Raw genomic sequence first — 100,856 nt, 5'->3', positions numbered from 1 at the left:
AGATGTAATGGATGCCTCCCCCTACAGGACCGGCAGCGGGGAGCTTCATGAGGGAGTCCCCGCTTGATCCGGACGGCATCGAGGTGCCAAGGTGGAATTTTCCACAGTAAGGACAAGGAGGACTCGTCATGCAGATTACAACGTATGGATTGGATTTGGCAAAAAAGGTCATGCAATTGCACTGGGTGGACATGGAAACCGGCGAGATTCATCGCCAACAGCTGAAGCGCCGGGCGCTCCTGGAGTTCTTTGCGAACCGCGAACCGGGCATTATCGCGATGGAAGCCTGCGGCAGTGCGCATTATTGGGGCCGGGAACTCCGCAAGCTCGGCCATGAGATCCGTCTGGTGGCGGCGCAATTTGTGCGCCCCTTCTTGAAGACCAACAAAACCGATGCAGCCGATGCGGCGGCCATCTGGGAGACGGTACAACGCCCGGAGATGCGTTTTGTGGCAGTCAAAAGCGAAGCGCAGCAGTCCATTCTGGCCCTGCACCGCATGCGGGAGCAGTTGATCAAAATCCGCACCATGCAGGTGAATCAGCTCCGTGGCTTGCTGTATGAATTCGGTGCGGATCTCCCCCAGGGTCGCCAGCAGGGACTGAAAGCCGTGCCGAATGCTTTGGCCGATCTGGAAGGCACGGCATCCCCGATGATGATGGAAACGGTACGTCAGCAATTAAAGCGTCTTGACGAGATGGACCAGGACATTGCCGATATCGAGCAACGCCTGACGCTGTGGAAGAAAGGTCAGGAAGCCGTGACGCGTTTGATGGCCATCCCCGGCGTGGGGCTGCTCACAGCCACCGCCATCATTGCCACGGTGGGGGATATGAAGTCCTTTCGTTCAGGGCGGGAGTTTGCGGCGTTTCTGGGGTTGGTTCCCCGCCAGACCGGGACCGGTGGCAAAGTCCGGTTGCTGGGTATCAGCAAACGGGGAGACACCTATCTGCGCGCCTTGCTCACCCATGGGGCCCGGGCCGTTGTCAACTTCCAGATCAGGAACCGAAACCCCTGGATTGATAAACTGCTCAGTCGGCGCCCCCACAATGTGGTGGTCGTGGCACAGGCCAACAAGATGGCACGCACCATCTGGGCACTGCTGGTGAAGAATACCGAATATGTGGCCCATTATGGCAGGAATGCGGCGGCCATAGCATAACCGTTACAGAATTGTTGACGTTCAGCAAAAGGAGTTGCGCAGGCGGATAAACGATTGATGGCAAAACAGGTCAGACCGCAGGAAAGGGAACCTGAGTGGTCTCTGTCCTAATAAGGACGCTTCGGAGATGAGGACTTTCCTGGCGGATTTCATCAGGGCCAGCAGGCTGATTGTCCTGCATCAAAGGCCGGATATAAGACTGCAACCCGACCTCAACATGCCAGATATCGCAATCCTCTTGCACACATGGAGGCATCCATATAAGTCCTATGGCGAATAATCGCCCGAAAACCCTGTTGAAACGCCCGAAACTACTGATTACTGCTGTTGTTGCTGCGTGCTTTGGTTTTACCCTGGGTGCCACTGAATGGGCACAGGCCGATGCCACCCCTAGTGCACCCGCCTTATCCATCAACACCAACACCGCACCCCAACAGGCGCTGGTTGCCCTTCCCGACTTTACCCCCATCATTGACCGTTATGGTCCGGCAGTGGTCAACATCAGCAGCACCACCAATAAAGTCATTCACCAGCAGAACAATCCGTTTCCGCCAAACTCTCCTTTTTACCAGTTTTTTCAGCACTTCGGCGCACCCGGACAAGCTGGTCCCAGCCATCAGCAGCACGAAAAAATTCAATCTCTGGGGTCTGGATTTATCATCAGCCCGGATGGTTACATTGTCACCGCCGGTCACGTAGTACGGGGTGCCAATCATATTGTCGTCACCCTGACCAATCATCATGCCTATCCAGCCAAACTGATTGGACTTTCAGTACGCTACGACACGGCCCTGCTGAAAATTGATGCCAAGGATCTCCCCACGGTTCCCATCGGCAATTCTGATAACCTGAAAGTCGGCCAGTGGTTGCTGGCTGTAGGTGCGCCTTTCGGTTTTTACAATACCGTCACCCAGGGGGTAGTCAGCGCCATGAACCGGCCGCTGCCTGATGATGAATACATTCCTTTCATCCAGAGTGACGTACCGATCAATCCCGGCAACTCCGGTGGCCCGCTCTTTAACATGAAAGGCCAGGTGATCGGCATCAATGATCAGATTTATACCAATAGCGGCGGATACATGGGATTGTCTTTCTCCATCCCCATCAATACCGTCATGCGCGTGGTGCAGGACTTCAAGGACCATAAACCCATTCAGTTCGGGTACCTGGGTGTCGAAGTGCAGGATGTCACGCCGCAAATGGCCCAAGCCCTGCATCTTCAGGAACCGGTCGGCGCCCTCGTGGCTTCAGTGATGCCGGGCAGCCCCGCTGCCAAAGCTGGCATTCAGCCCGGTGATGTCATTGTGACCTATGACAGCAAACCGGTTTACAACGTCGGCCAACTGCCGCCCATGGTCGGCAACACGGTTCCGGGTACCCATGCCAGCGTCGGCATTCTTCATCATGGCGTCGCGGAAACCAAAAATGTTCTGGTCACCGCCCTGCCGAAAAACATGGATGAACAGCCCAGCAGTACCCAACCGGCAGCGCCTGCAAAGACCCTGAAAATCAGCCGGATGGATATTCATGTTCAAAATCTGACTCCAGACATTGAAAAACAACTGGATGTTCACCATGGTGTCGTGGTGGTGGGCGTCAGTGAAGGCCCGGCTGCGGAGGCGGGACTCATGCCCGGAATGATCATTCAGCAGATCAATCAGCACGATGTCCAAAATGTCAGCGACCTGGCGCGTATTGTCGCCGGGTTGCCCAAAGATCAACCCATTCCCATGTTGGTCCGTCAGGGTAAAGCGAGCATCTATGTGGTCATTACCCTGGCAAAGGACTAGCACATGATACCTCTGCACTCGTGTTGCCCCAAAAACTAAAATGGACAAAGACTCTTTCCATCCACAGTGACAAGACCATTGGGAGCCTCTTTCGCAGATTGGACAGACAAACCCCTTCAGTTCGGTGGCCTTGGTCTGGGTACGGGCCCGGTGAGCATATCGCTAACACTGGTTATTCTGATGCTGCTCATCTACTTGATAATTTACAGAGTAGATGATCCCAACTGAAATTTAGGCAATTGGTCCATCTACAGATTCTTCATGATGGAGATATAGCTGGAGTCCGACCGTAAGGTTCACTATTCGGAATGGCTCAGTATAGAGAAGGATATGGACTCCGGCAAAATTTCACGCTTTTTGAATCCAAAACAGTCTGAAATATTGAGCCCGCATCCCTGCATCTCATGAGGACATCATTCCCCGCATCATCGCAGGCATGCCCTCTTTGACAAAGCGCGTAATTTCACGCGCGTGGGCATGAATCACCTGGATCATTTCCGGATCTGATGATGTTTCTGTCACCGCCACCCCATCCTTGAGATAGTCCAGTTTTCGCTGGTATAGCGTTGGATGAGCAAACATGACGGGAACGCTTCGACTGGCCGGATAGGGGAAAGGTTGGTCTTCCGCCAGGCGCTGATACATCTGGGTCACATGTGCCTGGAGTAAAGCAACTGTATGTGGTACGGCTGAAATCGTGACCGCGTGTATCCCATTGGGCAAAAAAGTTACTTTGCGATGCACCTCTGCATGCACCTGGAACAACTCCATCCCGGTACGCATGGGTCCACGATTCTCCGGTGACATCATGGCACGCATGCCTTCGTGGTCATGGTCATTACCCTCCATCATGTTTCCCATCATGCTGCCCATACCAGAAGCATTAGCCCGGTCTGCCTGTACATAACCTGCTATAGCCAGTGCCGACAATATCGACTTCAACAACTGTCTTCTGTCCATGACATTTCTCCTTTTCTGAGTATTACCGCAATCTTAGACGACGCCGTTGCCATAAGGCATATAGAGCAGGGATAACGAGCAAGGCTAGCAGCGTTGCGCTCAACATGCCGCCGATAATAGGTGCTGCAATCCGTTTCATCATATCAGCGCCTGTGCCCTCGCTGAGCATGATGGGCAGCAGGCCCACAACGACCAGGGTAAACGTCATGGCCAGCGGGCGCAGGCGGAGCATACTTCCCTCCATGATCGCCAGCTGCAGATCGTGCCGGTTTTGCAAGGCATCGCGGGCCCGCCGATGCTGCAGAGCCTCGTCCAGATAAAGGAGCATGACTACTCCAAATTCGACGGCCACACCGGCGAGGGCGATGAAACCCACGACCACCGCTACCGAGAGCTTGTAATGAAGTACATAAACCAGCCAGAGACCACCTACCAGAGAGAATGGTAAAGTGACCAGGACAATAGCCACCTCGACCACATTACGAAAATTGAGATAGAGCAGTAAGGCTATCAGTAACAAAACCATCGGCACGACAATCTGCAAACGCTGATTGGCGCGATGCATGCTCTGATATTCGCCGACCCAGTTTATGGTATATCCCGGTGGCAGATGGACCTGATGCGCGAGCATCCGTTTCGCCCTGGCCACATAAGTGCCAATACTCGTCCCCGGTTTCAGATCAATGGTGACCCAACTGTTCAGTTGGCTATCATCACTGGTGAGCATGGCTGGCCCATTGACCATGGCTACCCGCGCCAACTGTGCGAGGGGAATCTGCGCACCATTGGGCGCTGCCACACGACTGTCCATCAGCGCTGAAAGTGATTGCCGACGATCGCGAGGATAGCGCAAATCCACCGGAAAACGTTGCACACCCTCTACGGCCGTAGTCAGGACTTTACCACCGATAGCCGTTTCCACCAGTCGGTTCACGTCGGCCACTGAAATGCCATAGCGTGCGGCGGCGGCCCGATCCGTATGGACGACGATATAACGTCCGCCGGTTACTCTGGCGGCGTACGCTGTCTGGGTACCGGACACTTTTTGGAGCACTGCTTGGACTTTCTGCCCCAGAAGACTCAAGGTAGCCAAATTCTGCCCCGTAATCTTGAGCCCGAGAGGGGTTTGCAGCCCGGTCGTCAACATGTCCACCCGCCCCTTGATGGGTTGTGTCCAGTCGTTACTCAGACCCGGAATCTGCAAGGCCTGATTCAGCTGGTCACGCAGTTTGTCCATACTGATATGGGCGGGCCAATGATCGCGCTGTTTAAGCGTGACTACCGTATCAAACATGGAAAGGGGTGATTGGTCGGTAGCAGTCTGCGCCCGTCCCGCTTCCCCAAAAACGGTTTTCACTTCTGGAAAGGTTTTGATAATGCGATCCGTCAACTGCAAAAGCGCCGCAGATTCACCGTAAGAAATGGCAGGATTCTGGGCAACGGGCATATACAGCAGCGTCCCTTCATCCAGGGGCGGCATGAGCTGGGTACCCAGTCTTTGCCAGGGATAAACGAGCGTCGCAGCCACCAGCACGGCCCCGATAACGACCAGCCAAGGGGCTTGCAATACGCCATGTATAACAGGACGATACAGGCCCGCTAACACCCGGTTTAAAGGATTCTTCTGTTCAACGGGAATCTTCCCCCGAATAAGCCAGGCCATCAGGACGGGCACCAGGGTGATAGCGAGAATGGCGGCGGCGGCAATTGCAAAGGTTTTGGTAAAAGCCAGCGGCGCAAACAATTTCCCTTCTTGTCCACCCAGCGCAAAGATGGGCAGAAAGGAAACCGCGATAATCAGCAAGGAAAAAAACAGCGCGGGGCCAACTTCCATCGCCGCTATCCAGGCAGTCTGCCAAGGATTGAGGGCTTCTCCTTTCTCCATATGTTTATGCATGTTCTCGATCATGACCACGGGCGCATCGACCATAATGCCAATCGCAATGGCGATTCCCCCAAGGGACATGATATTTGCCGGTATATCGAGAGCATACATCACGATAAAAGCGCCAAGTATACCGATCGGCAATGCAATCAGGACCACCAGCGCCGAACGGATCCGTAATAAAAACAGCAAAGTCACCAGCAGGACGGCTACACACTCTTCCAGCAGTTTGCCACTGAGCGTCTGAATGCTGCGTTGAATCAGGGGGCGCTGGCTGTACGTGGTCACTACCTTCACTCCAGCCGGCAGCGAGGCCTGCAAGCTTTTAAGTTTTTGTTGAATCTTTTGTATCAGGGCATTGGCGTTTCCCCCTTGATTCATCATGACAATGCCACCCACCACTGGACCCTGACCATTCAGTTCGGCAATACCACTGGGTAGAACCGGGCCTAATTGTACCCGTGCCACTTGCTGCAGCGTCACGGGCACGCCGTCGCGCACACCAAGCGGGGTCTGTTGTAAATCTTTCAATGAGTGAATGTAGCCGGAGGTGCGCACTATGTAGCGCGACTCTCCCATGTCCACGACGGAACCACTGGTTTCGCCATTGGCCGCACGAATAGCCACTTCGACCTGTGGCAAGGTGAGGTTGTAGGCCAGCAGACGATTAGGGAAGACAACCACCTGATACTCCTGCTCCATCCCGCCCACCGTCGCGACCTGGGCCACACCGGGAATGCCTTGCAAGGCAAATTTCAGAGACCAGTTTTGCAAGGTGGTAAGTTGTGCAAGGTTGAGTGAGCCACTGGGATCTGTGAGGGCATACTCATAAATCCAGTCCACCCCTGAGCTATTCGGCCCCAGGGCTGGGGTTACCCCGGCTGGTAACTGACCCTGGGCTTGGTTGAGATATTGCAGGACCAGATTCCGAGCCTGATAAATCGGGGTACCCCCTTTGAACAGCACGTAAACATAGGAATCCCCGAACATGGAATAGCCACGTACGGCTTTGGCACCGGGCACTTCCTGCAAAGTCGTTTCGAGGGGATAGGTGATTTGATCCTGAATGATTTGTGGAGCCTGTCCCGGATAAGAGGTTTTGACAATAACCTGAGTCGGCGAAATATCAGGAAGCGCTTCCAGTGGAATGCTCAGGATGGAGAGGACGCCGGCAACGATTACGACCAAGCCGGCAATGACCACCAACAATGGGTTGTTGAGACACCAACGCATCACGGCTTTAATCATGGCTTTTGCCTCCCATATTCATGTTGGCCATGGACGCTGGGGGAGAATTTTTGGGTTTTTCCGATACAGGCGTTGACCGGTTCTTTGCCACAACGGGCGACGCAGACTCCACTCGGGCAGTATTCGCGCCCAACATGCGCGCCCGTACGGATTGGAATTGAGATTCGGAATAGAGCAGGAACTGCGCACTTTCCACAACCCGATCGCCTCGTCGGAGGCCCTTTGGGATAGCTACCCATCCCCGGTACGCTGGCCCTAAGCGGACTTGTACCGGTAGGAAATGCCCATGACCCTCGCCGAGCATCACGAAATCGCCCTCAGAGCTATGCAGTACGGCGCTGCTTGGTACGGCCAGCGACTTCTCAGGGCGGGCTAAAATAGTGGCATCCGCGTAGGTGCCGGGGCGGAGTTTCCCCTCCGGATTGGGAACGCTCAGGCGTGCTGTAACCGTCCGGTTTTGGGCATTCAGCGTCGGATACAGGAAGCTCAAAGACCCTTTCCAGCGCTCCTCCGGGTAAGCAGGTAAATGCAGGCGGGCAGAGTCACCCGTCTGTATCCAGGGTAACTGATAGGTGTAGAGCGCCACGTTCACCCAAACCCGGTCGAGATTGGCAATTTGATAAAGTTCGGTCTGCGGTGCGATATAGCTGCCCTGATGCACGTTGAGCTTCTCGATGACGCCAGAAGCCGGCGCCCTTAATGCGACATCCCGCTCAGCATGACCGTGCAGGGCGAGTGCAGTAATCTCGTTTCTGGACATCCCGAGTAATTGCAATTTCATCCGAGCAGCCGCCAGCAGGGCGGGATCTGCCGTTCGTCCCTGTTGGCGCCGCGCAATGAGATACTCCTGCTGGGCACTGTATAATGCCGGAGAATAAATCTCGGCAAGCACCTGACCGCGTTGCACCGTGTCGCCCACCGCCCGGACACGCAACTGTTCCACCCAACCGGAGAAGCGCGGGTTCACTGAATATACTCGGTTTTCGTCCACAGCCACGGTTCCTACGGTGTGAATGGTATGACCCATCTGCCGTTCCTGAACCTGCACAAGACGGACCCCCAGGTTTTGCGCCATCTGTGAATTGATATGCAATCCCGAGGGCTTTTGTGCATTGGTGCCGGGAGCGTAGACCGGGATATAGGCCATGCCCATGTTGTCCTTCATCGGGTGATTCGAATGAATCTTGGGATTCATGGGGGAAGCCCAATAGAGAATATGGCGCTGGTCGGTGCTGTTGTTTGGGGAAAGCTGCTGGCTTTTGGTGAGATTCGGCACGGCACTGGGCGTTCGTAACCACCATGCCCCGCCGGCACCCAAGGCTACACCCAGCGCAAGGAGTCCCACAGGGAGGGTCCATTGACGGAATTTCATGACGTTGTCCTCCCTTGCGTGGTGAGGAAATCGAGCTCCGCGACACTGAGAGCGAGATCACGGCGATACTGCAGACGGGTCAGCGCATAGCGCAATACCGCATTTTGGGTGCGCAACACTGCATCCATGTGGGCCTGTCCCGAGGTGTAAGCAGCGAGTGTCGCTGAAAATGCCTGCTGTGCCTTGGGTAGTAGGTGTTCATCAGTCCGTGTCCATTCTTTTTTCAGAGCGGTATAACGGGCGAATGTGCTGCGTAACCGCTGGATCAGCACCAGGTGCTGATCGTCATAACGATATTGGGCTTGCAGTGCCTTGGCTCGGGCGGCGTCCACATTCTGAGCCTGACGGTCTTCCGGAAAGATAGGCAGGCTCAGGTTGACGCCCACAGACAACCAGTTCGGACTGCCCGGATGAAAATCCTGACCATAGGCAGCACTGACGGTAACATTGGGCCAATAGCTCCGTTGAGCGACTTGTACCCCGATTTGCGCAGCGCGCGATTGCGCCTGTGCAGAGCGCAAGAGGGGTTGCCCCAAAAGACGGGTTTCTGCGGTTCGCAAGGTTTTGGGGGACGGGAGATGCGGCCATCGGTTTTGTATGGAAGGTGGCTGCGATAGATTCAGGATCTGGGCAATTTGTGCAAGATAACGCGTTCGTTCGGCTTGTAATTTGCTGATGTCATTCGCAAGATCGTCTCGTGCCAGTTGGGCCCGGAGTACATTGGCCTCCGATCCCCGTGCGGATCGATAGAGCGCCAGTGCGGCCTGCACGCTCTCGGCTTGCAACTGTTCCTGATGCCGGACCGTCATTATGGCTTTGTTGCTATAAAGCGCTTGCAGCCAGGCGCGGCGTAACAATAAGACTAATTCGGCGGACTGGCCTTGCAGGGTGTCCGTGGCTGCTGCGGCTTCCACGCGTGTTTGTCGACCTTCCAGCCCCAGTTTACCGAAGGAGGGAAAAGTCTGACTCAGCCCCACACTCAGCATACTCATCTGCTGATGGTTCATGGAAAAACTGTTGAGGGGTAAATTTTCAGCGCCCAGAGACAAGTGCGGATCAGGCAACTGGGCTACAGATACGGCCTGATGTTTTAATTCTACTATTTTCTGGGTCAGCGCGCCGAGCCCCGGGTTTTGACGCAAGGCAATGGCTTGCGCGTCCTTCAAACTTAACGGATCAGCGCATGCTGCGGCCGTTGAAAAGCAAAGTAACATCCCGGCCAAGAGCCGCATACTGTTCTTGGCTGATAATCGTTCCAATAGATTGGCATCCATGAAAATCTCCATAGCAAATCAATGACATTATCTCCTTTGAAAAAAGGAGTGCCCACTTGCTGAGGAGAACTTAAAGGGTCAATCGTATGTGAAGAAGCGGTGGAGGATGGTAAGAGGATTCAGGGAGGAAAAAACTGGGACGATCCTTCGCGACAAACTGAGAGCGGGTCCATGTCACAGAACCAATCCACATGGGAGTCTGCACAGAGATTCCAGAAAAGCGCAATCCGCCTGGCGCATGCGTCTCAGCGCAGATCGCCATGCACTGACTACTCATCGCTTCGGAATGGGGATTCATCATCCGCATGTCCATGCCGGGGTTATCCCGGCAATAGGGCATGTTCGCCATGGACATCCCCATCATGGACATCCCGTGCATTTCAACACAGGATATACCCTGTGGCATCGCCACCGCAGCATTGCTCATCCAGGTTCCAATAAGGAACAAGGACAATATTGCCAGCGAACGAAAGTAGCGGCGAAGTTTTAACATAACTCGACCAGAAGATCTCAATCAGAGTAACTACTCTGACAACATTTTTAAAAAATGTAAAACAGAGCACATGGAGGGCGTTGTGAGGAAATGGTCAAACTCGCTTCTCCTCAGTTTCAAGTCGAAAATGTTTTCGGAATTGTATTAGTCAGTCAGTGACAGAACGTGTAGTCCTAACACAAAAAACACTCTTGACCTTGTAGTTGGCCTTAACGTTTATCATGGACCGATGGTGGTGGTAGATAGCTTTTACAGGAACCCCCTGTAATGAGGTAATCCACTAGACGTAGCGGGTATCACCGCAAGGGGACTTGTTTATGGATGAAAAAACTCGTGGACAGCTTGAGATTGGCATAGACGGGATGACCTGCGCCTCTTGTAGCGCTAGGGTGGAGCGGGCATTGGGAAAGCTGCCCGGAGTCACCTCGGCCAGTGTAAACCTGGCGACCGAGCGCGCCGAAGTATTTTTCGACCCACAGCAACTCGATGCCGCCCGCATTGCCGGAGCGATCCGCGAGACCGGCTACACACCGGTGACCGATGAGATTGATCTTGTGGTGGAGGGCATGACCTGCGCTTCCTGTGTGGGTCGCGTAGAGCGTGCACTCAGAAAGCAATCTGGTGTGCTGGAGGCTGTGGTGAATCTGGCTACCGAGCGTGCGCATGTACGCTACATCCCAGCCATGATCAGTACGGAGGAGTTGGCCAGCATTGTAAGCGCGGCGGGTTACGCCGCGCATCCTGTTCAGGAAGACGAGGGACAGGATGGCAATGAGACAGACCAGCGCCGTGCGAGTTTGCGCGCCATGGGCCGTGATGTCATCGTCGCTGCAGTGCTGGCTATGGCGATTCTGGTGTTGTCCATGGGTGCCTCCTTCTTCCCCGCTTTTGACCGCGCCCTAATGGTCACCAGCCCTTTTGCACATTTCTGGGAGTGGGTGCAGTTTGTGCTTGCCAGTATCGTGTTGTTCGGTCCCGGTAGGCGGTTTTTTAGGCCAGGACTGATCGCCTACCGTCACCTGTCGCCAGACATGAATTCCCTGGTGGCCACCGGCACGGGTGCCGCGTGGGCTTACAGCGCATTGGTGTTAGTAGCACCCGCGTGGTTTCCGCTCGATGCACGACATGTGTATTTCGATTCAGCCGCAGTCGTTATCGCAGCCGTACTCGCTGGCAAGTACTTGGAGGGGTTAGCCAAGGGCCGCACCTCATCGGCCATTCGCAAGTTGGCTGGCTTGCAGGCAAAGACCGCGCATAGGCTGGATGCAAACGGTATCGAGCACGAGGTACCGGTATCGCGACTGCGCACTGGCGAGCGCATCGTAGTGCGCCCTGGCGAACGCATTCCAGTGGACGGACGCGTAGTCGAGGGGCGCGCACATGTAGACGAGGCTATGCTGACCGGCGAACCACTGCCTTCGGTCAAGGCCATGGATGACAACGTAGTGGGTGGCACCATCTGCCAGGATGGGCGATTGGTCGTAGAGGCCACCTCCGTCGGGCATGATACGGTTCTGGCCCATATCATCCATCTGGTTGAGAGCGCCCAGACTGGCAAACTTCCAATTCAGGGGCTGACCGATCGCGCGGTCCGGGTGTTCACTCCGGTCGTATTGGCCATTGCGCTGGCAACTTTTGGCGTCTGGATCGTCTTGACAGGCAATGTCAGCATCGCACTGGTCGCGGCAGTCGCCGTGCTGGTGGTGGCTTGCCCCTGTGCCATGGGATTGGCAACACCAGCGGCGATCATGGTGGGCACCGGACGCGCGGCGGAACTCGGCGTGCTGTTTCGCAAAGGCGAGGCTCTGGAGACGCTATCGCATGTCGACACACTGCTATTCGACAAGACCGGCACGTTGACCGAAGGCCGTCCTGCCCTCGTTGATCAGGGTGGTTCCGATCCCGCTAAAGCACTGCGTCTGGCTGCAGCGCTGGAATCGGCTTCCGAACATCCGCTCGGGCGGGCTATTGTCACTGCGGCCGACGAGCGCGGTATGCACTTGCCTACGGTCAAAAATTTCCGCTCTATTGCCGGCTATGGGATCGAAGGTGAAGTGGAAGGCCGTATGGTGCGTGTTGGCGCCCGACGTTTTATGGAGCGCGAAAATGTGCTGTTGGGAGATAGTGCCGAGACTGCGGCACAAAGAGAGAATGACGGGCGCACAGTGGTGTTCGTCGCGATCGACGCAACGCTGATCGGGTGGCTCGCCATTGCCGATCGCATCAAACCGGAGGCGTATGCGGTTGTACAGGCATTACGCGCGCGTGGGCTGCAGGTGGCCATGGTCACTGGCGATGGGCGGGCTACCGCTCAGTCTGTTGCCAGGCAATTACATATCGAGCAGGTGCATGCCGAGGTGCTGCCTCAGGATAAGGCGAAAGTCGTCTCCCAATTGCAGGAACAGGGCCGCCGGGTCGCCTTCGTCGGCGATGGTATCAATGACGCTCCAGCTCTTGCACAGGCCCATGTCGGTATTGCACTGGCTTCAGGCACGGACATCGCTATCGAAGCCGCAGACGTGACCCTCACGCGCGGGCAACTCGGCGAAGTGGTCACGGCACTGACGGCCGCACGGCGCACCCTGAGTAATATCCGTGGCAATCTGTTCTGGGCCTTTTTCTACAATATTCTACTGATCCCTGTCGCGGCTGGCGTGGCCGTGCCTATCGGCATTCATCTGAATCCGATGGTAGCTGGCGTAGCCATGGGGCTGTCCTCCATCTTCGTGCTCAGCAACAGCTTACGCCTTAAACGGCTCAAGGCTTATGTACCAACGGTAACGCCGGGTGCTGTACAGAATACCGCCCTCAAACCTGCTCATTCCTGAGCGATTTGTTCAAACGAGGAGAAACCATATGGGTCAGTTCGTTTTCAGCGTACCCGCCAAGGGCGATTTTGATACCACCGTAGAGCTGGTTGAACCGAGGCCCTCAAGGTGGAAGGCTTCGGTGTGCTCACCACGATTGACGTCGCCGCGACGCTCAAGGCCAAACTGGGCATTGATGAGCGGCCTTTGTCATTCTCGGTGCTTGCAACCCGTCCTACGCTCATCAGGCGTTGGAGGCCGATCCCGACATCGGTGCCTTGCTGCCCTGCAACGTGGTGGTGCGCACCGAAGCCGATGGCAGCGTGAGCGTGGTATTCATGGATCCCGCCGCCGTACTTGGCATGGTGGAGAAGCCGCAAATAACCACGCTCGGCATTGAGGTGCGCGACAAACTCCAGCGTGTGGCTGATGCCATGCGCGGTTAAATAATATCTATTCGAGCATATTGAATAGCCCTTTTACTTCATTCGCAACAGGAGAAAACCCATGAGCGATATCCATCTGAAGATCACTGGCATGACCTGCGAGCATTGCGTGCGTGCCGTAGCGAAGGCGCTGGAAGGCGTGCCCGGCGTAGAAAAGGCGGATGTCACGCTGGAGCCAGGAGAAGCCGTAGTGCACGGTGAGGCCGACACTACCGCATTGACCGCAGCGGTCAAGGAAGAAGGCTATGTTGCGGAGGTGCGGGGCTGAAGCCCTGCACGCCGATCCGCAATGTATGATCCCGTGTTGCTTTACACGAGTCCCGGCTGCCCCGACTGCGCTGCCGTGCGCCGTTACCTCGAAGAACACCATGTCGCATATGAGGAACGTGACGTGACTGCTCCCGGCGTGGCTGAGGAAGCCAAATCACGCTATGGGGTGCGGGTCGCGCCTATCACGGTGATCGGCTGCGAGGCGTTATGGGGAACATTTGCTCATCAAAAGCCACGACTTGATGAATTGCTGACCAAGCCCTAACGAATAAGATTAGATCGTGCGAAACCACGATCTAACCCGTTTGTTTGTCGATCAACGTCATTGGTTAACCATCTTTCAGCATCAGGTTTACCACCCCATATCGTGGAATATGAATCTTTAGCTCTTTGAAATGTTTTGCATAGCAGAGTCTGGCGGGGATGGCTGGCCACCCGCTGTTGCTGGTGGAAGATTTCTACCGTCCGGGCACTGACCCGCAGGTCAACCCGCACACTGACCAGACGATAGGGTACCGAGTAAAAATGCCCCTGATAGGCCACATGGGAGTCGATACTCACCTTGGCGCTTTTCCAGAGCGCATACACATAGTCCTGTGCGGGCAAGGGCTGTAGGGCGGGCCGGTCCAAGGATTCAAAGACGCTTTGGCGGCTGCCGGGCAGGCGCTTGAAGGGCCGTTGATTGAGGTCCTCCAGCAGGCGGCGGATCTCCCTGTTGAGCTCCATCAGCGAGAAGAACTGGAAGTGGCGTAGACGCGCCAGAATCCAGCGCTCCACCACTTGTACGCCGACCTCGACCTTCGCCTTGTCCTGGGGTTTGTAGGGGCGTGTCGGAAGCACTACGGTCCCGTAATGGGTGGCCAGATCCCGATAGCTGCGGTTGATCTCGGGTTCATAGCGGGAGGCCTTGGTGACCGCCGCCTTGAGATTGTCGGGGACCAGGAGAGTCGGCACTCCGCCGAAGTACCGGAAGGCCCGGACATGGGAGCCCAGGAAGTCCGGCAGACTCTGGCTCCAGGTGGCCTCGCAGTAGGTATAGCTGGAAGCCCCCAGCACCGCCACAAAAATCTGCGCCTGCCGGATCTCGCCGGTGCCCGGGTCCAGGGGTTTGAAGTCCAATGGAACGAAAACGTACGCTAAGCTCTGAAACGTCTTTCATGATTTGCTGTCATCTGCTACCAGTTTATCCGGAGCCAGTCCTTTATAGACCGTTGAGCGACCTATTTTTAACCGCCTCGCAATTTCTGTTGCCCCTATCCCTTGCTTGTAGAGAATACGGATTTGGTCTTTGTCCACCGTGGGCTTGCGGCCAAACCTAACCCCCTTGGCTTTAGCTTCAAGACGACCCTCGTTGGTGCGTTCCAATATGCGTTGCCGTTCGGCCTGGGCCACGGCTGACAGGATGGTGACCACCATTTTGCCCATGGTTCCCTCGGTACTGATCCCGTCGTCCAGGAATCGGATGGCCACACCTATGGCGTCGAACTCCTTGATGAGCTGAATCATGTCCGCCGTGTCGCGGCCCAGCCGGTCCAATTTTTTTACCAGGATGACATCGCCTTCCTCTACCTTGAGCCGTAGCATCTGGAGGCCTGCGCGGTTCACGTGGCTGCCGGATACCTTGTCGGTAAATATCCGGTTCGCATGGACGCCTTCAGCCTTGAGGGCCTTCACCTGTACATCGAGGGACTGCTGACTCGTGGAAACCCGGGCATACCCAAAGAATCTCATGGCAAAAACTGTCTCCTAATTCGATTGATAGACCTAACGTCTACTAATTGATGGTTTAACGACTTAATGGACAGTTTATGGGGATCCTTTTATCATGTCCACAAAGTTATAAGTTTATAGACATTGAAAAGCGCGCTTATTGAACAGCTTTGGGGGAGCGCATGCCCGTCGATTTTTTAGCCTCGGAACAGAAAATCAGCTATGGCCAATTCTCTGGCGAACCGAATGAAGTTCAGTTGGCCCGTTATTTTCACCTGGATGAATTCGACCTTGCCTTCATCAACAATCGTCGCGGCAATCAAAACCGTTTCGGTGTCGCCTTGCAGTTGGGTTGCGTTCGATTTCTGGGAACCTTCCTCTCAGATCTTTCACAGATACCGGTCAACGTGCAATGGTTTGTTGCCCGGCAACTTGGCCTTGCTGATGTCGCGATCTTGTCCATTTATGCGCAACGGGAAACTACACGGCGGGAACATGCTGCTTTGATTAGAAACCAGTACCAATACCGAGAATTCACCTGGCCATGGTCATTCCGGTTGAGCCGCATACTTTACACGCGCAGCTGGATCAGCAACGAGAGGCCGAGCCTGCTTTTCGATCTGGCCACCGGCTGGCTCATCCAACATAAAATTCTCTTGCCCGGCGCTTCCACATTGACGCGCTTGATTTCAGAAATACGGGAACGGGCCACCAATCGCTTGTGGCAGCGGTTGTCAGCATTGCCAACACCAGCTCAAATCACCAAGCTTGAGAAGTTGCTTCAGATTCCAGAAGGATCAAGAACTTCCTGCTTTGACCGCTACCGCAAGGGACCGGTGACCATTAGTGGTCCCGCCTTCAATGAAGCGGTTGACCGTTACCAAGAACTGAAGGCCTTCGGCATACATGAACTGGATTTTACCGGCATTCCTCCCGTGCGCTTTAAAAATATCGCGCGTCACGCCGGTATGATTTCCATGCACAAAATAGCCAGAATGCCAGAGAATAAGCGTGCTGCCATTCTGGTTGCCTTCGTCAAGGCCTATGAGACCATCGCCCTCGACGATGCCCTGGACATCTTGGATTTACTGATTACCCATATCGCCGGGGAGGCGAAAAAGTTAGGTCAGAAGAAACGGCTGCGAACGCTGAAAGATCTGGATAAATCCGCGTTGGCTCTGGCTGAGGTGTGTGCCCTGATACTCAATGAAAGCATGCATGACGAGCTGTTGAGGTCAGCTATCTTTGCCAAATTTCCGCGTGAAAAATTGGCAGAGTCAATTGCTACCGTCCATGAACTGGCTCGCCCCTATGACCATAACTTTCAGGATGAAATGATTGAGCAGTATGGCCGGGTCAGGCGTTTCTTGCCGAAATTACTGTGTGATATCGAGTTCAAAGCGGCACCGGCAGGCAAGGCAACTTCGGAAGCGTATCAGTATCTGGCCAGCCGGCTGGAATCGCGCAAGCTGCTATTGGAAGAGGCTCCGCTGGATATCGTTTCCAATCCCTGGAAACATTTGGTGTTTGATAAAGAAGGGCGCGTGACCAAACGCGGCTATACACTGTGCTTTCTTGATAAGCTGCAAGACAGCCTGCGCCGCCGTGACATCTATCTCGAGAATAGCGACCGCTGGTGTGATCCAAGAGCCAAGTTATTGCAAGGTGCTGAATGGCAGGCCAATCGCATTCAGGTCTGCCGGTCACTTGGTCACCCACTTAATCCTCGGGAAGCCATTGATGGATTGGTACGCCAATTGGATGTCACTTACAAGCAGGTGGCCGAAAATTTTGATAACAATAAGGCGATCGAACTGGACTTGTCTGGCAAGCGGCCCACCTTAACCATTACCCCCTTCGACAAACTGGATGAGCCGCCCAGCCTAACCAGCCTCTCGCAACAGGTGGATGGCTTATTACCCAACGTAGATCTCACCGAATTGCTGTTGGAGATCCATGCCCATACCGGCTTTGCCGACGAATTTACCCATGTCAGCGAATCCAATGCCCGCGCCGAAGGCCTCACTGTTAGCGTCTGCGCGGTGTTGTTGGCGGAGGCCTGCAACATCGGTCTGGAGCCGCTGATCAAGCACCAGGTGCCCGCGTTGACCCGGTACCGACTGAGCTGGGTCAAACAGAATTACCTGCGGGCAGAGACTCTTGTGAAAGCCAATGCCAAGCTGGTGGACTACCAATCCACTTTGTCTCTGGCCAGAAAGTGGGGTGGCGGTGAAGTTGCCTCCGCCGATGGTATGCGATTTGTGACGCCTATCCGCACCATCAATGCCGGACCTAACCGAAAGTACTTTGGTTCTTGTCGTGGCATTACCTGGTACAACTTTCTTTCGGATCAGTTCTCCGGCTTTCATGGCATTGTCGTCCCTGGAACACTGCGTGATTCCATCTTTGTTCTGGAGGGGCTATTGGAACAGCAAACCGGCCTGAACCCGATAGAGGTTATGACCGACACGGCCGGTGCTAGCGATATGGTGTTCGGTTTGTTCTGGCTTCTGGGCTATCAGTTTTCACCACGCCTGTCTGATGCCGGTGAATCTGTTTTCTGGCGCGTGGACAAAGAGGCCAACTACGGTGCATTGAATGACCTGGCGCGTAATTGCGCCCATCCCCAAAAGATTGAGCATCACTGGGAAGACATGATGCGTATCGCAGGTTCTCTCAAGCTCGGTACCGTGCAGGCCTCCGATCTGATCCGATCGCTGCTGAAAAGTGATCGTCCTTCCAGTCTGGCACAAGCCATCATTGAAGCTGGCCGGATCAACAAAACCTTGTACCTGCTGAACTATGTGGATGATGAGGATTACCGCCGCCGGATATTGACCCAGTTGAATCGGGGCGAAGGCCGTCACGCAGTCGCGAGGGCTATCTGTCACGGTCAGCGCGGTGAGATACGGAAACGGTATCGGGAGGGTCAGGAAGATCAATTTGGCGTGCTGGGTTTGGTGACCAATGCTCTGGTGTTATGGAACACCATTTACATGCAAGCTGCCCTGGATCACTTACGACAACGGGGCGAGGAAGTGAAGGAAGAGGACGAAGCCAGATTATCCCCGCTCAGCTATAAGCATGTGAACATGCTGGGACACTACTCGTTTACGCTGGCAGAACAGGTGCTGAATGGCCAGCTCAGACCACTAAAGCAGCCTTCGGAGCTGGATGAATGGCCTTAGCGTACGTTTTCGTTCCGTTGGACTTCAAACCCCTCAAGTTGCGGGCCGCGCCGGCGGCCCAAGACCTGCTCGATGCCATCGAAGTGATCCGCGACCTGTATGACAGCAACGGCCGCAAAATGCCCGCTGACGCCCCGACCCGATTCATCAAGCCGCGCTGGAAAAAACTGGTGGTCACCGGGGACGGTATCGACCGGCGCTACTACGAGCTGTGCGCCCTGTCAGAACTCAAAAATGCCCTGCGCTCCGGCGATATCTGGGTGCAGGGATCACGCCAGTTTAAGGATTTTGACACCTACCTGATCCCCGCCGGGCGGTTCGATGATCTCACTCAGGCCGGCGCCCTGCCGCTGGCAGTAAACACCGACTGCGAAGCCTATTTGCAGGAGCGCATGGCGCTCCTGGAACAGCAGCTCGCCAGTGCCCATCAGCTGGCGGCCGCCGATGACCTGCCGGATGCCATCATCACGGACTCCGGCCTGAAAATAACCCCGCTGGATGCGGTGGCGCCGGACGCAGCGCAAGCACTGATTAATCAGGCAGCGGCGTTGCTGCCGCACATCAAAATCACTGAAGTGCTGATGGAGGTAGACGCCTGGACCGGATTCACCCGCCACTTCACGCACCTGAAAAACGGCGATGAGGCCCGGGACAAGACCCTGTTGCTGACAGCCATTCTCGCCGACGGCATCAATCTGGGATTGAGCAAGATGGCGGAATCGAGCCCCGGCATGACCTATGCCAAGCTGTCCTGGCTACAGGCCTGGCACATCCGCGACGAGACCTACTCGACGGCCCTGGCCGAACTGGTCAACGCGCAGTTGCGCAACCCCTTTGCCGCGCATTGGGGGGACGGCAGCACCTCGTCATCGGATGGTCAGCGCTTCCGCGCCGGTGGCAAGGCCGAGAGTACCGGGCACGTCAATCCGAAGTATGGGGCGGAGCCCGGGCGGCTGGTCTACACCCACATCTCCGACCAATACGCACCGTTCAGCAGCAAGCTGGTCAACGTCGGCGTGCGCGATTCGACCTATGTGCTCGATGGGCTGCTGTACCACGAGTCGGATCTGCGGATCGAAGAGCACTACACGGACACGGCCGGCTTCACGGATCATGTCTTCGCGCTGACGCATCTCCTGGGCTTTCGTTTTGCACCGCGGATCCGGGATCTGGGGGAAACTAAACTGTTTCTGCCCAAGGACAGTCCCGGATATGACGCCCTCAAACCGATGATTGGCGGCACCCTGAACCTCCAGATCATCCGCGCCCATTGGGCAGATATCCTGCGCTTGGCGACATCCATCAAGCAGGGAACCGTGACAGCCTCACTCATGCTCCGGAAGCTCGGCAGCTATCCGCGTCAAAACGGTCTGGCGGTGGCCCTGCGCGAACTGGGGCGCATCGAGCGTACGCTGTTCATCCTCGATTGGCTGCAAAGCGTGGAACTGCGCCGGCGGGTGCAGGCGGGACTGAACAAGGGGGAGGCCCGCAATGCGTTGGCTCGGGCAGTATTCTTCAACCGGCTGGGGGAGATCCGGGATCGCGGCTTTGAACAGCAGCGCTACCGAGCCAGCGGCTTGAATCTGGTGACGGCGGCTGTCGTGCTGTGGAATACCGTGTACCTGGAGCGGGCAGTCAGCGCCCTGCAGGAGCATGGGCAAGTGGTCAACGAAACGCTGCTGCAGTACTTGTCTCCCCTGGGCTGGGAACACATCAATCTGACGGGGGATTACCTGTGGCGGCGGAGCGCCAAGCTCAAGCAGGGCAAATATCGGTCGCTGCGGCCCTTCGCGGGAGCTTAACGTACTTTAAATTCCGTTTCCTGAAGCGACCCCATAATGTCAAAATCCGGAATCTGCGGCTTTCGGAAAAGCAGCGCGGCCAGGCATTCGAGCTCATGGAGGTGGATGGTTTCATTGACCGCATCTCCGACAATGAGATCTATGACTTCACAGAGGATCATGTGGGCTATGGCTTGGGCTTCGCCGGCCGGAGCGGCGGTTATCTCTGTCTGACCGAAGTGTACTTCGAGGGCACCGGATATCGCTCCTGGTGCCGTTCTTGCAGGCAGAGAAACTACTGTTCTGTACTGGACGCGGACGCATTGTCGTCAGAAGAACTTGCGATCGCGAACAAGGTGATCGGCAACGGCGGCGTCTGGTTCACCCATGTGTATCTGGAAGAATCGGAAATCAAGGCGCTGGACATGCCGGAAGACGAGAAAATAAAACTCATCAACCACTACAAGAACCAAAAATGGCTTACTGTCAGCAATCGTTGCGGGAAGTGTGGTGCCAACGGTGAACAGGGTCGCGTCAATTATATCCAGCAACCCTTGCGGAAGATCGTCAGACCACTCCATGTGAACAAAGACGATTTCCACAAAATGTCCGCCGATGAGCTGAAAGTCTGGACAGATTTAGTCTGTGACTTCGACTGGTGTTGTGACCTCATCCGTATGAATCTCATCGACGCAACGGAGAGGTGCCGCATTGTTGAAGAAGATGTCCAGGTAACAAAGACCATCAGAACCATCCAGTGTATTTAAGGAGAAAAAAGCATGTTTGATAAGCACGATGTTGTACAAAATGGGTTTGCGGCAGAAATTGTTGTCGCCGACAAGTCGTTACTGCGGTTCTGGGTACTCGAAAACAACGCATCGCTCACCGAGCGCTATGCCATCGTTTTCGATTTACCGGAAGAGACGTATTTCATCGACCCGTGTGACAAAGACGATCGCGAACTCCATGTGGTCACCATGGACCGTCTTGGCCATACCACGGCCACCAGCACCGAAGAGGAATGGTTGGCCATGGTACTCAAAAATTCGGTTACCCCGCAGCAGGACAACGGATTCCATGCCATTCCTTTCTCGCAACTACCCAATCGTTGCCAGAACACGGTGATGCAGCAAGTGGAACGCGTGTTACTGGGCACAACCGATAAGGAACCCATGAATCAGGTATATCGGGTAACCCTGCAATACAAAAACGGGAGCGTGGTTTCTGAGCCATACATAGCAACCAATGAACAAGAAGCCGTTGAAGTCGCCACAGTAATGCCGAAAGACGCGACAGTCACGGAGGTGCGTCGCGTAAATTACGTGTCCCTGTAGTCATTTTCACGACAACAGACCGCCGATAGAAAAACCCAGAGCCTATCTCTGGGTTCATCCAGCCTGAAAAGGCATAACCATAGACGCGCAAGCGTTATTTTCAACAAGGAGCACTCATGAAAACTGCAATCATCGTACTGGCCGTCACCTACAGCCTGGCTCACGCCCTGTTCGCCCTCGCGGCAACGCATTGCGAACTGGCCCACGAGGCTTACGGAACCCCGATCAAGGTTTGTCAGAAATGGCAGGTCAAAAATCGGCAAGAAAAGGCTCGCGAGCAAGTGGAAGGGAGTCTTTTCAAAGGACCTCAGCCCGCTTGCTCAACCATGGGGGAAGCCGGGGCGTATCACAGCTTGCACGCATGTGAAGCAGCCAAGATGCAGCAGCAGGCCCGCAACACACTGAATCATCAGATGGAACAGAGCCTGTTCTAGCAGAATAAAGTGTCGATTGGAGGGGTTTTTACCCCTCCTTTTTTTGTTTTTGTACCCATCTTTGTCGTCAAAAGTTTCTATATCCGCGCTTTTCGTATAGGATAAAACCTTTAATACGGAGGAGTAAAAAGTGCCAGCCATCATCGCCACAACAGATAATATACCCGGTCATCGCGTCACCGAAATTATGGGGGTCGCTTTTGGCACGGCCGTAAGGTCCAGAAACGTCGCCGGCAACTTTATGGCGGGCGTAGCCGCCGTGTTTGGCGGGAAGCAGAAAGGCAATATCAATCTGCTCACCAAAACCCGCGATGACGCCATCCAGTCCCTTGCCGAACAGGCCGAATCCATGGGGGGCAATGCGGTACTCTCCATGCGCTTCGACTCTGGGGAATTTGATTCGGGCGGCGGGAACATTATGGAAGAAATGGTGGCTTATGGCACCGTGGTCAAAATAGAACTCAATACAAAAACAGCATAAAAAGTCATGCACTGCAGCAAATGTCAGGCACTTTGCGCATCGCGCAGCACGATCGTGGATCCGGACTTGCCGGCAATGGACGCACCCTGTCGGGTTCTAGTGATCGGCGAGGCTCCTGGCGCCGAAGAGGATAAGGCAGGTAAAGGATTCGTCGGCAGAGCAGGGCAGACCCTGCATCATTTGATGGAAGCGAATGGATTTACCCGGGGCAGGGACTACGGGTGCGCCAATGTCGTTCGTTGCCGGCCACCTGATAATCGCAGACCAACGCCACGGGAAGTATTTAACTGCCTCCCGCTTTTAGCCGATACCATACGCGTGGCGAATCCAACGGCGGTCGTGACGGTAGGGGAGACATCCACACGCGCTATCACCGGCATCATGGGCCTTTACCAAAACATCCAGGCATTACATCAATACCAACAAGATCCGCATCAGGCGGAGATGCTTTGCCATCCGGAAATAAAAGCCGCCTGGCCAGCGGACACCCTGTTGATACCCATGCCGCACACCAGCCCGCTGGCGTGGAATCGGAATGCCCCCGGTGGGGAAAAATGGAAAAACATCGGGGAGCGACAGATCATCCTCGCAGCATACATCAGGGATCAAACCGCATGCAGAAAATAACCACCGTCATCAAGGCGTCTTGGCAGATCTGGAAACAGGCGAAACTGGCGTTTTCCGGCCTTGGCGCACTGGCCATCGCACTGTCAGTGCTCCAGATTTATGTACAAGAGGGCATGAAAACCTTTAATGCAAATGGGGGCGTATTCCCTGTCGGATACATTCTGGTGGCCGTGCTCGCTTTACTGGTCCCGACAATAAACGTCACCACCAACGCCCTGGGCGCGTGGGTCATGGATAGGCGTACTGGAGACAATGCTGCAGGCCTCTCCAAGATGTCGTACATCATCAAAAAACTGGGCGCTCACAGAGCGCAAAAAACCATCGCCTTCTTTTTCTTTTTCCAGTTATGCGTGGCACTGAACTATCTTTTTGTGAACCACTCCGAAAGCATCGTGATCGGGGTGACCGCATTTATTGTCACCGGCCTTGAGCTGTTCCTCATCCCACTTTCCGTATATGGAGAAGACACTACCTGGTTGCAGGCCCTGGCTCTCTCGCCAAAGATACTGGTCAAAGAGTGGCTTACCATTCTACTCCTCTGGATACTGGCGACGATTACCGTGATCGCCAGTATGATTACCTTTGGGGCCGCCCTCATCATCGCTATCCCAGTTTATGAAATAACCATTTTAGTCATATCGAGTGAATATTGTGATCAAAGCACCGCAACTCCGGAGAAAAACACCTACGCCATGCGCAGCCGCTGATGTGGCCGCAACCGACAAGCGCAGGGAATTGGCAGAACCCACAAGGCCAGGGGCACCACAAGGTCATCGCCCCTCGTGGCATTATCCAAAGGATATACAGACCACCGATTGGCGCGAGATACGGGATAACGCAACCGGTGACGGACAGCACCTTTCTGGAGGCAGGCTGCAGACTGGAAGCAATCAAAGCGTCAATGACAAGGCGGTAAAAGTCATCATAAAAAAACGAAGAAAATTGCAAAATGGATGAGAAAACATTTTTCATTCTTTGGTTTTTTGCCATAGGGGCATTATTCGGCAGCTTCATCAATGCCATGGCCTATAGAACGCGGCACCGAATATCTCCCATTGCCCACTCCCGATGTGAGGGTTGTGGTCACAACATCCAGCCATGGGAAGAAATACCGATTATCAGCTGGTTTATCCTGCTGGGGCGATGTCGGCACTGCGGGGCCAGGATAACCATCCGCATGGTAGCGACAGAAACAGGTATGGCCACCCTGTACGCTGCAGCTGCCAGCATGTTCTACCAGGATTTGACCCGTCTGGTGATTCTTTTGCTGGGAATCACCATAATCGTGTACATCGGGCTGACGGTTAGCCAATCAAAAGGAGAACACACATGATCGAGTTCGAGCTCTCCCCGCATCATGCCGGCGTTACCCTGTGGGGCGAGTACGACGCCCTGAGAAGGCTCCACACTTTCATTCATCGCGTCGTTGAAGAGAGTATTTTCATCGAGCGAAAGGATGGCTTTGTGTTGGCGTTGGCCTATGATTTTCGTAAGGCATACGAAAACCAGAGAGAAAGGACGTACCGCAGCAACGCCGAAGACCAAAAAATCCGGATCTACGGGGTGGGAATTGTGTGGCCGATGCTCCTGGTGCAAGTCGGCGTTCTCCGGCAGGCATTGGCGTTCATGCCGGGGAACAAGCTCGATCAATCGCTGATGTTCGAGCTGGAATATGTGGTGGAACTGGCCCTGCAAAAAGCCTTGCCAACCTTAACCCACGAAGAAATCGACCGCATGATCTACGGGATGAGCGGTGGCCCCTATAAACATCTGGAAAACATACTGGATAGTCGTTGCCGCTATTTCGTAGGTCTTTCCCCCGAAAAACGCCTGAAATCCTTGCCCATGCTGATGGAGACTTTTAACCCGATGCATGAATACTTGGCCTCTGCGGGAATCGATACCAGGCCGGGTATCATCCATCCTGATGCCTTTATAGACAGCGAGAGATGTTGGCCGGACTTCGAGTGGTAAAAATGTTATTGTCGCATACAGTGCGCTTTTGCGAAAAAATCCAAGTTAGACGTAGCCCGGATCAGGTCATTGGCGGCGCGTCGCACCCGTACTTGCTGCGTTGGTTTTTGTTACCAAAGAATCGTTATTTTAATGTGTACTTACACGTTTTCTTGCGCAGTGACGACGACCGCGCCATGCATGATCATCCATGGCACAATATGTCCTATTTGGTTCATGGTGCATATATCGAGCATCGCCAAAGTATCGGAGGCCTGGATAGCGATCAATTACAACGACCCGGGAGCATTGTTTTCAGAAAAGCGACACAGGCGCATCGCATTGAGCTGATAGATGACGCACCTTGTACATCTCTTTTCTTTACTGGTCCAAAAATTCGTGAGTGGGGATTTTATACCCCGCAAGGCTGGGTCCATTGGCGTGATTTTCTGGACAACCCCAATGCTTAACCCAGCATTGCGAGGGTTCCAGATGTAAGGGAATGTTATAATATATTTTTATCAATCAATGGGGGCCGTTATGGAAGGTAGCGAAGAAAAGTGCGTTGGCTATATCCAGCTTGTGTATTTTGATATTGCTGCGGACAATATCGTTATTCTCGGTGGCGCGGGATTCGCGAGCTCTGTCGAAGCTGCATGGGATAACATCACGGAGTTTTCTGGCAAATCCAGCTTTATGGCGGATCTCATGGACGATGAGTGGAGTATTGTCAAAGAAAAACAAATATCTGCTGAGACGTGCGAATGCTTGATGGGTAAACCCATCGCCCAGCTAATCGCGGAGGGCCGCGCCAAGCTGGCTAAAGACTACCCAGGACCTGATTAACACGATGAGTCCGGTGCGCGGAGCCAGCGTTAGAGTGGTGATTCGCGCACAGATCAAGCCGGCCGTAAACCCCCGCCACCCTCAGCGACATGCTCATAAAAAGACAGGGTAGTGGCCAGACTTTGATGCCCCAGCCATATCTTAACTACTGCCGGCGGACAGCCGTTACGGAACTGGCGCGTCGCAAAGGTATGCCGGAGCACATGCGGTCCCATTCGGTTTTTCGTAAAACCCAAGCTCTCAAAAAGCTGAGAAACCATGTAATGCACGCCACCTGCCGTGAACGGGGCGCCCAGCGCATCACAAAAAAGCCAGGCCACCGCATCAGGCTGGCAACGACGATGCCGCACCAAAAAGGCCTGGCGGATCTCTACATACGCCAACAGCTCTTGTTGGAGTTGATCGCACAACGGGACTTCGCGCTCCTTGTCCCCCTTGCCGATCACACGCAGCGTCGGGTGGGTACTCTCCAGGGCCAGATCCTCTAATTTCAGATGAATCGCCTCGCTGACGCGCAATCCGGTGAAGTAGAGCAACCGGACCAACTGAAAACGCCGCAGGGTGGTGAATGTCATGCCCTCTGGGTGAGGGAACACCCGAGTATGCTCCAGGAGCTTTTTTTCTTCCGCTTCAAAAAGCGTGATGGGCAATCTTTTGGGTGCTCTTTGGCGAGAGCGTCGTCTATCAAAGAAAGCGGCCCTGGCTGGATTATCCACACACAATTCACTTTCGATCAGATAGTCATAAAAAGATACGAGAGCCGCATGACTGAGGTTTACCGTAGAAACAGACCAGCCGCGCATATCCCGCATTTTTGCAATATAAGCAGAAACCAGCAAAGCAGAGCCATCTAGCGGGGATTGTTTCTGTGCGGCCAGCCAGCGGATAAACCACCAAACATGCCGTTTATACAACTTCGCAGAAGATGCAGAAACATGCGGGAAACAGCGCGACAAGCGCGATTCGTCCCAAGCGGGTTCTTTCATCACCAACCTCCAAAATTCCAGCGTTTCAGTAGGCACAGAGGCCCCGTTTCTATCGAACGAGCGCCCGGCACGGCGCTTTAAGGGGTACCGACCAAGGCTATGGATCATTCTACTAGATAAAATAATTGATTTCATCTAGTAGGAACCATATAGAGAGACATCCAAAGGGGCAGGGGCGCCGGGCACAACGCGCCCTGGCGAAAATTACTTTCATTCAGTAGGGAGTTTCTCACTATAGCTTGCCGTGCTATGATAGAAATGTGTAAAAAAGGAGGTTATCACATGATTGACACAGAAAATCCATCGAACTTGGAAACAACCCACATGGTCCCAGCATCCTCAGAAAAAACCAAAAAGCTCCAGACTATCCTGGGCGGCGAGGACTACATCGATTACGTATCTGCGGCAGCTCGCGTCAGCTTCGGACGAAAATTGACTAATCGTGAAATGGATGACTTTTTGATGAAAAAGGCTATTTCGCTGCTGGTGGAGCGGATTAACACCATCCGGCTTGAAAGTCAGACCACCTTTGTGGAGATGGATCGTTTGTGAAAAAGGCAATTGTTCAGATGGATGGATTGATAGCTAACTTTTCACCACTATGGAATAAACTCCATCTGGGTGAAGATTTTCAATACCCAGCATCAAACCCTATAAAAAGAGGTTGGATATGGTCAGAACTCGAAAAGTATCCAGAGGTAGCGCCGGACTATAACCAGGATGCAGTCGAGTTCTGCGCTTTGCTGCAGGGGAAGGGATATCGTATTTTTGCCATAACACACATCGAACCAGAGCATAACAAACGATTGTGGCGAAATATGCCAGAAGCGTTACAAAACGCAGTACAGATCATCCATGTCACGGATCGCCAAATCGCCCAGACCTTGAAGACAGAAGGGATAACCGATCCAGCGGCCGCCATCATTATGGACGATGAACCTATCCAGGTCGTGGCCGACCAACTAGGCGCAGTAATCTTTAGCGTGAAGCAAAACACGGATACCGAGCCGATTTTTCCGATCCCCATGAATGAGCCCATGGAGGCCGCTTGGCGGGTGGCCCACACAGAACGACAAACCATCAAGAGATTTACGGCAAACATGCTTGGAGAAATTCCATGAATGGAATATTAAAAAACCTGATCGCCCAGGGAACCGCATCGGAAATTGCGGTCATCGTCGAAAAAGCAGCAACATCGATCGTGCCGGACACGCATGAAACCGGACAGATTCAGCAGCTCGGAATGGCTATTGGGCATTTGCTGACTTGGCTGCGGGATAGTCAGGCGATCCAGATCGACGAAAAGGACATTGGCGAAATCGCGGAATACAACGAAATTTACGCGCTCGTCATCGACCGACGTATCCCCATAGAATCGCGCCAGGCAGCGATTGATTACCTGAACACCTATATCGGGAAAAACCAGAAACTCCGCGAAAAACACGAAGGCCTGGAGGGCGCCATAAAAGCCGGATTAAAGATCATGGAACGACAGGTTACAGAAAACCCATCCGAAAAATGGGCCGAAGAAAATGCAAAGCGCGTGGAATATGCCGTACTTTCTGGGCAGGATTGGCAGAACAATCAGCCGGTAACGATCAAAGGTCTGGAGTTTCTCATGGCACAGAGAACGCCATTTGATACAATAAATTGATTAAAAAAGGAATCACAAGACAACCCCAGACAAAGCGCTCCTGGCCGCCACCTCCTGCAGCAATCCCAGCAACACGGTATTGCTCTGACCACGCCGAACATTCCGATAAGCAATACCCAACTGCTCAATCAGGGCTGCGTCACTCAAAAGAGCATTATCACCATTACTTAACACCAACTGCTGGTCTTTTGCTCGTTTTTTTCGCATTCGTTCCGCGCTCGTAGCCATAGGCACCACCTCAGCTACCTGGTTTTCCGACTCAACCCATGCGCCGCAATCAGCTTGTCCCCATTTTTCTTGAGCGCAGCCATATCATGGTCAGAAGCTATAACCATCTGTAGGGCCCCTAGAATATGGGCATAACCCATATCAGGAGCGATTCGCCCCCACGCCTTTTCAAAAGCACGGCGTTCACGCTCACGCCTGCGTCGATTTTCCGGGGTTTCAGAGAGCCTCTCACGGCGTTCACGGATAGCATTCAACTTCTTCTCCATGCGAGATTTCAGAGCCATTTCTTCACGTTGGAGATCCGCGAGAATTTCCTCCCGCGTCCGACGGTTACGCTGGGGTTTGCTCCCAGAAGCCGGTTTCTTTTTTTCTCCACGAACAGGGCGTAAAGGCGGCCTATGATCTACCACTTCACCGGTCAATGTTGACCCCATCCCGCAATGACTTGCTTGGCTGAAACTTGACGACCGTTTTGGCAGGTATCTGCAACCGTGCACCCGTGGCAGGATTAAAGCCAGACCGTCCGGCACGCTCCTGCAAGGAGAGTGAACCCAAACCGGGGATAACCACGCGCCCGTCGCGGCGGAGCACCTCTATAAAGGACTGGGATACGTCATCCAGGATTTGCGCGGCCTCGAATCGAAGGGTGCCTGGACGGCGGTTCAGGAGTTCTTTGACTATTTTAGACTGATTCATAAGCGCACCTATGGTTAAATTACATAGTCGAGTTTAGCAATTTTAAGAAAAAAAATAAAACGATGACATCATACACACGCGTCCACGGACGGGCTACCGCCACTATCCCAGCTGTCAGCACCGGGCGATGATCACGCTAAAACGGCTGATAGACATGCTTTTTATGGTACATTATCAGACATGAAACAGTCCAAAGTAAGGAGAAAATCGCCATGCTGATCGCCGCCATCGCCGCCGCTTTCGTGATCCTCATCCTGATAAGGATGTTTTTCGTTGTAATCAAGTGGGAAATACGCTGGGATATGCGCATTTTTGAACTTGGTGTACACTGCTTTTTGCTTGGAGCCATAATTACTGTTCCACTTATGTTATATATGGGGTATTGATATATCCCTTAAGCCAAAAAGGAACCCATCATGTCGGAAGATGTTTCACCCTATTATTCAGCACAACGCCAAGAGCTTTTCCGCGAACCACAGCCAACACAGCAGATCGAAGAAGCCAAGCCTATCCAGAGCGACCCGGACCTCGACCTTCTTTTTAGCGCCGTGAGTCGCCGTGAAGAACACATCGTCGATGAAATACTACGCTCGAAATCTCGGGCAGATCAGGCGCTCAACCTGGCCCAGTTCGCGATTGCCACACAGCTCGATCAGCCCGCGATTAAAGCCATTGTCGGACGGGCCCTGCAAGACAGCAAAAAGGATATCGATAACAACTGGGAACAGATTAAATCCAGGATACATCGCGGCCGCGAAAAGCAGAGGCTCTACCAGTCGCTCATCCGGGATATGCGCACCTACCAAACGGAACTAAAAAGCTTTGGGAAAGTGGGACGCTGGGCCTATGCCAAAGCCAGACAGAAGATCAGCCTCCTCGAAAAAATAGCCACAGTCCAGGAGGAAGCCCTGACCGCCAGGCAAAGCAACATGAACATCTATGACGAAATCACCCATCTCCACGAACAGATGAACCGGATTATCGATGATTTCGTACGACTGATGGATCAGGCCCTGAAGCCCTATCGCGTATCGCTACTCTCCATCGTCCCTGTTGAAAAAACAGAAGAAAACGAGGCATTCACATGAAAAAACCAAAGCAAAACAACGACACAGAACCAATCATGCGCATGCTGGAAAAAATGTATGTACAACGGGTTCGTGATTTGCGAGAGATCGAGCAAGCCCTTAAGGACATCAGAAAAATCAATAAAAAGAGGGAAAATGAACAAGATAGAGAGCAGACAGAGCAAGAAATGGTGCAAAGTGATGATCGTTATACTGGTAACCTGCCTTTTCCCATCCCTCGCTCAGGCTGAACCGGTCCACATTCTCATTCAAAAAACAACCGGGTTTGTCGTTGGCTATAACGGGCCGGAACTGGCGTTATTCCTGAACCCTAATAACGCCAAAGGCCATAAACTCTACATGGCTATGATCCCTTATATGGCCCACAATCTGTGGCACCTGTATGTCATACCGGTGGGCAGGGCAACGAACAGCACGTTACGGGCCGCCGCTGAAATAGGTGCGGGGAATGTTCAGGCCGCCATTGCCATGGATGAAAAACACTATAACGCGCTCACCCATCAAGGCGGGTACCCCATTGCAGCAGCACAGAAGTACCCCGCCAGGATTCGCCAGATTGCCGCTGTTCGGGCCAGTGAAAATAACCAGATTCTCCAGAAACTGGTCCACGGAATCAGTCCGTGCCTGGTATGGGAAATCCATGGCAGATGGCATACCCAAATAAATCCATCGCTCAAAGACATAAAAAACATTGTTGTAAGCATAGATAAATAAGGGTTTTCCGTTTAAATGATGCGATTAATAGCAGAAAGTGCTATTGTTTCATTATTGTTTCACCCCAAAAGAGCCATCCATGTCGAACAGCCAGCGCGTCCTCTACGGAAACCGTCTACTTTGCAAATACCATATTGAGCCTATTGCCGATATCCAGACCCGGAAAACGGTCGGATACGAGATACTCTGCAGATCACAGCCCTACCCGGAAACCACGGACGAATGGCGAACCTGGGCGGCCTACCTGACAGACATCGCCAATGATATCGCCGTCCCGGGCACGTTCGCCGCCATCAATATGGACAGCCAGCAACTCCATGATCCGGTCATCGCCGACACGCTCTCAGCTTTAAATAAAAACATCGTCATCGAGTGGACGGAAAAGCCGGGGGGAACGCCCATAGAGGATACAGCGGCAATTCTCCAAAAGCTCAGAAACAAACAGGGCATTCGCATTGCTATTGATGATGCAGGCGCAGGTGCGGATGGCATCCAACGAATCATGGCCACACATCCAGACTTTGTAAAAATAGATGGGAAGCTCATCCAGGCAGCCACCATTCATAGGGACCCTCTCGCCTTCGCCGGGATTGAAGCGATTGCCCATATAGCCAAAATGGCCGGGGCCACTTTAGTCGCCGAGTGGGTAGAGAGCGAAAGAGAGTGGGAAATTTGTCAGCAGTACGGGATCAATCTGGTACAGGGTTTTTATGTGCAGGAAGCATGCGAAAAACAACGGCGCATATAAGACCCCTGGAAAAAGTCGGGCTCCACTTCGTTGGGGGCTGGATGACAAACACCACGAAACTCATGTGGGCGCACCCGGGCCGCGTCATCATCGCTACGACCATGGCCGCCATCGCCATTTTTTCATCATCACCCTGGATGGGACTGTTCTTCTCGATACCGGTTTTTATAACTGGGCTGCCAAAAGCCAGGAATCTCCGCACAAAAGCCATAGGTATTTTGATTGTATCCAGCGCCATTCTCGTGTCTTTGTATACCCTCTCCATGGCGCTGCAAACGGCGCCATGGGCTTGGATGACGCCAAACTTTTCGCTCAAGGCACTGGTGATACTGGCGCTCTGGGCGCCTATCGGCAGCACACCGATGATTCCTTTGTTCACGATTCCGGGGCTCTTGGAAGGTCAATCGTTAAAAGAAAGCATAGAAACCGGATGGCGGTTTTTCAGAACCGGGTTCTGCCAGCCCAACCACCCGGATGCGAATAACCTGAAGAGCGGCCAGCAAAGATTCGCGATCCTGCTGGCCTACGCCTGGGTCACCATGTTCATGGGGCTGTCCATTTTGCTACTCATCTTCCGCATACCACAAGCAGAAGTCGTGGCATTCCTGAATCTGCCATTGATTGTATCTGCACCTTATTTTGTGACTGTAGTTCGCAACTCCATGGAATAGCAGGGGGTACGGTTTGGCACAATTCATCGGATCACTCATATTTGTATTGCTGGTAGCCATTCTTATGCTGCTCTATTCGCGATGGACCCAGCAGCCCAACCCTTTAGGAAAAACCGGACAAAGAGGAACGGAAAATGTGGTCGATGACCCATCTCAAAACCCTGGTAGTGAGAGCTTTAACGATCCGGGGGAATCAGAAGGCCGCTCATAAAGCGGGGCATAAGCACAGAATAACCCAAGGAAAAAAGAGCATCAAAAAAATCTCGGACATCACGGGCAATGACACGCAAGCAACTTTCGCCCGCCGACTGGCATATTTGCGCTCCATCGACCCCCTGGTGTTTGAAGAGCTGGTCCTGGAAGCGTTTCAGCGCGATCGATACCCCATACGCCGCAATCAGCGGTACACCGGGGATGGCGGCCTGGACGGACAGGTATATATGGATGAAGGATGGTGGGCTATTCAGTGCAAACGCTACCGTGGTGCCGTCAACAAGGCCCATATTGAACAATTCCGGGTGGACGCGCAGAGGGAAGGTTGTGTGGGCGGAATTTTCGTCCACACCGGGAAAACCCCGAAAAACGGCAAGCACCTTGCTCAAGGCGTTACCATCATCTCCGGCAGCAGACTCACCAGCTGGCTCGCAGGGGAGTGTCCTCTACGCGAAAATTGACAATAATCATCTAAAAAACTACGATAAAGGCTCTTACCACCCATCATCTTTTCGATGAAAACAGCAGCCCGGGAATCTGCGACGCAATATGAGGCCGGTTTTCAACCAGTAGCGCCTCTCTCTTCATACTATCGGTGCGAAAGCGCCTTTTCAAAAAAGGAAAAGTCATGTCTCCATTGACCGTCATTACCATTGTTGTGATTACGCTTTCATTCGCCACGGGATGCATCGGCTATTTTGCCGGATATGTAGATCGCGTGACAGGGCTGGATGCACGGTGGACATTGATGATCGTCACATTTATTGTGCCGACAAGCATCGTCCTGATCGTCATCATGAACACGCAAGCAAGCATAGACTTCCGACAAGCATTTGCTTTCCTGACCCTCCCGATTCTCGCGGCAGGAACAGGGGTATTACTCGGGGGTGTAGATTTCAAGTAGATTTCAAGTAACCGACTAGGCCCTTTATGGGCCTATTTTTTTGCGCTTTCTCGCCATTTTTTACCATGAAAACCAGATATAAGTGGTAAAATATGTCTCATATAAAGAAGCAGAAAAAGGCAATAAGGAGTATCCGTGAAAATTCTTACCAGAGAAGTAAATCCAGAATACCTCGCAACTCTCAAGCAGGAAGGCTTAAGCGATCTGCTGGCCAGAATCTATGCTGCGCGGGGCATTAAAACCACGAGCGAGATCAGGCAAACCATCAAGGATATAGAAGGCCTGGAGAAAATGAAGGGCCTCCAAAAGGCCGCAGAAAGAATAGCAGACGCCATAGAAATGGCGCATCACGTTGTTATTTCAGGAGATTTTGATGCCGATGGGGCCGCGAGTTCAAGCCTGCTCATAGAAGCCATCGAAAAAATGGGCGGGAAAACCCCAGTGCTCTTCATCCCGGACAGGATCAAACAAGGATACGGACTATCCCCGAGCCTCGTTGCAGATATGCCAGAAGGCATCGATCTCATTATTACGGTGGATAACGGCATATCCAGCCATGCAGGGGTAGAAGCCGCTAACCAGAGAGGCATGACGGTCATCATCACGGACCACCATTTACCCGGAGACACCCTACCCAATGCCTACGCTATCGTGAATCCCAATCAACCCGGCTGCGATTTTCCCTGGAAAGGCACGGCAGGGGTCGGGGTCGCCTTTTATGTAGCAGGCGCAGTGCGGGCCGAACTGGAGCGCCGAAACTGGTTTGAACAGCAAGGCATCCCCAAGATGAGCCTGATGCCATTGCTGGACCTGGTGGCGGTAGCCACCATTGGGGATGTAGCACCATTTGAAAAAAACAATCGAATCCTGATTGCAGAGGGTATCGGCAGAATTCGCTCTGGCACCTGCCGGCCCGGGATTAAAGCACTGATAGAGGTCGCCCGAAGAAATGCGGAACATATCACCGCAACCGACATCGCTTTCATGCTGGCCCCACGTATCAACGCAGCCGGACGATTGGCCGACATGAAGAAAAGCGTGCGCTTGATGCTGGCCAAGACCGAAGCCGAGGCCATGCCTATCGCACAGGAGCTCGATGCCATGAACCGCTCACGCCAGGACATTCAGGCGGAAATACAGGAAGAAGCAGACAACATCCTCAAGGAACAGCAGCAAAGTTTAGGCGACGTGGGATACAGCATCGTGGTCAGCAATCCCCAATGGCACGAAGGTATTATCGGCATCGTGGCGGGAAAAATCCGGGAGGCCTACCATCGTCCGACCATTGTTCTGACCAAAGCGGAAAACGGTGAATACAAAGGTTCAGGGAGGTCCATACCGGGGCTCAACCTGCGCGATGCTATCGCAGCAACCGACACACGCACCCCTGGTATCATCACGCGGTTCGGCGGCCATGCGGCCGCTGCGGGTTTGATGCTGGTTGGCACCGAGGAGGCCATAAAGACTTTTGCCGTGGCATTTGAAAAAACGGTAAAGGCCATGCTAGCCGAAGCTGACCTGGTAGAAAACGTCGTGACCGATGGGCCATTGGATGACCGTGATTTCACCATGGAAAACATAAGAGCTATTGAAGATGGCGGGCCATGGGGTCGAGGCTTCGAGCCACCACTTTTTACGGGCAGATTGCATTTATACGAAGTCCAGGAAGTAGCCAAAGGAGGGTTAAAATTCCAGACCAGAATTGGGAAAAAGCTCGTTAAAGGGATTTGGTTCAGAAAAGGGAAGTTCGCCGAACAGCCCATTCCGGAACCGGGACAGTCTATTGCCTGCACGTTCACCCCGACGATCAACCGGTTTCGCGGCAACGAAAACTTGGAAATCATGGTAACCCAGGTTTTTGATTAGCGGTCAAACTGGTTTGCTTCACAGCGCGTAGCTTTGGCGGCGACTGTAAGGTGTGCTATTTTCACGCAAACATCCTGCCCATTCCGGCCAGCGCTGTTTGCGCAGCTGCAGGGACATCAAAAATCGAGACATCAACGAGGGTAAATTGAACAACCAAAAACCTGTCATCAGACTGGCCAGCCGCCCGGCTACGCAAAAAATCCAGGAACTGTTTGAAATGAACACAGAGGACTTCATTGCAGAAGCGAATACATCAGCGGTCATCATGGAAAGCTTGACCGAAGATGAAGGCGAGTACCTCTATGCCGTGATCTGGGGGAAGGTCGAGAAAAGATACTGGTTCCCCTATATTTTGGTCATCGACAAAGAACACCGTACGCTCATTACCGTTGTCGCACTGGTGAAGGATGACGAAATAGGCGGTGCCTGTGTTTTTGTCGCCAAAAATGACTTAAAAAGAGGCATACCCAAACCCGCCCCGAGGCAATATATTCTGGCCGCCGCGCAAAAGAGGGGTATCGGCATCCCCTTATGGATTGACCTGGTGTATTACCCGGAGACTGCAGCACGCTCCGAGGGCAGAGGCGGAAGCGCCGCCCGGGTGGATGTGACCGTCTCCGTCCGGTATAAAAGCCAGGACATGCTGTTCAGTGGCGGAAAGGATATTCCGGCCATGCGCTTTGATCGTATTAGCGCCTGCATCCAACGCGCGATTGATCGGGCAAAGAAAAAGGAAACTCCGGAGGATCCCATAACCCACATGACCGGAAGAGTAACCGTCAAATCCACGGGCGAAGTGATTATGGAAGAGGTGTTGATGGGCGATGCCAAGGTTTGAACGCACAAACGGGAACCACACCACCAGCGCACATTTCGCATATATGCCTCAGTCTGCGCCGCCGGATAGGTCTGTGGTGAGCGCATCACCGGTAATCTGACGCTCACGACGAATGCCGCTTTTTGGTGCCACGCGCTTGAGTCGATGAGTAAAGTATTTTTTAGTCCAGCTGAAATCCGCGTAAACTTCGGGAATTACTTCATAGCAGCCGACGTGACAGACCAAGCCGCATAGCTAATCAGCACACTGCAATGTCTGGAATAAATGACTCTCAGCCTGGATCGGCGGCTCTATCATTGATGAGCGAGCTTCGCGAAACATCTGAATCGAGGCTTCAGAAACGATCTGGGATCGGAAGTCATCTTGGTTTTTCATCTCATCCAGAACAATCTGGAAATGGCCTCTATGCTCAACACAAAATTGATCTATGCGCTAGATAGACTCCCGCAATACGGCCCGATAAAGCTTTTTAGGATTGTGTGATTCCGGCGAATGGGATTTTTTTGGAGGTCAACAAAGAAGACATTACACCCGAGTTCGACAGTTCATCAGCAAAAATCGGCAATTTCGTAACGCCACTCCAGCATTCATAGGGGTTTCAGCGCGACTTTTATAAAACTTCTGTGGTGGCACGTTTCAATTCTTTTACTCTTTCATTGACACGACGATGAACGCTGATAAAGTGGCGGCATGCATGTGAAAATAACCACCTCCGGCAGCCGCCGCTATGTTCAGCTTGTGGAGTCCTACCGGGATGATGCCGGAAAGGTCAAAAAGCGAACCGTCGCCACACTGGGTCGGCTGGACCAGGTCGATAGTCAGTTGAATGCCGTGATTTCGGGCCTGATGAAGGTCAGCGGGCAAACACCCGCAGCGATGCCAGTGGTTTCTTCCCCGCCGTCCATCGCGTTTGAATCTGCGCGTGCCTTGGGCGATGTCTGGGCCCTGACTGAACTGTGGAAGGAACTGGGATTCGGGGCGCTGCGCCAGGTATTCCGCAAGACGCGCCATACGACCGATGTGGAAGCGCTGATCCGGGTGATGGTCCTGAACCGGCTCTGTGATCCCGAATCGAAACTGGGCGTCTTGCGCTGGGTGGAAACCGTCGCCTTGCCGGATGTGCCTGTAGCAGCGATTACCCACCAGCAACTCCTACGCAGCATGGACGCCCTGATGGAGCAACAGCCTGCCGTCGATGCTGTGGTAGCCGGACTGTTGCGCCCCCTGATCGATCAGGACCTGTCCGTAGTCTTCTATGACCTCACCACCATCCGCAGTGAAGGCTTGGTCACGCTTCCCCGAGACGTCCGGCAATTCGGGATGGCCAAGGAAGGCCTGATTGCCCGCCAGTTCCTGCTGGGGGTCGTGCAGACGGCAGAGGGTTTGCCGATCTACCATGAGGTCTTCGATGGCAACACCGCAGAGACCAAAACGCTGCTGCCGACCCTGGGTAAAGTACTGGAGCGCTTTCCGACGGTACGGCGCCTGGTGCTCATTGCCGATCGCGGTTTGTTGAGCCTGGACAATCTGGAGGCCTTGCAGGCGATCCGGCTGACCAATGGACAGTCTCTGGAGTTTATTCTGGCCGTGCCGGGGCGGCGATACCATGAATTTACCGATCTGCTGGATAGTTTCCAGCGGGAGTCGTGCCACACGGCTACGGAAGAAGTCATCGGTGAGCGCCCCTGGAACAACCTGCGGCTGGTCATCGCCCATGATCCCATGACGGCGGCGGACCAGACCGCCAAGCGGAATGCGCGGATTGAGGCACTGCTTACCCAGGCTGACCAATGGGCGGGCAAATTGGATGATCAGGATGCCGGCAAGAAACACCGGGGCCGCAAGCTCTCCGACAGCGGGGCCAAGGCCCGCTTCTACCATGCCGTCTGCGAGGCGCATTGTTCGCGCATCATCCAGGTGGACATGGCCGCACAGCAGTTTAGCTACGATATTGACGAAGCTGCACGGACGCGGGCGGAGCGCATGGATGGCAAGCTGCTGCTGGTGACCAATGTGCAGGACCTGTCACCGGCAGAGGTCGTGGCCCGCTATCAGTCTCTCGCCGATATCGAACGGGGCTTCAAAGTGCTCAAATCCGAGCTGGAAATCGGCCCGGTCTACCACCGCCTGCCCGACAGGATACGGGCGCACGCAGCAATCTGCTTCATGGCGCTGATTCTGCATCGGGTCATGCGCAGTCGTTTACGGGCGAGTCACACCGGGCTGACGCCGGAACGCGCCCTGGAGCAGCTACGCCGCATTCAACATCACCAGATCCGTCTCAATGATGCCCCGCCGGTAGCCGGGGTGTCTTCCATCCACGATAGCCAAAATGAGGTTCTGCATGCCCTCCGGGTAAAAAAACCGGCCGCGTCTCAGCAACTAACGCTGTTGTAGTGGAGCGTTTTGAAATAGTTATAAACGATATCAATCAGTTGCGAGATTAACTGTCGAACTCCGGATTACACGTCACGCTCAATGCGATTCATCAAGCGGAATGTAGCATTGCGTGGCTCTCGGTACTTTCGGATATTAGACGTGGTATAGAGTGATACCCCTCTCTTTTCCCACTGGTACGCCGGGATTCCATCACGGTCGATCTCGAAACGCAGGAGATTACACTTGAGCTGGTAAAACCAGGTCGCAAAAGCCCGCACCTTACTGGATGGCAATACGAAGCCACCCAGCCCGAGGTGATCCATCGTAATGCCTAGGCATCTCTAGTGGCTATAAAAAATGACACTTTGTTTTAGTTTGAATTTTTTAGCTTTCTTGAAAGAACACTTACCGGATTCTTGCATGGCAAACAAGAGCCCAGATGGATAAGTTACGTTAACCATTTTTTTATTTAATACGGTTATTGTGCTACCGTTTGTCGATGTGACAACACCACAAACTGTATTGTAACCAGTACGAGCCTTGAGCATCCATTTTTTCAGCCCGTGCGGACCAGCATGGCCGCTGAATTTTATGTCTGGCATAGAATTCAGGACAGTTATGATTGATTTTTCTGTTCTTGGTGCCGGGATGTACAACTTAGAGATATGTTTAATCGAGACTCCTGGCGTTACATACACCCATTTTCCAGATCTCGACAGAAACTTAAAAAAGGCTTGGCTGTTAGTGTTAAAGTATGAATGATAATAATGACTATATCTCGTGGTCATAAGATGAACTGAAGGATCATTAAGCCAAGCACTAAATTTATTTTGTTTAGAAATGTATCCTATTTTCTGTTTTTGAGAGGCACCACGTTTAAGATAGACAAAATCTTCGCCATTTGCACTTCTGATCGATTTTTCGATATAGGATAGCGGCAGGAATCCAGAGTAATAAACATCCATTCCGTTATCTTTCTTGGGTTCTCCATCAGTATTCAATACTACCGGGCTGAGACTCAAAAAAGCTGGTTGCGGCGTGGTCCCAGAACAAGAATATTGAGAACTACAAACTTGGGCTATGATAAATTCGTTACCCATTCTTTCTTCAAGATAGCCGCGAAACAGATTATTTCTGTGCTTGAACAGCTCCGCAATATTAGCACCATCAAGAAATCTGGCATTATTAAACATGCGACTCTTCTTGCCAATATTTTCTAAAGCATAAAGCGGCAACTCTGAATAATTCTTTGAGCACACAATATGGTAAGTATCGCCACCATCCTTTGCGATGTCACCACTGGTGTTTAACGATAAAGGGGCTGCGCAAGATATACCACCGTACATATTCTTGCCAAAAGAAACTGTGAGGCTATTCACCAAAAACTTACGCATAGCATCATACGTCGCATGCATCGTAAACCCGCAATAGGAGGTATTCGATACACCTGTACTAATGGTTGCGCAACCATTTCGATTAAAATCAATTTTTGAAACTTGCATAGACGGGGTTATATGCTGTAAAAAATTGATTTGACCGTATATTTTTTCACATGAATGTGTGTCATTTTTGCCAAGCGCATTTAAGATGCATACATCTTCATGACCACCAGCAAAAGCTGGTGTACTTAACACAAACAAACAAGACGCGAACGCCATGATGTTTTTTTTAGAAGAAACGTCAAACTGAACATCCAGCATATCTAGCTCACCTGTAAATGACGGGTTATAAACTGCGGCACCAACTCAAAAAACGACTCATTCAGCATTCACAAATTAAAATATCTATTTAACAGATCGCCATGTTATACCGTTATTGCTTATGTATAGCTTATGGCTCGAAGAAAATTCACTTCCAGCTCGACACAAAAACAGCTTCCCATTAAAATAAATGCTTACCCCGGGAACAATTGCTTTTACCAGCTTTGCCCTGTCGTTATCAACAATAATATCTACCGGATTCATTTTTTTATTATCGATCGAACCACTCACCACAAAGTGCTTCCCGGCTCCACTAACGTTAGAAATGACCGAGCCATATATCCCAAGAGGCTTGGTATTTATTTTGGTAAATTTTAACGTCTTAACATTTAACGTTCCGATAGAATCCAGTTGCTGACCCGTATTTTGATTAAAACTGTATTTGAATGACACCAGATGATTACCAACGAGAAACGGCGCGTTGCTTGATTTAGTTGTGTATCCATTCAAAGATACGACCTGGGTTATATCACGGAATGAAGAGCCCCTTGCCATCACATAAACATTCTTTGACCCTGATATTGCTGGTTCAGAAACCTCGTATACCTTGATAAAGTAGCCGTCCCTTTCCGCTACATTGCCAGTAGTTATTGTATAAGATCCACGTCCAAAAGAGGGTTCCGCAAACTTTTGCGTGGGCGCACATGACCAAGAGATCCCATTGCTGGACGTGCAGTAATCATTACTGTTCGTTGACCCTAGGAGATAAAAACGCCCATCAAGATTATAAAATCCTCTCGGCTCATAGGGGAGATGCCTCCCAGATGGCGTCACCACTGGGGTCACCTTGAACCAGTTCACACCATTGTATGATTTATACATTTGTCCTAAAGGTTCCATACTTCGGATAATGGAAATCCGTTTTGATGATGCGGCGTTTAATATAGGCTGAAGATCTGTAAGCGACGCGCTACCATTATTTCCAACAAACCATATATGGTTACTGTTGGAAACCAAAAAACCATCTTTCAATGGCCAGACATGAGAGGCCACAGCAGACGTTGAAATTCCTAATAGCAAACTAAACACAGCGGCAGACTTGGCGGCAAATTTGATATGCACGGCTAGATCCTTTTCGTTTACGACTTATTGCGATAGTTATCCGGAATGTAACACAACAAACTTGTGAATTGAACACCAAAGGCATTCCGTACTGCCGAAAACACCAGCATGATCAAAATTGAACGGTAATAGCTGAATCAAAATGCATACATCACGCTGTCTATACAAAACAATGAATAGATGAAGCTTGCCATAATATTAAGTTCATGATAATTGTTTATTATCGTGAATGAATGAGGTGCCCTACTTTGCCGGAAAAAAACGAGATACACCAGGATTTCCCGGAGATTACCCGCCGCATCCAGACGGCCAGCACGGCAAACACCAGCAAAACCTATGTCAGCCGCATCAAAGGATACCTGCTCTGGTGTCGAGGCCACAAAATCGATCCAGCCCAGGTCTTGCCGGATACGATCATGGACTACCTGGAGCATCGAAACTGGGGCAAATCGACCAAAACCACCACGATGGCCGCCCTGGAAGCACTTTACGAGGTCATGTCAGCCACATGGAATGCCAAAGAAAATCCGGCCTATCTGGCCAGCCAGCAAAATACGCAAAAACGCCGCCGGTTTGGCAGTCGTGGGCACGGGGAAACGCGTTTACCGTCCACACTGGATTCCGAGGAAGAAGCCCGATTTGTGGCGACCACACATCTGCTCGATCACAAGGGGTATAACGGCATTCGACCCGGGCAAATCATGCGGTTCATCCTGGGTACGGGGCTCCGTCGCGAGGAAGCCGTACAAGTCCGGGAACAGGACCTCCACCTGGAGGGAGAAAAGCCCTATGTGCGCGTCATTCGCGGCAAAGGCCATAAGGAGCGCACGGTGCCGATCAATCCTGCCTTGAGAGAAGAGTTGGCCGCCTTTGCCGCTATGCGGAAAGCCCTGCTCTCGGATAGCGGTTTGCATCATAAGACCCAGAAATCACTCCCCTTTTTTTGCGATAAAAGCGGAAAAGGCTATGAGGGGTCTTCCGTGTACTACATCATGCAGCGCACATTGCGCAGCGCTGGCATCGAAAAGTGGCAGTCAGGCCCACACGTTTTACGCCACACCTTTGCCACCAAGCAACTCCAAAAAGGCATCCCAACGGCGGTGGTCAAGCTCTGGATGGGGCATAGAGACGCCATCACCCTGCTGAAAACCTACGAGCACGTGACTACGGGAGAACAACATCACACCCCCGCATAAGGGAAAAAGAAAATCGCAAATCAGAATCCTTATTTGACAAAACAGCGCGTGACAGGACAATGATGAGGTCAGACCAGAGGTATTTTTGTCATGTCACCCGAAAAAAAGCGCGGCAATATAGAGAAAAAAACTCAAATAATCGAGAAGATAGTCGATTTATTGAAAAAACATGGACGATGCACCATTTCAGAACTCAGCCTTTACAGCGATTTCACGAACATGGAAATCAGCCGTAGCCTCTATAACAATCGGAAAAACGCAAATGGCCTCAATATCAGATCGTCAGGCCGAGGGCAAGCCAAGCAGTATTTTTTGTCACAAGAAGATAACGCACCAAAAACGCCAGCAGTTTATGTGCGTAAACTGCGCAACACAGAAGATTTCCAGATCGTCATACGGGTGCAGGCCGAAGATCTGCCACGCGTACTCGCGGAGATCAACAGCATGATAAAAAGCTGTTCTACAACATAAAAAAACCCCGTAACCAAAAGGTCACGGGGTTCATCGAAAGATTACGCCGCTGGCTGGTAGTTACCCACGGCAGAAATCACCTTATGCAGATCACCAGGATCAACGGCGCCCAGATTGAAGCCGTTTCCGTACTTGGCCCTCACCTCCTCAATCGTTTCTTCGGGGCAAGGCCCCGCGATGCTTCTGAGGCGACAACGCAGATTATTGTTGACTTCTGCGTGCTTCAATCGCGTCCGAAAAGCCGGAATTTCATACCGATAACAACCGGGACGCTTCAGCTCTTCACTCCACAATTCGGAAACAAAGGTTTCCACCACCACATACATGGATGCCGCCGCATTCATGGTCAGCCCAATATCATTCATCAGGACATACTTGTCATCCCAAGAACCATTGAAACGTAAGACAGTGTGATCAAGGGCTCTCTTCGGTTCATCATCAGCGAGCGATGGGTGGTAGCCCAGCTTCCGGGATTGCTCCAGTTCAATCAATGGCTTGCCATCATGGGAAAATGGATGGTTAACCGCAAAATAGGCGTCCAAAAGGGAAACATCGCGATAATAATTCCCTAGCGTCGCAGGCAATCCTTTCTCATCGACAATCCTGACCAGCTTTTCCCGGGCATCTTCATTCCAGGAGTAACCATATTCGATGTTGATGGGCGTATTTTTGTCGTACACGAACGGATTTTTAAGCGCATTCAACCAGGATTTAATATATCGCTCCGGGGTCATTTTACGATCAGGGCTGTTGAGAATGCCGCCCTCAGTAGCAGATGCCCAATAGAATATGCAGCGCATGGCGCCCCGAAGATCGCCCACATAGACGGTGGATACACTTTTGCGATGGGGGCGTACATTGCTTTCGTATGCCACCTCATTTAACACATAAATCACTTCACCGGCGTCATTTTCAAATGCGCTGGCGATTCTTTTGCAGGTAAACGTCGTACCCATGATTTTCTCCTTGAAGCAGCGCCCCATCGGGCGCCGCCATTCATTAGTAAATGTCAGTCGAGATTGCCGTTGATCATCATGGCCATGGGCCGCAGATCCAGTTCCACACCGTCAAACGGCATGTGCCCGGCTTTGAACATGGCCAGTTTTTCGTGAAAACCGTCTTCATGGGATTCCAGAAAAGCCGCGTCAGCGGAAACATCAACAGCGGAAACATCCACTACGTCTTCCATACATACTCCTTGTCAAAAAAGGACCAGAGAGGTCCATAGAGAGGGCGAAACAAAACGCCCGATTTACCCTGGGGTGGCAAACCCACGCCCAAGCCTTGTGCTATGCTGTGCCTCAGAATGAGACACGGATGAATGAAAATGAATGAAAAAGAGGAAAAACCGATTTATGAATTTTGGTCAGCCGCACAACGGCTCAAAACCAGCAAGAGCAAGAACAGCAGAGAGGCGCTGGAAAAGCAGATACTGGTGGCCATACTCGAAGACCGCGACGAAGAAGCCGACGCACTCTACAGCAAGCTGAAAAAAAGAGAGAAATTTTCAGTCGTCGGCAACCGATAACCGCGCCAGGATTTCCCGCTCGACCATTTTTAACAACACCATCGCTTCAGCAGCCACATCGTCAGAAAATCCCGGAATCACTTTGTTGAGTGATGCCTGTTTTTTCTGCAGTTCATCCACCGTGGCCTGCTCCAGGAAACGGTAGAACGCTTTCATATCATACAGAACCATGACACACCTCCAAAAATTGAGGGACGCCTACCCAACGGGATAGAACGGTCCCGATGGGCAAAATGAGATAAGGATGACCTGGCGAAAGCCGGACACCAAAAAGTTCCTAAACTTTGGAAAGCCAAAAGGCTTAGAAGAACGCCAAACTTCGGCGGTATTACGTCGCAGAATCCCAGGCTGCAGTTTTCATCAAAGATGATGGGTGGTAAGAGCTTTTATCTTAACGACGCCAACCAGAATCGTCAACGCAATGCCCGGCGCATCACCACAGCAAGAAGGTCAGAATTTCCAGTGGAATGGATGATGTGCACAAGATTTTGGAGATTTTTGTGCTATGATGACTACTATATTTATCATGGTTATTGACTATTATAGCGAGCAAAACATGGAAGAACTGGACCTCAGCGAAAACCTCACAGACCCGTCGGACATCGCCGCCAGAAACGAAATGCTCAGTCGCGCGCAAATGCTCCAGCGTCACACGGCCCTGAACGCATCGCAAGAAGATCCGGACGAAGATGCACAAGGCAACCGATATTGCCTCGATTGTGCCGATAAAATCTCGGCCGACCGGCGCCAGGCGGTTCCGACAGCCGTGCGCTGCACGCCTTGCGCCAGTCGCAAAGAAGCCGAACGGATGGCTCAAAAGCGACAAGGGATTCACCATGCCTGACACACATATCAGCGTGGAAGACGGCTTTTTCGCGGACAAATACAGACGTGAATTGCGTGATTTTGGCCTTATACTACAGCCTCATGTTTCGGTGAATGGCATTATGGACACATTGGAACAGGTGCTGGGGGAGTCACTGGACAACGAGACCGGTACAGGTTATGAACAGGCCCACTAATTATGCACAATTTCTGTGGATAACATCGTCATGAACCCCATGCCTAAAGGCAGGGGGCTTGTAGGAGTCCCGATTCATGACCAGCCCAAGCGGTGCGAATCCGCTACGTTCAAGGTGTCATGGCACTCCGGAATGCGAGCCAGTTCCGAGACACTGCCGTTGTCAGTCATGCTGTCGTACCTGGGGGTGCGGCGAAGGCGGGCGACAGAACAAGCACCCTGGACATGGGCGAGGCACACTTTACTGGCCCCTGAAAAGGCCAAGACTGAAAAAGGTAGCGATATGCAAAACAGAGTTTTAGTTTTGGACAAAAACAAGCAGCCGCTCATGCCCTGCCATCCGGCACGGGCACGGGCGCTACTGAAAGCAGGCAAAGCGGCGGTGTTTCGCCGTTTTCCTTTCACCCTTATCCTGAAAGACCGGGAAGGCGGTGCCACACAGCACATCACCACCAAGACGGACCCTGGCAGTAAAACGACGGGGATAGCTGTCGTTGCCGAGTTTGCCCGCCGTGGACCTACGGTTATCTGGGCGGCGGAACTGGCACATCGCGGTCAGGTCATCCATCAGGCATTGGAAAAACGCCGCACACTGCGGCATAGCCGTCGCTCTCGCAAAACACGTTACCGTGCCCCGCGTTACGACCATCGTACACGCGCAAAAGGCTGGTTGGCACCCTCCATCACGCACCGTGTCCGGACAGTAATCACCTGGTTTCAGCGTCTCTTGCGCTGGGTGCCGATCACAGATGTCAGTATGGAGCGGGTGCGCTTTGACATGCAGGCTCTGGAAAATCCGGAGATTTCCGGTATTGAATACCAGCAGGGCACCTTGTTCGGATATGAAGTCCGGGCGTATTTGCTCGAAAAATGGGGCAGGAAGTGCGCTTATTGCGACACCGCGGATGCGCCCCTGGAAGTGGACCATATTCAACCCAGAAGCAAGGGTGGTAGTAACCGCGTGCGCAATTTGGCCATCGCCTGTCACGCCTGCAATCAAGCGAAGGGTCATGCGCCGTTATCAGTCTTTTTGCAGACCGACAACGACCGGATGAAAAGACGGCAGATAGCAGCGGCTCAAGTTGCGGGCAACGATCCAAAAAAACGCGCAGAGCGGGAACGGCATGAGCAAAACCGGCTGGAGCGGGTGCGGGAGCAGGCCAAGACACCCCTCAATGATGCCGCAGCGGTCAATACCACCCGCCATATCCTGTTTGAGCGACTGCAGGCCTTGGGATTGCCGGTAGAAACGGGAACGGGTGGGCGCACCAAATTTAACCGGGTGCAACAGGGTTATCCGAAAGCCCACTGGATAGACGCTGCTTGTGTCGGGGCATCTGGCGGGAAAGTCCGTTTGGATTCCGCATTGCGCCCACTGCAGATCACGGCAACAGGATATGGGAACAGGCGTATGTGCAATGTGGATCGTTTTGGTTTCAGGAGAGGGAAGCCCAAATCGCGTCAGAAGGTTTACTTCGGCTTTCAGACCGGGGATATGGTGCGGGCGGTGGTCACCGAAGGTAAAAGAACAGGCGTCCATCAGGGCCGTGTGGCTTGTCGCAAGACAGGCAGTTTCAAGATGGTCACGCCGTCCGGTAAGGTAGATGGGATTCACTATCGTTTTTGCAAGCCGATTCATCGGCAGGATGGATATAACTATGCAGCATAATCATACAGGAGGCTGCACTTTCATCCCCATGCCTAAAGGCAGGGGCTTCCAGCGTGGAATTTGGTGAAAACCGCAAAACAGAGAGTAAAAACAATGTTCAGAAAAATGCACACAAAAGCAGCAATGCTCTGCCTGCTCACCGCCCTCCCCCTCCAGGCGGTAGCCGGAGGAATCGCAGCCCCATCAACAGGCGGAAACATCTCTGGACTGTTTGATCTCAAAGTTCACTGTGCGGAAAAAATGGAGGCGGACGGTGAAAGCACCAATGCGTCCGGACAGATATGCAACTGCTTCTTCAGCCATGTCGAAAAAGCCCACGGAGAAGCCGTTTTTCTTCAAAAATGGCGTAAAGCACACCCGCACACCCCTGTAGAAGGAAAATTCGGGGCATTGGTAAACACCCAGGCCGAGGCCTGCCTTGCCGCAGAAGGGCACCTACAAAAAAATCATAAAAAGATACAGAAAATAAATCGGGAAAACGCGATAAAGCAGCAGTTCAACGCTATGCTCAAAACAGAAACGCAAAGAATGTTGGTGCGTTCGCTCGCAGGCGGCATACCCATTAAGTCCGAATGTTCGGTGCGCGTGACATTTTCGCAAACCGGCACCGTCACCCAAACAGGCGTCGCCAGAGAACAAAACGCCTGCCCGGAATGGGTTTATATGCGTCTGGATAACGCCTACGTGCCTACAAACGCGCTCTGGGAGAAGGTCGTGAAAGCCCCGATAACGGTAGATTTGGAGATACAACCGTGAACCAGACAGGACATCATATCACTGCAGCAGCCATGGCCGCTGCCGGTGCCGCGCTGAGCCTCCCGGATTGGGGCTTTCTGCACATCACCATAGGCGTCATCGCCATCATGGCCGGCGCTTCCGCTCCGGACTGGCTCGAAGGATTCGGCCCTATTCGCGTACTACCGCATCGTACCTTTACACACATACCCTGGGTCTGGACCATGATATTTATGGCCGGAGCATCACAGATGCATACCCTGATGGGCGTCGCCATCATGGGGTTTTCCGCGTCCGCCCTGTTACATCTGCTCATGGATGCCATGAGTCCCATGGGCATCCCTTTGTGGCTGCCCTTTCAAAAGCGCAAGAGCCTGCACGCCTATAAAGTCGGGAACGTCAGTGAAGCCATCACCATCTTCCTGACTTCGGGATTGTTCGCAGGCGTCGCCATCGCCGCTTTTCTATAAAAGGAGTACATCGTGACCAAAACCAAAATCATCATCCACCTCGATGCCCCGCCGAGCATCACGAGCATCATTGCTATCCAGAAGAAGCTCAAGCAACTCGCAACACAAGCTGTATCGATGCTTGTACAAATGATCATGGCTTTTTTGACGCTGCATACGGCCTTTTTAATGGCCGGGAACCCGCACCAGATAGCGAAAGGAATACTTTTTATCGCTATGGCAGCCACCCTTTACACGCTCTTGAAAGCCAAAATCAATTCACACGAAAGCGACATCGATAAAGACATCCGCATGCTGGACTATGTGTGTGTAGAAGAAAAAACTCGACGGACCTGGTTTGCCAAAAGCTATGAGGCTCGACAGTATATGTCAAGGGTCCGTCATACAGGTCGCCCACTCACCCGGCTGGAAGCCGACATGCTGGGCAGATTGTGCGAACTACCCGCCACCGATTTGTTACCTATTAACGCTGAAAGGGAGTCACATGGGAACTAAATCACCGCGAAAATGGACCATCCTGGGCGCCGCCCTGCTATTGCCACTGGCTGGCTGTGCGCAGATGCCGCAAAATCACGCTGAAAATCAGGTCAACGAAAATCACACAGAACTGCGGGCACTCGCCAAAAAGCAGCAGGAACTCTCCCTGGCCACGCTTGCCATATCCATGAAACTGGGGCATGTGCAGAGGGTAATCTCGCAGCGGTTACAAGCGGGACAACCCCTGATAGCCGCGCCCCAAAAAGCGAAAATGGTCAAAAGCATCGTGGTGACCATGCCGAATGGTGGGCAAAGTACGAAACTGGGGAGTTGTAACCCGGAAAGCATCACCGTCAAAACAGGCGACACGTTATCCGGCATTGCGGCTGCAACAGACACCACGGTTACCCAGCTGCAGGCATGGAACACCCTGCACGGATCCGTCATCGTCCCCGGTGAAGTATTGATTACCAGTCAGTGCCCCGGGGGGAACGGATAAAATGCTCCCCATCAACAGCTGCATCCAGAGTGCCGCCGCCCGATATGACATTTCTCCCCAGAAAATAGAAAGGCGCATTCACGACAAGAAAAATGGCATCGGCATCATGGGCATCAATCCCGGATGGTTGGTTTATTTCAAAAGCTTTCACGTCAGCCGGACCGAGCTGGCCCATAATGCCTGCATGGATATTCGCATCGGGGCCTGGGTACTCTCAGAGCAACAACAGGCCAAGGCCGCCGCAGTAACCCCAAAGACGCATTCGGCACCTATCAACCAGCACACCGTCCCAAAGCACCTGCCGGGCTTGACCCGCATACAGCACTGCGCCATAGAAGCCTCGCATTATTACGGCGTCCCTGCCCTGCTGACCCTCTCCATTATCAAAACCGAGGGCGGGCAACCGGGAACCATCAGCCCGGACAATAATGGCTCTTATGACATGGGGGTCATGCAAATCAACTCCATTTGGCTGCCCAAGTTGGCGAGCATGGGGATCACCCGGCATCAGGTGATTGATAATGGATGCCAGAATGTGATGATTGGCACATGGATTCTGGCGGGGTATGTACATCGGTATCTGGGCGGGAAAGGACTCAGAAAAGCCTGGGAGCATCCGGGGCAATTCTGGCAGTCGGTCGGCGATTACAATTCGCACACCCCGATTTACAATAGTGCGTATCAGGCGCGTGTTGCCAATAATTATCGACTTATCTCCGAAAAGTTCACCGCAAAATAACGCGTTCTAGGATTACCGCAGCAATCGTGGTACTTTTCGGTACAGATAGGGAAAAATAGCGGCCATGGCAGGCACCTCAAAACCGCCCATTCAGGGCCGCGAAGCGCAGTGTTCCCGTCCCATAACACAAAACGGTTGCCGCCCATCCTGATGAGCCACGAAAAAAAATCCATATCCCCCACTAAAACCATGCGGTATGCCGGAAACTTCCTGGCGACGTTCAGGTTGCCGCTACCGGAAACGGTCACCAACGATCCGGACTTTGCCCACAAATACGCCATTGTCGCGCAGTATCTGGATGCCATCCGAAAAAACAAAGGGCCCTCAGACTACCTCACAAAGCACATCGGCGCGGCCATCCAAAGGCTCTCACGCGGGGACGCAGCACCTCCACCGGCAGAAAAAGTCCACTTTCCAGAATGGTTGGAATGGCTTAAAAACGTCCCGGAAATAGCGAAAGTGCTGGCTGAAAGAAAACGCATCGCAGCCGGAGCCCCTCCCTTGCTCAAGTTCCTGCTCAACATGGCCGAGCTGCAGGATATGGAGGGTCTGGAAAAAAGCGAAGGAAAACGAGAAATCGCCCTGGAGTATCTGAGAAAAAACCCGCCACCCCGCGTGCCAAACTGCACCGAGGCCACGCTGGCTTTCGCCCTCAAGAAAGGCCGCGACCGTTATCAGGTACTGCTCTCCATCACATTGAGACAAGAAGAAACCGGGTCGTTTCCAGGGCATCCCGGGCCAACCGAACACAGCATCATGGCGGTCAATGACCAGCATTTCTTCAATAAAGACGGAGAAGCCCTGGGCGATTACGATGCAGAGAAAATCACCGACACGATAAGCAAGGTTTGGCCACAGGCCGCGCTCTCCAGCTGGGAAGGCTTTATGGCGGAGATCGATCAGCGCTGCCGGTCCATGTTTGGGGGAGAACTGCACGAATTTCCGGCGATGATCTGGGGGAACAGTACCCCCAACCTTACCCCTTTCATCGTGGACCAGAAAAACATTCGCCCCGGATTGTGGGTGAACACGTACAAGGATGTGATCGAAGGCGTCATTCCGGCGCCGGCTGTCCACACGGTCATCAAAGGGCATCCGAACGCCACATCAAGACACGGGATCCGGATCGGGAACGCACCACACCGACTTTTTCTCGGGCACATGGATACCCGCAAGACGCAGGGTAGTCCGCAACGAGAAGCCTACCCGCTGGACGCCTCACAACGGCTCGCCGCCGTGACCGCCGTAGCCATGGCCGGCACCACGAATAAGGAACGCGTGCTTCCCGTGAACGGGCCGCCGGGGACCGGAAAGACCTCATTTTTGCGCGGGGTGTTAGCGTCATTCTGGGTACAGTCTGCACGAGACGCCGCTGCACACCCTTTTGTGGTGTACGGCACCGGAGCCACCAACAAGGCCGTCAGTAACATGATCGAGGCCTTTGAATCCGTACAAAACAGCGATCCATCCCCCATCAATGGCCGCTGGCTGCAAGGGCTCCCGAGTTACGGCTGGTTCCATCCCAGCGAGAAGGCAGCCGCCGAACATCCTCAATATATGCAACTGCGATTCTCCTCGGCAGACCAGAATCCATTGACCCCGAGAGCGGCCGCGCAAGCCTTTCATGACACCCCCATCAGTGAACAGATAGCGATTTATCAGGAGCGCGGGCGCAACGCACTGGGGTTGCCACCGCTTACCCCGGTGAAGCGCATTGTGGACACCCTGCATCAGCACATTGAAGAACAGGCCCACGCACTACACCGCACCCAAAATTACGCCGAGGAATGGATCACCCGCCAGATCCCGGCAGTTTGGGCGGCCGCCCGGAAAAACGCCGGAAAGCCCAGAGCGCTGGACCAGGATCGAGTTTCCCGTATTCAGGAAATCCAGCGCGTCCAGCAGGCCATGGAAAACCATCAACGCGCACTGGACCTGGGAGAACGCTTTATCCACGCCCACGAGTCCTTGATGACACCGTGGCACACCCGCATTCCTCAAAAAATCAGAAACTGGTGGTGGAAACAGCCCTTACAGGATCTCGACAGCCTGGCCGCAGAAGGCCGCAAAGCTTTTGCCCGAGTATCAGCCGAATGGCCTGCGGGAATATCAGCCCTGACCTACGAAATCGAGCGGCTGAGGGCATCACTGACGACCTTGGTTTCCATCCGCGCCAAACTGATTGCTGAAAACAAGCAAACCATAGAAAACATCCAGCAGATAAAAGGCCACCGGGAAATGCGCCGGCAAATTTGGTCACGGCTTCGGAAAATGCTGTATTTCCAACCAGCCCCGGGAGAACGCGCATCCATCCGCTATGTCGTCCAGTTAAGCAGCAAGGATCCCCAACAGCGCAAAACCGCAACAGACATCCTTGTCGGCCGCCTGGAGTCTTACTGTGATCTCAAGTATCGCATTCCTCTTTTTCATCTCGCGGCCCGCTATTGGGAAGGCCGATGGCTGCTGGCTCAGAATAGCGACGAGCGCAAAACCGACGAACAGCGGGTGCATGAGTGCATAATGCTGGGGGTCATCATCGTCGCCACCACCCACAAACTGCCGAACCTGGCCAAAAGGGCCACCGCCGATTTCCTCATCATGGATGAGGCGGGACAGTGTGCGCCGGAAGTCGCCATAGGCACCCTCGCGCTGGCCCAAAAAGCCATCATGGTCGGAGATACGAAACAGCTGCAGCCTATCAACACATTGACCAGCGCCGACACAGTGCGGCAAACGGCGTTGAAAGCAGGCATGCAGTCCGATGATTTGCCTGATGCCATCAACCCCGTCAAAGGATCCGGCATGACGGCCGCTCAACGCGCCTGTGGCGTGGAAGACGGCGCTGGAGAAGCAGGCGTCACCCTGCTTTTTCACTATCGCTGCCATCCTCAGATCATCGAATACTGCAACCAACTGCTGTACGAGGGCCGCATTATTCCGGTCAGAAAGCCTACACCCAACCCCTCTGGCATTCCGCCCATGTCCTGGGTAGACATTCACCCGACAGATCCCCGTAAAAGCCCAACCAAGGCGGGCGGCTCCTGGAAGAATATGGCGGAAATTGAGGCCATGATTGAATGGATTAAGGAGATCCACCCGCATCTCACACAGACCTATGGCAAGCCGTTGGACCAGGTACTGGCCATCATCACCCCGCTGGCCGCACAGGCAGAAGTCGCTCAGAAGACCGTAAAGGCGCGATTAAAGGGAGTCATTGATGCCCAGTCGCTGGAACAGCTCATCGTGGGAACTGTCCACCGATTGCAGGGGGCCGAGCGCCCGATTGTCCTGTTCAGTCTGGTTCAGCACGCCAGCCTCAGCCCGTCCCTTTTTGCGGACCGGGATGGAGGATTCATGATGAATGTCGCCGTATCCCGCGCTAAAGACAGCTTTATCATCTTCGCGCAAAGAAGCACGCTGGCACCAACTCTATCGGATCAGGGAATCCGGAACGCCGACCAGATGGACACCCCTATCGGCAAACTCGGCCAATATCTCAGTGAGGCCGGGACACGGCTGTATCCGCGCAGCCTGGTGGTCATTGAGGCACCCGGGAAAACCCGCGCCATACAAAAGGCCCTGGGCAGCAACGTCGCGGTTATCGCCACCAAAGGCTATCTCCAGACTTCGCGTCCACGACCTGACGGCAGCCTGGAATGGGACCCGATAGAAGAAAACACGAAAAGCGTACTGTACGCCATGCACGCCCATCGGGGATTGCTGGATGATCTGGTGATTGCCACCGACGATGACATGGCCGGCGAACTGATCGGCATGCAGGCCGCCGAGCTGGCCGCTGCCGCATTGGGTACCGCCCTCCCCGTCCGCCGTATGCGTTTTCACGATCTCACTGACCGCCAGTTACAAATCGCCTACCAGACCGCCTGCCGCGATTTTGATGTGGACATGCTGGCCGCCGCACTACTCCGGGAAATGGCCCGGCATCAGGATGAAGAAAACTTCAAAAAATATTATCCGACGGAGCCCTACATCAGCGCCCAGCAACGCGATGCCCTTACCATACTGGGGAAGATGTGTGGAAATGATGATGAAAACACGGTCATCACCGTGCAACTGGAAGACCAGGATAAAAATGCCATGACGGGGTTTCTCGTCACCGAGAACAGCACCCTCGCCCGCCCTGCCCGTTTCACCGCAGAGGATGCGATGCAATGGCTGCAGCGCACACAGGCATTATCAGAAAGTGGCAAACCATTATCGCAAAACGGCCTTTTTCATGCAGAGCAAATCCCGGGACTCTACCCGCCCAGCACGACCGCGAGAATATTGGCACTGGCCGCCGACGAGCTGCACATCAAACCCTGGGTTGCACAGGAGCACCTGAACGCTATGTACCAACAAGGAGCGCAAGATGGAGAATGACACCACCAACCTCTGTGCCCTGGCCATGCAATGCACACCCGCAGCCCGAGAAGCTGCGCGAACACTGCGCGATGCGGTCAGCCGGGAAGCTGACCAATGGCTCGATCAAGGATTTTTGATCCCCGGGCCTCCGGTGTGGGAAGCCGCCGCCGCTATTTTTGAACAGGTGAGTCAGTTGCCCGGAAGTGGCAGCGCCATTCGCGGTGAAACCACCGACGCGCAACGACTGGATCTGATCTGTGCCTTGGCCCGCTCGATTCATGGACTGGAAACGCAACTGGATATCGCATGGTCATCCCGGTGGAGCCGCTTCCGCAGCCTGTCGGAACACTACGACACCTGCACACAAGCGGCAGAGGTACTCGCTCAATGCAATATCGGGCAGCGGGAAAATCTGCTCACCAGAATGCACACCGATGTCAAAATCATCTATAGCGAAGAGGCGTCCAACCGGTGAGCAAAACCACTTACTCCAGAACCAGCGGAGCCCATATTTTACCCCCGACATGGGCGGTTATTAGAAAGCGATACCCCCTGCTCGCCAACCAGGTGCTCCATCCTGATGAGCGCTGTCAGTATGACGCACTGGATGAGAACGGCCGGGCTGAATATGTGCGCATAGCCGCAGCTCTGGCAGTTCAGATTCCAGAGAATATGCGTTTCGCCCGCGAGAAAGAATGGAAGTCCGGTAAAAATTACCCAGGAGCCGTACCGAAACATAATGGGCACAACGCAGCTGCGAAATTGAACGTATCGGAAGCACAGGCATCCCCAAAACTGGGAATTACCGTTGAACAACTGAATAAAGTGTTAAAGAATTTTACAGGAAACGTCATCCTCTCAGAACTTCCTGAAGACACAGAAATATACCGAACCATTGGCCTTTTCGTGGACGAAAGAAACTTAAAATATGGGATACCCACAAACCACCCACTCGGGCCGTATTTCGAGCCAGTGTCACCTAATCAATACAAAAATCTGACTGAGTTTTACCAGAAAACGGCCGTGCTTCAGGAGTGGAATGGCGATGAATATCATGTCGTATTCACGCTCAAAAAAAAGGTCTATGTGCTCATCGGAGATGCCAAAATGCAGAGCGTCGGCGGCAAAATGGTCATGCCAGGCGGTGCCACACAATTCTACATCCCGAATCTCACGCTCGACGCCGTTCAAGAATCATCCCTGTATCAGCGGCTCACCAAAACCCAATTCGCAGGGGATAAGGATAATTCATGAACGCACACCCCATGCTTCAGCCTGTGGACTGGGAACAGGACCCGGAAAGCCTGAGTAGAGCAATTCCGGAGGATCGCCGAAGAATTTACCAGGTGATATGGGATTGTGCCCTGGCCGCCACGTTATCGCCGCCAAGATTGCGCCACACCCGAGCGCTCTACCCTCTGGGCGATATGCAAATAGCCGTACACTACGCCAGCCCGGATCCTGAGCATGAAGGTTACTGGCACTTCCGGAAGGATTGGCCGCGACTGCCTTTCCCGTTCAACCCGTCACCACCCCAGAACATCACCAAATTACATATCAAGCGAGGATATACCCAAAAGAGCGATTATGTGCCGCTAGGCGCGCTGATCGAGGGGATCACACGCAAAGGCATCAGCACACCCGCTTCCTTGGCAAAGTTACTGCAAGGTCTGGCCGAAGGCCGACTTTCCAGTCTGGTAGAACAAGATGCCACAGGCTTATCTTGGCGCCTGTTACCCGCAGGGCTGGAACAGACTGTGCGGTGGCTGGAAGAAGGCTTAACCGGCAACGCCGAGGCCTCGACCACTTTGATCGAAGCTGTGGCAGACGGAGACACCGGCTACAGACCGGCATGCGAGCAAATATTCCAAGCCGACCCATCAAAAATAAAAGGGGCCACGGATTACATCGATGCCGTGTGCGCCAGATGGAAAGGGCTGGGCAGAGAAGCCGGGTTACAGGCCGCAGCACTCGGAGATATGGGCATCCCCAGGCACGAAGGACTGCCGGCGTGGCTGGACCCTGAAAACGCACTGAAGCCAGACCATCCTCTCCGCGAATTAAAAGCAAAAATAGAAAAAGAAATGCTCCGCACCAATGCGGCCTGGTCCGTTTATTCAGATGCAGAACGCGCCGACAAGCGACTGGGGTGGCTTGCGGCACACGCCAACGAATACAAAGACCTTATCCCGGAAATACAGGTGGAAGGATGGTCGTGGAGTGCCTTGCGGTATTGGCTGACGGGAAGCAGAAAATAAAATGTAGCACCACAATTAAGCGGTTGGTTTACGCCAAAAAACAAAAACTAAAATATCTTCGTTTTCATTTTCTTTATACGGGCTGAACCGAACACGCGTCATAGAGCGGCGATCTTCGCCAAGCCGATATCGCTTCTTTACTGCACCCCATAAATCATCATCATTCGTACAATAATCTTGACCCGCTTGGTCGGGGAAAGCAGCAGCCACACAACCAAGCTGCAGAGCAAGTTCCTGGGCCACACTAATGTAACTTTTGACAACAGAATCAGCGTGGTAACCAGATTTTTTGTCTATAATTGAAAGATTCCTGACAATAAGTGTTTTGCCTTGGCAGACCTCTGGGATTTCTTCAATATATATTGACACCATGCCGACCAGAAACGGGGACCGTTGGTCAAAAACGAGCAAGTGGGCGTGAGACGCGCAAGTCCAAAGGTTGGTTTTTCCGGCAGAACATAGGCCTGCGCTCCTTTTAGCAAAAAAAGCTGCAGGAGTTTTAGTATATACGCAATAAAGTGGGTAATCATTATTTCCTGATGTGGCATTTAACTTTGAATACTTCCTCTTTTCACGACCTACCCAGTCTAAAAACACCTGCTGAGATTTTCTAAGAACGGTATCCAGAACATCACCCATATTATCCCTGTCAACCCGGCTAACACCGGAGGCACTGATATCCATTCTGAACGAGCGCAATACCGATTGAAGAACAGCAGCATTACAATTAATTTCATCTAACAGGTTATTCTTAAAATCTTGAACAACCTGCAACAGCCAATGAGAAAATGCCTCCTCACACATACGCAAGAGCTTGTAACGCCCATGATCAGAAAGGTCATGCGTCGAAAACTCGCTAGCTATGATTTTAATCCTATCGGCAAAATCTGGTATGAAAAAGATGAATAAAACCAGATAAGGCCATATAGCCATAGGGGTGGCGGAATTGTTTTTAAGATGCTTATATCGAAAACCATCTAACAAACCATCTTCTGCGCTAACACCCTCGGAGCTCTTCTCATTGACCCTATCCAGCGCCTTAGCAATGGCGCGGAAGCCTTCATCATCCAAGCGCACGTTTTCAACCATTTTATAGGTTTCAAGGACCCATCTTGTATCTATGCGATAATGAGAACCACCAGAAACAGGCGAAATCGTATTATCCTTAATGGCAGAAATTACACTCCAATCACGACGGATTTCGCCCTCTGAAATATTGAAAACCAATGATATTCCATACACCTCATCATCAGTAAGATCATTGTTGGCTGGACCGTCGCCGGTTTTAAGATCTTCAACAATAACGTCAAGGCGTTCAATGCTCGATCGTAAGGCATCAAGGTCATCGCAAAACAAGTGACTTACCAAGCTAGGGAATATAACCCCATTCGTCAGATTCAGCATAAGAATCACAGTATCTGGATTTAGTTTATCTTTTCCCATGCCGTTGCGATAAACAGCCTCACCTAAAGTATTGTTGTTGCGGGTAAGAAGAAAAAACCTTTTCCTTTTAAATGCATCATCCAGAAGGATATCCCCAATATGATCTAGGGTATACAGGCTTCCAACAGAGTTTACGCCAACCGCATCATGATAATACCAGTCAGACAACTCTCTGGCCGTGCCAATACCATGTTTTTCCAAAGCATATTGCAAAACCTTATCAGTGACCGTTGAAATTTTTATCAATGAAGAGAAGGTCTCGATATCACTGATGGAAAACCTGTTTTTCAGATACGCCAAGTTATGAATATTACCTTTCAAAGAAACAAATTTCTCTACGAAGTTGATAACATCCTGTTTGTATTGATCCAACGCGACAATACTCTTGAGGACATCAAAAATTGCCGCCAGGTTAGTTGTTGATATATGACGAAGAAAAGGGTGAAGAGCACATAAGTAACCATAATCCGTAACAGAATGTGCTTTAAAAATATTTATAAACTCGAAAAAAGGCAAACGCTTGTCAATGACGTAATCTTCACATTTAAGAATTTCATCCTTTGATAAAGAAAACGGTGGGCGTGACAGCGCTACGATGCGACCAGCAATCGCATCGTTTTCATGGTAGCAAGCCACGTCTGTATGTATCATCCTTTGGTAACGCGGTATATCATCATCAGAAACGCCAATATCACGCAAACTCTTTATCACATTGCCATTGAAATTATCATCATGCGCTTCAAGCAGATCACGGTACCGCATTAATCCAGGTGCGGTATTGACATTCAACTCTCTGAATAAAAACTCTATCGCAACGATATTCGCATGAAAAACAATATCACACAGATCAGCATATCCAGGATCAATTTTTATTCCACAATTCTCTATTGCTCCAAGAACGTGCACAAGGCGATCAGCGCCACACCTAAAAAAATCTTGAGACAAAGACCTTCTTATATCTTCTATCGGCACGCCATAATCTTTCAACGTGCACATATTCTCAACAAGATTTTTCTCATCTTCACCATCAATTGAAAATGGATATAAAGACCGACAGAATCGACGATCATCAAGATCATCGATATCGTTCTCAGATCCAATGATTTTGTTTTCAACGAGAATAGGTAGCAGATCGAGAGGAATACCATAATGAGTATCTTGCCATTTTTTAATTATTAGACTCACATCATTGGCATCTTTAATACCAAGGTTGGCAATAGACTCCAAGACGCGCTTATCCTGAAAGTGTAATTTGACAGCACGATACTGCGTGTTTTCTAATTTTACGGTTCCTTTAAAAGCCTGAATCGCGTAGTCGATAGATTCGTTGTAGTACCTCGGCTCAAGCCAATACCAACAAGTAATCTCTCCGTAGGCCATTTCTCTTTCTTCGTAGCTACCAAAAGAAGAGAGACGATGAACGATGATTTGCTGCACCAAGTTTGCTGGTAAAAAGTTGAAACTTAGACTCAGCAGCCTGTCTGCCACAGAATGTTTCTTACGGTATCTTTGGTAATACATAATCATCCTCCACACTTATCCATCATGCTTGATCAAAAATAAGGCATGGAGTATTATTCGATCAAAGCAAGCCCCCGGTGTGACCTCTGCGCAAGCACGCCCCCGGGGGCATCGATTTTTCTGGGCAGTTGTTTTCAATCTCCACCAAGCTTGGCGGTATAATTTTGCACCAAGCGTCCTTTTGTAACTTAGTATCAGCTGTAAGCCGGTGGAAGAACCATTACTTACCCCCACTCACACACTTCGCCATCAACTTCCGCGCCTCAGCCGGCTTCACCAGAAAAGTCCCCTCAATATAATTCAGTGCATCGTGCATATTATTGATCGGCAAACGGCGCAGAATATTTCCACCTAAAATGAGCTCAGATTCTCGGCTGGATTGCAGTTTCATCTTGGTGCTGTTCCCGCTATAGGTGGCGTCATCATCTCCAGGCAGAATCGGGCCATTGGCGAGGCTCATCGTACCAGAGGCCGTCTCCACGTCCATAACTTCCGCAGAGGCCCCGCTTCCATCGGCCTGCGTCTGTATATGACACGCCTCTTTTTTCCCCACAAACAGAATATTCTTGGGTTGCACGTCATGGATCTGGTAAAGCGGAATGGCGCCGCCTACCATTTTAGTCTGCACCATCTCCCAGGCACCCAGAGCCGTGTTGCTGCCGCTGGTTTTGTAGGGATACGTGGGATGCCCTACCCCGCTGCAGCCCGCCATTAAAGCGGTAAAAACGGTGATTGCGACATATTTATATCTATTTTTCATGCTAAAAGTTCTCCTGTCTTAGTGGTATAATTCTGCATTATTTTCATCTTCACGACAACGCGAGAGCAAAATGAGCAAACCACAACAAATGCCTGGCACTACCCCCATCCCCCCTGACCCGCCTAAAAACACCCTGGGATTGCGATTTACTGCCGAACACTTCCCCGCATCGGCCAGTTTCGCCATCTTCATGGAAACCGCTGTGTTTGGATCCAGCTCCATCAAGGATAATCCCGACTGGGGCGATCAAATCACGGAGAAACTCTCTAAAAACCAGCTCACAATAGATGATTTTGCAAACAAGGTGCGCGATGCGGCCAATCGCGCATTCAACACACCCCTGGGCCGCGCCTTGGGTTTGCGAGCCTACAATCTGTTCGGTGATCTGCTGACTGGGAATGCCAAAACGCTCGGTGCCATGCACCTGGACCGGCGATTTATCATGATTGTGTCTGCTCCAAGACACGGGGGATCCTACCTCACCAAAGAAATGTACCGGGCGGTCGGCGTGGACGCCAAAGCCGTGCCCAATTATCTGGCGCATGATGGCTACCCTGATGCCTCCTCATTCTGGTACAAAAACTCGGGGGGGCATCCCGTACCCGCAACCAGAACCACCATTCAGCAAACCGCCGAGTGGCTGATTATGTCGGACTGGTATTTTCGCAACCTGCAACCGGCAGACGGGCTAAAAAACATCGTCAAAAAAGGCACGAAGATGGTGTATATGCCCGACTTTTTCCGGGAGACATTCGGTCCAAAAACCGAGTGGATCATTGCGGTACGGCACCCGGCGGCCGCCTGCGTATCCACTTACGAGAAATCCGGAGGACTACCCGATAATGAATGCTTCCCGGAAAAGCCCCGGAGCGTGATCGAACGCTGGGTGATGGATTCCTGGGTTCGCGACGGTTTTTTACCCTCTCAGGTCGGCAAGATGCCTTACTTTACGGCCTATCTGCATTACTGGGTGCGCTACCATCAAATCCTGATGGTCGGCGGCATGCTACGGGGCAACCCCAGGCATGTACTTATTGGCTACCATCCGGACGTGATGGAAGGATTCATACTCACGCAAATCAACCGCTATAAAGTGGCCGAGAATCACATGCCAGAAAGGTTTTATGTCTCGCAGAAAGCTATAGAGAGACACCCAGATTGGGTGCAAGAAGCACGCTCCGCCATAGAGAACATGGAAACTTTATGGCAGTCTTTCGGGCACAACCTGCCAGAAGAAATTCACGAAGTTTTCTGAACACACCGTTTATAAAACCATGGGGTTTATTCCAAGGCGTCGCTCGAACGATAAGAGCGGCGATTCGCGTGCCGGAATCCCACCGGCAGCGAGAATTGCCCGCCACCCGCGTGGCGACATGCTCAGTCGCACCCAGGTTGATCAGTTCCCGGTATATCGTGCTACCCGCCTCCAGTGCTTGAGCTGAATTGCCATGAGTCGGTGTCGCAACCATTCGCCCAGCGTCCGCCTGCAAACACGCGGATAAACAGATACAGATGCAGCTGCTTGAGAAGCTGTATGTACGGAACATCCGCGCGCAGCGCGACATCGAGCAGGAGATAGCTCGACTGAGGAAACCGCAAAAAGGGAAATAGTGAGCCGCTATTATTCGTGCTTCAATTGAGCTACAATTTAAGCCTCATTCTGACAGGAGGTGATCATGGCTGCCACTGCATTTGTCCGGGCGCGGATTGATGAAACGCTGAAAAACGAAGCCGCCGAAGTGCTGGCGGACATGGGGCTGACCGTCTCCGACGTGGTGCGTATCGCGCTGACGAAGATCGCCAAAGAAAAGGCTTTGCCGTTCGAGATGCGCGTACCCAACAAGCTGACAGCGGAAACGCTGGGAAAGAGCGAACGGGGTGAGGATGTGCACCATGCCAAGGATGCGGATGACCTGTTCAATCAGCTGGGTATCTGATGCGACAGCCCGACTATTCCGGCCAGTTCAAGCGCGACGTGAAGCAAGCGCAAAAACGCGGCAAGGACATGGGCAAGCTCAAAACCTTGCTGGGCTTGCTCATCGAGGGCAAACCGTTGCCCGCGACTTATCTCGACCATCCGCTGAAAGGCGGCTGGCGGGGTTTCCGTGATGCGCACATCGAGTCGGACTGGCTTCTGGTTTACAAGGTTGCGGGCGACGTGGTGCGCTTCGAGCGCACCGGACGGCATTCGGATTTGTTCGATGAATAGCGAAACCGAACCGGCGCCAATCTTCACGGAAAAAGCGGGCCAGATCGATCAGTAATCCATGCCTGAAGGCAGAGCCTTCTCGCGCGGGCTTGGTGAAGAGAAACAGCCAAAAATCATGATATAATAAGCTCTCTGAGAGAGAAAAAGGATGAGTTTTATGGATAAAAAGCTTGTAAAAATTACCGCGAAAATAGCTTTGCTGGCCGGGGCGTTCGGGTTGGCGGGGTGTGCGTCTGCCTATATCCCGGACACCGTACATAATCACTACAAAGCTCCGGCCAGCATGACCAAGGTGCCCGGCGCTGAAAACGTGGCTGTGACGGTCATCGTGCACAACCACAAGAAGCGGCATGATGAAATCAGCCGGACAAAAGATGAGTTAAACATACCATTTGCCGGTGTCTATATGCACATTGACAAGGCATTCAAGGCCGCTATTGAGAAGGCGCTCGCCAGCAGGGGTTTCAGCATCGGCGGGACAGGGACGCAAGTGCAGGTGGTCGTGCAACACTTTTATCTGCCCGAAGAAATGGGATGGCACATAACGCACAAAGGGCATCTCGCAATGCAAGTAACTGTTCCAGTTGCTGGTTACCGAGAAAATATAAATATTCAAAATTTTCATCATAACACCGCAGTAAGTTTAGGCGCGGGCAGAACAGCATCAGCGAATGCACTTTTGACCGCAGGCGTAAACAAACTCGTCGATAACCCGCAGTTCATCGCCGCCTTACTCAAGGCCGGACATTCCGGAGCGGTCGTGCCCCGGTTGCCGGCCGGCTAATCCTGCCTATTGCGGCGCAGACTGGGTAGCGACATTTACGCTCGGCCCTGCGCCGAACTCGGCATCACCCGCGCCATTCGTCTGGGCCTGGCTCGCCATCTGTTGGAGATCCTCGCCCTTTTGGGCATCCGCCGAATGAATCCGCGTGCCCTGGTATCCCTGCCCGAATCCGGCCTGTTGCTGGTTCGGGTTCACTTCTGTTTGCTGCGCCGCAGATGGCTCGTAATCCCATTGCCCGGTGCTTTGGGTCGGATTGGTATCGACGTTGATATAGCCTTCCTCATAACCAGCATAATTCTGCGCAGAATTATAAGCGGCAGACATATTCACCGCAGGCGCGGAATAACAGGCCCCCGCCTTATGCCCACAATCACCACCAACCAAATGTTCCTGCATCGTGGCTATTCCCAAGTTACCTTGTGTAGCCACATCATAGACCATGCCGGTGATGAATGCGGCGGCAGCACCTATAGCCGCCGTTTCGACGGAAAATCCCGCCCCCATTAAAACCGACCCCGCCCCATACGTCACCACCGCAATCACCGCCAGCAACACATCAAACACCCAGCCCATGAACCCGGTGTGCTTCGTCGAATGGAAAAAAGATTCAAACGCGCTGACCGGCAACGTGGCCCCCTCCCCTTGCGGGATATAGGCATAGCCGCCATTCACTTCGAGCTGGCCGTAATAGTCTTTCCCGAACTGCGCGGTCGCACTGGTCAAGCCGCCGATGGTATGGGCGTTGGCATCGGCACTTTCCAGCGCAATGGCGCCCTTTTCCGTGCTGGCAGCCGTGCCGGGCACAGGCAGAAGATAACCATAGTCCGTTCCGGGTGCACTGCCCTGGGGGACAACCGCCGTCCAGACCGGGTTGGTCATCACCGTTTCTTTGTGCGTCGTCGTGGACTGGATAATGTCACTGCTGCTGCTCGTGGACATATGGGCATTGTTGTTGTCCGAAGCAATCCAGCCGATAGTCGAACCCACATGCTGCATGACCAGGCCGACCGCCGCATTGAAAGCTGGCTGAGTGACACTCACGAACGCGCCGGGATCCGGCGACTTGCCGTTGCCATTTTGCCCGGGGATGAACTGCCAAAACGGATTGGTGTTTTCAAAATCCCGCGTGAAAACCGCGCCCATTTTGGGCGAGAACTGAGCCAGCTCGATGATGCCGGCACCGCCCGGCTGCTTGATCAGGCGGGTCACAAAAATTGTGCCACTGGTGGAACCGGGGTCATACGTCGCAAAAACCACCGGTGTATTCCAGGGCATATTGAAGGTCTGCCCCGCTCCGGTGAGGTCCTTGACCTGGTTGGCTGACAAGCGAATGGCAGCCACTGCCGCGCCGAGATTGCTGCCGACGAAGATATGCCCATCTTGCAGATTTTTGAAAATCTCACTACTACTTTCTGAGGGTGTAAAAGTCTTTTGCGTGCTCCAGTTCATGCCCGCAGTCGCGGCATAGACCTGTTCGGTAGGAAATGCGACGCCGATCGCAGCCAGCACCGCGATGGACAGGTTTTTGAGTACGGGTTTGCTGAACATGGATACAACTCCTAAGTGTTAAAGTGAGCTTATTGTTCGCATACTAGCGGAATATTGGCAGACGTCCATACTGGTGTATATTGAAAATTATGATAATGAGTGTTAGGCGGACCCATGTCAGGATAACCAAACGGTGTTGCTCTGCTTGCAAACTTGACTCCATTAAAGTCCATGATCATTTCTGACAAATAATTACCACCGTTTCCATATGATATACTGACCGGAATATAAGCGGAATTACCATTGACTACCACTGGAATATTGGCAGACGTCCATACTGGTGTATATTGAAAATTATGATAATGAGTGTTAGGCGGACCCATGTCAGGATAACCAAACGGTGTTGCTCTGCTTGCAAACTTGACTCCATTAAAGTCCATGATCATTTCTGACAAATAATTACCACCGTTTCCATATGATATACTGACCGGCAACACCCACTGCCCCCCATTCTGTTGCTGCAATGGAGCCACATACACATAATCGCTGGATGGCAGAGGATTACCGCTTTGCCAGTCAACAATCTGCCCCTGGTCTGGCGCAATCGGGAAAACAATATTATTCTGCTCCTGAGACCAACTGGCGTTCACCGGTAATTTTGCTGTCTCAGAAAAATTAGCATCAATAGGCGATGCGCCGTTCTCATGAATCAAACCATCGGAAGTTAAAGCTAATCCTTTGACTGTGACCTGCCGAAGTGGCGTATATTCTCCGTCTGGCTCAACCGTATAGACAATACTAGATTCCTTGAGCAAATAACCGTATTGGCCGCTATTTGTCAGCGTTTTTTGTCCACACCCACCCATGTACATGCGGGAATTAACAGACATGGCGACCAAAGGTTGACCGCTAAGGTTTCGCTGCACGCTCACTTGTTGTCCGTAACGGATAATACCTATCGATGCATTATTCTGTTTCATAAGCGGCACGATCTGGTCTTTTACCCAATTTTCCACGCCCGCACTGTAATCCGTCCGCTGCTTATCCCCGTTCATCGTGACGGGTGCATCATAGTCGCCATTATCGTTGACCAGGTGCCAGATGCTGCCGCCGACCGACACCGCAGAAGCCGACATGGTGCTGCCGTTGAAAGAGGCCTTGAGCAGCTCCCATTGCGTATCGCCCGCGTCAGGTAGCACCCAGTTGGCAGGCAGGTAATACGCATTTTGCTTTTGCTGATAAATAGCATACAACATATAAATGGTATTGTTATTGACGTTGGTACCCAGATACTCATAGTGTCCATCGGGGTAAACAACCAGCGTGCCAAACACTTCTGACTTGGTGGGCGTGCCGCCGGAGGGATTGGCGATTTTTACATCCTGCACAAACGTAAAGATGCCCATGGAAACCCCCGCCCCCGAGGATTTCATCTGTGTGGCCATCGCCTTGGAAATAGAGGACAGATAATTCGATAAATAGGCGGAAACGGCGTTTTGGGCATCCGTAGAACTAGCAAAAGTGGCATCCAGCGAAGAGCTGTAGGGAACCAGGTTAAACAGGGATGGTTGCGATACTGGCGCACCGCTGACATTCTGGTTCTCGCCGCCGTTGTAGCTGGCGATGGGGCCGATCGTGGCGGATGCCTGCGTACTCGTTCCAGAGGCCGTTTCCGTGGCGACCAGGGCCTCCGAGTTGTTCTGCTGGATGATCGCGCCATGCGCCGACATACAGGCCAACCCCAAAGAGACCGCCATAGCACTCACAAAAGAGACCCTGAACCCAGCAGTATGAAGCGGATACGGACGCATATGCCACCTTAATAAAAAAAGCCATAATATAGTAGGCATAATAAGCAATAAATGCATCATAGACAATAGTTTAAGTAGAAATAATGATTTTTTGGCGTGGAATAATGGCAGAAATGCCAGTAAACAGGCTGTTTTTTGAATGATAAGTGGCAAAAATGTGGATACCATCAAGAGAAATCAGGAAATACATAAAATACTACAAACGCAAAAAAATAGTGTACAATACCCATCAGCATCACATTGCAATGCAGGAGAATATCATGGAGAACAGAAGCATCCGCTTCAAACGGAAGGTCCTGGCCGAATTGGGCGGTTTCGATTCGGCGGATGACAATCGGCTGCGAACCATCGTCAACCGCCTGAATTTGGGGGAGCCGGTACATCCACGCGCGAATGAATATACGGGTGCTGACGCGCGCGCCATTCGCGCAGAGCCGGGCACCCCGAATCCCTTACCCAATCTGCCCTCCCCGGAAATTATGGCCTGCTTTTTTACCAAGGGCGGGGTGGGTAAAACCACGATATGCGCTAACCTGGGCTTGGCCCTGGCTATGGCCGGGAATCGGGTACTGTTGATAGACAGCGATCCGCAAGCCTCCCTCAGCATGATGTTCGGTGTGGATATCGAAGCGGAAATCACTACGCTGGGCGACGTCGTGGACGAACTGATTCAGCACAACCGCTGGATGGATTTGAGTCAGGCCACCACGCATCCTATTGATGGCGTTGATCTCGACATCATTCCCTCAGACCCGCGCCTGGTCCGCACGGAAATGCTGATGATCCAGACCCCCTACCGGGAAAGGGTGATCGAGCGGATTTTTGAGCATAACAAGACGTTTTTGAGTGGGTATGATTTCATCCTCATCGACACCGGACCCTCCGTGACCGCATTAAGCTTTGCCCTGCTCGCCGCATCAGACCATGTGCTGGCGGTGGTCGAGCTGGCAGGTATGGCGATCAAGGCGATGAACAATCTTTTCAATGTCACCGCCGAACTGGAGCAAGGGACACAGCGACAGGTTCCGATCACGTTTGTACCTAACGGCCTGCACGGCGGCAAACACTACACGGCGCATACGCTGGAGGTTATCCGCAGCGCGGCAGAAGGGAAAAAGATGGTGCGAACCACCAACACAGTCATTCCGGAATATATAGGCCTCGCCCGCCACGCCAATCCCTCACAGCAAAGAACGCTGATGGAAATGGAGCCGGGATCCCCCGCCGCAAAGAAAATCATCGAACTCGCCAACGAAATCGAAATACTCTCGATGCGCGATAAAGGCGTACTCAACCCGGTACGCGGAGGCGAAAGCCAATGACAACACCACCACGCAAGTCCATGGGGATGATGTCCCCGGCCAAACCGATTGTAGACAAAGAGCAGGTCAGCAAGGATGTAGCCGCCTTACCCGTTTTTCCCTATGAAGGCGAGCGGTCACCAGCACGCACGACCAGCGATACCAACGACCAAGGCGTCGAACGGATAAAAGTCAGCGACATTATCGAAAACCCCTACAATCCCAGGACCAGCTATCTGGAAAAAGAAGTGCTGGCGATGGCCGAATCTTTGCGCAAAAACGGGCTGATGAACCCGCTGCATGTCGCGGCGCCTACCAGCACGGAAGAACACTACCTGCTGATCGCCGGGCACACGCGCCTGAAAGCCATCCGCTTATATCTCCAGGAAGATCCCCGCTTCGACACAGTACAAGTCATCGTTCACCGGCATATGAGCGCCAGGCAGATTGCGGTCATGGCCTTTGAGGAAAATGCTGCCAGAGCACAGCAAAGACCGGTGGATCTGGGGCTGTACTGGGCGAAACTGCTGGAGAAAGGCGTGTTTGCCACGGCAGCAGAAATCGCCGGCGCCCATGAAACCACCGAAACCAAGGTGTCCAGAATGCTCACATTCAGCAAATTAAATGGAGAAGCTCTGAAAATCATACTCGACAATCCCGATACATTTTCCCATTTTCATGCGATTTTTATATTGAATATCGAAAAGAAGCACGGGAAAGAAGCTGCAAAAGACTTTGCTGAACGCATTGCAAAAGAGAATTTGAGCGTAAGAGAGGCAGAAAAATTAGCCAAAAACCTAAAAATAGGGGATGATAAACGCCGAGGAATCGCGCCAGGCACGAGAGAGATCATCCGGTTCTCGGAGAGTGCGATAAAAGGCTCAGCCATCATCCGTGATGACGGTGAGTTCAAGCTGAACCTCTCCGGACTGACAAGCGAAGAACAGGCGATGCTGGTCAAGGGGTTGAAGGAGTTTTTGGGTGGCAAAAGGAAATCATTTTAACGGTAAAACAAAGGGTTGCGACGTAGCAAGTCGAGGGAAAACTACAGAAAGAAAATTGCGCGAACGAAAGCCAAGAAAATTGCTGACGACACTCTCTGTCGCCGGCATGATTTTCATCACTATTCCCACTGCATCGGCTGCCCAAACAAGCATTACACCATCAGCACTCTGGTCCAGCCTCAGCCGTTCGCTCCATATCACGACAGGGCCACAGAATTACAAACGGGTCATTTATGTTTTTTTCGACCCGAATTGCATCTATTGTCCGCGTTCTGGCAGGTCGCCGACCCCGTACAAAAAGCCTTGCACCTGGATATAAGGTGGGTCCCCGTAGCTTTTTTGAAAGCAAACAGCATGGCAAAGGATGCCGCCATACTGATGGCACCCAATTCGGCCCAGGCATTTGAGTATAACGAGACACACTTCCATCAAAGCGCTGAGGAAGGCGGCATCCAAGGAGAAGCCACAGCACCCACAGGGCTGATTCATGCCGTGCTGGCAAACAATGAAATGATGGAAACTGTACTAAAAAACCGTGGAACACCCACTATCGTCTATAAAATCGATGGTAAAATTAAGGTGCAGCGAGGACTTCCAAGCAGCCAAAGCGCCATTTACACCATACTCACAGGAAAATAGAACCGCGAACAAGCACTTGCTCTGCCGCAAGAATGTTTTTCACCAAAAGGTAGCCACTACTGTCACAGGAGAGAGAGGCATCGGGCCATAAAGGCTGAAGCTACCCCACTGCCCTGCAGTCGCCTCTAAAAAAAACGCATGAAGCAAAAGAAAATCTACGGTTTGGCAGCAACCCTCATGGTTGCGATCGGTATTCCCGTTTTGGGATACGCAGCGGTCAACGACCTACAGGCATCGAATGCCACCACGCTAAAACCGGGAACATCCGCACAAGAAGCGGAGGCCCAAAAGCTGGTAAACCAATTGACGCACGATAATGTCACCGTGCTAAAAACCTATCAGACGCCGAGCGGCATGATCGCCGTCGAGGGTGAAGGCAAGAATCTGGACCCCAAAGGCAAGCACCCCCGCACCCTGGTATGGATGACACCAGACGGGAAGGCCCTCATCCCTGTCCCGGCCCCGCTGATCTCTGCGAACCGGGTGAACTATACAGAGAAAGCCCTGATCGCCATGGGCATCATGCGCAAACCAGAACCAGCATCCAAAGTTGCACAGCAGATTGCGCATCAGGCCCGCACGTTTACCATCGGGAAAAGCGGCCCCGTGATCGACGCTTTCCTAGACCCGAATTGCATTTTTTGTCACAAATTTTATGAACACGCCATACCTGCTATCGACAAGGGCAAACTACGTATGCGCGTCACCCTGGTGGGCTTTCTGAAGCCCAGTAGCGCACCCAAGGCAACCGCCATTCTGGCCAGCAAAGACCCCGCGAAGGCTATGGCCTACAATGAACGGCATTTCAATGTCCCCGAAGAAGAAGGCGGCATTCACCCGCTCAATAAAAGCGACCCGCGCATCACCGCCACCGTCGGTGCCAACACGGCTATCCTTACCCACACAGGGGAAACCGCCACACCAACAATCCTGTTTTGCAAAAAAGACGGGGGCCTGGCTATGATTCACGGTGCGCCACGAAACCTGGACGGATTCATCCGTCACCTGAGCCAGAGTCGATACACCATCAATCCAGACGGGAACTGCTCCCCCACAAAATAACACCCAAAGCCCGCGCAAGGTGGGCTTTCAATCGCAATAAAAACAAAGACTTTCGACGTCGCAAGTTCGTGGCGCTCATCACCTGGAAGATGGGTGGTGCGATTCATAGGTCATGCGGGCATTTTTATAGATGTGGCGCCAATGACCATGGTAATAACGCACCGTATCACAAAGGTCATCCCCTACGCCGGGTCCATAGAAGTCCACCACACACGTTGAAGCCGGTATAAAACCTTGTCCATCTTCAGTCATCCAACCGTATTCTGTTTTACCGTGCAGCGTATAAACAATCTCCATCAATCCCTTTGGCCCGGGCATAAGCCGCCGCACCTTTGCGTGACCGTGTGAATAAGCCGAAACCAAAATGCGCGCAGCTTGCATGCCAGCCATACCTGCACCACTGGCGAAAGCTCCCACAGAAAAGAGCGCCACAGAGAAAAGCAAAATAAATCTCAACATAGAACACCTCGCGCGGCAATTACCACCAGAAAAGAGTACCACAAAAAAACCCCCAGACGCCGAAGCGCATGGGGGATATCGAGAGGAAAGTGTTTAGTGCAAGACAACGCGTCCATCCGTTATCGCCTGAACGTCATGCAAGAATTGTTAACGGACAAAAAAGTATCATCCCGGACAAAATAGTTTCATCCTGAACAAAAAAGTATCATCCTCGACAAAAAAGTATCATCCTGCATTTTCAGCTTTGGAGTGAAGGTGTATGCTGATCCACAGATCACCAGGTTGGGGATACCTACTATGGCTCGTTGGCGTTACGAGTTTGATGAAGGCAAAATCGCGCGCTTCCAGAAAGAAGGGCGAGGGCAAGGCCGCGGTACAAGTTACAAGCCGTGGCTGACCATACAGGATGTGGCCTCCCATGGCCGCTCACATCGAATTGCCGGAATCAAGACCGGCCGCGTACACCACTTCCTCTCCGACATTGAGCGAGATACTTTTTACCAGTTTGACTGGGCGGATACCGTTACGGACATCCGCGAGCAGTATCCCCTCGACCGTGAATACACCCGCCGTATTGCCGCGGATCTCGAGATAAGGCATCCGCGAGACGCCGCTACGGAAATAGTTATGACTACGGATTTTTTGGTCGATATCGCTTATGAAGGGAAGCTGAGGCAGTTGGCCCGTGCCGTCAAGCCCGCCAGCGAACTCGAGAAACCTCGCATCATCGATAAGTTGGAAATCGAACGGCGCTATTGGGTACAGCAGGGCGTGGACTGGGGAATCATCACTGAGCGAGATATCCCCGAAGCAATAGTCACCAACATTGCATGGCTACATCCCTATATTACACTTGACCAATTGACCGCGCCTTACGAAGGTTACTATCAAGAAAAGGCACGCCTGCTGTTGCGGGCACTCCCGTCCCATCCCGCAACCACCTTGAGGCAATTCTGTCTGGCCATGGACCAGCAACTTGCTATGCATGTGGGCGACAGTCTCCTGCTTATCCGTCACCTCTTGGCACGGAAGGCGATTTCCTGTCCCATGGATACGGCTATTACGGACACCTGGCCATTGCGTCAATTTCAGGTGCCCACGGATGAATCCAGGAGGGCCAGCGGATGAAGGATTTGTCTGTGAATCTTTTGCTGGAGTTTCCAGAGGAACACCGAGTTGAGCGTGTGCTCTGGATTGATCCAGGAATGCGGGGTCTATATGCCATCGACATTCGCGATGCCAATGCTCTGCCAGAATTCTACCAAGCGGAAGAAATAGAGAAGATGCGCGATGCCGGCGAGTGGCGTGTGGTTGAGAATGACCCATGGCTACTCGCACTGGCGGATGAAAACATATCAGAGGTCTACCGAGACAAACGCGACTCCGCTTGGGAGACGATTCGTCCGCTGATTTTTGATCAACCGGCCATTTTCGATGCCATTGCCCGTAGTGAAGCGGTTAAAAGAGGCATGGAAGAATCTGGAGTAACCAAGCAAACGATTTACCGTTTTTTGCGCCGGTATTGGCAGCGCGGCATGACACCCAACGCTCTACTGCCTGATTATGCGCGGTGTGGTGGGCTGGGCAAAGACAAGTCCGTTTCTGAAAAAAAACGCGGGCGCATTCCTGATCGAGATGATCTGGGCGTCAACGTGACGTCAGAGATGCGGCAGCTATTTCGTGCTGTTGCCACAAAGAAGTTCATCACCAATAGTCAGTTGGATTTTCGGGGTGCCTACGACGAGCTGATTGCCGATAATTTTTGCGAACGCGTCATCAACGAACACACCGGCCAGCAGGAACTGGTTCCGCAAAAAGATATTCCCAGCTTGCGGCAATTCCGCTACTGGTATGAGAAGGATAACGACGTCTTCCGTCTGGATCGTATACGCCGCACCCCCAGAGTATATGACAAGGATATGCGGGCAATCCTGGGATCCTCCACGGCCGAAACCGTTGGCCCGGCATCGCGTTATCAGATTGATGCCACCATCGCGGACGTATACCTGGTTTCCAGATACGACCGCACCATGATCGTGGGGCGACCCGTACTCTATATCTTGATAGACGTTTTCAGCAGAATGATTACGGGCGTATACGTGGGCCTGGAAGGTCCGTCCTGGGTCAGCGCGATGATGGCGCTGACGAACGCCGTAACGTCAAAAGTGGCCTATTGCCGTCAGTTCGGTGTTGATATTCAGGACGCGGATTGGCCGTGTCAGGCCATGCCCGACGTCTTGCTGGGCGATAAGGGAGAAATTGCGGGCAAGACCATAGAGACGCTCATCAAGAATTATCAGGTGCACGTCGAGAATGCCGCACCGTACCATGCGGACTGGAAAGGCATCGTGGAACAGCGGTTTCGTTTGCTTCCCGCGCGTTTCAAGGCCTTTACGCCGGGCTTTGTTGCTCCGGATTACCAAGAGCGCGGCGCCAGGGACTACCGCCTCGACGCGACTCTCGATATAGACCAGTTCACCCGCATCATTCTCTACTGCATCCTGTATTACAACAATCAGCACCCGCTCAGTGAATATGAAAAGTCACCGGATATGATCGCCGACCGGGTACCGGAAATTCCTTGCGAGTTGTGGGAGTGGGGTGTTGCCCATCGTAGTGGCAGCTTACGCGCATTCGCGCCGGAAAAAGTCCAGTTGAGCTTGATGCCGAGCGACGATGCGACCGTCACCGCTACAGGAATCCGCTATGCGACCTGCTTTTACACCTGTGAAAAAGCGATGGAAGAGCACTGGTTCGAACGCGCACGCCAAAAGGGACGCTGGAAAGTTCGAATCTCCTATGATCCTCGCCACATGGACGAGATTTATCTGCACGAAGACGTCAAGCGCGGGAAATTTATCCCCTGCACGCTCACAGAGAAAAGCCGTCATCATCGGGGTCGAATGCTATGGGAAATTCTTCAGGTAAATGGCGAAGAGAGGCGAAGCCAAAGGAATCATGAGCCGCAAGCCCTTCGTGGCCGCATCAACTTGAATGAAAAAATTAAGGGGATCGTGAATGAGGCGGAAGCCATGCGATCGGAAGCACCCCCACCCTCTGGCAGCGCGCGTCAGCGGATAGGAAACATCCGCGAAAATCGTAGCAAGGAGAGTCAGGAAAACAGAAAGCGGGAGGCTTTCAGGATGCTTCCTCCCGGTGAGGAAGCGCCGGGAACTGCGGCAGTCCTGCCTTTTCCCAAAACAAAAGAGACCGACGATTATCGTCTCCCCGGGATAGCGGATATTATGCGCGGGCAACGGGAGGATCAGGGCGATGACGACCACGGCGGATGAGGACCTCACGTTGCCCGAATATCGGGATAACCCCTTTATCGCGAAATTGCCGCCTCCCATGTCCACGCATGATGCCTTGCTGGCCATGGCGGCTCCACCCACCTTCAACGCGGCGGAGCGCGATTATCCCGCGCATCTGCGCGCCCATTGCATCTCGCGGCTTAAAGGCTATTTTGAGCCGCTGGAAACCCACCTCAGCCTGGAAGCAAAATTTGGCCTTCTGATCCGTCAAGGTTATCTGTGTCGCAACCCCACCACGGCTGACTATACCCGCCGCGTCCGGGAAGGCGCTACCCGGGTATTTGAAAAGGATCTCATGGCCGGCGGACGTTCTGTCCGGTCAACCGCGAGCAGTTTTGCGCTGATTGGATGTTCCGGCATTGGCAAAAGCTACGGCATGGCCAGAATATTGGAGTTATATCCGCAAAAAATTCACCATGCCGAGCCCCGCAGTCTCGACCAAGTGGTTTGGCTCAAGCTGGATAGTCCGCACAAAGGGTCGCCCAAGCAGCTTTGCATCAGCTTCTTTCGGAGCATGGATGACTTGTTGGGCACGCGTTATAGCGCGCAATTTGGGAGTAGCCGGCGATCTGTCGATGAGATGATGGTGCATATGGCGCATGTCGCGAACCTGCACGCATTGGGTGTGCTGATTGTCGATGAAATCCAGCACATTCGGGAAGCGCCAGGTACTGGGGCCGAAGCGCTGCTGAACTTCCTCGTGACCCTGGTGAATACCATTGGTATCCCGGTGATCCTCATCGGCACGATGGGCGCGCTGCCCCTGTTGCAGGGAGACTTCCGGCAGGCACGTCGCGCGAGCGGTCTGGGAAGTCTGGTTTGGGAGCGCATGGAGAACGAGCCGACCTGGAATTATTTTGTCGAGCGAATGTGGACCTACCAGTGGACGCGGGAGATATCGCCGCTCACCGACGAAGTCCGTCAGGTGTTATATGAAGAGAGCCAAGGGATTGTGGACGTGTTGATCAATCTCTTCATGATGGCGCAGCTGCGCGCCATTCAGCTCGGGGTTCTGAACCGTCGCCCTGAACGTATCGACGCTGGTCTGCTGCGACAGGTGGCTAGTGAGCACATGCGGCTTATCGCGCCCATGATCAATGCGTTGAAACGTGGGGATCGCGAGGCGATCGCACAATATGATGACATCCGCCCCATGCAGGACCAGGTTCTGCAGGTGTTCAGCGACGCGCTGAGTTGCATGCCAGGGCAACCTGTCCTCGCCACCCGCTCTCCGGTGGCTTCGGCCATGACCGAAAAGGCGGCAAGCACGAATCTGGATGTGCGCGGCATCCTTTTGCCTATTTTGGAACAGCTCGGGTTGGCTGGGGACATCGCGGAAATCCTGGTGGCGGAAGCCGAAACAGAGCATCCGGGCCTGTCTGCGCTAGATCTCGTGGGCATTATTACGGCTAAATTACGTGATCGCGTACCCGCCAATCCCTCTAAGAAACCGCGCAAGTCGACTACAAGCGCTACTAAAACCGCGAAAACACCACTTCCCGTGGATGCGCAGGACCTCCGGACGATCATCTCGGCCAAAAAAGAGGGCGTATCCGCTTACGATGCATTGCTTGCGGCGGGCGCCGTTAAACCGCCGATGGCCGATCTAGCGAGCTGAAAAAGCCACCCGTGTTGGCCTATTTCCCGGAAATTTATCCCGACGAACTGTTATACAGCGCGCTTGCGCGTTATCATCGCCACGTTTGTTCCAGAAGCCCGAAACACACCCTGTATGATCTCTTTGGTGAAACCGGGGTGCGGGCGACGGTGGGCTTGCAAAGCCATGTGGCGGCGTTGAGCCAAAGAATACCGGCCGATCGCGGACTCAGTCCGGAAAGACTGACCAGGGATTTCACCCTCTACCGTTATTACACGGCATTCGAGCCGAAGTCAGTGGGACAATCCGTACTGGCGTCATTAGTGGACGGCCCGGCGGATGCCGTGCATGTGCGTCTGGGTATTGCGGCGAGCGCGATTTCGGCTCCGGCATACTTACGGTATTGTCCCATCTGCCTTGGCGAGATGTTGAGCCGCTATGGAGAAGGATATTGGAGGCGCAGCCATCAACTCCCCGGCGTTCTGGTTTGTCCGGATCATGGCGCGGCCCTGGCGGACAGTGCGGTCTCTCAAGGTGCCGGCAACCAGCACGAATTCATCGCCGCGGATCAAAAGAACTGTTCGCCGGTGGCGGTACTCCCTTCTTGGGCGAGTAGCCCGCGCCAAGTGACGCTGTTGCAAGAGATCGCCAAGCGGAGCGCGGCGTTGCTCGATCATCCGCCAGTGCGCTCCCGCTTTCGTGATTGGGGTGCGTATTATCGGAGCGCAGTGATTGATCGCGGCTTCGGCAAAGGCAAGGAGAATGTCGCTCAGAACCTTCTCAGGGAAGCAATTTTAAGCCTGCTTGAACCAGTAATCGACCTTATCCCCGGTGGTCTCGGCGGCGATTGGCCTACGGCCATGGTACGGAAACACAGAAAGGCATTTCATCCGTTGCGGCATGTTCTATTCCAGATTTTTCTGGACAAACGGTCGCCGCAACGGCGGACGGCACTCCCCTTCGGCAAGGGACCGTGGCCCTGCTTCAATCGTCTGGCAGACCACTATGGGCAGAATGTGATCCACGAGATCGCTGTTCGCCATGATCAGGATCGGGTGATTGGTCGATTTTCCTGCGCCTGCGGATTTGTGTACAGTCGGGAGATGGGATCAAGGAGTTCGCCGCGCATTTTGGACTTTGGCCCCCTACTGGATGATCAAATCCGGCAGAAGGTGGCGGAGGGCCTGGGACTCAGGGCGGTAGCCAAATATCTTGCCATTGATCCAGGGACGGTGAGATTACACGCCTCCCGACGCGGGTTGAATGTGCCCTGGAAGCCCTTAGCCGTGCAACATTCCCGAACATCGGTGCCAGACCGGGATGCCATAAGAGCACGGTGGTTGGACATGCAGCAGAATTACGCTGATTTATCACGTCGGCGACTGGCACTCCTGCTACCCAAAGAACACTCATGGTTGTACCGCCATGACAGGGAGTGGCTGGAGCAACATTCACCAACGGCACTGCACAAGAAATGGTCTGATCAGCGTGTGGACTGGGAGACATTGGATCGTAGCATGGCGGCCCAACTTCGTAAGGCTGCGCGGGAAATCACTCGGGAGGTTCCGCCGCAACGCGTTACTCAGGCTGCTTTGGAGCGCAAGTTGGGGCGGCCACTCCGGATGTCAGAACGACAGGTAAAACTGCCTAAAAGTATCGGCGTGCTTGGCGAGGTCATGGAAACTACCGATGCGTTTCGGTTGCGTCGCATTGTCTGGGCTACTGCAGAATTGCATCGCCAGGCGTTGCCTGTGCGATCGTGGCGGGTACGCCGCTTAGCAGGGCTGCCTTTGATAGCTTCACCGAGCGTAGAAACCGCCTTGGCCGCCTTGGAAATAATGGCTGGATCCTCTGAGGTATAAATTGATCAGAATAGACGTATTGCGCAAAGTGCCTGAAGATTTGACGCTACACTGGCTGGCCGGAGTCGAACAAGACGATAAAAAAGGGTGGCAGGTCCGTATAGTCACCCGCGGCGTGTCGTCAGGCGAATTTGCCATGTGGCGCGTACCTATTGGGCTGTTCCCGGTGCTGGCACTCGGCTATAGCTTCTCCGACGGTAGATTGCTCCCAATAACCTACGGCGAATATTCGGAAGTGATTATTCCCAATCTGGCGGCAGGAGAGGAACTCAACTCGTCTGACATTCCGCCAGAATTATATTCGTTTGAAGGCAAATCACAGGGGGTGCAGCGACTCTTGCGTTATCGAGTGGATCAGGTGGAGTATTTGGTCCCGACCATGGAGCTCATCCGTAGCCTGTTCCTGCATAATAAAACGCTTGCCAATCATATTATGCAGCCTGGGGGCATCATGACACTCTTCAGGCCGGTCGAACCTGGGTTTCATCCTCGTCTGCAGCTCGATTATACCCAGCAAATGCCAGTGAGATCACTCAAGAGGCCATTTATCTTGGAATTTTCTTGGCTGGCGGTGGATCCTGATGGGCAACGCGCCTGGGACAGTGTCTACGAACGGACATTCAAACAAAAGTATATGACCTTTGATCCTCCTGATCTGCATGACTGTGGAATTAAGTTTCGTGGAGTGCGGAAAGGAAATCAGTGGCTTGTCTTAGAAATCTCCGAGTTCACGGGGAAAAGGGTACCCTGTGATGTTTTGTATTTTTCTCATCCGTCGCTGGGGAAAACGATTACGGTGCGGATGCCAAAAAGTCAGCCTAAAAGGCGTGGACCAGACGGTGGGTCGTCATCAGGTGACGTTCCTGTCATAGACACGGTAGGTTCGGGAAGTAGGACGGATGTTCATCAGCCAGCCCTGCCGATATTGACCAGAACCAGCATTTTCGACCGGGAAATCGAAGTGCGTCGGGTGGATAAAAAGGATCGGATACGTGTTATCAGGCGTAGAAACAAGGGCGCCGCGGGCACCAGTGAAAATGAGGGAAGGACCGGAAAATATCGGGGAAGTGGAAAAACGCCACCGCCTAAAGTGAGCGTTTCCCCTGAGTCTCTGCACGACGATCTCCTGCCCATGGAGTTTCAGGTGCTTGCGGTCGAGAAAGGTGAAGGTACGGACGATCTAAGGCGATTGATGCAGGTGATCCGTACCATGGCGAACGGGTTAATAGATGTCCGTGTTTTGACGGCGCTGTGCCGGCTTGAAACCGGGCAGGCCTTTTCCATGGTCGGAAGGCGCCAAAGATTATGCCTGGTTGCCGTATTTTTCCAGAAAAAGACGTTCCCGGTGGTGTTGCTGGATGTGGAGCATAGTAACAAAATGGCTTTGTCTACGCTGTTGCTGCGATTCAAGGGTAGTATCGGGCTTCGAGATATCGAAAACCATATCCTGTTGATTCTTCACCGGCTGGATTGTCGGGGAGGACGTTGGGACGTTACGGAGAATGAAGGTGACCAGCTTGCTCATTATGAGCGGCTGCGGAAGGTGATGAGACCTGATCCGGGAGGTAATGAGCAGCAACAGAATGGCGTTTGGGCGGAAAAACTGAGGAAAAAGCTCTTTGAGGTTCCCGGCAGATTGGACATCACAGGGGAGTCATGGTCCGATTGCGTGGTGATTTTGAAGTGATCTTATCGGCCAGAAGCGGACTCTCATCCTTCACCACAACCCAATGTAGCGGGGAATTGGTACTGTAACCTTGTAGTACCGTCAACTAGGCCTACGCTTTCCGGTTTGGCTGAGTTGCTGTAGGCGAGGTAGCAGAGAGAGTGCACCGTGTCGGCGGGTGTGGCGTTCGGCATGATAGGAAATTGCCGCGACTTGGGGGTGCTTGCTGCGCACCGCGATATCGGTGAGAAACAGGTAGAGGATGCTGGCGCCAAAACGCCAGGAGCGTTCCACCGCCCTGATATGCTGGCGAATGCGACACAGCGAGGCTTCCGCGCTGCGTCGACCCTGGCGGGCTTCGGCCCAGGCTTCCACCGCGCAAATGAAGTCCTGCCAGGGTTGCAGTCGATGGGCGGCGTTGACCCGCAGAATGATTTCACAACGGCGCAGGGTGTCGGCGCTGTCGTCGGTCCAGATGCCCATGGTGGCGCGCATCACCTTGATGAACAGCCACATGTAGAGGTTACGGTCGGGTGAGACAAGGCTTTCGGCGCGGTCGAAACGCGCTAAACCGCTCGGAATATCATTTTGCAGGATATCGATGAGTCCGAGGTACCCCAATGCGGCAGCCTGTGGTCTTACTCCCGTCACCAGCTGCATTTGAGCAACCCACGCCTCCCGCCAATGGTCGAGGCAGCTCCGTAGATAGGACTGTGCCGCGGACAGATGGTTTCGGTAGAACTCGGTCCACCCCAGGGCATAATGACCGATGGCGATGACGGCTTCTGGTGGAACCTCGTCGTACGGCGTATCGATGATCCTGCTGGCGGCGAGCATGGCCTCCCGACTGCTATACTGGGAGCTCACCGTCGTCCATTGTCCGTAGCGCAGTCCCAAAAGTGGCCACCCCCGACGGCCGAGGGTTTCGCCGAGTTTCTCGAGTGCACTGGCATCGGACAAAACCCGCTCCGAGCTATAGCCATAGAGTGCCCGGGTGGCGAGATAGTGATCGCAGAGGGGGGCATAGCGCTCTGCAGTAGCGTTCTCGAGGCATGTAAGTGCTTTTTCACTGTTGGCCAACGCCTCGCGATAAGCGGCTAACTCCAGCGCGGTACGACTGGCGCGGGCAAAGAAGCGGCCCGCCGAAAGCGCGTCGCCACCGTCCAAAAAGTGCTGGGCGATGAGGGCCGGGCTGTGCGCGGCCTGATGGCTCAGGTGTTGCGCCCAGCGCAGATGCATCCTCTGCATCTGCCCCGGATGCATGCGTCTGCGGCTTGCAGAGTGCAGAAGGTCATGACGGAAGCTCCAGGTCTCGCCCGCTTTCTCCAGGATTCCCCGCGACCGCAGTTGTTCGAGCTGGCGCTCCGCTTGTTGCTCGCTGATCTGCTCTGACAGCTGTACAACATCGCTGCTGGTCAGTCCATTCCCGATGATGGTGGCGGCCTCCAGGGTGTCCAGGCAGTCGCGATTCCGCTCGATTTGTGCCTGTAAAATAACCTCCAGGGCACCAGAATGGGTCTGCAGATCCTCGCGTAGGAAGTGGTCATGGTTGCGCGCGATACTATCGAGATAGAGGGGGATGCCGGTACTGGCGCGATAGAAGGCTTGCAGTTGATCGGTCGGAATCACCACGGGCAGTAGCTTCTGCAGCAGCCGGATCCCTTCCTGGTCTGGAAGGGGATGCAATGGAAAAGTGGCGGTGGGATCAGCGAACCCCGGTAGCGGACCGCGGCTATTGATCAGCATGAGTACCGGGAGATGGGGCAAACGCTGAATATAACGCTCCGCCAAGGCGATGGAGCTGGCATCTGCCCAATGCAGATCTTCGACGACGACGATATGGGGGCCGGGAGAGATCTGCGCGAGCAATTGCAAAGCGCTCTCTTCGAGCAGGTGACGAAACTCCTGCAAGATAGGCTGGGTGTCGTCTGGCTCGGTGGAAACCTCCAACCAGTGAAACCAGATGCGCAAAAGGAGAGGGTCTTGTTCGCCCAAAGTCTGTAAATGTTGCCGTAGCACCCGCTGCGCTACTGATTTTTCCAGGCCGTCGAGTCGGAGCAGGCGTCGCAGAGTTTGGGCCATTGGGTACAGAGGTTGGTTGCGATGGGCAGCACTTGTCTGGTAGCGGATGATCGGAACCTGTCCCCAAAAAGGTTGCAGTACCTGTTGGAACAGCCAGGTTTTCCCGATCCCAGGCGGTCCCACGACCCACAGGCACTCTCCAGGATGGCCATCGAGGACCGCCCGTATCCTGCGCACGAGCTCCTGGTGGATTTTGCCGTGGGCGATAGGGGCGTTGAGATCAGGTGAAGTGTCCTCGGTGCAGGTACAGAGATACAAGGCGGTGCTGTCCTGGTCCAGTGTCTGGAAGACAAAGGGGGGGCATGGATTTGGGAGCAAGACATACGCCGCCTGACCCAGGATCATACGCGCCCCTGCCGGGAGGTTTCGGGCGCTTTGCCGCAACGAACGAAACAGGTGTCCCACGGGTTCGCCGGTGTTGTTGTGAAGAATCCGACCATAATCAATGAGGAACACGGCGTCGTCTTCCTCGGGTCGGGCTTCGTGAAGTGCCGCCATCGCTCGGACGGCAGCGAGCGGTCCCTCCGCAGCCACATTTTCACCATCGAAAATCAGTTCCAGCACGCCGTCACCAGTAACACGGTCGCGTGCCGAGACCTGTCCGGCAATTTGATGCGCTACCGCGTGGTATTTTTGTATATGCGCTTGGATTTCTTCGTCCGAAGCTCTTTCCCAGCCTGGTCCAGGGAAGATGGCAAGTACGGTGATGGCGATGCTACCCGGGATGTCGGCGTCGATCTTCGGGGCTATGCTGGTCGTCCGTAGGGCCTGCAGTTCTCTGTAGAACGAGTTCAGCGTCGCATTGGGTTTTTCGCCGCGCATCGTGGCCTTGGCGTTCCGGAACTGTTCGAAAACGTACAGGGCCTGCTGTGTTTGATCTGCATCCGCCAGGATCTGCATCAGGCGCAGATGGGGAAGGTCGAGGAGCGGGCAGTCCTGCGTCCAGCGTGTGGCCCAGTCCAACGCCACTTCCGAATTGGCGGCGGCCAAATGATGATCGACGAGTGCCTGATAGATCTGTTGAAGACGATCTTTGGCAAGACCGCGTAGCTTCCCGGCCCAGATCGTGAAAGGGCTGCCGTCATTAACCTCTTCGCTGGCAAGAAATTCTCCGCGATACAGCGCGATGGCCCGGGTGCAAGATTCGACATCCTGGAGGTCAGCGGCCAAAAACTGAGGCAGATCGATTGCTTGCTGCTCGCCCTGCCGCCATTCGAGCCAGTCGCCCTTGTGCAGAAAGGGAGAGTTTTTCGCGGGAAGGGTCCGCGCGAGTTGGAAGATGGCTTGCCGGAGCTGGTTGCGCGCCTGTGTGTCGGATTCTGTCGAGCAAAGCTGCGTTGCCAGCTCTGCCCTATGGATACGACCAGGGTGCAGGCAGAGATAGGCGAGGAGCCGTCGCGCCGTACGGTGCGGTAATGGTAGGGAACGCGCCTGCCAACGTAGCTCCATGTCTCCCAAAAGGCGAATTGTTAGCACCGCTTTGTTCGCTGGCACTCAGGCGGCTCCCGATATTTCATATAATGACATGTATAGTAATGAATTTTTTCATAACGGTCAAAAAACGCAATTAATGTATCTGTTTTGTTACAATCCGCTCAAATTTATTTGCCGCCACTACCACTGCAAGATGTTGCTCAGGAGAAAAAGAAACATGAACGCAACCTACCGTTTAATTTTTAACCGTGCCCTCGGCTGCCTGCAGGTCGCCTCGGAGTTGGCCAAGACCGGCGGGGGCGCTGCCGGAGGGGTGGTCGGTGCGGGGGTGCGAGGTGCTCCGGCGGTGGATAAGGATCAGGTGCCGGCCCTGGGCCTGCTCCTGCGACAGATTCGGGCCGTATTGCAGCCGGCGGTACCCCTTTTGATGGTGGGGGCGGGCGTGTTGGCTCCCGGTCTTACCGACGCGGCGACCGCAAAATACATCAGCAGCAGTATCAGCAACCTCACCATTACCGGCAGTGGCACGAGTCAGGTCAGATTGATACCGGGCGGGACCATCTCCGGAACGCTGGCCAACCAGGGCACCATTAGTGGGGCTTCGGCAGCCGTCAGCCAAGTTTCTGCTACCGGTGGCATCGGCACCCTGAGCAACACTGGGACCATATCTGGCACTAAGCAAGGCGTGTTGAATGGGGGCAGCATTGGCGTTCTGCAGAACAGCGGCGGCCTGATTCAGGGCGGTATCATTGGGGTCTCCAATAATAGCAGCACCAGTCAGATAGGGACGCTACTCAATCAGGGTGTGATCGATGGTAAACACTACGGCATTTTCAACTATGGAACCATCACCAACCTGATCAATGCCGGGACCATATCGGCATCTGGCAATTCTGCGGTAGCGGCTCTGGCCAATTACGGTACTATTGGGACACTGCTCAATCAGGGTCATATCAGCTCTCCGAGCAGTGCAGCAGTTTCTGTGAAGGGTAGCATTGGCACCTTCACCAATACGGGCACCATCAGCAGCGCATCTCCTGCCATCATTACCATCGCCCCTGGAGCGAGTATTGGGCAGCTCGTCAACTCTGGGCTGATCAGCCGCGGAACCGCCACGACGGGCGGGATCTACGTGAACGGGAGCGTGGGAAATCTCAGCAATAGTGGGACGATTAATGGCTTCATCGCAGATAACTTCTTCATTGGAACAATCAGTAATAACCCAGGGGGTGTGATTACCGGGGGTATTGGTATAGCCCCGGCGGGTTATGTCGGGACTCTCAACAATGGCGGATTGATCCAAAACGGCGTGCAAATCAGTACGAGTTCTCGTTCCGCCGGCGCGCCCGCAGGCGCTAGCGCGGTCCTCAACAATACCGGCACGATCATGGGAACAACCTCTGTGCCTGCTCTCAGCATCTCGGGGCGCCCTGTAACAGTCAACTTGGGGTATGGCAGTTCCATCCTCGGCACCGTCAATGCCGGCAACACCGCCAGCACCTTTCTGCTGAGTGGTGCCCAAAACTGGAGTTCTGGATCTCCCATCATCGCGCCCGACAGTACCCTGACCATTGCGCCAGGGGGCGATGTGGCCGTGGACGATACCTGGAGTGTGGCCTCGGTGAATAATCAGGGTACCTTGGCGGTGGGCGTGTTCGCAACGCCGACGGGGGGCGGCATTAGCCCGGCGAGCCAAACCATTGTCGGAGACTATGCTCAGAGCGCTGGTGGCACTCTGCAAATGGCCATCACCCCCAGCGATACCACGGCAGGCACCGACTATAGCCAGCTCGTGGTGACCGGAACCGCAAACCTGGCGGGTACCCTGGATGTCGTTCCCAACGGTGCGGCTTCGGCCTATACGGTAGGGGCAAATTATGACCTGATTCATGCCGGAAGCATCTTGGGCAGCTTTGGCACCGTTTCGGGCATGCAGGCGTTGGCGAATTATGTCTCCCCCCAGATGAGCTACAGCGCCACGGATGCGACGCTCAAGATGGCGGCGGTTGGCACGCCGACGCCCGCACCGGCCCCTGCACCGGCCCCTGCACCTGCACCTGCACCTGCACCTGCACCTGCACCTGCACCTGCACCTGCACCTGCACCTGCACCTGCACCTGCACCTGCACCTGCACCTGCACCTGCACCTGCACCTGCACCGGCCCCTGCACCAGCACCAGCACCAGCACCGGCTCCTGCTCCTGCTCCTGCTCCTGCTCCTGCTCCTGCTCCTGCTCCTGCTCCTGCTCCTGCTCCCGCACCGGGCGTATCGTTGAGTAATGCCCCGGCATTTCACAGTGGGCGCGCGGTGGCTGCTTCCACCTACGCGGTGAATGTAGGGGATGATGCGATCGTTTCCAGCCTGCTGGATGGCGCGGGTCAGGTGGAGGGCTCGGATGGACCACGCTTTACCGACAGCCGGATTGGGAGCTGGGTGAAAGGCTTCGGTGCCTTCGGTCGCGCCAACGGTGCCTCGGTAGAGAACTATGGCGGTATCGCTGGCTACGGCTTGGCGATCAACCAGCATCTGGTTCTGGGTGCCGCATTTGCCGGATCGGGCACGGGCACCAATACCGACGCGCAGCAGGTCGATACCAATAGCTTCGGCGGATTTGCCTATGCCATCGACACCCTTGGTCAGCTTCGCCTGTCAGCCACCCTCGGGGCGGGATACCTGCATCAGTCGAGTAACCGCAATATTTTCAATGCTCAGAACCAGTCCATATACGAAACCGCCGTGGGAGCAACGAATGGCTGGTATTTCGGAGCCGGCTTGCAGGCGCAGTACCTGATTCCACTGGGACAAAATTTCCTGATGCCCTATGGCCGCATCGACTACGTGCACACCTATGTCAATGGATTCCAGGAAAATGGCGCCAATAAACTGGTGAACCTGAACATTGGCTACGGTTCATTGAATACCAATGTCGCGGCCTTCAGCGGCGGGCTGCGGGCGGGTACGGATCTTTCCTTGGGGAGCATGACCCTGATTCCCTGGGTGTCCGTGGGTGGTACCGGCTATGCGGGGACCCTCAAGGTCGCCCAGGTGGAAACCGTTGGCTTAACCAGCACCACAGAAACCGGACTGGTCACGCCTAATGGCGCGCTGGATACGGGAGCCGGTGTCACGTTGCGTGGGCATCATACCCCGTGGACCGTGAAGCTGGCCTACAGCGGCCAGTTTGCCGGAGATGTTCACCTCAATGCCTTTGATCTGTTGGCGAATTATCGTTGGTAGTGCCCTGACGTGCACTCTGGAACGGTTCCGCAAGGTGCCGTTCCGGCCTTTTCATTACGACATAACACTCTGTAACTATATGTAAATTTCAGGTTTTTTATATTTTTCTAGTCATTCGCGCATGCTGGACGAAGATCAAAGAAGCCCGCTGCAACCGCCAAAGGAAGTCGAACGATGAATCAGATCTATCGTGTGGTATTCAACCGCGCCCTGGGATGTCTGCAGGTGGTGTCGGAGTTGGCGCGATCGAGAGCCAGTAAGGGGAAATCGTCTCGGGGAGGTCTGCTTGATCGCGTTGGAGAGGTAAAGTCAATACCAAAATCCAAACAATTAGCTGTAGCTTTCCGAGCTGCCATGCGGCTAGTTTTCATGACTGCTTGTGTGGGTATTCTTCCTGCGGCTTTGGGAGTCAGCGAGGCTCTGGCCGCAAGCATCAGTTCAACAACTGTTGGGATTCCAACAATTACCACTTACTTCGTTCATGGAACGCAAACGATTGGGACACTGACCAACGCAGGTACCATAAAAGGACTCACTTCTGGTTACGCAGTAACTGTAGAAGGTGAAGTCTCTACTTTTTATAATAATGGGGTAATTGGTCCGGTTTTTGGATGGGGTATATCTAACTCTGGATCCATTGGATTGCTAAATAATATTGGCACCATATCAGATGCTGGCACCGCCATATCAAATTCTCTTGGGACGATTGGTACGATAATAAATTCCGGAATTATTTCTGGCTCAGATTGCGGTATACAGAACTATGGATCGATAGGATCCATCGTTAATAATGGGCATATCAGTAAATTTGTTGATCACAAGGGTTCTGGATCCGTCGACCTTGAAAATACAGGGCATTGGGGTCAAATTGATATCTTATCTGGCGCACAGGTTTCCAGGATTTTCAGCTCTGGATCTTCGGCAACTATCGGTAGTATTAACAATGGTGGGCTGATCGACAACCCGTCTGGGATTGGTGTCTTTCTCAATGGTGGGGCAACCGAACTGACAAATACCGGAACGATCATCGGTGGAATGGGGACGGCTGTCAGTCTCGCCGGGAGCGTGGCGAGTACCCTGATTTTTGGCACCGGCAGCGACGTGCAGGGGACCATCAATGCGGGCACCACGGCCAGCACGGTCGAATTACAAGGCACCCCGACTCTCGGCACGCTGGCCCCCATCAGCCTGGCGGATGGTACGCTGGTCAATCAGGGTACGCTGAGCGGCTCGCAATTTGGAATTGTCATTGGTAATGCGGCAAGCATCGGAACCCTGTCTGCCAATACGGACTTGCTGGGAACCGTGGCGAGTTTGCAAAACACTGGCAGCATCAATGGAACACTGAATAGCGGTAGTTCCATGTCCTACGGGGCCGGTGTTTTTAACTTGGGTGGCAGTATTGGCAGCTTGAGTAATGCTGCAGGAGGGAATATTGCTGGCACACGGGGTATCTACAACGATTCGGGCAATATCGGTACGGTAACGAATGGTGGTAGCATCGGTGGCGCTCACTCCGCATCAGGCCTCTACAATTACCTCTCTGGCACCGTGGGTGTCCTGCAAAACACGGGAATGATCGGCGGGATCAACAATGGCATTATCAACTACGGTAGCATTGGCAGCCTGAATAATTCCGGGACTATCATTGGTACGAGCTCTGCCGGTATCAGCGATATGGGCACTATTAGTGCGCTGACTAATAGCGGGCTGATTTCTGGTAAAGTCGGCCTGGAGTTGGGAGATGCTAGCACGACGCTGACCAACACCGGCACCATCATTGGCACGGGTGGGACGGCCATCAAGGTCACGAACAATCTTCCCGACACCATAATTTTGGGCACGGGCAGTGACGTGCAGGGCACCATCAATGCCGGCACCACCGCCAGCACCATTTTGCTGGAAGGTGATCCGGTCATGGGCAGCACGACGCCCATCAATAACCCCAACGGCAGCCTGACCATTGCCCAGACGGGCAACTGGACGGTGAACGACACCTGGTCGGTGGGTACGGTGAGCAATGAGGGGATCCTCACCATTGGTGCCGTATCCGGCACCACCACCAGTCCAGGGATGCTGAACCTGACGGGTAATTATCTCCAGACTTCCACCGGTACCCTGGCGATGATCGTCACACCCAACGGCACGGTGGCGGGTACCGATTACAGCCAGTTGGCCATTACCGGCAGCGCTCAGTTGGCCGGTGTGCTGGATGTACTGGATGAAGGCAGCTTTGTCCAGAACGGCAGCAGCAACGTATATGATCTGATCACCACGAGCCAGGGGTTGAGCGGTACCTTCGCTACAGTCAATTACGACCCGGCCTTTGCCAGCTATCTCACCCACAAGCTGAGTTATACGGCCAACGACGCCATCCTGACGCTCACCGCAGCCGCACCTGCGCCAACCGTGGCGACCATTTCCACCAGCATTGCTGCATTCCCCATCAATGTGGCGAGTACCAATGGGGTGGTGGTGACCTCCACGGGAACGATTTCGGGAACGCTATCCAATAGTGGCGTACTGCCTACCGGAGAGATTTTTCCGATTCTCAATTCTGGCGTGATCAATTCGCTCGCCAATTCTGGCATCATTAATTCGACCCGCGGAGATGCAATCGATAATGCCGGCAGTATTGCTTCGTTGAGCAACTCTGGCACGCTGCTCGGTAATCGCAATGTAGTGTATAACTATGGCAGCATTTCGGACTTTGACAACGCTGCGCTCATCCAAGGGCAAAGTAATGCCATCTATGGTGTGTATAATATTGCCTCTATTGGCACGCTGACCAATGAAGGTACCATAGAAAGTAAACAAACTGCTTTGGGTCAGAATCAGACTGGAGTCGTTGGGAAGCTCGTGAACAGTGGTGCTGTTTCTGGCGCCAACTCTGGCCTTGGCAACACGGGTACAATAACCACACTGGTGAATTCTGGTCAAATACGCGGTGGATCAAATGCGGGCCTATTCAATAACGCGGGCACTCTGGGTAGTATAAGCAACAGCGGAATCATCGCAGGAAACTCTTCCGGGATTTACAACAGTGTTGGTAGCATCGGAAGTATTGTCAATGCGAGCGGAGCTACCATTGGCGCTGCGCTCTATGGTATAAAAAATGCGGGAATCATTGCGTCAATCAGCAACGCCGGCCTAATTACCGGTAAAACCGGTATATACCTGAATGGTAGTTCGGCAACTACCCTGAGTAATACCGGTACGGTTATCGGTACAGCCGGAACGGCCATCAACATCGTTAGCAGTGTTGCCAATACCCTCATCTTCGGCACCGGCAGCGATGTGCAGGGCACCATCAATGCCGGTACGACGGCCAGCACGGTGGAGTTGGATGGTGCGACTCTGGGGACGTCGGCGCCGATGGTGCTGAGCAATGGCGCGCTGCAGAACGTGGGTACCCTGCAGAGCAGTGGACCGGGGATATGGATTACGACGACGCTGGGCTCTGTCGCGCCCGGTGCTGCTGTGCTTGGAAATCTGGCTGCCTTTGCCAATCAGGGTCTCGTGCAGGGATCGGACGCCTTCGTGGTGAATAGGGGGAGCAGTGTTGGCACCTTGGTCAACAGCGGGCAGATCATTTCCAACAGCACCTTCGGTAATGCTGTAGCCAACGGCGGTAGCATCACCTCGTTCACGAATACGGGGACGATATTGGCAGCTCTGGGCACCTTCAGCTCTGGATTGGAGAACGTAGGGAGCATGGGCACCCTGGTGAACGGCAGCTTAGGGCTGCTACAGGGTAGTGCTACCGGGCTCAGCAATGGCAGCAATTCTGTGCTGGGTAGTTTGAACAATAGCGGTAGCATCGTTGGTGGCGGCGAAGGGTTGGACAACTTGGGCTCTATTGTGGCGTTGGTAAACAACGCGAGTGGCTACATCAGCGCCCTACGCAATGCTGGAGCGGGAACGATTGGCGCTTTGGGTCAGAAAACGGCTCTGCATAACGCAGGCACCATCGGATCGTTATCGAACTCGGGTGTGATCCATGGCACTGTTTTCGGTTTGTACAATACCGGCAATATTGGCACGGTGAACAACCAGACGGGTGGGCAGATCAACGAAGTTTCTCTGAGCTCGGGCAATGTTGGCCAATTCAACAATCTGGGAACGATCAGCACTGTCGGTACTGTTGGGTTGGAATTCTATAATGCCGGGACCCTCGGCACTTTCAACAATAGTGGGACCATTAGCGGCGGCAGTAACGCCTTTACCAACCAGGGCAGTATTGTCGCGTTGGTCAATAGCGGAATCATGACTGCCAATGGCACGGGTCTGACTGATGGCGGGACGATTGGCACGCTCAGCAACAGCGGGAGCATTGGCGGTAACCTTACCGGATTGGCAAACGTCTATGGCAGCATCGACCAGATGGAAAATGCCAGTACGGGCCTGATCACCGGTGGCACCTACGGTGTGGCCAATAATGGCACGCTGGGTAGCTTCGACAATTTGGGTATCATCACGGGTAGTGTCTCCGGAATTTTCAACCAAGCCCTTATTGGTACGATGAGTAACAGCGGTACGATCAGTGGCGGCGCGAACGACGGTGTGAACAACGATGGCGGCCTCCTGGGAAGCCTGAGCAACACCGGGCTCATTACCGGAAAAACCGGACTGAATCTGGCGGGAGCTGCCAGTACAACGGTAAGTAATACCGGCACCATCATTGGCACCGGCGGCACGGCTATCAGCATTGCCAATGGCGGGAGTACGATCATCTTGGGCACCGGCAGCGATGTGCAGGGCACGATCGATGCGGGCACCACGGCTAGCACCGTCGAACTGCAAGGCACCCCGACTCTCGGTACGCTGGCACCCATCAGTCTGGCCGATGGCACCCTAGTCAATCAGGGCACCCTGAATGGGCAGCAGTACGGCATCGTCAATGCCGCGACCATTGGTACTCTTGCCGCCAATGCCGATGTGCTGGGCGCGCTCGCTGCTTTGAATAACAGCGGGACTATTACTGGGAGCAAGGCGGGGCTGTTGAATGATGGCCCCGTCGCTGCACTGAGTAACAGCGGTCTCATTTCGGGTAATAGTTCCGGTATTTTTAACGAAGGCAATATCGGTACGCTGGACAATAGCGGAACCATCAACGGAAATGCTACGGGCTTGTACAATGCTGCCAGCATCGGCACGCTGGCTAATACCGGCACCATCGGGGGTGCAACCGGCATTCTGGATCAAGGCACCATTACTGACCTGCAAAATGAGAGTAGCGGGGTGATCAGTTCATTGGCCATCGCGCCTGCTGGGCACTTGGGCGCTTTGCGGAATAACGGGGCGCTGCAAACCGTGGTGAACAAGGGCACGATTCTGGATGCGGGAACGGGGGCCGCGCTGTTCAACGGCAATGGCCTGGGTACCCTTAACAATTCGGGGTTGATCAGTGGTGGCAGTACCGCCATTTCCAATCAGGGAGCAATGAGTACGCTGATCAATAGTGGCACCATTACTGCCAAAACTGCTATCAACCTGGGTGGATTGGTTGATCCTACGCTGACGAATACCGGTTCAATCATTGGTACCAGCGGTGTCGCCATCAAGGTCTCCGGTGGTCCTGCCACCCTTATTTTTGGCACCGGCAGCGATGTGCAGGGCACAATCAATGCAGGTACCACCGCCAGCACGGTTGAATTACAAGGTACCCCGGCTCTCGGGACGCTGGCCCCCATTAGCCTGGCGGATGGTACGCTGGTCAATCAGGGGACGCTGAGTGGACAGGGTTACGGCATCGTCAATGCCGCGACCATTGGTGCCTTTGCCGCAAATGCAGATGTGCTGGGTGGCTTGGCGAGCCTGCAAAACAGCGGAAGCGTGAGCGGTAACACTGCTGGTATTCTTAACAATACCGGTGGCAGTATCGGCAGTCTGAGCAACGAAAAAGGCGGAACCATCAGCGGTACCAACGCAGGCATTCTCAACTATGAAGGCAGTATCGTCAGCCTGGACAACAGTGGAATCATCAGCGCCAACGCTGTCGGAATTGTCAATAACGCCGGCAGGATAGGCAGTCTGAACAATGCTGCCGGCGGAACTATCAGTGGTGGCTATTATGGTATTACCAACAGTGGCAGCATCGGAGCTTTAGGCAACAGTGGTGCCATTCAGGGTAAGACAGGTATTTCCCTCAATGGGGTCAGCACGACGCTGACCAACACCGGCACGATCATCGGTACGGGCGGCACGGCGATCAGCATAGCCAACAGCGCCGACACGCTCATTCTGGGCACGGGCAGTGACGTGCAGGGCACCATCAATGCCGGCACCACCGCCAGCACCATTTTGCTGGAAGGTGATCCGGTCATGGGCAGCACGACGCCCATCAATAACCCCAACGGCAGCCTGACCATTGCCCAGACGGGCAACTGGACGGTGAACGACACCTGGTCGGTGGGTACGGTGAGCAATGAGGGGATCCTCACCATTGGTGCCGTATCCGGCACCACCACCAGTCCAGGGATGCTGAACCTGACGGGTAATTATCTCCAGACTTCCACCGGTACCCTGGCGATGATCGTCACACCCAACGGCACGGTGGCGGGTACCGATTACAGCCAGTTGGCCATTACCGGCAGCGCTCAGTTGGCCGGTGTGCTGGATGTACTGGATGAAGGCAGCTTTGTCCAGAACGGCAGCAGCAACGTATATGATCTGATCACCACGAGCCAGGGGTTGAGCGGTACCTTCGCTACAGTCAATTACGACCCGGCCTTTGCCAGCTATCTCACCCACAAGCTGAGTTATACGGCCAACGACGCCATCTTGACGCTCACGGCGGCTCCGGCACCCGCAGCAGCACCAACCATCGCTACTATTTCGACGTCGATCACGGACTTTGCCATTAACAGCAGTAAGACCAGCGGCGTGGTAGTGACTTCCACGGGCACGGTCAGCGGCAGCCTGAGTAATACCGGCAGTATCAGTGCGGCAGGGAGCGCCATAACCAATAGTGGGAGTGTTGCACAGCTGACGAATGCAGCCGGTGCTACCCTGCATGGTGTCAATGCCGACGGTGTCAGAAATGGCGCTACTATTGGCAGTCTGAGCAACAGCGGTACTATTTCCGCCGGTAATTCGGGTATCGCCAATACTGGCTCTATCGGAGCCTTAAGCAACAGTGGTGCCATTCAGGGCAAGACAGGTATTGCTCTTGATGGCGCCAGTACGACGCTGACCAACACGGGCACCATTATTGGTTCGGGCAACGGGACGGTGGTCAACGCCATCTCCATTGCCAACAGTCCGGACACCCTGATTTTCGGCACTGGCAGCGACGTGCAGGGCACGATCAATGCGGGAACCACCGCCAGCACGGTCGAGCTGCAAGGGAATCCGACTCTCGGGACGCTGGCCCCCATTAGCCTGGCGGATGGTACGCTGGTCAATAAGGGGACGCTGAGTGGACAGGGTTACGGCATCGTCAATGCCGCGACGATAGGCTCACGGGCAGCGAATGCGGATGTTTTGGGTTCCCTCGCTGTTTTGCGCAACAGCGGGACGCTTTCTGGGACCAAAGCCGCGCTGTTGAATAACGGCTCTGTCGGTACGCTGGCGAATAGTAGCCTCATTTCTGGCAATGGTACCGGCATAATCAATCAGAACAATATCGGTAGCGTGGGTAACAGCGGAACTATCATCGGCACATTCGGCATATACAACGTCGGTACCATCAGCCTTCTGAGCAATGGTGGGAGCATCAGCGGTAGCATCGATGGTATTAGCAATGAGGGACATATAGATGCTCTGAGCAACAGCGGGAGTATCAGTGGTGCTATCAGCTATGGGATTTATAACGGAGGCAGCATCAACTCAATAAGTAACGAGGCTGGCGGTACCATCAGCGGTCGCGCTTACGGTATTTTCAATAGTTCCCAATATAGTGGTGGCGGCACCATAGGCTCCCTGAGCAACGGCGGCGTCATTAGTGGTCAAACCGGCATCTATCTGGATGGTGTCAGCACGACGCTGACCAATACCGGAACGATTATTGGGACGGGTAACGGAACGGTGACCAATGCTATCTCCATTGCCAACAGTCCGGACACTCTGATCTTCAGCACTGGCAGTGACGTGCAGGGCACGATCGATGCGGGCACCACGGCCAGCACGATTCTGCTGGAAGGTGATCCGGTGATGGGCACGAGCACTCCCATCAATGATCCCAACGGCAGCCTGACCATTGCCCAGACGGGTAACTGGACGGTCAACGATACCTGGACGGTAGGTACGGTGAGCAATGAAGGGATTCTGACCATCGCCAGCGTATCGGGGACGACGACGGCGCCGGGGATGCTGAGCCTGACCGGTGATTACGTGCAGGGCTCTACGGGCACACTGGCCATGCTGGTGACACCGCAAGACACGACGCCAGGCACCGACTACAGCCAGTTGGCCATTACCGGCAGTGCCCAGTTGAACGGCGCGCTGGATGTTCTGGATGAAGGCAGCTTCGTCCAGAATGGCAGTACCAATGTCTACGACCTGATCACGACGACCAAGGGGCTGACGGGCAAATTTGCCTCCGTAAACTATGCCCCGGCCTTTGCCAGCTACATCACCCCGAGCCTGAACTACACGGCGAATGATGCTGTTCTCACGCTGACGGCGGCTCCAGCTCCAGCTCCAGCTCCAGCTCCAGCTCCAGCTCCAGCTCCAGCTCCAGCTCCAGCTCCAGCTCCAGCTCCAGCTCCAGCTCCAGCTCCGGCTCCGGCTCCAGCTCCAGCTCCAGCTCCAGCTCCGGCTCCGGCTCCAGCTCCGGCTCCAGCTCCTGCTCCGGCTCCGGCTCCGGCTCCGGCTCCGGCTCCGGCACCTGCACCTGCACCAGCACCAGCACCAGCACCAGCACTTGTCCCGCACTCCACGCGGCAGCCGGAGCTGGTATCCAAGGTCTTCTCCACTGGATATAGCGCTGTCAACCTGCCCTATATCACCAATCAGAGTCTGCACAGTACCCTGAGCACTGTCCTCGACGGCTCCCAGGGTGTATTGGACAGCGATGGTCGGATGCACTTCACCAGCACCCATCTCGGCGCCTGGGCAAAGGGCTTTGGTGGCTTTGGACGCAGCAGTGGCTCAAGTGTCAGCGACTACGGCGGTGTGACCGGCTATGGTGCAGCGATCACCCGGCACCTGACTTTAGGCTTTGCCCTGTCCGGTAGCGGGACTGATACGGGATCGGTCTACCAGCAGGCCAATGGCCATGCTTTTGGCGGTTTCGCCTATGGCATCTACACTGCCGGTCACCTGCGGATCTCGGGCGACCTCGGTACCGGTGCCCTAACCCTCGACACCAACCGGCGATTGTTGCCCACCAATCTCACCGCGAGTGCCAGTGCCAACGGCTGGTTCCTGGGTACCGGCGTCCAGTTCCAGTATCTGGTCCCCATCGACAACGCCTTTGTCATCCCCTACGCCAAGTTCACCTATCTGCATACCGCTCTGGGTGCCCTGGACGAGCAGGGAGCGGGACTCCTGAACCTGCAGACAGCGGCCATGCGCACCAACATCGGCAACTTTACCGGAGGGCTGCGTACCGGCATTGATTTGCGTGCGGGGGAACTCACCTGGATTCCCTGGGTAGAACTGGGGGGGGCGGCCAACGTCGGTACCCTGCACCTGAATGTGCTGCAACAGACCCGCTACCTGGGCGACAATCTCGCTCGGACCCTGGTGGCTCCGGCGGGCGCGCTCGATACCGGTGCGGGTCTGACCCTGCAGGGCAAGGGTCCCTGGGTGGCGAGGTTTGCCTATGAGGGCCAATTCGCGGGGGATACCCACTTCAACAGCTTCGACCTCATCGCCCGCTATCGGTGGTGAGCTGGACAACTATCGCGGGTCAGCGGTTTTCGCTAGAGTACCAGCGTACCAATGTCTTCTGCCCGGTCCTGTGCCGGGCGTTTTCCATGGGGGAGGAATGCCACAGCGTTTGCTACAGGTCGATCGTATCGGGCTCAGCGCCTGGGCGGATCTGCTCACGCCTGAAAACTGCCAGAACCTCATCGCCATCGGGCAATCGCTGTTGCGCCCGGCGACGGTGACCGACGAGCAGACCGGGCAGGAGGTGGCCCACGGTGAACGGGTTTCGGAAATGGCTTGGCCCAAGCGCGATGACTATCCCATCCTGCAGTCGTTGGCGGAGGGCATTGCCCAATTGACCGGCATCCCCATCGACTGTCAGGAACCCTTGCAGATTCTGCATTATCGCCCAGGCGGGGAATATAAGCCGCACTATGACGCCTTTGCGGCCGATGCCCCGACTTTGCGGCAGGGCGGCAACCGCCAGATCACCCTCATCCTCTACCTCAATGCCGTCGAGGAGGGTGGAGAGACGGCCTTTCCGGAACTTGGGCTGCAGGTTTCGCCCATTCCCGGGGGCGGCGTTTTTTTCCGCAATCTGAACGAAGAAGGCCAGCGCCACCCTTTTTCTCTGCACGCCGGCCTCCCGGTGCGCAAAGGCGAAAAATGGATTGCCACTCAATGGATACGCCAGGAAGCCTATGTCTGACCCACTCCAAGCCCCGACCATGACCCTCCCCGAGGCCCTGAAACGGGCCCAGGCCCACTGGCAGGCCGGGCAGGCCGCCCAGGCCGAACAGCTCTGCCAGCGCATTCTGGCGAGCTTCCCCGGCCAGCCCGACGCCCTGCACCTGCTGGGTCTCATGGCGCATGCCTATGGTCGTCTGGACCCCGCTATCGAGCATCTCCGCCAGGCCTGTGCTTCGCCTCAGGCAGCAGCGGTCTACTGGAGCAATCTCGCCGAGATGCTCCGCCAACGCGGACAACTCGCTGAAGGCGAGCGGGCGGCCCGCGAGGCGCTCGCCCGCGATCCCCAGCTCTCGGGTGCCTGGAACAATCTGGGCATCCTCTTGCAGGAGATGGGGCGATTTGACGAGAGCCGGGAATACCTGGAACGGGTGCGCGCTGTCGAGCCGGAAAACCCCAGGGTACTCAATAACCTCGGCAATACCTGTCTACGGCAGCGAGACTTCAGCTCTGCCGAGCAGTACTGGCGGCAGGCTATGGCCCTCGATCCCGCCTATCCGCAGCCCTATAGCAATCTCGCCAAGCTCCTCACCGACCGGGGCGAGACCGAAGCCGCCATCGAAGCGGGACGCCGCGCTATCACCCTCGATCCGCATCTGACGGATGCCTATATCAACCTCGCTGCTGCCGAGCAGGAGCGCCAGAACCCCGCAGCGGCCCTGCGCTGGGTCGAGGCGTTGCTTGCCTTTCAGCCCCAGAATAGCCAAGCCTGGTCCACCAAAGCCACCCTCTTGAAGGAGGCCGAACGCCTGCCCGAAGCCTTGCAAGCCGCAGAGCAGGCGGTGCAACACGCCCCGGAATCCGCGGATGCGGAATACACTCGTGGTAGTGTCCTGCAGGCTCTGGGGCGGCACGAAGAGGCTCTGGCCGCCTATGCCAAGGCTGGAGAATTACCCGGGGTCAAGGCAGAAGACGCCCTGATCAGTCAGGCGGTGCTGCACATGGAGCAGGGCTCCAGAACGGAGGCCGAACGCTTTTTCGAGAGGACCATCGAGCGTTTTCCCCACTCGGCCAGTGCCTGGTACAACTGGGCCGATCTGCATCGTTTTAAGTGCGAGGATGCCTTGCTGCCCCGCATGCAGGCCCTGCTAGAGCAAGAGCTTTTGCCCCGCGATCGGATGCTGTTGGACTTTGCCCTCGGCAAAGCCCATCTGGACTTGCAGGACTCGCCGCGCGCCTTTGCCCATCTGCACGCGGGCAATGCCGCCAAGCGTGCCACTTTCAGCTACGATCCCGCTCAGGCCGATGCACTGGCGGAGCGGATCATCACGCTGTTCCCGAAAGACGGATATCCTATTTCCTCTATGTCGCAAGCCGCTGCGGAAGCAATCCCCGTCTTTGTCGTCGGCATGCCCCGCTCCGGCACCAGCCTGATCGAACAGATCCTTGCCTCTCATTCCGCAATACACGGTGCCGGGGAACTGAGTGATCTGCGTCGCATCATCGATGCGGTCGGGGTATATCCCGATGCCCTGGTGTCTCTCCCTCCAGAACGGCTCCAGGTTCTCGGTCAGCAATATCGGGATCGAATCACTCCGCTCGCTGATAAGGCCCGCTATCTCGTCGACAAGATGCCCGCGAACTTCTTCTATGCGGGGCTCGTTCCGCTGCTCCTGCCCGAGGCGAAGATCATCCATTGTCGTCGTGATCCGGTGGATACCTGCCTGTCCTGTTACAGCAAAAACTTCTCTGGGGAGCAGCGCTTTTCGTACGATCTGCAGGAACTCGGGCGCTTCTACCGGGCCTATGCGCGGCTAATGGAGCATTGGCGGCATATCCTCCCGGCCAGCCAGTTTCTGGAAGTGGACTACGAGGCGGTGGTGGACGATCAGGAAGATCAAACCCGCCGTCTGCTCGATTTCCTTGGCCTCGACTGGGAACCCGGCTGCAAGCACTTTTACGAAACCCGCCGAGCGGTGAAGACAGCGAGCGTCAATCAGGTCCGCAAACCCATCTATCGGAGCTCCGTCGGACGCTGGAAGATCCACGCCGAGCAACTCCAGCCGCTGCTGGAGGCGCTGGAGATCGATCCCGACGCATGAAGCGTTCCATCGCCGAACTCCTCGCCCACGGTCAGGCGCTTATCGCCGCTGATCTCCCCGAGGCGGTGGGAACCCTCCTGCATCCCTATCTGCAGGGGGGGACGGGCCCCATCCCCCTCTGGAAGTTGTTGGCATTGGCCTACCGCCGTCAGGGCCGGTTTGAGGCAGTACGCAAGATACAGGAGATGATCGTCGAGACTCTCCCCGGTGATCTTCCGGCGCGCTACGATCTCGCCGACACCCTGCTTACCTTGGGGGACTTCGCGCGCGGCTGGGAAGCATACCGATACCGCTATCATCTGCCGCACACCACGGCCCTCGCCCGACACATCCAGGCCGCCCCTCGCTGGGACGGACGCCCGATCTCTGGCCAAACCCTGCTCATCCACGACGAACAGGGCTATGGCGATACCTTTCAGTTCATTCGCCTACTTCGTGCCGCGCAGAAACACAGCGAGGCGAAGATTCTGGTCGAGGTCAATCACGAGTCCCTCTCCTTGGTGCGCCGGGCTTATCCCGAGTTCCCGGTACAGCCTCGGGGAACGCTGCCGCCGCGCTTTGACGCCCACTGCGAACTGATGAGCCTGCCCCACGCCTTGGGCTTGCAGCTCTCGGATCTGCCCCTGGAGATGCCCTATCTACAGGCCGATCCCGGGCGGATCGCACATTGGCAAGCGCGCTTGCAAGATCTCCCTCGCCCCTGGGTCGCCCTGACCTGGGCAGGGCGACCTACCCATCCCAACGATGGCAACCGCTCCATGCGTCTGGAGCAATTCGCTTCTCTTGCCACGGTCGCTACTTCCTTCTTGGCCATCCAGAAAGGACCGGCAGCCTACCAGCCTGCCCCAACAGGCATGAATTTATGCCGCCTGAGCGACGAGATACGCGACTTCGAGGACACCGCCGCCATTCTGCAGATCGCCGATTTGCTGATCTCCGTGGACTCTTCCCCAGTCCATCTGGCCGGGGCCCTCGGCCGCCCCGCCTGGGTGCTGTTACCGTTTGAACCTGAATGGAGATGGATGACGGAGCGCGAGGACACCCCTTGGTACCCCACCCATCGCCTGTTCCGGCAATCCCGCAGAGGGGATTGGCAAGGGGTGCTGGAACGAGTGGCTGTCGATTGGGTGGCCTCAGAATATTCTCCAGCGTAGTGAATCAGGGGCAAGACGGGGATGATTGCAAAGAACAGATCATGTTTTATTGATACGGATTTGTGCTGGATACCTCAGCACGAAATGATGTGTTCTGTTTATTGGTCGCAACAGATCACATTTTTAAGG

Annotated in this window: 86 protein-coding genes and 4 pseudogenes; 68 read left to right on the top strand and 22 right to left on the bottom strand. The window is 53.9% G+C overall.

Annotated features, from left to right (window positions below):
- The first annotated feature begins 128 nt into the window (after positions 1 to 128).
- From B1757_RS14025 to B1757_RS15255, 3 genes are all read left to right on the top strand, one after another.
- Positions 129 to 1,160 (top strand): IS110 family RNA-guided transposase, encoded by a 1,032-nt coding sequence (locus B1757_RS14025; RefSeq protein ID WP_101538909.1) that lies wholly within the window; start codon positions 129 to 131, stop codon positions 1,158 to 1,160.
- A 269-nt stretch (positions 1,161 to 1,429) separates the two neighbouring features.
- Positions 1,430 to 2,950, top strand: coding sequence for a Do family serine endopeptidase (locus B1757_RS14020; protein WP_101536842.1), 1,521 nt, complete (start codon positions 1,430 to 1,432; stop codon positions 2,948 to 2,950).
- A 66-nt stretch (positions 2,951 to 3,016) separates the two neighbouring features.
- Complete coding sequence (locus B1757_RS15255) at positions 3,017 to 3,178, top strand: COG4705 family protein (protein ID WP_253253671.1); 162 nt, start codon at positions 3,017 to 3,019, stop codon at positions 3,176 to 3,178.
- Between the two features lie 174 nt (positions 3,179 to 3,352).
- On the opposite strand, the gene B1757_RS14015 is transcribed toward B1757_RS15255, so the two are convergent.
- From B1757_RS14015 to B1757_RS14000, 4 genes are read right to left on the bottom strand one after another with little or no spacing between them, the layout of a single operon-like run.
- Positions 3,353 to 3,910: a hypothetical protein gene (locus B1757_RS14015; RefSeq protein WP_172437567.1), complete on the bottom strand. Its 558-nt coding sequence runs from the start codon at positions 3,908 to 3,910 to the stop codon at positions 3,353 to 3,355.
- A 22-nt stretch (positions 3,911 to 3,932) separates the two neighbouring features.
- Positions 3,933 to 7,043 carry an efflux RND transporter permease subunit gene (locus B1757_RS14010; RefSeq protein ID WP_101538908.1) on the bottom strand — a complete coding sequence of 1,037 codons (3,111 nt, stop codon included), beginning with the start codon at positions 7,041 to 7,043 and terminating at the stop codon, positions 3,933 to 3,935.
- On the bottom strand, positions 7,036 to 8,415 hold the full coding sequence (locus tag B1757_RS14005; RefSeq protein ID WP_101538907.1) for an efflux RND transporter periplasmic adaptor subunit: 1,380 nt from the start codon (positions 8,413 to 8,415) through the stop codon (positions 7,036 to 7,038). The genes B1757_RS14010 and B1757_RS14005 overlap by 8 nt, the downstream gene beginning before the upstream one ends.
- Positions 8,412 to 9,647, bottom strand: a complete 1,236-nt coding sequence (locus tag B1757_RS14000; RefSeq protein ID WP_172437738.1) for a TolC family protein — start codon at positions 9,645 to 9,647, stop codon at positions 8,412 to 8,414. Before B1757_RS14000 ends, B1757_RS14005 begins: the two co-directional genes overlap by 4 nt.
- A gap of 280 nt (positions 9,648 to 9,927) precedes the next feature.
- On the opposite strand from B1757_RS14000, the gene B1757_RS15250 reads away from it, so the two are divergent.
- The 5 genes and pseudogenes from B1757_RS15250 to B1757_RS13975 all read left to right on the top strand — a co-directional run bounded on the left by B1757_RS15250 (position 9,928) and on the right by B1757_RS13975 (position 13,970).
- Entirely contained in the window at positions 9,928 to 10,179 is a 252-nt protein-coding gene (locus tag B1757_RS15250) for a hypothetical protein (RefSeq protein WP_143484295.1), read from the top strand.
- A gap of 320 nt (positions 10,180 to 10,499) precedes the next feature.
- The gene (locus B1757_RS13990; RefSeq protein WP_101538905.1) at positions 10,500 to 13,010 is read left to right on the top strand and encodes a heavy metal translocating P-type ATPase; all 2,511 of its coding nucleotides are present in this window, start codon (positions 10,500 to 10,502) and stop codon (positions 13,008 to 13,010) included.
- 108 nt (positions 13,011 to 13,118) lie between these two features.
- Positions 13,119 to 13,435: pseudogene (locus tag B1757_RS16215) on the top strand (DUF302 domain-containing protein).
- 61 nt (positions 13,436 to 13,496) lie between these two features.
- On the top strand, positions 13,497 to 13,703 hold the full coding sequence (locus B1757_RS13980; RefSeq protein ID WP_101538904.1) for a CopZ family metallochaperone: 207 nt from the start codon (positions 13,497 to 13,499) through the stop codon (positions 13,701 to 13,703).
- Positions 13,704 to 13,736: 33 nt separating this feature from the next.
- Positions 13,737 to 13,970, top strand: a complete 234-nt coding sequence (locus B1757_RS13975; protein ID WP_438263629.1) for a glutaredoxin family protein — start codon at positions 13,737 to 13,739, stop codon at positions 13,968 to 13,970.
- Positions 13,971 to 14,122: 152 nt separating this feature from the next.
- Here the strand turns inward: B1757_RS13975 and istA are convergent.
- Both istA and B1757_RS13965 read right to left on the bottom strand, forming a co-directional pair.
- A pseudogene (istA, locus tag B1757_RS13970) lies at positions 14,123 to 14,809 on the bottom strand (IS21 family transposase); the annotation flags it as partial.
- Positions 14,810 to 14,860: 51 nt separating this feature from the next.
- Positions 14,861 to 15,436 carry a recombinase family protein gene (locus tag B1757_RS13965; RefSeq protein WP_101538902.1) on the bottom strand — a complete coding sequence of 192 codons (576 nt, stop codon included), beginning with the start codon at positions 15,434 to 15,436 and terminating at the stop codon, positions 14,861 to 14,863.
- Between the two features lie 161 nt (positions 15,437 to 15,597).
- On the opposite strand from B1757_RS13965, the gene B1757_RS13960 reads away from it, so the two are divergent.
- The 12 genes and pseudogenes from B1757_RS13960 (at position 15,598) to B1757_RS13900 (ending at position 26,059) form a co-directional block, all read left to right on the top strand.
- Complete coding sequence (locus B1757_RS13960; RefSeq protein WP_101538901.1) at positions 15,598 to 18,603, top strand: Tn3 family transposase; 3,006 nt, start codon at positions 15,598 to 15,600, stop codon at positions 18,601 to 18,603.
- A 29-nt stretch (positions 18,604 to 18,632) separates the two neighbouring features.
- Positions 18,633 to 20,405, top strand: a pseudogene (locus tag B1757_RS13955) (Tn3 family transposase); the annotation flags it as partial.
- A complete protein-coding gene (locus B1757_RS13950) occupies positions 20,339 to 21,151 on the top strand; it encodes a hypothetical protein (protein ID WP_101538900.1) in 813 nt (270 codons plus the stop codon). The pseudogene B1757_RS13955 and the gene B1757_RS13950, both read left to right, overlap by 67 nt.
- 12 nt (positions 21,152 to 21,163) lie before the next feature.
- A complete protein-coding gene (locus B1757_RS13945) occupies positions 21,164 to 21,718 on the top strand; it encodes a hypothetical protein (RefSeq protein WP_101538899.1) in 555 nt (184 codons plus the stop codon).
- Between the two features lie 116 nt (positions 21,719 to 21,834).
- Entirely contained in the window at positions 21,835 to 22,152 is a 318-nt protein-coding gene (locus B1757_RS13940) for a hypothetical protein (RefSeq protein ID WP_101538898.1), read from the top strand.
- A gap of 130 nt (positions 22,153 to 22,282) precedes the next feature.
- Entirely contained in the window at positions 22,283 to 22,633 is a 351-nt protein-coding gene (locus tag B1757_RS13935; protein ID WP_101538897.1) for a YbjQ family protein, read from the top strand.
- A gap of 6 nt (positions 22,634 to 22,639) precedes the next feature.
- On the top strand, positions 22,640 to 23,260 hold the full coding sequence (locus tag B1757_RS13930) for a uracil-DNA glycosylase (protein ID WP_253253875.1): 621 nt from the start codon (positions 22,640 to 22,642) through the stop codon (positions 23,258 to 23,260).
- Positions 23,248 to 23,967, top strand: coding sequence for a hypothetical protein (locus B1757_RS13925; protein ID WP_101538896.1), 720 nt, complete (start codon positions 23,248 to 23,250; stop codon positions 23,965 to 23,967). Before B1757_RS13930 ends, B1757_RS13925 begins: the two co-directional genes overlap by 13 nt.
- A 242-nt stretch (positions 23,968 to 24,209) precedes the next feature.
- Entirely contained in the window at positions 24,210 to 24,593 is a 384-nt protein-coding gene (locus B1757_RS13915; RefSeq protein ID WP_101538894.1) for a prepilin peptidase, read from the top strand.
- On the top strand, positions 24,590 to 25,234 hold the full coding sequence (locus tag B1757_RS13910; protein ID WP_101538893.1) for a DUF6904 family protein: 645 nt from the start codon (positions 24,590 to 24,592) through the stop codon (positions 25,232 to 25,234). Before B1757_RS13915 ends, B1757_RS13910 begins: the two co-directional genes overlap by 4 nt.
- A 2-nt stretch (positions 25,235 to 25,236) precedes the next feature.
- Entirely contained in the window at positions 25,237 to 25,683 is a 447-nt protein-coding gene (locus B1757_RS13905; protein ID WP_101538892.1) for a hypothetical protein, read from the top strand.
- A 70-nt stretch (positions 25,684 to 25,753) separates the two neighbouring features.
- The gene (locus B1757_RS13900) at positions 25,754 to 26,059 is read left to right on the top strand and encodes a hypothetical protein (RefSeq protein WP_101538891.1); all 306 of its coding nucleotides are present in this window, start codon (positions 25,754 to 25,756) and stop codon (positions 26,057 to 26,059) included.
- 53 nt (positions 26,060 to 26,112) lie between these two features.
- Here the strand turns inward: B1757_RS13900 and B1757_RS13895 are convergent, their stop codons facing one another.
- Positions 26,113 to 27,045: a tyrosine-type recombinase/integrase gene (locus tag B1757_RS13895; protein WP_172437737.1), complete on the bottom strand. Its 933-nt coding sequence runs from the start codon at positions 27,043 to 27,045 to the stop codon at positions 26,113 to 26,115.
- A gap of 282 nt (positions 27,046 to 27,327) precedes the next feature.
- Between B1757_RS13895 and B1757_RS13890 the strand changes: the two genes are divergently transcribed.
- The 3 genes from B1757_RS13890 to B1757_RS13880 are packed head-to-tail and all read left to right on the top strand — an operon-like array spanning position 27,328 to position 28,699.
- A complete protein-coding gene (locus tag B1757_RS13890; protein WP_101538889.1) occupies positions 27,328 to 27,597 on the top strand; it encodes a hypothetical protein in 270 nt (89 codons plus the stop codon).
- Positions 27,594 to 28,166: a hypothetical protein gene (locus tag B1757_RS13885; protein ID WP_101538888.1), complete on the top strand. Its 573-nt coding sequence runs from the start codon at positions 27,594 to 27,596 to the stop codon at positions 28,164 to 28,166. Before B1757_RS13890 ends, B1757_RS13885 begins: the two co-directional genes overlap by 4 nt.
- Positions 28,163 to 28,699 (top strand): hypothetical protein, encoded by a 537-nt coding sequence (locus B1757_RS13880; RefSeq protein WP_101538887.1) that lies wholly within the window; start codon positions 28,163 to 28,165, stop codon positions 28,697 to 28,699. Before B1757_RS13885 ends, B1757_RS13880 begins: the two co-directional genes overlap by 4 nt.
- A gap of 12 nt (positions 28,700 to 28,711) precedes the next feature.
- Here B1757_RS13880 and B1757_RS13875 read toward each other — a convergent pair whose 3' ends face one another.
- Genes B1757_RS13875 through B1757_RS13865 form a run of 3 tightly spaced genes read right to left on the bottom strand, consistent with a single transcriptional unit; the run spans position 28,712 to position 29,623 of the window.
- Complete coding sequence (locus B1757_RS13875; protein WP_253253874.1) at positions 28,712 to 28,906, bottom strand: hypothetical protein; 195 nt, start codon at positions 28,904 to 28,906, stop codon at positions 28,712 to 28,714.
- Positions 28,907 to 28,941: 35 nt separating this feature from the next.
- On the bottom strand, positions 28,942 to 29,349 hold the full coding sequence (locus tag B1757_RS13870) for a hypothetical protein (protein ID WP_101538885.1): 408 nt from the start codon (positions 29,347 to 29,349) through the stop codon (positions 28,942 to 28,944).
- Entirely contained in the window at positions 29,339 to 29,623 is a 285-nt protein-coding gene (locus tag B1757_RS13865; protein ID WP_101538884.1) for an HU family DNA-binding protein, read from the bottom strand. The genes B1757_RS13870 and B1757_RS13865 overlap by 11 nt, the downstream gene beginning before the upstream one ends.
- Positions 29,624 to 29,835: 212 nt before the next feature.
- Here B1757_RS13865 and B1757_RS15540 point away from each other — a divergent pair, with 212 nt between their 5' ends.
- From B1757_RS15540 to recJ, 9 genes are all read left to right on the top strand, one after another.
- Positions 29,836 to 30,009, top strand: coding sequence for a hypothetical protein (locus B1757_RS15540; RefSeq protein ID WP_172437736.1), 174 nt, complete (start codon positions 29,836 to 29,838; stop codon positions 30,007 to 30,009).
- Between the two features lie 30 nt (positions 30,010 to 30,039).
- The gene (locus tag B1757_RS13860) at positions 30,040 to 30,711 is read left to right on the top strand and encodes a hypothetical protein (RefSeq protein ID WP_101538883.1); all 672 of its coding nucleotides are present in this window, start codon (positions 30,040 to 30,042) and stop codon (positions 30,709 to 30,711) included.
- Positions 30,708 to 30,941 (top strand): hypothetical protein, encoded by a 234-nt coding sequence (locus B1757_RS15245; protein ID WP_143484294.1) that lies wholly within the window; start codon positions 30,708 to 30,710, stop codon positions 30,939 to 30,941. Before B1757_RS13860 ends, B1757_RS15245 begins: the two co-directional genes overlap by 4 nt.
- On the top strand, positions 30,892 to 31,425 hold the full coding sequence (locus tag B1757_RS15240; protein ID WP_172437735.1) for a hypothetical protein: 534 nt from the start codon (positions 30,892 to 30,894) through the stop codon (positions 31,423 to 31,425). Before B1757_RS15245 ends, B1757_RS15240 begins: the two co-directional genes overlap by 50 nt.
- Positions 31,426 to 31,504: 79 nt before the next feature.
- Positions 31,505 to 32,173: an EAL domain-containing protein gene (locus B1757_RS13850; protein WP_101538881.1), complete on the top strand. Its 669-nt coding sequence runs from the start codon at positions 31,505 to 31,507 to the stop codon at positions 32,171 to 32,173.
- On the top strand, positions 32,149 to 32,844 hold the full coding sequence (locus B1757_RS13845) for a hypothetical protein (RefSeq protein WP_143484292.1): 696 nt from the start codon (positions 32,149 to 32,151) through the stop codon (positions 32,842 to 32,844). The genes B1757_RS13850 and B1757_RS13845 overlap by 25 nt, the downstream gene beginning before the upstream one ends.
- A gap of 134 nt (positions 32,845 to 32,978) precedes the next feature.
- Entirely contained in the window at positions 32,979 to 33,518 is a 540-nt protein-coding gene (locus B1757_RS13840) for a restriction endonuclease (RefSeq protein ID WP_101538879.1), read from the top strand.
- A gap of 167 nt (positions 33,519 to 33,685) precedes the next feature.
- Positions 33,686 to 33,961, top strand: coding sequence for a hypothetical protein (locus tag B1757_RS13835; protein WP_101538878.1), 276 nt, complete (start codon positions 33,686 to 33,688; stop codon positions 33,959 to 33,961).
- Positions 33,962 to 34,096: 135 nt separating this feature from the next.
- On the top strand, positions 34,097 to 35,827 hold the full coding sequence (recJ, locus tag B1757_RS13830; RefSeq protein ID WP_101538877.1) for a single-stranded-DNA-specific exonuclease RecJ: 1,731 nt from the start codon (positions 34,097 to 34,099) through the stop codon (positions 35,825 to 35,827).
- A gap of 18 nt (positions 35,828 to 35,845) precedes the next feature.
- Here recJ and B1757_RS15630 read toward each other — a convergent pair whose 3' ends face one another.
- Positions 35,846 to 36,052, bottom strand: coding sequence for a hypothetical protein (locus B1757_RS15630; RefSeq protein ID WP_216360884.1), 207 nt, complete (start codon positions 36,050 to 36,052; stop codon positions 35,846 to 35,848).
- Between B1757_RS15630 and B1757_RS13825 the strand changes: the two genes are divergently transcribed.
- Both B1757_RS13825 and B1757_RS13820 read left to right on the top strand, forming a co-directional pair.
- Positions 36,045 to 36,665 carry a hypothetical protein gene (locus B1757_RS13825; RefSeq protein ID WP_216360883.1) on the top strand — a complete coding sequence of 207 codons (621 nt, stop codon included), beginning with the start codon at positions 36,045 to 36,047 and terminating at the stop codon, positions 36,663 to 36,665. The genes B1757_RS15630 and B1757_RS13825 overlap by 8 nt on opposite strands.
- 690 nt (positions 36,666 to 37,355) lie before the next feature.
- Positions 37,356 to 39,062 (top strand): IS1634 family transposase, encoded by a 1,707-nt coding sequence (locus B1757_RS13820; protein WP_101538875.1) that lies wholly within the window; start codon positions 37,356 to 37,358, stop codon positions 39,060 to 39,062.
- Positions 39,063 to 39,385: 323 nt separating this feature from the next.
- Here the strand turns inward: B1757_RS13820 and B1757_RS13810 are convergent, their stop codons facing one another.
- Both B1757_RS13810 and B1757_RS15235 read right to left on the bottom strand, forming a co-directional pair.
- Entirely contained in the window at positions 39,386 to 40,744 is a 1,359-nt protein-coding gene (locus tag B1757_RS13810; RefSeq protein WP_101538873.1) for a hypothetical protein, read from the bottom strand.
- A gap of 84 nt (positions 40,745 to 40,828) precedes the next feature.
- Positions 40,829 to 41,866, bottom strand: coding sequence for a hypothetical protein (locus B1757_RS15235; protein ID WP_143484290.1), 1,038 nt, complete (start codon positions 41,864 to 41,866; stop codon positions 40,829 to 40,831).
- A gap of 248 nt (positions 41,867 to 42,114) precedes the next feature.
- Between B1757_RS15235 and B1757_RS13800 the strand changes: the two genes are divergently transcribed.
- Entirely contained in the window at positions 42,115 to 43,062 is a 948-nt protein-coding gene (locus tag B1757_RS13800; RefSeq protein ID WP_172437734.1) for a tyrosine-type recombinase/integrase, read from the top strand.
- 90 nt (positions 43,063 to 43,152) lie between these two features.
- Complete coding sequence (locus B1757_RS13795) at positions 43,153 to 43,533, top strand: hypothetical protein (protein ID WP_101538870.1); 381 nt, start codon at positions 43,153 to 43,155, stop codon at positions 43,531 to 43,533.
- Positions 43,534 to 43,574: 41 nt separating this feature from the next.
- On the opposite strand, the gene B1757_RS13790 is transcribed toward B1757_RS13795, so the two are convergent.
- Together B1757_RS13790 and B1757_RS13785 are read right to left on the bottom strand one after the other, a co-directional pair.
- Positions 43,575 to 44,489, bottom strand: coding sequence for a hypothetical protein (locus B1757_RS13790; RefSeq protein ID WP_101538869.1), 915 nt, complete (start codon positions 44,487 to 44,489; stop codon positions 43,575 to 43,577).
- Between the two features lie 53 nt (positions 44,490 to 44,542).
- Positions 44,543 to 44,722, bottom strand: coding sequence for a hypothetical protein (locus B1757_RS13785; RefSeq protein ID WP_101538868.1), 180 nt, complete (start codon positions 44,720 to 44,722; stop codon positions 44,543 to 44,545).
- A 132-nt stretch (positions 44,723 to 44,854) separates the two neighbouring features.
- Between B1757_RS13785 and B1757_RS13780 the strand changes: the two genes are divergently transcribed.
- Positions 44,855 to 45,061, top strand: coding sequence for a hypothetical protein (locus B1757_RS13780; protein ID WP_101538867.1), 207 nt, complete (start codon positions 44,855 to 44,857; stop codon positions 45,059 to 45,061).
- On the opposite strand, the gene B1757_RS13775 is transcribed toward B1757_RS13780, so the two are convergent.
- Positions 45,041 to 45,232 carry a hypothetical protein gene (locus B1757_RS13775; protein ID WP_101538866.1) on the bottom strand — a complete coding sequence of 64 codons (192 nt, stop codon included), beginning with the start codon at positions 45,230 to 45,232 and terminating at the stop codon, positions 45,041 to 45,043. The two genes, B1757_RS13780 and B1757_RS13775, sit on opposite strands and share 21 nt — an antisense overlap.
- A gap of 334 nt (positions 45,233 to 45,566) precedes the next feature.
- Between B1757_RS13775 and B1757_RS13770 the strand changes: the two genes are divergently transcribed.
- The 12 genes from B1757_RS13770 to B1757_RS13720 all read left to right on the top strand — a co-directional run bounded on the left by B1757_RS13770 (position 45,567) and on the right by B1757_RS13720 (position 57,294).
- On the top strand, positions 45,567 to 45,905 hold the full coding sequence (locus B1757_RS13770; protein ID WP_253253873.1) for a TraR/DksA C4-type zinc finger protein: 339 nt from the start codon (positions 45,567 to 45,569) through the stop codon (positions 45,903 to 45,905).
- Positions 45,898 to 46,083: a hypothetical protein gene (locus tag B1757_RS13765; protein WP_101538865.1), complete on the top strand. Its 186-nt coding sequence runs from the start codon at positions 45,898 to 45,900 to the stop codon at positions 46,081 to 46,083. The genes B1757_RS13770 and B1757_RS13765 overlap by 8 nt, the downstream gene beginning before the upstream one ends.
- 282 nt (positions 46,084 to 46,365) lie before the next feature.
- Positions 46,366 to 47,751 carry an RNA-guided endonuclease IscB gene (gene iscB, locus B1757_RS13760; RefSeq protein WP_101538864.1) on the top strand — a complete coding sequence of 462 codons (1,386 nt, stop codon included), beginning with the start codon at positions 46,366 to 46,368 and terminating at the stop codon, positions 47,749 to 47,751.
- Between the two features lie 63 nt (positions 47,752 to 47,814).
- Positions 47,815 to 48,507 carry a hypothetical protein gene (locus tag B1757_RS13755; RefSeq protein ID WP_143484289.1) on the top strand — a complete coding sequence of 231 codons (693 nt, stop codon included), beginning with the start codon at positions 47,815 to 47,817 and terminating at the stop codon, positions 48,505 to 48,507.
- Positions 48,504 to 48,956 carry a metal-dependent hydrolase gene (locus B1757_RS13750; protein WP_101538862.1) on the top strand — a complete coding sequence of 151 codons (453 nt, stop codon included), beginning with the start codon at positions 48,504 to 48,506 and terminating at the stop codon, positions 48,954 to 48,956. The genes B1757_RS13755 and B1757_RS13750 overlap by 4 nt, the downstream gene beginning before the upstream one ends.
- 12 nt (positions 48,957 to 48,968) lie before the next feature.
- Entirely contained in the window at positions 48,969 to 49,451 is a 483-nt protein-coding gene (locus B1757_RS15535) for a hypothetical protein (protein ID WP_172437733.1), read from the top strand.
- Positions 49,441 to 49,932 carry a LysM peptidoglycan-binding domain-containing protein gene (locus B1757_RS13745; protein ID WP_172437732.1) on the top strand — a complete coding sequence of 164 codons (492 nt, stop codon included), beginning with the start codon at positions 49,441 to 49,443 and terminating at the stop codon, positions 49,930 to 49,932. The genes B1757_RS15535 and B1757_RS13745 overlap by 11 nt, the downstream gene beginning before the upstream one ends.
- A gap of 1 nt (position 49,933) precedes the next feature.
- On the top strand, positions 49,934 to 50,671 hold the full coding sequence (locus B1757_RS13740) for a transglycosylase SLT domain-containing protein (RefSeq protein ID WP_101538860.1): 738 nt from the start codon (positions 49,934 to 49,936) through the stop codon (positions 50,669 to 50,671).
- 150 nt (positions 50,672 to 50,821) lie between these two features.
- A complete protein-coding gene (locus B1757_RS13735) occupies positions 50,822 to 55,054 on the top strand; it encodes an AAA domain-containing protein (protein ID WP_101538859.1) in 4,233 nt (1,410 codons plus the stop codon).
- A complete protein-coding gene (locus B1757_RS13730; RefSeq protein WP_101538858.1) occupies positions 55,044 to 55,511 on the top strand; it encodes a hypothetical protein in 468 nt (155 codons plus the stop codon). Before B1757_RS13735 ends, B1757_RS13730 begins: the two co-directional genes overlap by 11 nt.
- Entirely contained in the window at positions 55,508 to 56,290 is a 783-nt protein-coding gene (locus tag B1757_RS13725) for a hypothetical protein (RefSeq protein ID WP_101538857.1), read from the top strand. The genes B1757_RS13730 and B1757_RS13725 overlap by 4 nt, the downstream gene beginning before the upstream one ends.
- Positions 56,287 to 57,294, top strand: a complete 1,008-nt coding sequence (locus tag B1757_RS13720) for a hypothetical protein (protein WP_101538856.1) — start codon at positions 56,287 to 56,289, stop codon at positions 57,292 to 57,294. The genes B1757_RS13725 and B1757_RS13720 overlap by 4 nt, the downstream gene beginning before the upstream one ends.
- 15 nt (positions 57,295 to 57,309) lie before the next feature.
- Here B1757_RS13720 and B1757_RS13715 read toward each other — a convergent pair whose 3' ends face one another.
- The gene (locus B1757_RS13715) at positions 57,310 to 60,258 is read right to left on the bottom strand and encodes a hypothetical protein (RefSeq protein WP_101538855.1); all 2,949 of its coding nucleotides are present in this window, start codon (positions 60,256 to 60,258) and stop codon (positions 57,310 to 57,312) included.
- A gap of 220 nt (positions 60,259 to 60,478) precedes the next feature.
- A complete protein-coding gene (locus B1757_RS13710) occupies positions 60,479 to 61,018 on the bottom strand; it encodes a hypothetical protein (RefSeq protein ID WP_101538854.1) in 540 nt (179 codons plus the stop codon).
- A gap of 70 nt (positions 61,019 to 61,088) precedes the next feature.
- Between B1757_RS13710 and B1757_RS15230 the strand changes: the two genes are divergently transcribed.
- The 4 genes from B1757_RS15230 (at position 61,089) to B1757_RS13685 (ending at position 64,011) form a co-directional block, all read left to right on the top strand.
- Positions 61,089 to 62,273 carry a hypothetical protein gene (locus tag B1757_RS15230; protein ID WP_143484287.1) on the top strand — a complete coding sequence of 395 codons (1,185 nt, stop codon included), beginning with the start codon at positions 61,089 to 61,091 and terminating at the stop codon, positions 62,271 to 62,273.
- Positions 62,274 to 62,694: 421 nt separating this feature from the next.
- A complete protein-coding gene (locus B1757_RS13695; protein ID WP_101538852.1) occupies positions 62,695 to 62,955 on the top strand; it encodes a type II toxin-antitoxin system RelB/DinJ family antitoxin in 261 nt (86 codons plus the stop codon).
- Positions 62,955 to 63,227 carry a type II toxin-antitoxin system YafQ family toxin gene (locus B1757_RS13690; protein WP_101538851.1) on the top strand — a complete coding sequence of 91 codons (273 nt, stop codon included), beginning with the start codon at positions 62,955 to 62,957 and terminating at the stop codon, positions 63,225 to 63,227. Before B1757_RS13695 ends, B1757_RS13690 begins: the two co-directional genes overlap by 1 nt.
- Before the next feature lie 157 nt (positions 63,228 to 63,384).
- Positions 63,385 to 64,011: a YajG family lipoprotein gene (locus B1757_RS13685; protein ID WP_101538850.1), complete on the top strand. Its 627-nt coding sequence runs from the start codon at positions 63,385 to 63,387 to the stop codon at positions 64,009 to 64,011.
- A 6-nt stretch (positions 64,012 to 64,017) separates the two neighbouring features.
- Here the strand turns inward: B1757_RS13685 and B1757_RS13680 are convergent, their stop codons facing one another.
- Both B1757_RS13680 and B1757_RS13675 read right to left on the bottom strand, forming a co-directional pair.
- Positions 64,018 to 65,559, bottom strand: a complete 1,542-nt coding sequence (locus B1757_RS13680) for a hypothetical protein (RefSeq protein ID WP_101538849.1) — start codon at positions 65,557 to 65,559, stop codon at positions 64,018 to 64,020.
- 29 nt (positions 65,560 to 65,588) lie between these two features.
- The gene (locus B1757_RS13675) at positions 65,589 to 67,481 is read right to left on the bottom strand and encodes a hypothetical protein (protein ID WP_143484285.1); all 1,893 of its coding nucleotides are present in this window, start codon (positions 67,479 to 67,481) and stop codon (positions 65,589 to 65,591) included.
- Between the two features lie 89 nt (positions 67,482 to 67,570).
- On the opposite strand from B1757_RS13675, the gene B1757_RS13670 reads away from it, so the two are divergent.
- The 4 genes from B1757_RS13670 to B1757_RS13655 all read left to right on the top strand — a co-directional run bounded on the left by B1757_RS13670 (position 67,571) and on the right by B1757_RS13655 (position 71,316).
- Positions 67,571 to 68,632, top strand: a complete 1,062-nt coding sequence (locus B1757_RS13670) for a ParA family protein (RefSeq protein ID WP_101538847.1) — start codon at positions 67,571 to 67,573, stop codon at positions 68,630 to 68,632.
- Positions 68,629 to 69,615, top strand: a complete 987-nt coding sequence (locus B1757_RS13665; protein ID WP_101538846.1) for a ParB/RepB/Spo0J family partition protein — start codon at positions 68,629 to 68,631, stop codon at positions 69,613 to 69,615. The genes B1757_RS13670 and B1757_RS13665 overlap by 4 nt, the downstream gene beginning before the upstream one ends.
- A 354-nt stretch (positions 69,616 to 69,969) precedes the next feature.
- Positions 69,970 to 70,254 carry a hypothetical protein gene (locus B1757_RS15225; protein WP_143484284.1) on the top strand — a complete coding sequence of 95 codons (285 nt, stop codon included), beginning with the start codon at positions 69,970 to 69,972 and terminating at the stop codon, positions 70,252 to 70,254.
- A 138-nt stretch (positions 70,255 to 70,392) separates the two neighbouring features.
- The gene (locus tag B1757_RS13655) at positions 70,393 to 71,316 is read left to right on the top strand and encodes a thioredoxin fold domain-containing protein (protein ID WP_253253871.1); all 924 of its coding nucleotides are present in this window, start codon (positions 70,393 to 70,395) and stop codon (positions 71,314 to 71,316) included.
- A gap of 78 nt (positions 71,317 to 71,394) precedes the next feature.
- On the opposite strand, the gene B1757_RS13650 is transcribed toward B1757_RS13655, so the two are convergent.
- Complete coding sequence (locus tag B1757_RS13650; protein WP_101538844.1) at positions 71,395 to 71,775, bottom strand: hypothetical protein; 381 nt, start codon at positions 71,773 to 71,775, stop codon at positions 71,395 to 71,397.
- A gap of 297 nt (positions 71,776 to 72,072) precedes the next feature.
- On the opposite strand from B1757_RS13650, the gene B1757_RS13645 reads away from it, so the two are divergent.
- From B1757_RS13645 to B1757_RS13625, 5 genes are read left to right on the top strand one after another with little or no spacing between them, the layout of a single operon-like run.
- Positions 72,073 to 72,903, top strand: a complete 831-nt coding sequence (locus B1757_RS13645; protein WP_101538843.1) for a TnsA endonuclease C-terminal domain-containing protein — start codon at positions 72,073 to 72,075, stop codon at positions 72,901 to 72,903.
- The gene (locus B1757_RS13640; RefSeq protein WP_101538842.1) at positions 72,900 to 75,068 is read left to right on the top strand and encodes a TnsB C-terminal domain-containing protein; all 2,169 of its coding nucleotides are present in this window, start codon (positions 72,900 to 72,902) and stop codon (positions 75,066 to 75,068) included. The genes B1757_RS13645 and B1757_RS13640 overlap by 4 nt, the downstream gene beginning before the upstream one ends.
- Positions 75,049 to 76,707 carry an ATP-binding protein gene (locus tag B1757_RS13635; protein WP_101538841.1) on the top strand — a complete coding sequence of 553 codons (1,659 nt, stop codon included), beginning with the start codon at positions 75,049 to 75,051 and terminating at the stop codon, positions 76,705 to 76,707. The genes B1757_RS13640 and B1757_RS13635 overlap by 20 nt, the downstream gene beginning before the upstream one ends.
- An 11-nt stretch (positions 76,708 to 76,718) precedes the next feature.
- Entirely contained in the window at positions 76,719 to 78,548 is a 1,830-nt protein-coding gene (locus B1757_RS13630) for a TnsD family Tn7-like transposition protein (protein WP_101538840.1), read from the top strand.
- A gap of 1 nt (position 78,549) precedes the next feature.
- Complete coding sequence (locus tag B1757_RS13625) at positions 78,550 to 80,235, top strand: hypothetical protein (protein WP_253253870.1); 1,686 nt, start codon at positions 78,550 to 78,552, stop codon at positions 80,233 to 80,235.
- Positions 80,236 to 80,316: 81 nt separating this feature from the next.
- On the opposite strand, the gene B1757_RS13620 is transcribed toward B1757_RS13625, so the two are convergent.
- Positions 80,317 to 83,790, bottom strand: a complete 3,474-nt coding sequence (locus B1757_RS13620) for an ATP-binding protein (RefSeq protein ID WP_172437731.1) — start codon at positions 83,788 to 83,790, stop codon at positions 80,317 to 80,319.
- A gap of 157 nt (positions 83,791 to 83,947) precedes the next feature.
- Here B1757_RS13620 and B1757_RS13615 point away from each other — a divergent pair, with 157 nt between their 5' ends.
- From B1757_RS13615 to B1757_RS13595, 6 genes and pseudogenes are all read left to right on the top strand, one after another.
- On the top strand, positions 83,948 to 86,968 hold the full coding sequence (locus B1757_RS13615) for an autotransporter domain-containing protein (RefSeq protein ID WP_172437730.1): 3,021 nt from the start codon (positions 83,948 to 83,950) through the stop codon (positions 86,966 to 86,968).
- Between the two features lie 174 nt (positions 86,969 to 87,142).
- A pseudogene (locus B1757_RS16145) lies at positions 87,143 to 87,235 on the top strand (ESPR domain-containing protein); the annotation flags it as partial.
- Between the two features lie 768 nt (positions 87,236 to 88,003).
- Positions 88,004 to 96,805, top strand: a complete 8,802-nt coding sequence (locus B1757_RS13610) for a hypothetical protein (protein WP_253253869.1) — start codon at positions 88,004 to 88,006, stop codon at positions 96,803 to 96,805.
- Positions 96,806 to 96,902: 97 nt separating this feature from the next.
- Positions 96,903 to 97,493 carry a prolyl hydroxylase family protein gene (locus B1757_RS13605; protein WP_172437729.1) on the top strand — a complete coding sequence of 197 codons (591 nt, stop codon included), beginning with the start codon at positions 96,903 to 96,905 and terminating at the stop codon, positions 97,491 to 97,493.
- Entirely contained in the window at positions 97,486 to 99,573 is a 2,088-nt protein-coding gene (locus B1757_RS13600; protein ID WP_101538835.1) for a tetratricopeptide repeat-containing sulfotransferase family protein, read from the top strand. Before B1757_RS13605 ends, B1757_RS13600 begins: the two co-directional genes overlap by 8 nt.
- A complete protein-coding gene (locus tag B1757_RS13595; protein ID WP_101538834.1) occupies positions 99,570 to 100,727 on the top strand; it encodes a glycosyltransferase family 9 protein in 1,158 nt (385 codons plus the stop codon). The genes B1757_RS13600 and B1757_RS13595 overlap by 4 nt, the downstream gene beginning before the upstream one ends.
- Positions 100,728 to 100,856 lie beyond the last annotated feature (129 nt).

The sequence above is a fragment of the Acidithiobacillus marinus genome (genome assembly GCF_002847505.1).
In the GTDB taxonomy this organism is placed as follows: Bacteria; Pseudomonadota; Gammaproteobacteria; order Acidithiobacillales; family Acidithiobacillaceae; genus Acidithiobacillus; species Acidithiobacillus marinus.
This window is presented reverse-complemented; position numbering and strand designations above follow the sequence as displayed.

Coding starts and splice junctions, on each gene's coding strand:
- B1757_RS14025 (WP_101538909.1), top strand. CDS start 129: ATGCAGATTACAACGTATGGATTGGATTTGGCAAAAAAGGTCATGCAA.
- B1757_RS14020 (WP_101536842.1), top strand. CDS start 1,430: ATGGCGAATAATCGCCCGAAAACCCTGTTGAAACGCCCGAAACTACTG.
- B1757_RS14015 (WP_172437567.1), bottom strand. CDS start 3,910: ATGGACAGAAGACAGTTGTTGAAGTCGATATTGTCGGCACTGGCTATA.
- B1757_RS14010 (WP_101538908.1), bottom strand. CDS start 7,043: ATGATTAAAGCCGTGATGCGTTGGTGTCTCAACAACCCATTGTTGGTG.
- B1757_RS14005 (WP_101538907.1), bottom strand. CDS start 8,415: ATGAAATTCCGTCAATGGACCCTCCCTGTGGGACTCCTTGCGCTGGGT.
- B1757_RS14000 (WP_172437738.1), bottom strand. CDS start 9,647: ATGCGGCTCTTGGCCGGGATGTTACTTTGCTTTTCAACGGCCGCAGCA.
- B1757_RS15250 (WP_143484295.1), top strand. CDS start 9,928: ATGCGTCTCAGCGCAGATCGCCATGCACTGACTACTCATCGCTTCGGA.
- B1757_RS13990 (WP_101538905.1), top strand. CDS start 10,500: ATGGATGAAAAAACTCGTGGACAGCTTGAGATTGGCATAGACGGGATG.
- B1757_RS13980 (WP_101538904.1), top strand. CDS start 13,497: ATGAGCGATATCCATCTGAAGATCACTGGCATGACCTGCGAGCATTGC.
- B1757_RS13965 (WP_101538902.1), bottom strand. CDS start 15,436: ATGAGATTCTTTGGGTATGCCCGGGTTTCCACGAGTCAGCAGTCCCTC.
- B1757_RS13960 (WP_101538901.1), top strand. CDS start 15,598: ATGCCCGTCGATTTTTTAGCCTCGGAACAGAAAATCAGCTATGGCCAA.
- B1757_RS13945 (WP_101538899.1), top strand. CDS start 21,164: ATGTTTGATAAGCACGATGTTGTACAAAATGGGTTTGCGGCAGAAATT.
- B1757_RS13940 (WP_101538898.1), top strand. CDS start 21,835: ATGAAAACTGCAATCATCGTACTGGCCGTCACCTACAGCCTGGCTCAC.
- B1757_RS13930 (WP_253253875.1), top strand. CDS start 22,640: ATGCACTGCAGCAAATGTCAGGCACTTTGCGCATCGCGCAGCACGATC.
- B1757_RS13925 (WP_101538896.1), top strand. CDS start 23,248: ATGCAGAAAATAACCACCGTCATCAAGGCGTCTTGGCAGATCTGGAAA.
- B1757_RS13915 (WP_101538894.1), top strand. CDS start 24,210: ATGGATGAGAAAACATTTTTCATTCTTTGGTTTTTTGCCATAGGGGCA.
- B1757_RS13910 (WP_101538893.1), top strand. CDS start 24,590: ATGATCGAGTTCGAGCTCTCCCCGCATCATGCCGGCGTTACCCTGTGG.
- B1757_RS13905 (WP_101538892.1), top strand. CDS start 25,237: ATGTTATTGTCGCATACAGTGCGCTTTTGCGAAAAAATCCAAGTTAGA.
- B1757_RS13900 (WP_101538891.1), top strand. CDS start 25,754: ATGGAAGGTAGCGAAGAAAAGTGCGTTGGCTATATCCAGCTTGTGTAT.
- B1757_RS13895 (WP_172437737.1), bottom strand. CDS start 27,045: ATGAAAGAACCCGCTTGGGACGAATCGCGCTTGTCGCGCTGTTTCCCG.
- B1757_RS13890 (WP_101538889.1), top strand. CDS start 27,328: ATGATTGACACAGAAAATCCATCGAACTTGGAAACAACCCACATGGTC.
- B1757_RS13880 (WP_101538887.1), top strand. CDS start 28,163: ATGAATGGAATATTAAAAAACCTGATCGCCCAGGGAACCGCATCGGAA.
- B1757_RS13875 (WP_253253874.1), bottom strand. CDS start 28,906: ATGCGAAAAAAACGAGCAAAAGACCAGCAGTTGGTGTTAAGTAATGGT.
- B1757_RS13865 (WP_101538884.1), bottom strand. CDS start 29,623: ATGAATCAGTCTAAAATAGTCAAAGAACTCCTGAACCGCCGTCCAGGC.
- B1757_RS15540 (WP_172437736.1), top strand. CDS start 29,836: ATGCTGATCGCCGCCATCGCCGCCGCTTTCGTGATCCTCATCCTGATA.
- B1757_RS13860 (WP_101538883.1), top strand. CDS start 30,040: ATGTCGGAAGATGTTTCACCCTATTATTCAGCACAACGCCAAGAGCTT.
- B1757_RS15245 (WP_143484294.1), top strand. CDS start 30,708: ATGAAAAAACCAAAGCAAAACAACGACACAGAACCAATCATGCGCATG.
- B1757_RS15240 (WP_172437735.1), top strand. CDS start 30,892: ATGATCGTTATACTGGTAACCTGCCTTTTCCCATCCCTCGCTCAGGCT.
- B1757_RS13850 (WP_101538881.1), top strand. CDS start 31,505: ATGTCGAACAGCCAGCGCGTCCTCTACGGAAACCGTCTACTTTGCAAA.
- B1757_RS13845 (WP_143484292.1), top strand. CDS start 32,149: ATGCGAAAAACAACGGCGCATATAAGACCCCTGGAAAAAGTCGGGCTC.
- B1757_RS13840 (WP_101538879.1), top strand. CDS start 32,979: ATGTGGTCGATGACCCATCTCAAAACCCTGGTAGTGAGAGCTTTAACG.
- B1757_RS13835 (WP_101538878.1), top strand. CDS start 33,686: ATGTCTCCATTGACCGTCATTACCATTGTTGTGATTACGCTTTCATTC.
- B1757_RS13825 (WP_216360883.1), top strand. CDS start 36,045: ATGAACACAGAGGACTTCATTGCAGAAGCGAATACATCAGCGGTCATC.
- B1757_RS13820 (WP_101538875.1), top strand. CDS start 37,356: ATGCATGTGAAAATAACCACCTCCGGCAGCCGCCGCTATGTTCAGCTT.
- B1757_RS13810 (WP_101538873.1), bottom strand. CDS start 40,744: ATGCTGGATGTTCAGTTTGACGTTTCTTCTAAAAAAAACATCATGGCG.
- B1757_RS13795 (WP_101538870.1), top strand. CDS start 43,153: ATGTCACCCGAAAAAAAGCGCGGCAATATAGAGAAAAAAACTCAAATA.
- B1757_RS13790 (WP_101538869.1), bottom strand. CDS start 44,489: ATGGGTACGACGTTTACCTGCAAAAGAATCGCCAGCGCATTTGAAAAT.
- B1757_RS13785 (WP_101538868.1), bottom strand. CDS start 44,722: ATGGAAGACGTAGTGGATGTTTCCGCTGTTGATGTTTCCGCTGACGCG.
- B1757_RS13780 (WP_101538867.1), top strand. CDS start 44,855: ATGAAAATGAATGAAAAAGAGGAAAAACCGATTTATGAATTTTGGTCA.
- B1757_RS13775 (WP_101538866.1), bottom strand. CDS start 45,232: ATGGTTCTGTATGATATGAAAGCGTTCTACCGTTTCCTGGAGCAGGCC.
- B1757_RS13770 (WP_253253873.1), top strand. CDS start 45,567: ATGATGACTACTATATTTATCATGGTTATTGACTATTATAGCGAGCAA.
- B1757_RS13765 (WP_101538865.1), top strand. CDS start 45,898: ATGCCTGACACACATATCAGCGTGGAAGACGGCTTTTTCGCGGACAAA.
- iscB (WP_101538864.1), top strand. CDS start 46,366: ATGCAAAACAGAGTTTTAGTTTTGGACAAAAACAAGCAGCCGCTCATG.
- B1757_RS13745 (WP_172437732.1), top strand. CDS start 49,441: ATGGGAACTAAATCACCGCGAAAATGGACCATCCTGGGCGCCGCCCTG.
- B1757_RS13740 (WP_101538860.1), top strand. CDS start 49,934: ATGCTCCCCATCAACAGCTGCATCCAGAGTGCCGCCGCCCGATATGAC.
- B1757_RS13735 (WP_101538859.1), top strand. CDS start 50,822: ATGAGCCACGAAAAAAAATCCATATCCCCCACTAAAACCATGCGGTAT.
- B1757_RS13730 (WP_101538858.1), top strand. CDS start 55,044: ATGGAGAATGACACCACCAACCTCTGTGCCCTGGCCATGCAATGCACA.
- B1757_RS13720 (WP_101538856.1), top strand. CDS start 56,287: ATGAACGCACACCCCATGCTTCAGCCTGTGGACTGGGAACAGGACCCG.
- B1757_RS13715 (WP_101538855.1), bottom strand. CDS start 60,258: ATGTATTACCAAAGATACCGTAAGAAACATTCTGTGGCAGACAGGCTG.
- B1757_RS13710 (WP_101538854.1), bottom strand. CDS start 61,018: ATGAAAAATAGATATAAATATGTCGCAATCACCGTTTTTACCGCTTTA.
- B1757_RS15230 (WP_143484287.1), top strand. CDS start 61,089: ATGAGCAAACCACAACAAATGCCTGGCACTACCCCCATCCCCCCTGAC.
- B1757_RS13695 (WP_101538852.1), top strand. CDS start 62,695: ATGGCTGCCACTGCATTTGTCCGGGCGCGGATTGATGAAACGCTGAAA.
- B1757_RS13690 (WP_101538851.1), top strand. CDS start 62,955: ATGCGACAGCCCGACTATTCCGGCCAGTTCAAGCGCGACGTGAAGCAA.
- B1757_RS13685 (WP_101538850.1), top strand. CDS start 63,385: ATGGATAAAAAGCTTGTAAAAATTACCGCGAAAATAGCTTTGCTGGCC.
- B1757_RS13680 (WP_101538849.1), bottom strand. CDS start 65,559: ATGTTCAGCAAACCCGTACTCAAAAACCTGTCCATCGCGGTGCTGGCT.
- B1757_RS13670 (WP_101538847.1), top strand. CDS start 67,571: ATGGAGAACAGAAGCATCCGCTTCAAACGGAAGGTCCTGGCCGAATTG.
- B1757_RS13665 (WP_101538846.1), top strand. CDS start 68,629: ATGACAACACCACCACGCAAGTCCATGGGGATGATGTCCCCGGCCAAA.
- B1757_RS15225 (WP_143484284.1), top strand. CDS start 69,970: ATGGCAAAGGATGCCGCCATACTGATGGCACCCAATTCGGCCCAGGCA.
- B1757_RS13655 (WP_253253871.1), top strand. CDS start 70,393: ATGAAGCAAAAGAAAATCTACGGTTTGGCAGCAACCCTCATGGTTGCG.
- B1757_RS13650 (WP_101538844.1), bottom strand. CDS start 71,775: ATGTTGAGATTTATTTTGCTTTTCTCTGTGGCGCTCTTTTCTGTGGGA.
- B1757_RS13645 (WP_101538843.1), top strand. CDS start 72,073: ATGGCTCGTTGGCGTTACGAGTTTGATGAAGGCAAAATCGCGCGCTTC.
- B1757_RS13640 (WP_101538842.1), top strand. CDS start 72,900: ATGAAGGATTTGTCTGTGAATCTTTTGCTGGAGTTTCCAGAGGAACAC.
- B1757_RS13635 (WP_101538841.1), top strand. CDS start 75,049: ATGACGACCACGGCGGATGAGGACCTCACGTTGCCCGAATATCGGGAT.
- B1757_RS13615 (WP_172437730.1), top strand. CDS start 83,948: ATGAACGCAACCTACCGTTTAATTTTTAACCGTGCCCTCGGCTGCCTG.
- B1757_RS13610 (WP_253253869.1), top strand. CDS start 88,004: ATGGGGACGGCTGTCAGTCTCGCCGGGAGCGTGGCGAGTACCCTGATT.
- B1757_RS13605 (WP_172437729.1), top strand. CDS start 96,903: ATGCCACAGCGTTTGCTACAGGTCGATCGTATCGGGCTCAGCGCCTGG.
- B1757_RS13600 (WP_101538835.1), top strand. CDS start 97,486: ATGTCTGACCCACTCCAAGCCCCGACCATGACCCTCCCCGAGGCCCTG.
- B1757_RS13595 (WP_101538834.1), top strand. CDS start 99,570: ATGAAGCGTTCCATCGCCGAACTCCTCGCCCACGGTCAGGCGCTTATC.